Origin of the sequence: Muricoccus nepalensis, assembly GCF_006438825.1 — a bacterium.
GTDB classification, from domain to species: Bacteria; Pseudomonadota; Alphaproteobacteria; order Acetobacterales; family Acetobacteraceae; genus Roseomonas; species Roseomonas nepalensis.
Map to the genome: position 1 here is coordinate 54,143 of NZ_RCZP01000004.1, position 108,950 is coordinate 163,092.

Here is a 108,950-nt window from a genome sequence, read left to right on the forward strand (position 1 = left end):
CGAGGCTGGAGACGAGCTCCGGGGAGCCCAGGCTCTCGAGGATGGCGGCCTCCAGCCGCGCGCGGACCGGCTCGGGCGTGCCGCGGGGCACGAGGATCCCGTACCAGGCGGTGGCGCGGTAGCCGGGAATGGTCTCGGCGACGGTCGGCACACCCGGCATGGAGGGGAGGCGCCGGTCGTCCGTCACGGCCAGGGCGCGGAGGACGCCGCCCTCCACCAGGCCGGCGACGGAGGGCAGGGTGCTGATCATGGCCGCGACCGTCCCCGCCGCCACGTCGGTCAGGCCCGGGGCGGCGCCGCGGAAGGGGACGTGCGTCGCCTCCACCCCCGCCTGCTGGAGCAGCAGCGCCATGGCGAGGTGCCCCGCCGACCCGTTGCCGGGGGAGGCGTAGTTCATCCCGCCCCGCTTCTCCCGCGCCTCCGCGATCAGGGCGGGCAGCGTCGCGGCCGGCGTCGCGGGGCCGGCGACGAGCACCAGCGGCGTCTCCGCCACCATGGCCACCGGGTCTAGCGCCGCTTGCGGGTTCACCTTCAGGTTCCGGCCAAAGAGGGTGGGGTTCACCGCGATCGGGCCCTGGTTGCCCATGAGCAGCGTGTGCCCGTCCGGCCGCGACCCCGCGACCAGCTCGGTGGCGAGGTTGCCGCCGGCGCCGGGGCGGTTCTCCACCACGACGGGCTGGCCGAGCGCGGCGTTCAGCCGGGTGCCCAGCGCCCGGGCGACGGCGTCCGTCCCGCCGCCGGGCGTGTAGGGAAGGACCAGGCGGAGGGGACGGTCGGGCCAGGCGCCCTGGGCCTGGGGCTGGGCCTGGGCGGCAAGCGGCGCGGCCGCGAGGGCGGCCAGGAGGGAGCGGCGCGGGACGGGCATGGGACGGCCTCCGGGACGGTCATCGTCGGCCCCGAAGGGAGCGGAAACGGGCGGGCGGCGCAACGCGGGTCCGCCCCGCGCGCGTCAGAGCCCCGCGCCCCCGTCCAGCGCGATCGCCTGCCCCGTGACGTTCCCCGCCGCCGGCGAGAGGAGATAGGCGGCCATCTCCGCCACCTCCTCGGCCGCGGTGATGCGGCGCGTCGGCGTGCCGGCCGCGGCCTCGGCGGCGGTCATGCCGAGCTCCGCCCAGCGCGCGCGCGCCATCTCCGTGTCCACCCAGCCCGGGCAGAGGGCGTTCACCGTGATCCCGCGCGGGGCGAGCCGCAGGGCGAGGGCGCGCATCAGCCCGATCACCCCGTGCTTGGCGGCGGAATAGGCCACTTGGTCCGGCACCGCCCGCAGCCCCAGCACGGAGGCGAGGAAGACGATGCGCCCCTCCCCGTCCGGCAGGACCGGTGCCGCGGCCTCCGCGCAGCGCCAGGCGCCGTCGAGGTTGGAGGCCATGATGCGGCGCCAGTGCTCCTCGTCCGGGGAGGCGGGGTCGCCGCCCGCAACGCCGGCGGCCAGGATCACCGCGCCGACCGGCCCCGCCGCGGCGAAGAGGGCGCGCACCGAGGCGGGGTCGGTCACGTCGCCGGGGAGGTAGCGGATGCCCGGCGGCAGCGGCCCCTCCGGGGGGCGGCGCGCGGCCGCGACCACGGCCCGCTCGCGGGAGGCGAGGAGCCGCGCGCAGGCCAGCCCGATCCCCCGCGTGCCGCCGGTGACGAGGACGGCGCTCACGCCGCGGTGGTCCCGCCGTCCACGGGCATGACGATGCCCGTGACGAAGCTCGCGTGATCGGAGAGGAGGAAGGCGACCACCGCCGCGATCTCGCGCGGGTCGGCGAAGCGGCGCTGGGGCACGGCCTCGGTGTAGACCGCGTCGCTCGCCGGGCCGGAGCCGCTGCGGGCGGCGAGGTCGGCGATGACGGCGCGCAGCATGGGCGTGTCCGTGCTGCCGGGCGCGATGGCGTTGAAGCGCACGCCCCGCGTCGCGAAGTCGAGCGCCGCCGAGCGCGTCATTTGCGCGAGCGCCGCCTTGGAGGCGCCATAGGCCGCCGAGGCCGGCTTGCCGATCAGCGCCTGGTCGGAGGCGATGTTCACGACCGCGCCGCCGCGCTCCAGCAGGTGCGGCAGCGCCGCCTGCATCACCGCGAAGGGAGCCAGCCAGTTGACGCGCATGATCCGCTCCGCCTCGGCCAGCGGGGTGTCGAGCAGGGTGCCGATCATCGTGTCGCCGGCGTTGTTCACCAGCAGGTCCAGCCCGCCCATCCGCGTCGCCGCCGCCTCCACCGCGGGCGCGATCCGGTCGATCGCCGCCAGGTCGTGCTCCGGCCGGTCCAGCCCCTCGACCACGACGCCGGAGGCCTCCAGCGCCGCCACGATGGCCCGCCCGATCCCCCCGCGATGCCCGGTGACGAGGGCGCGCTTGCCCGCGAGGCCGGTCTGCGCCAGGCCGGTCTGGGTGAGGTCCGGGGTGCCGGAAGAGCTCTTTTCCATCCTGATCGGATGGCACCGCATCCCCGCCCCGGCAAGGGTGTTCCCTTCCCGTCAGGGGAGGGCGCGCCGCATGGACGATTCGGGGGACGAGGGCTTCATGGAGCGCGCCATCGCCCAGGCCGAGGCCGGGCTGGCCGGGGGCCAGGCGCCCTTCGGGGCCCTGGTGGTGGACGCCGCCGGCGCGGTGCTGGGCGAGGGGCACAACCGCGTCCGCGCCGACCGCGACCCTTCCGCCCACGGGGAGGTGGTGGCCATCCGCGCGGCCCTCCGGCGCCTCGACAGCGGCCGGCTGCCGCCCGGCACCACCCTCTACACGAGCTGCGAGCCCTGCCTGATGTGCGCGGTCGTCATCGCGCAGCTCGGCATCGGGCGCGTGGTCTACGCCGCGCGGGGGACGGACGTGCCGGGGGCGAAGCGGCTGCTGGACGCCGACCTCTCCCAGGCGGCCCCCTGGATCCGCGCCCAGCCCGGCTGGACCCCGGTCGCGCTGCGCGGCGACCTCCTGCGGGAGCGGGCGCTGCGCTGCATGGCCGCCTTCGACTGGGGGTAGGCCCCGCCCTCTCCCGCGTGGCGCGGTTTGCCCCCATCTTGCGGGCCTCATGGCCATCCCCCCCAGCATCCCCCGCGCCGCCCTCGTCACCGGGGGGGCGAAGCGGATCGGCCGCGCGATCGCCCTCGCCCTCGCGGCCGAGGGCTTCGACATCGCCATCCACCACGGCCGCAGCGCGGCGGAAGCGGAGGAGACGGCGGCGGCCATCCGCGCCCTCGGCCGGCGGGCCGCGACGCTGCGGGCCGATCTCGGGCGGGAGGCGGAGGTGGAATCCCTCCTCCCCGACGCCACCGCGCGTCTCGGCCCCATCGGCGTCCTAGTGAACAACGCCTCCCGCTTCGAGCGCGACGAGTGGGACAGCGCCACCCGCGAGAGTTGGGACGCCCATCTCGAGCCCAACCTCCGCGCTCCCTTCGTGCTGACCCAGGCCATGGCCCTCGCCCTGCCCGACGGGGCGGAGGGCGCGGTGGTGAACATGCTCGACCAGCGCGTGCTGTCCCTCACCCCGCACTTCGTCAGCTACACCGTCTCCAAGGCCGGGCTCTGGGCGCTGACGCAGTCGCTCGCGCTCGCGCTCGCGCCGCGCGTCCGGGTGAACGGCATCGGCCCCGGCCCCACCGTCGCCAGCACCCGGCAGACCGAGGAGCAGTTCCGGGCGCAGTGCGAGAGCACCCCGCTGCGCCGCGGCTCGAGCCCGGAGGAGGTGGCGCGGGCGGTGGTCGCGCTTCTCTCCCTCCCCTCCGTCACGGGGCAGGTCCTCGCGCTCGACAGCGGCCAGCACCTCCAGTGGTCGCCCGCCCGCGCGGCGGAAGGGCCCGAGGAATGACATCCTACATTCCCGACGCCGCCCGCGGGCTGCGCCGCGTCTTCGTGCGCGACCTCACGGTTCAGGCGCGCCTCGGCGTCTACCCGCGGGAGGAGGCGGCGCCGCAGCGCGTGGTCATCGGGATCGAGCTTCTCGTCGCCGACGACGCGGCCCCGGCCGGCGTCGGGCCCGACCGGCTGGAGCGCGTGGTGGACTACGCGGCCGTCGCCGAGCGCGCGCGGAGCGTCGCCACCAACGGCCACACGCGCCTCGCCGAGACGCTCGCCGAGCGCATCGCGGTGGCCTGCCTGGAGGACCCGCGCGTCGAATCCGCGCGCGTGACGGTGGAGAAGCCGGACATCATGCCCCATGTCGGAGCGGTCGGCGTGAGCGTCGAGCGGCGGCGGGCCTGAGCCCTCGCGAAGGCCTCAACTCGCCTCCTTGTCAACGCCCTACCCACGAAGTGACGAAATTCATCCCCCGCGCGAAAGAACCCTCGGGTTACTCGCGCATGACGGGTAAACCTCACAATGTGAACGAAGCATGAATGCCGGATCGGAAGCTAAAGGCTGCAAAATCAGTATCTTGCTTCCATGCCCACGAAATAGGCAGACGCTTCGGGAGGCCTTGTGGCACGGCCCTCCGCGCATGATCGGACGCCTCTCTCCACAAGGTTATCCACAGCTTCGGGGGACAACCGGAATGCCGCCCCTGGAAACCCAACGGAAACAAGCCTGATGGCCTTCTCGAACGAGCAGACCACCCCCGTGGCCCCGATGGAGGGGCGGGCCGTCATCGAGACGGCGCTGGCCACCCTGCCCTTCTCGCCGGGGGTCTACCGGATGCTCGACGCCAAGGGGGACGCCCTCTACGTCGGCAAGGCGCGCAGCCTGAAGAAGCGCGTCTACGCCTATACCCAGGTCCACAAGTTGCCCGACCGGCTCAAGCGCATGGTCTTCGAGACCCGGCACCTCGAGGTGATCACCACCGCCTCCGAGGCCGAGGCGCTGCTGCTGGAGGCCAACCTGATCAAGCGGCTGCGGCCGCGCTACAACATCGTGCTGCGGGACGACAAGTCGTATCCCTGGCTGGTGATCACGGAAGATCATCCTTATCCGCAGATCACGAAGCACCGCGGCGAGCGCCGCAAGGGCGCCTCCTACTGGGGGCCCTTCGCCAGCGTCTGGGCGGTGAACCAGACGCTGACGGCGCTCCAGCGCGTCTTCCTGCTGCGCTCCTGCCGCGACACGGTCTTCGACAGCCGCTCCCGCCCCTGCCTCCTCCACCAGATCCGCCGCTGCTCCGCCCCCTGCGTCGAGCGCGTCTCGAAGGAGGAGTACGGGGAGCTCGTGCGCGAGGCCGTGCAGTTCCTCTCGGGCGAGACGCCCTCCATCCAGAAGCGCCTCGCCAAGGAGATGGAGGAGGCCGCCGAGCGCCTCGAGTTCGAGCGCGCGGCCGCCATCCGCGACCGCATCCGCGGCCTCACCCACGTCCAGGGGCGGGACCGCATCAACATGGAGAACGTGGGCGACGCCGACGTGGTCGCGCTGCACCAGGCGGCGGGCCAGGCCTGCGTGCAGGTCTTCTTCTTCCGCGGCGGGCGGAACAACGGCAACCGCCCCTTCTTCCTCTCGGGCATGCGGGCGGACGCGGAGCCGGCGGAGGTCATCACCGCCTTCCTTGGCCAGCTCTACGACGACCTGCCGCCGCCCCCCCTCGTCCTCGTCTCGCACGAGCTGCCGGAGGCGGCGCTGATCGCCGAGGCCCTGGCGCTGCGCTCCGACCGGAAGGTGGAGGTCCATTACCCGAGGCGCGGCGACAAGCGCTCGGCGGTGGAGCACGCCCAGACGAACGCGCGCGAGGCGCTCGAGCGCAAGCTGGCCGAGGGCGCCGCCCAGGGCGAGCTGCTGGAGGGGGTCGCGAAGGTCTTCGACCTGCCCTCCACGCCCGAGCGGATCGAGATCTACGACAACAGCCACATCCAGGGCACCAACGCCTACGGCGTCATGGTCGTGGCCGGGCCCTCAGGCTTCCTCAAGAACGCCTACCGCAAGTTCTCCATCCGCGGCGAGGGCGCGGGGGCGCCGAAGGGCAAGCGCGGCAAGGCGGACGCGACGGACCGCGGGCCGGCGCCCGCCGATGCCTCGGGCGTCGAGCCGCTGGCGGGCGAGGATGTGGAGGTGCTGGCGCACGATGCGGCCGCTCGCGCCGCGCCGCGCACCACGGGTGCTCCCCGCGGCGGAGGAGCTAACGCTCCCCGCGCCGGAGGAGCTGGCGCTCCCCGGGGGGGAGACGACTTCGCGATGATGCGGGAGGTCTTCGAGCGCCGCTTCGGCCGCGCCCTGAAGGAGGACCCCGAGCGCGAGAGCGGCACCTGGCCGGACTTGGTGCTGATCGACGGCGGCATCGGCCAGCTCAGCGCGGCGCGGGACATCCTGACGGAGATGGGCGTGCACGACGTGCCGCTGGTGGCCGTCGCCAAGGGGCCGGACCGCGACGCCGGGCGGGAATGGTTCCACCGGACGGGCATGGAGCCCATCCAGCTCCCGCCGCGCGACCCCGTCCTCTACTACCTCCAGCGCCTGCGGGACGAGGCGCACCGCTTCGCCATCACCACGCACCGGGCCGGCCGGTCGAAGTCCCTCATCAAGAGCGAGCTGGACGAGATCCCCGGAGTCGGCACGGCCATCAAGCGGGCGCTGCTGAACCACTTCGGCTCGGCCCGCGGCGTGCGGAACGCGGCGCTGGAGGACCTGCAGAACTCCCCCGGCATCGGCCCCGCCGTCGCCAAGCGGATCTACGAGCACTTCCACCCCGGCACCACCGGCCCGCTGGAGGCGGCGAAGCCGCGGGGGCGGAAGGCCGGGCCCGCGAAGGCCGCCGTCGCCATCCTGGCGGAGCCGCCGGAGGAGGGGGCCGACCCGCCCGAGCCCCCCTCCCCGCCCCTTCGCGCGCCGGACGCCCTGGGGCACGAGGCGGAGGGTTGATCCCGCCCCTCGTTTCCCGCGGCGCGGTTCTGGGCTAGGGGTTGCGGCAAGGAGTTGCGTATGCCCACGGACCTGCCGAACCTGCTCACGCTCTCCCGCATCGCGGCCATCCCGCTGCTGGTGGCCTTGATGTTCCTGGGCTCCCCGCTCGGCGACATCCTCGCCTGCGCGGTCTTCTCGGCGGCGGCGGTGACGGACTACTTCGACGGCAAGATCGCGCGCGAGCGGGGCTCGCTGAGCGCCTTCGGGCGGATGCTGGACCCGATCGCGGACAAGCTGCTCGTGGGCGCCGCGCTGATGCTGCTGGCCGGGCTCGGGCGCCTCTCGCTCCTCGGCCTGCTGCCCGCCATCGTCATCATGCTGCGCGAGATCCTCGTCTCCGGCCTCCGCGAGTACCTCGCGGGCCTGCGCGTCGGGCTGCCCGTCACGCGGCTGGCGAAGTGGAAGACGGGCTTCCAGATGGGCTCCATTGGCACCATCGTGGCGGGCGACAGCGGCGCCTCGGCCATCGGGCTCGATTTCCTGCCGGTCTCCTGGCTCGGCGAGGCCGGGCTCTGGGTGGCGGCGGGGCTCACCCTCTGGACGGGCTGGGACTACATGACCGCCGGCATGCGCCACGCGGCGGCCGAGGACATGGCCCGGGCGGTGGCCCAGGGCGCCAAGGCCGGCCTCGGCGCGGGCGGGCGGCCCGGCGGAACGGCCGGGTAGCAAGCCGGGCGCGCCGCGCGCAATGTGGAAACCATCCTGCCCCATGATGGCATCGAATCGGGACGGCCCGCCGCGGCGGGCGATCGGAAGAGGACCCTCCATGAACCTCCATCGCCGGGGCCGCGCGGCCGGCCCGCTGGTCCTGCTGCCCGTGCTTCTCCTGGCAGCCTGCACCCCCGAGATCGACTGGGCGCCCTTCGGCCGCACCGACCCGATCGGCGCGCCGGACAGCCTGACCGTGCGCCGCGTGATGGGCGCCGAGATGGACGTGCCGCCCCTCCTGTCCGAGCCCGGCGACATGTGGCCGGCCCAGGAGGCGCCCCGCGCCACGCTGCAGAACCCCGACGCGGTGTCGGACCAGGGCCAGCAGCCCTCGGGCATCCTCGAGCGCGCCCGCGCGCGCGGCAACCCGCCGCCGCCGCCCCGCCTGCAGAGCGAGCAGTCCGGCCCCTACGTGCCCCCGGAGGCCGCGCCCAACCCCCGCGCGCCCGTGCCCGGCACCCGCCGCCGCGGCAGCTCCGCCGAGGCCCTGCCGCCGCTCGACCCCGTGCCCGTGCCGCGCGAGGGCGTGCCGCGCGGCGAGCCCCCCACCCCGCCCGCGCGCCTCGGCGGCAACCGGATCGTGCCCGTGCCCGGCGGCCCGCCCGCGACCATCACCGGGCCGACCGGCGGCATCACCACCTACACCCAGCCCGGCGGCGCCAGCGGCACGGCCATTCAGCAGCCGGGCTCCACCACGCTGTTCGGGCCGACGGGCGGCGTGACGGTCGTGCCGACGCCCTGATGCGCGTCCTCTACTTCGCCTGGCTCCGCCAGCGGACCGGCGCCGGCGAGGAGGAGGTCTCCCCGCCGGCCGAGGTCGCGGATGTCGGCGGGCTGATGCGCTGGCTCGCCGCGCGCTCCCCCGGCCACGCCGCCGCCTTCGCCGACCCGGCGCAGGTGCGGGCCGCGGTCAACCAGGAGTTCTGCGGCCCCGAGCACCCGGTGGCGCCCGGGGACGAGGTCGCCTTTTTCCCGCCGGTGACGGGCGGATGACGCCCACGGTCCGCGTGCAGGAGGCCGGCTTCGACCTCGCGGCCGAGACCGCGGCGCTCTCGGCCGGGCGCACGGATGTCGGGGGCATCGCGAGCTTCGTCGGCCTCTGCCGCGCCGATGACGGGCTGGAGGCCCTCGTCCTCGAGCACTACCCGGGCATGACCGAGCGGGCCATCGCGGGCATCGCGGCCCAGGCCGCGTCCCGCTGGCCGCTGACGGGCTGCACCGTCGTCCACCGCATCGGCCGCATCCAGCCCGGGGAGGCAATCGTCCTCGTCCTCGCCGCCAGCCGCCACCGCATGGCGGCGCTGGAGGCCTGCGCCTTCCTGATCGACTGGCTCAAGACCGGCGCCCCCTTCTGGAAGCGGGAGGAGTTCGCGGACGGCGCCGGGCGCTGGGTCGAGGCCCGGGCGGAGGACGAGGCGCGGGCGAAGGGCTGGGGTTGATCGCGAAGGCCCTCGCCCTGGCCGCGGGCGGGCTGATGCTCGCCTGGCCCGCCTTCCTGAACGGCTACCCCCTGCTGTTCAGCGACAGCGGCGCCTTCCTGCACCAGACGCTCGGCCCGCTGATGATCTGGGACAAGCCCTGGGTCTACGGGCCGCTGATCCTGCCGCTGCATTGGCACCGCAGCCTCTGGCCGGTGGTGCTGGCCCAGGGGCTGGTCCTGTCGCACCTCCTCTGGCTCCTCGCCCGCGGCTTCGGCGCCGGCGCAGGAGGGGGCGCGGCGCCGGGCCCGCACCTGCTGCTCTGCCTGGTGGTCGCGGCGCTGACGGCCGCGCCCTTTTCGGCCGCGCTGGTTATGCCGGACGTGCTGACGCCCGTGGCCGTGCTCTGCGCGCTCCTGCTCGCCTTCGCCCGCCCCTCCCTCTCGCGCGCGGAGGCCGCCTGGCTGGCCGGGCTGGGGGCGCTCGCGACGGCCGCGCACCTGTCGAACCTGCCGGTGATGGGCGCGCTGGCGGTGGTGGCGCTGCTGGCGGGCGGGCGGGCGGCCGGGCGCGTCGCGCTGCCGCTCGCGGCCGCCGTCGCGCTGCTGCTCCTCACCAACCTCGGGGGCCACGGGCGCCTCGCCCTCTCGCCCTACGGCGCGACCTTCCTCCTCGCGCGGCTGGTCGCGAACGGGCCGGCGCTGCGCACGATCGAGGCGGCCTGCCCGGCGGCGGGCTGGACCCTCTGCGCCGCGAGCGGCCGGCTGGCGCCCTACGGGCCCGGGGCCTGCCGCGACGGGTCCTGCCCGCCCGGGATCCTCGCAAGCGACGTCTTCCTGTGGCACCCCGACAGCCCCGTGAACCGCGACGAGGCCGGTTGCCCCCGTGACTTCGGCGGCCGCGCCCTGGCGGGCGAGGCCGGGGCGATCATCCGCGCGACCCTGGCGCGGGAGCCCCTGGCCGTGGCGCTCGGCGCGGTCCGGGACACCCTGGCGCAGCTCGGCGCCAACGGGGTCGGCGACACGCTCGGCCTGCAGGGCCTGGAAGGGCCGCTCGCCGCACGCGTCTCGGCCTTCGGCCCGGCGGAGCTGGCGCGGTTCCGGGCGGGCGCGCAGTGGCGGGAGGCGCTGGCCGGGCGGGTGGCGCCGGTCCTCTGGGTGCAGGGGCCGGTCCTGGCCCTCGCCGCGGCGGGCCTCGCGCTGCTCGGCTGGCGCGGGCGGCGGGACCGGGCGGCGCTCGGCCTCGCGCTCGGCCTCGGCACCGCCGTGCTCGCCAACGCCTTCGCCACGGGGACGCTGAGCGGCCCGCACGACCGCTACGGCGCGCGGCTGGCCTGGGTCCTCGTGGCGGGGGCGGTGGTGCTGGCCGGGCGGCCGCGCCTCAGCGGCGGAGGCAGGCCATGCGCGGGCGCGGGTTCCGCGGCAGCGGGGGCTGCCGCCCCGCCCCCGGCCGCAGGAAGCGCCGCGCCTCCGCCGCGCCCCCGATGAGCAGCGCGGGCTGCAGGCCGGGCGCGCAGAGGCCCGCAAGGCCCCGCATCATCGGCAGGGGCACGGCGCCGCCCCGTCCCCAGGCGGCGCCGAGGCGCGCGAGCGCCACCCGGCGGCTGTAGGCGGCGCCCCGCTCGGGCTCGCCGGAATGGTAGCGCCCGATCGCCTCGCCCCAGTCGGGCGAGCCGGCGCGGAGGCGGTTGAGGAAGCGCGCGGCGTAGCGGGCGTTCGTCGCGGGGTCGAAGGCGGCCTCGAGGCCGGGGAAGGCGTCGGGGTGGTGCAGCAGGTTCACCTGCAGGCAGCCGACGTCGATCGAGCGCACCCCGCGCGCCTGCAGGGCCGCGACCGCCGCGACGGCCGCGGCCTTGCTGGGCGCCGTGCCGCCCTCCCCCTCCGCGTTCCAGCTCCAGGGCCAGGGCTCGGGCCGGCCGGAGGGCGAGGCGCGCCCGGCCTCGACGAGGGCGATGGCGCCGAGCAGGCCGGGAGGAAGTCCCGAGCCCGGCTCCACCGCGGCGATGGCGGCCCGGCAGGCCGACCAGTCCCCGCCGTCCTGGGCGCGCGCCGGGGCCGCGGGCGCCAGCAGCAGGGCGAGGGCGGCGCCGAGCAGGGCGCGGACGGAGGGGCGCATCCGCCGCAGGTCGCCCGCGGCGTCCCGGATGGTCAAGCAGGTCGCTTGGATGTGGCCGCTACTCGGTCGCGGCGTCGGCGGCCGCCTCGGCGCGGCGGTTGGCGCGGCCGCTGGCCTCGTCGGCGGCCTCGGCGGCCATGGCCAGGCGGGCGCGCTGCTCGCAGGTGGCGCGGATCTCGTCCAGCTCCTCCTCCGTCAGGTGCTCGATGCCGATGAAGGCGTTGCCGGCCGCGCTGGTGCGGATCAGCTCGTCGAGCTTCGCCTGGATGGCCGCGCCGTCCCGGTTCTGGGTGTTCTGGATGAGGAAGACCATCAGGAAGGTCACGACCGTCGTGCCCGTGTTGATGATCAGCTGCCAGGTGTCGGAGAAGCCGAAGAAGGGGCCGGACAGCGCCCAGACGATCACCACGCCAACGCAGACCACGAAGGTGATCGGGCGGCCCGTCGCGTGGGCCACGCGGCTCGCGGCCGTGTTGAAGAATTTGTTGAAGTTCATCGGGAAGGTCTCATGCCGGGACGCCCCCAAGGGGGCCGGGACGGCCCGTGGTGCTCGTTACGGAAGTAGGGCCGGCGGCGGGGGCGGGACAAGGGAGGGCGGCCCGGGTGACCCGGAATTCATGCGGGGCCGGGATGGCCGGCGGCCCGGCCCATCGCCGCCCTCGCGCGCAACCCGGCCGCCATCCCGGGCGATAGGCCCGGAGGAACCTTCCGGGCGCGGCGGCCTCGCCGCCCGTCCCGCGCGGTTCGGAAGCCCGGAGGGACCCATGCACGCCAAGATCACCGTCCACGCCAGCCCCGCTCGCCTCTTCGCCTGGCTGTCCGACCCCCGGAACGCCCGCTTCTGGTTCGCCCATCTCCGCCACGACGCCGACGAGGTACCGGACCCGGGGCTCAGCGCCGACGAGGGCGCGCGCACCGTCCGCTGGACCGCCGCCCCGGCCGGGGAAATGGCGGTGACCGACCCCGCGACGCGCGACGCCGGGGTGGCCGACCTCTCCCTCACCTTCGCCGAGGGCGGGCACGTGAACGAGCCGCCGGTGGAGGAGACGAGCCCGAACGACGACCCGACCAACGCCGGCAACGCGCTGCGCAGCATCAAGAGCCACGTCGAGAACGCCGAGGGCGGCGACCCCGACATGCACACGCCCGGCATCGTCTCGCGCCAGGCGGTGGAGGAGGCGGACCGGGAGATCGCGGCGGACCCGGAGCACGGCGGCACGCCGCACCGGCGCCCCGCCTCCTGAGGCTCAGCCCGCGGCCGGGCGCTCGGACAGCAGCTTCCAGACGCCGTCCCCGGCCGCGACCAGCCGGTCGCCCACGTGGATCGTGCCGCGCACGAAGGCGACGGAATGGGCGAGGCGCAGCACCTCGCCCCGCGCCTCCAGGAACTCTCCGGGCCGGGCGGCGGAGAGGAACTGCGTGTTGAGCTGCATCGTCACGCCCGGCCGCCGCCCCGTCGCGTGGGAGACGGTGATGCCGAGCGTGTTGTCGAGGAGCGTGACCAGCATCCCCCCGTGGACGATGCCGTGGCCGTTGGCGTGCCGCTCGTCGGCCAGCACGCCATAGGCCCAGCCATCCCCCCCCGGCCGCGACCAGAGCGGGCCGGTGAGGCCGGTGAAGCCCTGGGGCGGGCGGGGAGACCAGCCCTCGGCGGCCGGGTCGGCGCTCACGCCGCCGCTTTCTCGTCGAGGGCCGCGAAGCTGCCGCCCTCCTCCGCCAGCCGGACGAGCAGGGCGGCGGGCCGCAGGCTCTCGTCGCCCGAGGCTTGCGCGAAGTCGCGCAGGCGGGCGACGATCCGCGGCAGGCCGAGGCTGTCCGCGTGGAACATCGGCCCGCCCGTGCCGGCGGGCCAGCCGTAGCCGTTCAGCCAGACGGTATCGATGTCCCCGGCGCGGGCGGCGATGCCCTCCTCCAGGATGCGGGCGCCCTCGTTGATCATGGGGTAGAGCAGGCGCTCGAGGATCTCCTCCGGCGGGATGGCGCGGCGGGTGACGCCCTGCTCGGCCGAGACGCGCTCGATCACCGCGCGCACCTCGGGGTCGGGCACGCCCGTGCGGCCGTCGCCGGCGTAGTCGTAGTAGCCGCGCTTCGTCTTCTGGCCGAGGCGCCCGGCCTCCACCAGCGCGTCCGCCACCGGGGATTTCTTGCCGCTGGCCTGGCGGATGCGCCAGCCGATGTCGAGGCCGGCGAGGTCGGTCATGGCGAAGGGGCCCATGCGGAAGCCGAAGGCGTTCAGCGCCGCGTCCACCTCCTCGGGCATGGCGCCCTCGATCAGCAGCCGGTCGGCCTGGGCGGTGCGGCGGGCGAGCATGCGGTTGCCGATGAAGCCGTAGCAGACGCCGGACACCACCGGCACCTTCGCCAGCTTGCGACCGACCTCGACAGCCGTCGCCAGCGCGTCGGGCGCGGTCTCCCTGCCGCGCACGACCTCGAGCAGCTTCATGACGTTGGCCGGGGAGAAGAAGTGCATCCCCAGCACGTCCCCGGGGCGGCTCGTGCTCGCCGCGATCTCGTCCACGTCGAGGTAGGAGGTGTTGGTGGCCAGCACCGCGCCGGGCTTGGCGATCCCCTGCAGCTTGCCGAAAATTTCCTTCTTGAGGCCCATCTCCTCGAAGACGGCCTCCACCACCACGTCCGCCCCGGCGGCGGCCTCGAGGCCGACCTTGCCCTCGATGAGGCCCATCCGCTTGCCGCGGGCCTCCTCGGTCAGGCTGCCGCGCTTGACGGAGGTGGCGTAGTTGCCGGCCACGCGCTCGAGGCCGCGCTGGAGGTTCTCCTCGCTCGTCTCGATCAGCGTCACGGGGATGCCGGCGTTGGCGAAGCTCATGGCGATGCCGCCGCCCATGGTGCCGCCGCCGATGACGGCCGCGCGCGCGACCGGGCGGGGCTGGGTGCCCTTGGGCAGGCCGGGGATGCGGGCGGCCGCGCGCTCGGCGAAGAAGACGTGGCGCAGCGCCTTGCTGCGGGGGTCGTCGCGCAGGCGGATGAAGTGGGCGCGCTCGATCGCCATGCCCTCGTCGAAAGGCTTGTCGAAGGCGGCGCGGACGGCGTCGATGCAGGCGGCGATGCTCGGGTTTTCCGCGCCCTTCTTCGCCATGGCGCCGGCCGCGGCCTCGAAGGCGTCGCGGTCGCCGAGGTTGGTGGCGGCGCTGGCAGCGGCGGGCCGGGCGCCCCCGGCCAGGCGCAGCGCCAGCGCCTTGGCGGCGGCCAGCGCGTCCTCGGCCACCTCGTCGAGGATGCCGAGCGACTGGGCCTCCTTGGCGGAGATCGGGTCGCCCGAGGTCATCAGCTTGAGGGCGGGCACGGCGCCGATGAGGCGGGGCAGGCGCTGCGTGCCGCCGGCGCCGGGAAGGATGCCGAGCTTCACCTCGGGCAGGCCGAGCTTCGCGGACGGCGTGGCCACGCGGGCGTGGCAACCGAGCGCCACCTCCAGCCCGCCGCCCAGCGCCGCGCCGTTGATGGCCGCGACCACGGGCTTGGAGGTGGCCTCCACCGAGGCGATGGCGTCCGGCAGGGTCGGCGGCACGGGGGGCTTGCCGAACTCGGTGATGTCGGCGCCGGCGATGAAGGTGCGGCCCTCCGCCGTCACCACGATGGCGCGGACCGAGGAATCGGCGTCCGCCGCCTCCACCGCGCGGACGAGGCCGCCGCGCACGGCCGCACTAAGCGCGTTGACCGGCGGGTTGGCGATGCGGACGATCGCGACGCCGTCCTCGACGGTGCTCGTGACCGGGTTGCTGGTGACCGGTTCCTGCTGGGCCATTGACCGGCTCCTTTTCCTGGCAAGCGCCTGATTTGGCGCGAAAATCACGTTTCCCAACGCGCGCGAGGAAAGAGCCGCGGGGGCGCCGCGTCAAGCGGAGGGGGCCGCGGCGGGGCCGCCCGGCCGGGATCGCGCGCCTTCGTGACGGCTTGTTGCAGGGGCGCGCGCGGCCCTTCCCGCCCCCGCGATCCCGCCCCATCTGCCCGTCATGGCTGCCGGGGTTTCCCGGCAATTCCAGCGCGGGCCGCGACGCGCTAAGGTTCCGGCACCGAACGCCCAATGCCGGGCCAAGAACGCCGGGAAACCCTCCCCTGACCACCCCCGCGCCGCTCCTGCATCGCTTCGCCAATCCCGGCCGCTTCCTGCGGGCGACGGCGCGGCTCATGCCCTGGCTCTGGGGCCTCTCGCTCGGCGTGCTGCTGCCGGCGGTGGCCTGGGCGCTGCTGGCCTCCCCGGCCGACTGGCAGCAGGGGGAGACGGTGCGGATCATGTACGTCCACGTCCCCATGGCCTGGCTGGCCATGGCCGGCTACTCGGGCCTAGCCCTCGCCTCCGTCCTCGCCCTCGTCTGGAAGCACCCGCTGGCCGACCTCGCGGCGCGGGAGCTCTCGCCGATCGGCGCGGTCGCGACAGCGCTCTGCCTGGCCACGGGCAGCCTCTGGGGCCGGCCGATGTGGGGGACCTGGTGGGCCTGGGACGCGCGGATGACCTCGGTGCTCGTGCTGTTCTTCCTCTGGGTCGGCCACGCCGCCCTCACCCGCGCCTTCGAGGACGAGGAGCGCGGCGCCCGCGCGGGGGCGATCCTCGCGCTGGTCGGCGTCGTGAATCTGCCGGTCGTGAAGTTCTCGGTGGACTGGTGGAACACGCTGCACCAGCCGGCCAGCGTGGCCCGGCTGGCGGCGCCGGGGATGCACGTCTCGATGCTCGGGCCGCTGCTGGCCTGCGCGACCGGTTTCTCGCTTCTCTTCGCCACCCTCGTCCTCGCCCGCGTCCGGGCGGCGGTGATGGAGCGGCGGGTGGAGGCGCTGGAGCTCGCCCGCGCCCGCGAGGCCGACCGGGCGCCGGGCCTGGCGGTGCCCGCGTGAGGACCGGACGATGAGCCACTGGATGAGCGTCGCCGTCGCCTGGGGGCTGGCGGCGGTGGGCTTCGGGGGGCTGGCGCTGGGCGCGGCCCTCCGCCACCGCAACGCCGCCCGGCGCCTGCGGGAACTGGAGCGCGCGCGATGAGTGCCACCACCACCTCCGGCCCCACCTCCTCCGGCCCCCGGCGGGGCCTCGGCGTCGCGGCGTCGCGCCGGCGCCGGCGGATGCTCGTGCTGCTGCTCTGCGCGCTCGGGATCGGCGCCGCGGCGGCGCTGGCGCTGACGGCCTTCCGCGACAACCTCGTCTTCTTCCGCTCGCCGTCCGACATCGTCTCCATGGCCGCGCCGGACGGGCGCGCCTTCCGCCTGGGCGGGCTGGTGGAGCCGGGCAGCGTGGTGCGGGAGGGCGCGGAGGCGCGCTTCCGCGTGACCGACGGGGCGCACGCCGTCGCCGTCACCTACCGCGGCGTGCTGCCCGACCTCTTCCGCGAGGGACAGGGCGTGGTGACGCTCGGCCGGATGCGCCCGGACGGCACCTTCGCCGCCTCCGAGGTGCTGGCGCGGCACGACGAGACCTACATGCCGCCCGAGGTCATGGACGCCCTCAAGCGCAGCGGCCACTGGAACCCCGAGCAGGGCGCGGCGCCGCCGGCGCGGGAGTGGAACACGATGACGCCCGCGGAAACGCCGGCGACGAGGACCGGCGGATGATCCCCGAGCTCGGCCACTTCGCCCTCGCCCTCGCGCTGGCGCTCTCCCTCGTGCAGGCGGTGCTGCCGCTCTGGGGCGCGCAGCGGGGCGACGCCCGGCTGATGGCGGCAGGCCCGGGCCTCGCCGCCGGGGTGCTGCTCTCGGTGGGATCGGCCTTCGGCGCCCTGCTCTGGGCCTTCGCGGAGAACGACACGACGGTCTCGAACGTCGTGCAGAACAGCCATTCCGCCAAGCCGATGCTCTACAAGCTGGCGGGCGCCTGGGGGAACCACGAGGGCTCCATGGTGCTCTGGGTGCTCATCCTCGCGCTCTGCGGCGCCGCCGTCGCGGGCTTCGGGCGCGGGCTGCCGGGCGCGCTGCGGGCGCGGGTGCTGGCGGTGCTCGGGATGATCGGCGCGGGCTTCCTCGCCTTCATCCTCGTCACCTCCAACCCCTTCAACCGGGTCTGGCCGCCGGCGGTGGACGGCCAGGGGCTGAACCCGGTGCTGCAGGACCCCGGCCTCGCCTTCCACCCGCCGCTTCTCTACCTCGGCTACGTCGGCACGGCCGTGACCTTCGCCTTCGCCATCGCCGCCCTCATCGAGGGGCGGGTGGACGCCGCCTGGGGGCGCTGGGTGCGGCCCTGGGCGCTGGCGTCCTGGTCGTTCCTCACGCTCGGCATCGCGCTGGGGTCGTGGTGGGCCTATTATGAGCTCGGCTGGGGCGGCTACTGGTTCTGGGACCCCGTCGAGAACGCCTCCCTCCTCCCCTGGCTCGCGGGCTGCGCGCTGCTGCACTCGGCCATCGTGGTGGAGAAGCGGGAGGCGCTGAAGACCTGGTCGGTGCTGCTGGCCATCCTCGCCTTCTCCATGTCGCTGCTCGGCACCTTCCTCGTGCGCTCGGGCGTGCTGAACTCCGTCCACGCCTTCGCCAACGACCCGGAGCGCGGCGTGTTCATCCTCGCGCTGCTGGGGCTGACGGTGGGCGGCGCCTTCGTGCTGTTTGCCTGGCGGGCGCCCTCCCTCTCGCCGACCGGCCTCTTCGCGCCGATCTCGCGTGAGGGGGCGCTGGTGCTGAACAACCTCCTTCTCTGCACGATCGCGGCGGTGGTGCTGGCGGGCACGCTCTACCCGATGTTCGCGGACCTCATGCTGAAGGCGAAGATCTCGGTCGGCCCCCCCTTCTACCAGGCGACGGTCTTCCCGCTCGCCCTGCCGCTGATCCTGGCCATGGCCGCGGGGCCGCTGATGGCCTGGAAGCGCGCGCGCCCCTGGCCGGTGCTGCAGCGGCTGTGGTGGGCGGGTCTGGTCGCGCTCGGCGCCATCGTGACCGTCTGGCTCGTCCGGGGCGAGCCGATCCTGCCCGCGCTCGGCTTCGGCGCGGCGGCCTGGCTGATCGTCGGCGCGCTGACGGACGTGTCGGAGCGCATCGCGCTCTTCTCCCGCCCGCGCGCGGCGCTGGCCCGCGCCCGCGGCCTGCCGCGCTCGGCCTGGGGTGGAGCGGTGTCGCACGCGGGCTTCGGCATCACCCTGCTGGGCATGGCCGGGATGGGGCTGGCGAGCGAGCGGCTGGCGGCGGTGCGGCCCGGGGAGAGCGTCTCGCTCGGCGGCTACGAGTGGAAGCTGGAGGGCGTGCGCGACGTTGTCGGCCCCAACTGGGCGGGCCGACGGGCGACCGTGACGGTGACGCACAACGGCGCCCCCGTGACGGTGCTGGAGCCGGAGAAGCGCAACTTCCCCCTCGCGCGCCAGAGCACGACCGAGGCCGCCATCCACACCACCGTCGCCTCCGACCTCTACGCCGTCATGGGCGACGAGGAGAACGGCACGGCGACGCTGCGCCTGCACTACAACCCGCTGGCGCCCTGGATCTGGCTCGGCGGCGCCATCATGGCGCTCGGCGGCGGGCTCTCCCTCTCGGACCGCCGGGCGCGGGTGGGCGCGCCGAGCCGGCGGGCGGCCGCGGGGGCGAAGGCGTGAGCGGGACGGGGCTGGAGAAGGCGCCGCCGGACGCGGCGGACGAGCCCGGCGGGGTGCGGCCGCCGCTCGGCCGCCGGGTGCTGGTCTGGGCGCCGCTCGGCCTCGCCGTGGGCGGGGGCCTCGGCTTCTGGGCCATGCTGCGGGGCATGCGGGACGGCTCCTACGACCCGCGCGGCGTGCCCTCGGCCCTCGTCGGCAAGCCGGCGCCGGCGCTCGCCCTTCCCGCCGTGCCGGGCCTGGCCGTGCCGGGCTTCGGGCCGGAGGCGCTGGCGGCGGGCGGGCCGGTGCTGCTCAACTTCTGGGCCTCCTGGTGCGTGCCCTGCGTCGTGGAGCACCCCCAGCTCGTCGCGCTGCAGCGGCGGGGCGTGCGGTTGCTCGGCGTGAACTACAAGGACAAGCCGGCGGACGCCGCGCGCTTCCTCGCGCAGCACGGCAACCCCTTCGCGGGGATGGTCGCGGACACCGACGGGCGCGCGGGCATCGAGTACGGCCTCTACGGCGTGCCCGAGACCTACCTCCTGGACGGGCGCGGCACCGTGCGCTGGCGCTGGGCGGGGCCGCTGATGCCCGACACCCTCTCGGCCGAGCTGGAGCCGCTGCTGCGGCGCTACGCGTGAGGGCGGCCCTCTTCGCGATCCTGCTGCTGGCGCCGGGCTGGGCGATGGCGGTCGGCCGCCCCGCGGAAATGCTGCCCGACCCCGCCGCCGAGGCGCGCGCGCAGGAGATCGGGCGCGAGCTGCGCTGCATGGTCTGCCAGAACCAGTCGATCGAGGACAGCGAGGCCGACCTCGCGCGCGACCTGCGCCGCCTCGTGCGCGAGCGGGTGGCCACGGGCGAGCCGAGCGAGAAGGTCGTGAACTACATCCACGAGCGCTACGGCGACTTCGTGCTCCTCCGCCCGCCGCTGAACCTCGTGACGGCGCCGCTCTGGGGCGTGCCGGTGCTGGTGCTGGGGGGCGGTGCCCTCGCGCTGCTGCTGATGCGCCGCCGCGCCGCGGCGCGCCCCGGCCCCGCGCCGCTGAGCGAGGCCGAGCGCGCGCGGCTGGCCGCGCTGGAGAACGATCCTTGACCTGGCTTCTCGCGGCGGCCCTGGCGCTGGCGGCGCTGCTGCCGCTTGCCTGGACCGTCTGGCGCCCCGCGCGCGTGACCGACCGCCACTCCGCCGACCGTGCCCTCTACCGCGCCCAGCTCGCGGAGCTGGAGCGGGACAAGGCGCTCGGCCGGCTGGACGAGACGGCCTATTCCGCGGCGCTGCTCGAGGTGCAGCGGCGCCTCCTCTCGGTGCCCGAGCCGCAGGCGGCGCGGTCGGGCGGGCGCGGGCCGCTGCTCGCGGGGCTGGTGGCGGTGCCGGTGCTCGCCTTCGCGGTCTATTTCCTCAACGGCGATCCCGACATGCCCTCGGCCACCTTCTCGGAGCGGCGGGACGCGGCGGCGCGGGACGACGCGCTGCTCGCCCAGCTCCGCGCGCGGCTGGTGGCGCTGCCGCCCGGCAGCCCCGCGGCGCGGCAGGGCTGGCTGCTGATGGCCGACGCCCAGCGCAACCGCGGCCGGCCGCAGGAGGCGGCGGCGGCCTATGTGGAGATCCTGCGCACCGGCTTCGACCCCGAGGTCGCGGCGCAGCTCGCCCAGGTGCTGATCGAGGCGAAGCAGTTCGACCAGGCCGCCTCCTTCCTGGCGGACGGGCTGCGGCTGGCGCCGGAGCATGTCGGGCTGCGCTACCTCGCGGGGCTGGTGGAGGCCCAGGCCGGGCGGCCGGAGCGGGCGCGGGAGGCCTGGACCGCGCTGCTCTCCTCCGCGCCCGAGGACGCGCCCTGGAAGACCATGGTGCAGCGGCGCATGGAGGCGCTGCCGTGAGCGGGACGGGACTGGCGGCGCTGGAGGCGCGGCTGCGGCGGGACCTCGAGCTCCTCGAGCTGCCCGCCAAGCCCTGGGTGCCGGAGCGGCGGGCCGAGGGTCAGCCCGTGCTGGACGTCGCCATCGTGGGCGCGGGCATGGCGGGGCTGGCGGCCGCGGCGGCGCTGCGGCTCGACGGGGTGGAGCGCGTGCAGGTCCTCGACCGCGCGCCCGAGGGCCGGGAGGGTCCCTGGGTCACCTACGCACGGATGGAGACGCTGCGCTCGCCGAAGGGGCTGGCGGGGCCCGCGCTCGGCCTGCCCTCCCTCACCTTCCGCGCCTTCTTCGAGGCGCAGCACGGCGCCGCCGCCTGGGACGCGCTCGGGAAGATCCCGCGGGCGCTGTGGATGGACTACCTCACCTGGTACCGCCGCGCGATGGCGCTGCCCGTGCGCAACGGCGTGGAGGTCGCCCTCATCCGCCCGCGCGAGGACGGGCTGCTCGCGCTCGACCTCGCGGGCGGGGAGAGCCTTCTCTGCCGCCGCGTCGTGCTGGCGAGCGGGCGGGACGGGCTCGGGAGCCACTTCGTGCCCGGCATGGCGCGGGGCGTGGACCGCCGCTTCTGGGCGCACTCGCGGGAGGCGATCAACTTCGCGGCGCTGCGCGGCAAGCGGGTGGGCGTGGTCGGCGCGGGGGCGTCCGCCATGGACAACGCGGCGACGGCGCTCGAGGCCGGCGCGGGGGCGCTGCACCTCTTCGTCCGCCGCCCGGCGCTGCCGCGGGTGAACAAGTTCACGGGCATCGGCAGCCAGGGCGTGGTGCACGGCTTCGCCGCCCTGCCCGACGAGTGGAAATGGCGCTTCCTGCACCACGCGGGCGCCGCGCAGACGCCGCCGCCGCGGGACAGCACGCTCCGCGTCTCCCGCCACCCGCAGGCCCGCCTGCACCTTGCCTGCCCCGTGACGGGGCTGCGCGAGGCGGGCGGCGGGATCGTGGTCGAGACGCCGCAAGGCGGGTTCGCGCTCGACTTCCTCATCTTCGCGACGGGCTTCCGCGTGGCGCTGGAGGAGCGGCCGGAGCTGGCCCTGCTCGCCCCGCATATCCGCCTCTGGCGCGACCGCTTCCCCTCGCCCGCGGGGCAGGAGAGCGAGGAGCTGGCGACCTCGCCCGATCTCGCCCCGGATTTCTCCTTCCAGGAGAAGCGGCCCGGCGAGTGCCCGGCGCTGGCCCGCGTCCACGCCTTCAACTACCCGGCGACGCTCAGCCACGGGAAGCTGACGGGCGACATCCCCGCCATCTCGGCCGGCGCTCAGCGGCTGTCGCGCGCCATCGCGGCCGCGCTGTTCGTCGAGGACCGGGAGGCGCATTTCGAGCGGCTGGTGGCCTATGACACGCCCGAGCTGCTCGGCGACGAGTGGCCGGAGAGGGAGGCGGCGGAATGACGCGGGACGACCTGCCAGAGGATCTGGTCGAGGACATGCTGGGCATCGCGCCGGGCTCGCCGCTCGCGGCGCTGCGGGCGCGCCGGCCGGAGGCGCGGCGGCACGCCGAGGGCGCCTACCGCGAGCTGCTGATGCCCGAGGACCCCGGCAACGTCTCGCACGCCGAGCGCGCGGCGCTGGCGCTGCGGGTGGCGCTGCGCGAGGGCGACCGGGCGCTGGCCGCCCGCTACCGCGCGCTGCTGGAGGCGGCGGGCGGCGAGGAGGCGGCCATGCTCGCCGAGGACCTGACGGACGGGATGATGGAGGGCCGCCTGCCCGCGCTGTTGCGCTACGCCGACATGGTCGCGGCCAGGCCCGCGACGGTCGGCCAGGACACGATCGACGCGCTCTCGGCCATGGGGCTGACGCCGCGCGACATCGTGGCGGTCACGCAGCTCGTCGCCTTCGTGCCCTACCAGGTGCGGCTGATGGCCGGGCTGCGCGCGATGCAGGGGGAGGGCGCCGCATGAGCCGCTTCACGATGGAGGAGGTGGGCTGGACGCCGCGTCTCCCGCCCGTCGAGGCCGAGACGGCCACCCCCGCGCAGCTGGCCGCGCTGGAGGCCTGTCCGCCGGCGCAGCGGCGCTCCACCTACTTCCTCACCCTCGCCCAGGACCCCGCCTCGCTCGGCGAGCGGGGCGCGCTGTTCAACAGCGTGATGTACGCGCCGCGCGGGCTGCCCCGGGCGGACCGGGAGTTCTCGACCGCCGTCGTCTCCATGGCGAACGGCTGCGTCTACTGCACCTCCGTCCACGCCCGGCGCTTCGCGGAGCTGTCGAAGCAGGCGGAGGCGATGCAGCGCGTGCTGGACGAGGGGCACGCGGTGGAGACCGACCCGCGGCGCCGCGCGATCGCCGACTTCAGCGAGAGGCTGACGCTCACGCCCGGCGCCGTGACGGCGGCCGACCTCGCGCCGCTGCGCGCGGTCGGGATGGACGACATCGAGGTGCTGGACCTCGTCCACTCCGTCGCGATGTTCGCCAACGCGAACCGGCTGATGCAGTCCCTGGGCGAGACGGAGAAGTAGGCCGCCTCCCCTAGTCATTCCGCGCGCCCGAGGCCCGCACCAGGGCCGCGTGGCTCTCGATCTCCGCGTGCAGGAAGCTCGCCAGCCGCTCCGGCGTGCCGCCGAGGGTGGCCATGCCCGCCTGCTCGAAGCGGGCGCGCGCCTCGGGGTCGTTGAGGACCTCGTTCGCGAGGGCGTTCAGGCGCGCGACGAGGGCGGGCTCCGTGCCCTTGGGAAGGAACAGCCCGAACCAGGTGCCGAAGACGAGGCCGGGCATGCCGAGCTCCGCCGTGGTCGGCACCTCCGGCAGCTGCGGCGCGCGCTCGGGCGAGAGGACGGCGATGGGCGTGACCGCGCCCGCGCGCACCTGGGGCGCGACGCCCGTGATGAGGTTGAACATCGCCTGGATGCGCCCCGACAGCAGGTCCGTCACCGCCGCCGCCGGCGCGGTGTAGGGCACGTGGGTCATCTGCGCGCCGGTGAGCGACTTGTAGAGCTCCCCCGCCAGGTGCATCGACGAGCCGTTGCCGGTGGAGCCGAAGTTGATGCCGTTCGGGTGGGCGCGGGCGTAGGCGCCGAACTCCTCCAGCGTGCGCGGGCCGAGCTCCTTGTTCACGACGAGCACGTTGGGGACGTTGCCGACGAGAACCACCGGCTCGAAGTCCCGCTCGGGGTCGAAGGCGAGGTCCTTGTAGAGGGCGGGGTTGGTGGCCATCGTGCCCGCCCAGGACCAGAGGATGGTGTAGCCGTCCGGCGCCGCCCGCGCGCCGGCCAGCGCCCCGATGTTGCCGTTGGCGCCGCCGCGGTTGTCGACGAGCACGCGCTGGTTGACCCGCTTCTCCAGCTCCTGCGCAAAGACGCGGGCCAGCGTGTCCGCCGTGCCGCCGCCGCCGGGCGCGGGGACGATGATGCGGACCGGGCGGTTGGGCCAGGGACTCGCCACGGAGGACGCCGGGCCTTGGGCGGGAGCCTGCGCCCGTGCCGCGGCGGAGACGCCCAGGAGAGCGGGGAGGAGGAGGGCGCGGCGACGCGGAAGGGTCATGTCTCGGGGGCTCGTCTGGCGGCTCGCGGAAGGATGAGCGGGAGATTAAGGGGGATCGGGCCCTCCCCGGGAAGCGAAACCGGTCGCCGGCCGAGGGAACGGGCGGCGGTCTTCCGCCGCCGACGCAGCCCTGAACGGCGCGGCGATCAGACGCCCGTGGGGAAGATCCGGGAAACGCTGGCTGTGACCGCGAGGAACTGGGCCGCGTTGTAGGCCATGCCGCCCCAGTGGAGCCGCCGCAGCCGGCGCAGCGCCGTGGCGTCGCCGGCGTCCCGCACGCGGAGCGCGGCGTCGATCCTCACCAGGAACCAGCGCCGCGCGGCGACCGCGAGGGCGGCGACCGTGCCGATGCCGGCGGCGACGAGCGGCCGGCTGGCCAGCAGGAAGGCCAGCGCGGCCACGCCGCAGGTCCCGCCCACGAGCAGGAAGTGGACGTTGAACAGCCCGCGCAGCAGCCAGGTGACGACGGGGTCGCTGAAGGGCCGGAGCAGGAAGGTCAGGGACGTCACGAGGAAGTACAGCATGGGCCCGAGCAGCACGATGGTGGCCAGCAAGGCAAAGCCGTTCGGCGTCATGGCGCGCTTCCGTCCCTCCTGTCGGGGTCGCAAAGGTGGCATAGGCGGCAGGCCCTTGCACCACCGGTTTCCGGCGGAGCGGGGCCGCGGGGAATGGTCTCGGGGCGGGACGATGCGGGGCGGAGGAGCGGGGCGATGCGGCTGAGCGTTCTGGGCGCGGGGGCGGTCGGCCCCGCCGCGGCGGTGCTGGCGGCCTCGCGCGGGCACGCGGTGACGATCTGGTCGCCCTCCGGCCGCGGCACGGCGGGGATCGAGGGCGGGATGGAGGCGGAGGGCGCGGTGCGCGGGTGGTTCCCGCTGCGCGTCGCGGCCGGGCTCGCGGAGGCCCTTGACGACGCAGAGGCCGCGCTGCTCGCGGTGCCCGCCTATGCCTTCCCCGACCTGCTCCCGCGGATCGCGCGGGCGCTGCCGCCCGGCCTGCCCCTGCTGATCGCGCCCGCTGCCTCCCTCGCGCCGCTCGCGCTCGACGGCCTGCTGGCGGCGCGCGGGGCACCGGCCGTGCGGGCGGCGATCGGGGCCATGGCGACCACCCCCGTCACCGCCCGGCGCCGGGCGCCCGGGCGCGTCTTCGTCGCGACGGTGCGGGCGGCGGTGGACGTGGCGGCGGTGCCCTCGGCGGCCGCGGCGTCGATGGGCGCGCTGGCGACCGCGCTGTTCGGCCACGCGAGCCCGGCGGCGCCCAGCGCGCTCGGCGCCGGCATCGCCAACGCCAACCCGATCATCCACGCCGTGCTCGCGCTCACCAACGTCACGCGGATCGAGCGGGCGGAGGAGTGGCCGCAATACGGGCTGATGACCCCGGCCGCCTGCCGGATGATGGAGGCCCTGGCGCGGGAGCGCGCGGCCCTGGCCGCCCTCTTCGGCACGCCCGTGCTGGATCTGGAGGAATCGCTGCACCGGGCGAACGGCGTTCCCCTCGGCCCCCTGGCGGAAATGGCGGCCCGCATCGCCGAGACGCGCGGCGCGGTGGCGGGCCCGGCCGCGATGGAGACGCGCTACGTGACGGAGGACGTGCCCTACGGGCTGGCGTTCTACCTCTGGCTCGCGCGCGGGCAGGGCCTAGCCATGCCGGTGACGGAGGCGGTGGTGACCGCGCTGGAGGCGCTCTGGGGCCGGGACCTCCGGCGCAACCCGCTGCTGGACGGGCTCGACCCGGGCGCGATCGCGGAGGCGCTGGACGCGGGCTACGGCCGGGGCTGACCGGCCTCAGTCGAGCCGGATGTCGAGCGGCGCGGCGACGCGGGTCCAGCGCTCCAGGTCGTCGCGCAGCAGGGCGCCGAAGGCGGCGCCGTCCGCGCCGTTGGGGGTGGCGCCGAGCACGTCGAGGCGCGAGCGGACGAGGTCGGTCCCAAGCGCCTCGCGGAAGGCCTCCGCAAGGCGCGCGACGACGGGCGCAGGGGTGCGGGTGGGGGCTTCGATGCCGGTCCAGATGCTCGCCTCGAAGCCCGGCACGCCGGCCTCGATGAGGGTGGGGATGTCGGGGGTGGCGGGGAAGCGCTCCCGGGAGGTCACGGCCAGCACCTTGAACTGCGCGCCCCCGGCGGCGAGGACCGAGGGGACGGAGACGAACATGGCCGCGATCCGCCCGGCCGCGAGGTCGTTGAAGGCCCCCGCCGCGCCCCGGTAGGGAACGTGCTCGAGGTTCAGGCGCTCGCGGGCCTTCAGGTCCTCCATGATGAGGTGGGTGTTCGTGCCGATGCCCGTGGAGGCGTAGGGCAGCGGCTGCCGGGCCTCCCGCGCCAGGCGGAGCAGCCCCTGGGCGTCCGCGACGCCGAGCCCCGGCGCGGCGAGGAGGGCGACCGGGCTGTCGCTGAGGTGGATCACGGGCGCGAAGTCCGCGAGGGGGTCGTAGGGCAGGCGGCGGCCGATGGCCTTGGCGATGGTGAGCTGCCCGGCGGTGGCGAGGAGCAGCGTCAGCCCGTCCGGCGCCGCGCGCGCGACCGCCTCCGCCCCCAGCACGCCGCCGGCGCCGGCGCGGTTCTCGACCACCACCGTCTGCCCGAGGATGGGTCCGGCCGCCTGGGCGAGCAGGCGCCCCAGCACGTCCTGCGAGCCGCCGGGGGCGAAGGGCACGACGAGGCGGAGCGGCCCGTCCGGCGTCCAGCGGCCCTGGGCGCGCGCGGCCGCCGGGAGGAGGGCGGCGAGGGAGAGGAGGGCGCGGCGCTGCATCGGGGTCGGTCCTTCGGGCTCGCCGGCGTAGCGCCGCGCGGCCTCAGGCGGCAAGCCGGCGCAGGGCGGCGCGGAAGCGGGCGGCGACGGCGTCGCGGGCGCGGTGCCGGCCCTCGCTCACCAGCGCCTCGCCGGCGACGACCGTCGTGCGGACGGGGCTCGACTGGCCGGAGAAGACCCAGGCGTCCAGCAGGGCGTCCCCCGCGTGCGGCACGAGGGTGGGGTGCGCGTCGTCCAGCTCCACCAGGTCGCAGCGGGCGCCGGGCGCGATGGTGCCGAGGGGCGCGCCCGCGGCCCGGGCGCCGCCCTGCAGCACCGCGTCCAGCAGGGCGCGGCCGGGATGGGGCGAGGCGCCGTCCGCCGCGACGCTGCGCGAGAGGAGGCGCAGGCGCTGGGAGAACTCGAGCTGCCGCAGCTCCTCGCGCGGGGCGGTGCCGACATGGGAGTCCGTGCCGATGGCGATGGCGCCACCCGCGCCGGCAAAGGTGGGGAGGTCGAAGGTGCCGTCGCCGAGCGAGGCCTCGGTGGTCGGGCAGAGCCCCGCCACCGCGCCGCTGCGGGCGAGGCCGCGGCTCTCCGCCTCCGTCAGGTGGGTGGCGTGGATGACGCACCAGCGGGCGTCGACCGGCGCGTTGGCCAGCAGCCACTCCACCGGGCGCGCGCGGGTGGCCGCGAGGCATTCCTCGACCTCGCGCGGCTGCTCGGCGGCGTGGATGTGGATGGGGCCGGGATGGTCAGCGAAATGCGCGAGCATCGCCGGCGTCACGGCGCGCAGCGAGTGCGGGGCGATGCCGAGGCGGGCGTGCGGCAGGTCGCGCATCGCCGCGGCGCAGCGGGCGAGGATGGCCTCGAAGCCGTCGAGGTCGTTCAGGAAGGGGCGCTGCCCCGGCCCGGGCTCGGCGCCGAAGATGCCGCCGTGGCGGTAGAGGCTGGGCAGTAGCGTGAGGCCGATGCCCGTCTCCCGCGCGGCCGCAAGGTGGCGGAGCGCCATCTCCGCGCGGTCGGCGTAGGGCGTGCCGTCGGGCCGGTGGTGCAGGTAGTGGAACTCGGCGAGGTGGGTGAAGCCGTGCTCGAGGCACTCGACGTGCAGCTGGGCCGCGACGGCCTCGGCGTCGTCGGGGGTGAGGCGGGCGACGAAGCGGTACATCGTCTCCCGCCAGGTCCAGAAGCTGTCCTGCCCAGCGGGAGAGCGGCGCTCCGCGGCGCCGGCCATGGCGCGCTGGAAGGCGTGGGAGTGGATGTTCGGGACACCCGGGATGACGTGGCCGGGCAGGCGCGCGGCGCCCTCCGGCGGGGCGGTGCCGGGCGTGGCGGCGGCGATGGTGCCGGCGGCGTCCGCGGTGATCGTGACGTCGCGCGCCCAGCCGCTGGGCAGCAGGGCCCGGGCCGCGTGGAAGACGGTCATGCGCCGGGCGTCACCGGCGTGGCGGGCTCGGGCGCCCAGGCGACGCGCTGGAGGTAGGTGGCGAGGAAGCGGCGCAGGCGCGGCTCCGCGGCGTCGCGGAACACGGAGCGCGCCGGGCCGTCCACCAGCACCTTGCCGTGGTCGAGGAAGACGGCGCGGCTCGCCACCGAGGCGACGAAGCCCATCTCGTGCGAGACGACGAGCATGGTCAGCCCCGTCTCCGCGAGGCCGCGGATGACGTCGAGCACCTCCGTCGTGAGCTCGGGGTCGAGGCTCGCGGTCGGCTCGTCGAAGAGGATGAGATGGGGTTCCACCGCCAGCGTCCGCGCGATGGCGACGCGCTGCTGCTGGCCGCCCGAGAGCTGCGCGGGGCGGCGGTCAGCGAGCTTGAGCAGGCCGACGCGGTCGAGCATCGCCCGGGCGCGATCCGCCGCCTCCGCGCGCGACTTCTTCCGCGCGAGCCGCAGGGCGAGGGCCACGTTCTCCTGCGCCGTCAGGTGCGGCCAGAGGTTGAACTGCTGGAAGACCATGCCGACGATGCCGTCGCCCGGCGCGGGCACGCGGCCCTCCACCAGCACGCGGCCGCCCGTCAGCGGGTCGAGGCCGGCGATGCAGCGGAGCAGCGAGGACTTGCCGGAGCCGCTCGGGCCGATCAGCCCGACGACCTCGCCTTTCTCCACGGAAAGGTCGATGCCCGCGAGGATCTGCGTGTCGCCGACGCGGCGCTCCAGCCGCTCGGCGAGGAGGAAGGGTTGCGTCATCACTGGGTCCTCACGCGGTGCCGAGGGTGGCGCGGGCGATGCCCCGCTCCAGCCGGCGCGCGCCGTAGGCGGTGAGCTCCACCAGCAGCCAGTAGCTGAGCGCGAGCGCCGTCATGGTCTGGGCGAAGGCGAAGGTGGCGCTGCCGACGCCCGAGACAGTGAAGGTGAGCTCGGGCACGGTGATGATGGAGAGGATGGCGGTCTCCTTGATGAGGATCACCGCGAGGTTGGCGAGCGCCGGCAGCACGGAGAGCGCCATCTCCGGCAGCAGGATGCGGGTGATGGTCTGGCGCGTGGTCAGGCCGAGCAGCCGCGCGGCCTCGGTGTGGCCGGGCGGGATGGCCGCGAAGCCGCCGCGGAAGACCTCGCTGAAATAGGCGGCCGCGTAGACCGAGAGGGCGAGCCAGCCCGCGAGGATCGGCGTCAGGTCGAGCCCGATGAAGGGGCCGCCGTAGTAGAGCAGGAAGGCCTGCACCACGAAGGGCACGCCGCGCACGATCTCCACCAGCGCGAGCAGCAGGCCGTTGACCGGGCGCGGGCCGAAGTGCCGGGCGCAGGCGACCAGCACCCCGGCGACGAGGCCGGTGGCGACGGAGGCGAGCCAGATGCCGACCGTGAGCGGCAGGCCACGCGCCACCGCCCACAGGGTTTCGGCCGCGATGCTCACGCGCGCCGCCGGTCGCGGAAGGCCGCCATGATCGTGAAGTTGATGACGAGGTAGATGGCGCCGCAGAGGGCGTAGGACTGCAGCGGCATGAAGGTGCTCGACGCCAGGGCCTGCGAGGTGCGCGTGAGTTCGAGGATGCCGACGAGGGAGATGAGGGAGGAGGCCTTGAGGATCATGATCGCCTCCCCGACGAGGGCCGGCCGCATGGCCGCGGCCGCGATGGGCAGGCGGATGCGGAGGAAGGCCTGGCTGCGGGTGAGGCCGAGCAGGCGCGCGGCCTCCACCGTGCCGGGCGGGACGAGGGCGAGGCCGCCGCGCAGGATCTCGGCCGCGTAGGCGGCGCAGCAGAGGGCGAGCGTGCCGACGGCCGCGACGATGGCAGGGATGTCGAGCCCGAGGAAGGGCAGCGCGTAGTAGGCGAGCAGGAGCTGCACGAGCAGCGGCACGCCGCGGAAGAAGCTGATGTAGAGGGCGGCGAAGACGCGGGGGCCGCGCGCGCGCGCGGTGGAGGCGGCCGCGATGGCCGCCCCCGTCGCGAAGCCGAGCGCGATGGCGGCGAGCGACACCGCCACCGTGGCCACCGCGCCGCGCAGCAGCGCGGGCAGGGCCTCCTCGATGAAGGCCCAGTCCATGTCAGACGTCCATTCTAGACGGTGGGCGCGGGCACGGTGTCGGGCGTGTCGAAGGCCTGGCCGAACCACTTCGTCTGCAGGGCGCCGAGGCGGCCGTCGTTGCGCATCTTCACGATGGCGGCGTCCACGGCGTCGAGCAGGGGCGCGGAATCCGCGTCCTTGCGGCCGATATAGCCGAAGTACGACGTCGCGCCGAAGGGCGGCTGCACCACCGCGAAGACGTTCGGCCGCTGCTTCGCGACGTAGGCGATGTTGGGCAGCGAGTTGGCCACCGCCACGACGCGCCCGGCCGCGAGGTCGGCATAGGCCTCGGAAAAGGACTGGTACTCCCGGATCGGCGGGGTGGTGCCGGGCAGGGTCGCGACGAAGGCCTGGAACTGGGCGAGCTGGGCGGTGGCCGTCGCGCAGCCGAGCTGCTTGCCCGCGATATCCTGCGGCTTGGTGATGCTGGACTCGTTCGCGCGCTTGAGCAGGGCCACGGTCGCCTCGGCCACGGGCACGGTGAAGCGGTAGCGCTCCGAGCGGGCCTTGGTGATGGTGGCGGGGCCGCCGACGAGGTCGTAGCGGCTGGCCTCCAGCCCCGGCAGCACGGCGGGCCAGGGCAGGTCCTGAAAGGTGATCTTCACGGCGAGCTCCTTGCCGACCTCGGCGAAGAGCTCCGCGTTCAGGCCCACCTGCTTGCCGCCCTCGGTGAAGTCGAAGGGCGCGAAGTGCATCTCGGTGGCGATGACCAGCTCGCCGGCGCGCTTGGCCTTCTCGAGGTTGTTGGCGGCGGCGCGGCGGATGGTGGCCGCGGCCAGACCGGTGCCGAGGGTGGCGGCGCCAAGGCCGCGGCGGGTGAGTGTCATCGGGGGGCTCCTTCTCTGGGCCAGGGCGCCTGGCGGCGGGTCGTTGCAGGACGGGATGGTGAGGGAGAGAGGCGGTCGGAGCCAAGGGCGCCGAGCTTGACATGACAGGTCATGGACGCAAGCATTCCCCCGGCGGCAAGGCAAGACCCCTTGCGGGCCCTGGCGGGGACGACGCGCATGGACGGAAACACCTCTCTTCCCGTGATCGACGTTTCGGGGTTGGCCGCGGGTTCAGCAAGCGCCGTGCCGGCCGTCGCGGCCGCGATCCGCGAGGCCTGCACCGGGCCGGGCTTCTTCTACGTCTCGGGCCACGGCGTGCCGGAGCCGGTGATCGCCGCCGCCGTCGCGGCCGCGCGCGACTTCTTCCACCTTCCCCAGGAGACCAAGGCGCGGGTGCGCGCCAACGCGCGCCACCGCGGCTGGCACGCCATGGGCGGCGCGCTGATGGAGGGCGCGAAGCACGCGGACCGGAAGGAGTTCTTCTCGATTGGGCTCGAGCTTCCCGAGGACGACCCCGCGGTGCTGGCGGGCGAGCCGCTGCGCGGCCCGAACCAGTGGCCGGACTTCGCGCCCGCGCTGCGGCCGGCCATGGGCGCCTATTACGACGCCATGCTGGCGCTCGGCGCGCGGCTGACGCGGGCGGTGGCGGTGAGCCTCGGGCTGGAGCCGGGCTTCTTCGAGCCGCGCTACCGCAAGCCGCTGCAGCGGACGCAGGCGATCTTCTACCCGCCGCAGGAGGTGGGCGCGGAGGAGGAGGTCTTCGGCGTCGCGCCGCACACGGATTTCGGCCTTCTCACGCTGCTCTGGCAGGACGACAACGGCGGGCTGCAGGTGCGGGAGCGGCGCAGCGGCGGCTGGATCGACGCCCCTCCCCTGCCCGGCACCTTCGTCGTGAACGTGGGCGACCTGCTGGGGCGCTGGAGCAACGACCGCTTCGCCTCCACGCCGCACCGGGTGGTGAACCGGAGCGGGCGGGAGCGGATGTCCATCGCGACCTTCCACGACCCCGACTTCGGCGCGCTGATCGACCCGCGGGAGCTCGGCACACCGGACGGCGAGGCGCGCTACGAGCCGATCACGGCGGGGCGGCACATCCTCAACCGCTTCGACCAGGCCTTCGGCTACCGCAAGACAGTCGCGCCGGCGGGCTGACGCGGTGCCGGACGGCGGCGCGCCGCAGCCGCGCTACGCGGCGGTGAAGGAGTTCGTCCTCTCCCGCATCGCCTCGGGCGAGTGGGCGGCGAACGCGCGCATCCCGAGCGAGAACGAGCTGGGGCCGATGCTCGGCGTGTCGCGCATCACCGTGAACCGCGCCTTCGCGGAGCTGGCGCGGGAGGGGCGGCTGCGGAAGGTGCCGGGGGTCGGGACCTTCGTGGCCGCGGACCTCGACGGCAACAAGCCGCGCACGGGGCTGACGAGCATCGAGAGCATCGCGGAGGAGATCCGCGGGCGCGGGATGGCCTGGTCCTGCGAGGTGCTGGCGCTCGGCGCGGCCACGCTGACGGAGGAAGCGGCGGACGCGCTGGGCCTGCCGCGCGGCGGGCGCGTGCCGGCCTCGATCGTGCTGCACAAGGGCGACCTGCTGCCGATCCAGCTCGAGGAGCGCTTCATCCGCCCGGGCTACGCGCCCGGCTACGAGGCCCAGGATTTCTCCGCGCGCACCACCTACGACTTCCTGCGCGAGGTCGGCAAGGTGACGGAGATGGAGCAGGCGGTGACCGCCATCCTGCCCCTCGACGAGATCGCGCGGCTGCTGGAGGTGGGGCCGCGCGACCCCTGCCTGGTGATCCGCCGACGCACCTTCCGCCACGGCGAGGCCACGACCTTCTCGCGCCTGACCCAGCCCGCCAGCCGCTTCGAGCTCTCCGGACGCTACCGGATGCAGGACGGGCCGGGCGGCCACTACAGCCTTCGGGGAACCGCATGAGCGACAACGCCCGCTTCCGCAACGCGCCCGCCATCCGCGCCGCGCGGGGAAGCCAGCTCTCCGCGCGCCACTGGGTGACGGAGGCGCCGCTGCGCATGCTGATGAACAACCTCGACGACGAGGTGGCGGAGAACCCGGGCGCGCTGGTGGTCTATGGCGGGATCGGCCGCGCGGCGCGGGACTGGCGCAGCTACGAGATGATCGTCGACGTGCTGCGGCGGCTGGAGGATACGCAGACGCTGCTGGTGCAGTCCGGCAAGCCTGTCGGCGTCTTCGAGACGCACGCGGACGCGCCGCGGGTGCTGATCGCCAACTCCAACATCGTGCCGGCCTGGGCGACCTGGGAGAAGTTCAACGCGCTCGATCGCGCGGGGCTGATGATGTACGGCCAGATGACGGCGGGGTCCTGGATCTACATCGGGTCGCAGGGGATCGTGCAGGGGACCTACGAGACCTTCGCCGAGGCCGGGCGGCAGCATTTCGGCGGCGATCTCGCGGGGCGCTGGATCCTGACGGGGGGGCTCGGCGGCATGGGCGGGGCGCAGCCGCTGGCCGGCGTCTTTGCGGGGGCCTCGGTGCTGGCGGTGGAGTGCCAGCCCAGCCGCATCGAGAAGCGGCTGGAGACGCGCTATCTCGACCACCGGGCGGACGACCTGGACACGGCGCTGGCGATGATCCGGCGCGCTTGTGACGAGCGGCGCGCGATCAGCGTGGGGCTGCTGGGCAACGCCGCGGAGGTCTTCCCGGAGCTTGTGCGGCGCGGCGTGGTGCCGGACATCGTGACGGACCAGACGAGCGCGCACGATCCCTCCAACGGCTACCTGCCCGCGGGGTGGACGCTGGACGAGTGGCACGCGAAGCGGGAGAGCGACCCGCGCGCGGTGGCGGCGGCGGCGAAGCGGAGCATGGTGGCGCATGTCCGGGCCATGCTGGACTTCAAGCGCATGGGCGCGGTGGTCATGGACTACGGCAACAACATTCGGCAGATGGCGAAGGACGAGGGGCTGGCGGAGGCCTTCGACTTCCCGGGCTTCGTCCCGGCCTATATCCGGCCGCTGTTCTGCCGCGGCATCGGGCCCTACCGCTGGGCGGCGCTGTCGGGCGATCCCGAGGATATCCGCAAGACCGACGCCAAGGTGCGGGAGGTGATCCCGGACGACCCGCATTTGCACCGCTGGCTCGACATGGCCCAGGCGCGCATCGCCTTCCAGGGGCTGCCCGCACGCATCTGCTGGGTGGGGCTCGGGGACCGGCACCGGCTGGGGCTCGCCTTCAACGAGATGGTGGCGCGCGGCGAGTTGTCCGCGCCGGTGGTGATCGGGCGGGACCACCTCGATTCCGGCTCCGTCGCCTCGCCGAACCGGGAGACGGAGGCGATGCTCGACGGGTCGGACGCGGTGTCGGACTGGCCGCTGTTGAACGCGCTGCTGAACACGGCCTCGGGCGCCACCTGGGTCTCGCTGCACCACGGCGGCGGCGTGGGCATGGGCTACTCGCAGCACGCGGGGATGGTGATCGTGGCGGACGGCACGCCGGACGCGGCGCGGCGTCTGCGGCGGGTGCTCTGGAACGACCCGGCGACGGGCGTGATGCGCCACGCGGACGCGGGCTACGAGGCCGCCAAGGAATGGGCGCGGGAGAAGGGGCTGGACCTGCCGATGGTGGGGCGGTGATCGCCCCGGGCGGGGCGACGCTCGCCGCGCTTCGGGCGGTGATGGAGGGTGGGCCGCTCGCGCTCGCGGAGGGCTGGCGCGCGTCGGTGCGGGCCAGCCATTCGGCGCTCGCCGCGCGGCTCGGGGCCGGCGAGGTGATGTACGGGGTGAACACCGGCTTCGGCAAGCTGGCGGGCACGCGCATCGCGCCCGACGACCTCGTGCGGCTGCAGCTCAACCTCGTGCGCAGCCACGCCTCGGGCGTGGGCGAGCCGCTGCCGCGGCCGGTCGTGCGACTGGTGCTCGCGCTGAAGGCGCTCTCGCTCGCGCGGGGCGCGTCGGGCGTGCGGGAGGAGACGGTGGAGGCGCTGCTGCGGCTGCTGGAGGCCGATGCGCTGCCGGTGATCCCGGCGCGTGGGTCGGTGGGCGCTTCGGGGGACCTCGCGCCGCTCGCACATCTCTCGATGGTGCTCATCGGCGAGGGCCAGGCGGAGGTCGGGGGGCGGGTGGTCGGCGGGGCGGAGGCGCTGGCGCAGGTCGGGCTCGCGCCGCTGCCGCTGGGGCCGAAGGAGGGGCTCGCGCTGCTGAACGGCACGCAGGTCTCGACGGCCATCGCGCTGCTCGGGTTGTTCCAGGCGCGGGACCTCTTCGCCACCGCGCTGGTGGCGGGGGCGATGAGCACGGAGGGCGTGCGCGGCTCCGACACGCCCTTCGATCCGCGCATCCACGCGCTGCGCGGGCAGCCCGGACAGATCCGGGCGGCGGCGGCGCTGCGGGGGCTGATGGCGGGCAGCGCGATCCGGGAGAGCCACCGCACCGGCGACCCGCGTGTGCAGGACCCCTACTCCATCCGCTGCCAGCCGCAGGTGATGGGCGCCGTCCTCGACACGCTCGACCATGTGGCGGCGGTGCTGGAGCGCGAGGCGAACGCGGTGACGGACAACCCGCTGGTTACGGCGGAGGGCGAGGTGCTGTCGGGCGGGAACTTCCACGCGGAGCCGGTGGCGCTGGCGGCCGACCATCTCGCGCTGGTGCTGGCCGAGATCGGCGCGCTGTCGGAGCGGCGGATCGCGCTGCTGACCGATCCCGCGCTCTCGGGGCTGCCGGCCTTCCTCGTGCGGGACGGCGGGCTGAACTCGGGCTTCATGATCGCGCAGGTGACGGCGGCGGCGCTGGCGAGCGAGGGGAAGTCGCTCGCCCATCCCCGCAGCGTGGACAGCCTGCCGACCTCGGCCAACCAGGAGGACCATGTGAGCATGGCCACCGGGGCGGCGCTACGGCTGCTGCCGATGGCGGGGAACCTGCGGGACATTCTGGCTATCGAGTTGCTGGCGGCGAGCCAGGCGGTGGAGTTTCACCGGCCGTTGCGATCCTCCGTGCCGCTGGAGGCGGCGCACGCGCTCGTGCGGGGCGTGGCGGCGGCCTGGGAGGCGGATCGCTTCATGGCGCCGGACATCGCGGCCGTCGCGGCGCTGGTGGCGGCGGGGCGCTTCGCGGCGCTGGCCGATGGCTGAGTTCGACCGGGTCTGGGTGGGGGCGGATTTCCTCACCATGACGGACGGGCTGGGTGTGCTGCGGGACGGCGCGCTGGCCGCGAAGGAGGGGCGCATCGCCTGGGTGGGTCCGCGCGCCGCGCTGCCCGCGCATTCGGCGCCGGTCGTCGATTGCGGCGGCGCCTGGGTGATGCCGGGGCTGGTGGACTGCCACACGCACCTGGTGTTCGGGGGCAACCGCGCGGCCGAGTTCGAGCGGCGGCTGGCGGGCGCGACCTACGAGGAGATCGCGCGGGAGGGCGGCGGCATCCTCTCCACCGTGCGGGCCACGCGCGCGGCGACGGAGGAGGAGCTAGTGGCGGGCGCCCTCCCCCGGCTCGACGCGCTGCTGGCCGAGGGCGTGACGACAGTGGAGGTGAAGTCGGGCTACGGGCTCGAGCTCGAGGCGGAGCGGCGGATGCTGCGCGCGGCGCGGGCGCTGGGGCGGGAGCGCCGCGTGTCGGTGGCGACGAGCTTCCTCGGCGCGCACGCGGTGCCGCCCGAATACAGGGGGCGGCAGGGGGACTACGCGGCGGCGGTGGCCGGCATGGTCGCGCCGCTGGCCGCGGAGGGGCTGGTGGACGCGGTGGACGCCTTCCTCGAGCGCATCGCCTTCACGCCGGCGGAGACGGAGGCAGTGTTCCGTGCGGCGCGCGCCGCCGAGCTGCCGGTGAAGCTGCACGCGGACCAGCTGAGCGACGGGGGGGGCGCGGCGCTCGCGGCGCGGTTTGGTGCGCTCTCGGCGGACCACCTGGAGCACGCCTCGTCGGCGGGGCTGGCCGCGATGGCGGCGGCGGGGACGGTCGCGGTGCTGCTGCCGGGGGCGACCTACTTCATCCGGGAGGAGCGGGTGCCGGACGTCGCGGCGATGCGCGCGGCCGGGCTGCGGATGGCGGTCGCGACGGACATGAACCCGGGCTCCTCGCCGGCGCGCTCGCTGCTGCTGATGCTGAACATGGCCTGCACGCTCTACCGGCTGACCGTGGAGGAGGCGCTGCTCGGGGTGACGCGGCACGCGGCGGCGGCGCTCGGCCTCGCGGACCGCGGCGCGCTGGCGCCGGGGATGCGCTGCGACCTCGCGATCTTCCGCGTCGGCTCGCCGGCGGAGCTCCCCTACTGGATGGGCGGCAATCCCCTCGCCGGACGGGTGGTGGCCGGGCAGGACGCCTGAGCGGGCGGCTTGCCAGCCGCGCGCCCCGTCCCTCTCATGCCGGCGGGAGGGCGCATGATCGACAAGCTCGGGTTCCTCGTCGCCCTCGCGCGGGAGGGGAACTTCCGGCGCGCGGCGGAGGCCTGCGGCGTCGCGCAGCCGACGCTCTCCGCCGGGATCAAGGCGCTGGAGGCGGAGCTCGGCGCGCTGCTCGTGCACCGTTCCTCGCGCTATCTCGGGTTGACGCCGGAGGGGGAGAAGGCGGTCGCCTGGGGGCAGCGGATGCTGCGCGACGCGCGGGCGATGCGCCAGGACCTGCAGGCGGCGCGCGGCGGGCTCGCCGGGCACCTGCGGGTGGCGGTGATCCCGACGGCGCTCGCGCTGGTGCCCCACCTCACCCTCGCCTGCCGCCGCCGGCACCCGGGGATGCGCTTCACCATCCTGTCGCAGACCTCGGCCGCGATCCTCGAGATGCTCGAAGCCTTCGAGGCGGACGCGGGCATCACCTACATTGGTAACGAGCCGCTCGGGCGCCTGCGGAGCCTGCCCCTGTCGACCGAGCGCTACCGGCTGGTCGTGCCGCCGGGCTCGGCCTTCGCCGGCCGGCCCTCCGTGGCCTGGGCGGAGCTGGCGGGCCAGCCGCTGTGCCTGCTGACGCCCGACATGCAGAACCGCCGCATCATGGACGGGCTGATGATGAGCGCGGGGGTGGAGCCGGCGGCCACGGTGGAGTCCAACTCCATCGTCGCCCTCATCGCGCATGTCCGCAGCGGGGCGTGGATGACGGTGCTGCCCGAGAGCCTGGCGAACACGCTTGGCACGGCCTCGGGGCTGCCGGCCATCCCGCTGGTCGCGCCGGAGGCCGCCTATGGGATCGGGCTGGTGGTGCCGCGGCTCGACCCGGTCCCGCCGCTGACTGCGGCCCTATTGGCGGCGGCGCAGGAGCTGGGGGATGGGCAGGCCGCGTCTTGATCGGGTTTTGCTATCGCAGCACGGCCGTGAGCGCTTGATGCGGCGGTGGATGATCCGCAGGATGGATCGTCCAAGAAAAGAGTTCCTCCCGACGCATGCAGGGCCCGAGCGCCACCCTTTCCCATCCGGCCGTCGCGGCGCCTCCCTGGGACGAGGCCCTCGCCGCCGGGATCATCCGCGAGCTGGCGGGGCTCGAGGGCGCGCTGCTGCCGATCCTCCACGCCCTGCAGGAGCGCTTCGGCTGGGTCCCGCGGGAGGCGGTGCCTCTGGTGGCGGAGGCGCTCAACCTCTCCCGCGCGGAGGTGCACGGCGTCGTCACCTTCTACCATGATTTCCGAGCCAGCCCGCCCGGGCGCCACGTCCTGAAGCTCTGCCGCGCCGAGGCCTGCCAGGCGATGGGGGCGGAGGCGCTGGCGGAGGGGTTCATGCGGCGGCACGGCCTCGCCTGGCACGGGACCACGGGGGATGGCGGCCTGACGCTGGAGCCGGTCTTCTGCCTCGGCCTCTGCGCCTGCGCGCCGGCGGCGCTGCTCGACGGGGAGCCGCTCGCGCGGCTCGACGACGCGCTCCTCGACGGGCTGGTGGAAGGGGCGCGGGCGTGATGCGCGTCTTCCTGCCGAAGGACGCGGCCGCGCTGGCGCTGGGGGCGGAGGCGGTGCTGCGCGCGCTGCGGGAGGCGGCGGCGCGGCGCGGCGTGGCGCTGGAGGTCGTGCGGACGGGATCGCGCGGGGCCGTCTGGCTGGAGCCGCTGGTGGAGCTGGAGACGCCGGCCGGGCGGATCGGCTACGGGCCGGTGCGGGCGGGCGACGCGGCGGGGTTGCTGGAGGCTTGGCTCGACGAGGACGGCGCGCACCCGCTGCGGATCGGGCCGCCGGAGAGCCATCCCTGGTTCGCGGGGCAGACGCGGCTGACCTTCGGGCGCTGCGGGGTCGTCGATCCGGAATCCGTCGAGGACTACGCGGCGCACGGGGGCTTCGCGGGGCTGTTGCGGGCGCTGTCGATCGGCGGCGAGGCGATCGTCGACGCGGTGAAGCTCTCGGGGCTGCGCGGGCGCGGCGGTGCGGGCTTTCCCACGGGGATCAAGTGGAACACCGTGCGGCTCGCCGAGGCCGACCGGAAGTACGTGGTCTGCAACGCGGACGAGGGCGACAGCGGCACCTTCGCGGACCGGATGCTGATGGAGGGCGACCCCTTCCTCCTCATCGAGGGGATGGCGATCGCGGGCGTCGCGGTCGGGGCCACGAAGGGCTACGTCTACGTGCGTTCGGAATACCCGCAGGCGGTGCGGGCGATGCGGACGGCGATCCTCGCGGCGCGGTGGGCGGGATGGCTGGGGGAGGATGTCGCGGGCTCCGGCCAGGCCTTCGACCTGGAGGTGCGGGTCGGCGCCGGCGCCTATATCTGCGGCGAGGAGACGGCGCTGCTGAACTCGCTGGAGGGCAAGCGCGGCGTGGTGCGCGCCAAGCCGCCGCTGCCGGCGGTCGAGGGGCTGTTCGGCCGGCCGACGGTGGTGAACAACGTGCTCTCCCTCGCCGCCGTGCCCTGGATCCTCGCGCACGGGGCCGAGGCCTATGCGGGCTTCGGCAGCGGGCGCTCGCTCGGGACGCTCGCGGTGCAGATCGCGGGGAACGTGCGACGCGGCGGGCTGGTGGAGATCCCCTTTGGCCTGCCGCTGCGCGACGTGGTGGAGGGATGGGGCGGCGGCACCGCGACGGGGCGGCCGTTCCGCGCGGTGCAGGTGGGCGGGCCGCTGGGAGCCTACTTCCCCGAGGCGCTGCTCGACACGCCGCTGGACTACGAGGCCTTCGCGCGCGCGGGCGGGCTGCTCGGCCATGGCGGCGTGACGGTCTTCGATGACCGCGTGGACCTGTCGCGCCAGGCGCGCTTCGCCTTCGAGTTCTGCGCGGCCGAGAGCTGCGGCAAGTGCACGCCGTGCCGCATCGGCGCCGTGCGCGGCGCGGAGGTGATCGACCGCATCACCACCGGGGTGGACGTGGCGCGGAACCTCGCCGTGCTGGACGACCTGCTGGAGCTGATGACCGACGCCTCGCTCTGCGCGATGGGCGGGCTGACGCCCATCCCGGTCGGCAGCGCGCTGAAGCATTTCCCCGAGGATTTCGATGCCGCCCGCGGCCTGTCCCGGGCGGCGGAGTGAGGGAGCGGGACGCATGCCCCTGATCCAGGAAACCGATTTCGGCACCCCGATCCGCCTGGCCGAGGGCACGGTGACGCTCACCATCGACGGGCAGGCGGTGGCGGTGCCGAAGGGCACGTCCGTGATGGCGGCGGCAATGACGCTGGGCACGACGGTGCTGCGCCTCTGCGCGACCGACAGCCTGGAGCCCTTCGGCTCCTGCCGCCTCTGCCTCGTGCAGATCGAGGGGCGGCGGGGCTTCCCGGCCTCCTGCACCACGCCCGCCGAGGCCGGGATGGTCGTGCACACGCAGAACGAGGCGATCGCGAAGCGCCGGCGGGGCGTGATGGAGCTCTACATCTCCGACCACCCGCTGGACTGCCTGACGTGCTCGGCGAACGGCGACTGCGAGCTGCAGGACATGGCGGGCGCGGTCGGTCTGCGGGAGGTGCGCTACGGCCATGAAGGCGCGAACCACCTCGATGCGCCGAAGGACGAGAGCAATCCCTACTTCACCTTCGAGGCCTCGAAATGCATCGCCTGCTCGCGGTGCATCCGGGCCTGCGAGGAGGTGCAGGGGACCTTTGCGCTGACGATGGAGGGGCGCGGCTTCGATTCCAAGGTGTCGCCGGGCGGCACGGACTTCATGGGTTCGGAATGCGTCTCCTGCGGCGCCTGCGTCCAGGCCTGCCCGACGGCGACGCTGAACGAGAAGTCGGTGGTGGCGCTCGGCACGCCCGAGCACTCGGTGGTGACGACCTGCGCCTATTGCGGCGTCGGCTGCTCCTTCAAGGCGGAGATGAAGGGCGACCGGCTGGTCCGCATGGTGCCCTACAAGGACGGCAAGGCGAACGAGGGCCATTCCTGCGTGAAGGGGCGCTTCGCCTTCGGCTACGCGACCCACAAGGACCGCATCACGACGCCGATGATCCGGGCGCGGATCACCGATCCCTGGCGGGAGGTGAGCTGGGAGGAGGCGGTGCGGCACGCGGCCTCCGAGCTGCGGCGCATCCAGCGGGAGCACGGGGTGGACGCGATCGGCGGCATCACCTCCTCGCGCTGCACGAACGAGGAGACCTTCCTCGTGCAGAAGATGATCCGCGGCGCCTTCGGCAACAACAACGTCGACACCTGCGCGCGGGTCTGCCACTCGCCCACGGGGTACGGGCTGAAGACGACGCTCGGGACCTCGGCAGGGACGCAGGACTTCGCCTCCGTGGCAGAGGCGGACGTGATCCTCGTCATCGGCGCGAACCCGACGGACGGGCACCCGGTCTTCGCCTCCCGCATGAAGCGGCGGCTGCGCGAGGGGGCGCGGCTGATCGTCGTGGATCCGCGGCGGATCGACCTCGTCCGCACGCCGCATGTGCGGGCGGACCACCACCTGGCGCTGCGGCCGGGGACGAACGTGGCGCTGCTCAACGCCCTGGCGCATGTCGTGGTGACGGAGGGGCTGGTCGCGGAGGGCTATGTCCGGGAGCGCTGCGACCTCGACGCCTTCGAGGACTGGGCCCGCTTCGTCGCGGAGGCGCGGAACGCGCCGGAGGCGGTGGAGGCGGTCACGGGGGTGCCGGCGCGGGCCGTGCGGGAGGCGGCGCGGCTCTACGCCTCCGGGGGCGCGGCGGCGATCTACTACGGGCTGGGCGTGACGGAGCACAGCCAGGGCTCGACCGCCGTGATGGCCATGGCGAACCTGGCGATGGCGACGGGGAACATCGGCCGGCCCGGCGCGGGGGTGAACCCGCTGCGGGGGCAGAACAACGTGCAGGGGGCCTGCGACATGGGCTCCTTCCCGCACGAGTTCTCCGGCTATCGCCACGTGGCCGACGACGCGGTGCGGGAGAGCTTCGAGACGTCCTGGGGCGTGCCGCTCTCGCCGGAGCCGGGCCTGCGCATCCCGAACATGCTCGACGAGGCCGTGGCGGGTCGCTTCCGGGGGCTCTTCGTGCAGGGCGAGGACATCGCGCAGTCCGATCCCGACACGAAGCACGTGACCGCGGGGCTGGCGGCCATGGAATGCGTCATCGTGCAGGACCTCTTCCTCAACGAGACCGCGAAATACGCGCATGTCTTCCTGCCCGGCTCCTCCTTCCTCGAGAAGGACGGGACCTTCACCAACGCGGAGCGGCGCATCAACCGCGTGCGCCGCGTGATGGCGCCGCTCGGCGGGCTGGCGGACTGGGAAGGGGTGATGGCGCTCTCCAACGCGCTCGGCTTCCCCATGGACTACCGCCATCCCGGCGAGATCATGGACGAGATCGCGCGGCTGACGCCGACCTTCGCGGGCGTGTCCTACGCCAAGCTGGACGAGGTCGGCTCGCTGCAGTGGCCCTGCAACGAGGAGGCGCCGCTGGGCACGCCGACGATGCACGTGGACCGCTTCGTGCGCGGCAAGGGGCGGTTCATGGTCACGGAGTTCGTGCCGACGGAGGAGCGCACGGGGGTGAACTTCCCGCTGATCCTCACCACCGGGCGCATCCTGTCGCAGTACAACGTGGGCGCGCAGACGCGGCGGACGGAGAACAGCCGCTGGCACGCGGAGGACGTGCTGGAGATCCATCCCTTCGACGCGGAGCTGCGGGGCATCCGGGACGGCGAGCTGGTCTCGCTGGAGAGCCGGTCCGGCGACATCGCGCTGCGCGCGCACGTGAGCGAGAGGATGCAGCCCGGGGTCGTCTACACCACCTTCCACCATGCCTCGACCGGGGCCAACGTCATCACGACCGATTACTCCGACTGGGCGACGAACTGCCCGGAGTACAAGGTGACGGCGGTCCAGGTCCGCCGCACCAACGGCCCCTCGGCCTGGCAGGCGGCGTTCGCGGAGGGCGAGGCGACGATGAAGCGGATCGAGGCGAGGCAGGATGCTCCCGCGGCCGAGTAGCCGGCTGGCCGAGGCGCTGGTCGTCGGGGCCGACGGGGCCGGCCGGGCCATCCAGCGCCCGGTGCCGGAGGAGGTGCCGGTCAGCCTCGTCTACTCCAGCGTTCCCTTCGCGGTGATGATGCTGACGCCGGGCGACCTCGAGGACTTCGCCTATGGCTTCAGCCTGACGGAGGGCGTCGTCGCCGACGCGGCGGGCATCCGCGAGGTGGCGATCTCGGCGGAGGAGCGGGGGCTGCGCCTCGACATCCGGCTCGCGCCCTCCGACCTCACGGCGCATCTCTCGCGGCGGCGGTCCATCGCGGGGCGGACGGGCTGCGGGCTCTGTGGGATCGAGGAGCTGGACCAGATGCCGCGGGCCGCGCGCCCCGAGGCACCCGCGCCGGCGATCGACGTCGCGGCGATCCGGCGGGCGCTGGCCTCGCTCGAGGCCTCGCAGCCGCTGAACGACGAGACGCGCGCGGTCCACGCCGCCGCCTTCGCGGCCGCGGACGGCACGCTGGTCGCCGTGCGGGAGGATGTCGGGCGGCACAACGCGCTCGACAAGCTGGCCGGCGCGCTGATGCGGGGGGGCGTCGCGACGGGCGCGGGCTTCGTCGTGGTGACGAGCCGCTGCTCCTTCGAGCTGGTGGAGAAGACCGCCTCGATCGGCGCGCGCACGCTCGTCGCGATCTCGGCGCCGACCGCCCTGGCTCTGGACCGCGCCCGCGCGCTCGACATGAACCTCGTGGCCGTCGCGCGGCGGGACACGGTCGCGGTCTTCCACGGGATGGACCGCGTGACGGAGGCGCTGCGCGCGTGAGCGGGGAGGAGGAACGGCTGGCGCGGATGGCGAACCAGATGGCGGATTTCTTCCGCGCCTATCCGGCGGAGGAGGCGCGCGCCGGCATCCGGGACCACATCGAGGCCTTCTGGACGCGGCGCATGCGGGATGCGTTGCTGGCGATGGTTGAGCGCCGGTGGACCGGGCTCGACCCGCTCGTGGCCGGGGCCTTCGCCGGGCGCTCACTCGGCGAGAGCCCGGTGCGGCGGGAGACGGGCGGACCAGAGGAGGTCGGCCCGATGGGGAGCGACGCCGGGTGAGCGCGGCGCTTTTTCCCGCGCCGCTCCTGGCCGATCCCCTCTCTCGCCTCCACATCCCGGCCGGCATCAGCGAGGAGCAGCCATGAAGATCACCTGGTTCGGGCATTCGGCCTTTCGGCTGGAATTCGGCTCGTCGGTCGTTCTCATCGATCCCTTCCTGACCGGCAACGCCACCTTCGGCGGCACGGTGGCGGAGGCGTCGCGCGGGGCCACGCATGTCGTGGTGACGCACGGGCACGCGGACCATGTCGGCGACACCGTGGCGATCGCGAAGGCCACGGGGGCGAAGCTCGTGACCGGCTTCGAGCTGTGCCAGTATCTCGGCCGCCAGGGCGTCGAGGCGACGGACCCGATGAACACCGGCGGCACGACGGACCAGGGCGAGTTCACGGTGTCACTCACCATCGCCTTCCACTCCTCCGCGGAGATGGACGCGAACGGCGTGCTGCACAATCTCGGCCTGCCGAACGGGGTGGTGGTCGCGCCGAAGGCCGGCCTGGGGCCAGTGGTCTACCACATGGGCGACACGGAGGTGTTCTCCGACATGGCGCTCATCGGCGAGCTCCACCGCCCGACGGTGGCGATGGTGCCGATGGGGGATCGCTTCACGATGGGCGCGCGCGGCGCGGCGCTGGCGATGCGGCGCTTCCTGCCGGAGGTGCCGGTGGTCATCCCCTGCCACTACCGCACCTTCCCGCCACTGGCGCAGTCGCCGGATGCCTTCCTGACGGAGATGGGCGACCAGGCCGGGCGCGTGCGGGTGCCGGCGGTCGGCGAGGCCTTCGAGGTCTGAGGGCGGCGCGCGGCCGCCCTTCAGCGGCCGCGCGCGCGCGGGTCGAGCGCGTCGCGCAGCCCGTCGCCGAGCAGGTTGATGGCGAGCACGACGAGGAAGATGGCGAGGCCCGGGTAGATCGCCATCCAGGGCGCCTGGGTGAGGAAGCGCTGCGCCGCGTTCAGCATCGATCCCCAGGAGGGGTTCGGCGGCTGCTGGCCGAGGCCGAGGAAGGAGAGCGAGGCCTCGGCGATGATGGCCTCGGCGATGGCGAGCGTCGCCTGCACGAGCAGCGGCGGGACGATGTTCGGCAGGACATGCGCGAGGGCGATCCGCCAGGGCGGGTTGCCGAGCGCGCGGGCGGCCTCCACCCATTCGGTCGATTTCGCCTCCATGGCCATGCCGCGCGCGAGGCGCACGAAGATGGGGCTGGCGGAGATGGCGATGGCGAGCATCGCGTTCTCCAGCGCGGGGCCGAGGAAGGCGGCCAGCGCGATGGCGAGGATGAGGAAGGGCACCGAGAGCATCGCGTCGGTGACGCGGGAGATGAAGGTGTCCACCCACCCGCCCGCGAGGCCGGCGAGCAGGCCGAAGGGCACGCCGAGGGTCAGCGCCGCCGTGACGGAGAGGCCGCCGGCGAGCAGCGAGGCGCGGGCACCCCAGAGGACGCGCGAGAGCACGTCGCGCCCGTTCTCGTCGGTGCCGAACAGGTGAAGCTCGGAAGGCGGCTTGCGGATGCGCGACCAGGAGGTCGCGACGGGGTCGAAGGGCGCGATCCAGGGGGCGAGCGCCGCGGCAAGGACGAAGGCGAGGACGACCACCAGGCCCGCGACCGCGAGCCGGTGGCGGAGGAAGCGGCGGAGCGCGCGCCGGCCGGGGCTCTCCGCGCGCGGGACGGCGCTGGCCGCGGTCGCGCTCATGCGGCGCGAAGCCTCGGGTTGATGGCCATGTAGAGGAGGTCGCCCAGGAGGGAGAGACTGACGAAGATGACGGCGGTGACGACGACGACGCCCTGCACCACCGGGTAGTCGCGGTTGAACACGGCGTCCACGATCAGCTTGCCGAAGCCGGGGATGGAGAAGATCTGCTCGGTCAGCACGGCGCCCGCGAGAAGCCGGCCGAGCTCAATCGTGCCGAGGGTCACGACGGGGATGAGGGCGTTGCGCAGGGCGTGCCTGTTGACGACGACGCGCTCGGGCAGGCCCTTCGCGCGGGCGGTGCGGACGTAGTCCTGGCCGAGCGCGCCGATCATGGCGGCGCGGGTGTGGCGCATGAAGACGCCGGCGATGCCGCCGCCGAGCACGAAGGCGGGCATGATGGTGGTGGCGAGCGACTGCCGCCAGTCCTCCGTCAGCGGCACGTAGCCCGAGGGCGGCAGCCAGCCGAGCTGCACGCTGAAGAAGAGGATCATCATGATGCCGAGCCAGAAGTTCGGCGTGGAGATGCCGGCGAGGGCGACGCCGTTGGCCACCCAGTCCGCGGGGCGGTCGCGGTAGGTGGCGGAGACGATGCCGGCGGGCACGCCGATCGCGACCGAGATCACGAAGGCCATGAGGCCGAGCTGGAGCGTGACCGGCAGCTTCTCGAGGATGAGCGCGCCCACGGGCTGGCGGATGCGCCAGGAGAAGCCGAGGTCGCCGTGCAGCAGGCGCCAGAGCCAGGCGCCGTACTGCTCCCAGATCGGGCGGTCGAGCAGGAGCTCGGCGCGAATCTCGGCCAGCACCTGCGGGTCGCCGCGCTCCTCGCCCGCCATGATGATGGCGGGGTCGCCGGGCATGAGCTGCTGCAGGGCGAAGATGAGGACCGAGAGGATCAGCAGGGTCGGGATGATCTGCCCGAGCCGGCGGAGGAGCCATCCCCACATCGTCTAGCGGAGCCGCACGCCCTGGAGGCGGATGAGGCCGTCCGGGAGGAGGGCGAGACCCTGCAGGCGGGCCGCGTAGGCCATGATGACCTTCGGGTGCCAGAGGTAGAGGCGCGCGCGGTCCGTGGTGAGCGCGATGCGGAAGGCCTCGGCGTAGAGGGCGCGCCGCTTGTCGGGTTCGCTCTCGGTGCGGGTCTGGTCAAGCAGCGCGTCTACCTCGGGGTTCGCGTACTTGCCGTCGTTCTGCGCGCCGCGGCTGTGGAGGAAGGTCCAGACGTTGCCGTCGGGGTCGGGACGGCCGGACCAGGCGATGAGATAGGCCTGGAAGTCGCCGCGCACACCGGCGGCGAGGGAGGAGGCGAACTCGGTCGCGACGATGCGGAGGTCGAAGCCCGCCTCGCCCACCATCGACTGCATGACCTCCGCCGCCTGGCGCGTCTCGGGGCTGTTCGGGACCATCAGGTCGACGGTGACCGGCGTGCGGACCCCGGCCTCGCGCAGGAGGGCCTTCGCGCGCTCCACGTCGCGGGCCGCCGGGCGCAGCTCGCGCACGTGCATCGGGGAGGCCGGGGGGATGGGCTGCGCGGTGGGGGTGTGCAGGCCCTCGTAGACGACGCCGATGAGCGCCTCGCGGTCGATCGCGAGGTCGAAGGCCTCGCGCAGGCGGCGGTCCTGGCCCATGGGCGTGGCCGCGCGGGGGCCGTTGCCGATGTTGAAGATGAGGTTCCAGTAGCCGAGCCCCTCCACGGTGGAGAGCGCGAGCCGGCGGTCGCGGCGGATGGCGGGGACGTCGCTCGGGCTGGTGACCTCGATCAGCTCCAGCGTGCCGGACTGCAGGTTCGCCAGCCGGGCGGTGCTGTCGGTGATGGGCTGGAAGGTCACGCGGTTGAAGTGGATGCTCGCCGCGTTCCAGTAGGCGGGGAAGCGCTCGAGCACGATGCGGTCCTGCGCGATGCGCTCGACGAAGCGGAAGGGGCCGGCGCAGACGGGGCGGGCGCCGAAGTCGCGGCCCGCGGCCTCGGCGGCCTTCGGGGAGACGATCATGCCGGAGCGGTCGGTGAGCTGGCTGAGGAAGGGCGAGGAGGGCTGCTTGAGGCGGAGCCGCACGGTCGTGGGGTCCACCACCTCCACTGTCTCGAGGTCGGTGATCTCGCCGCGGCGGAAGCTGCCCTGCATCGTCAGGTGGCGGAGGAGGGAGTAGCGCACGGCCTCGGCGTCCATGCGCTCGCCGTCGTGGAAGGTCACGCCGTCCCGCAGCGTGATCAGGAGGGTCTTCGGGTCCTCCCAGCGATAGCCGGTGGCGAGCTGGGGGACGATCTCGAGCTTGTCGTTGATGTCGAAGAGCTTGTCGCAGAGGCTGGCGAAGACGATGCGCCCGACGAAGGAGCGCGCCAGGGTCGGGTCCATGATGTCCGGGTCCTCGCGCAGGCCGATGCGGAGGTTGGGCCGGTCCTGCGCGTGGGCCGCGCCGGCGAGGAGCGCGGCCGCGACGGCCAGGGGCGCGAGGAGGCGGGCGGTCATGCGGCGGTTCCAGTCCGGCTCGGGGGGGCGAAGAAGGCTTGCAGGCGGGCCAGGCGCTCGCCGCCCGACGGGGGCACGGCGGCGGGCAGCGGGGGGAGCGCGTCCTGGAAGTGGCAGGCGGCGCGATGGGCCGGCGTAGGGGCGGTCGCGCCCGCGGCGAGCGGCGGGTCCACCTCGCGGCAGACCGGCTGGGCATGCGGGCAGCGCGTGTGGAAGCGGCAGGCGGCGGGCGGCGAGATGGGACTCGGCAGGTCGCCCTGCAGGGGCGGGCCCTTGGGGCCGGCGCCGGGGACGGAGGCGAGGAGCGCGCGGGTGTAGGGGTGGCGCGGCGCGGCGAAGAGGTCGCCCGCGGGCCCCTCCTCCACGACGCGGCCGAGATACATGACGACGACGCGGTCCGCGACGTGGCGCACCACCGCGAGGTCGTGGCTGATGAGCACGAAGGCGAGGCGGAACTCGCGGATGAGGTCCTGCAGGAGGTTGATGACCTGCGCCTGCACGGAGACGTCGAGCGCGCTGACGGGCTCGTCGCCGATGACGAGGCGGGGGCCGCTGGCCAGCGCGCGGGCGATGGCGATGCGCTGGCGCTGGCCGCCGGAGAACTCGTGCGGCCAGCGGTCGGCGTGCTCCGGGCGGAGGCCGACGCGGGCGAGGAGCTCCGCGACCCGGTCGCGCTCCGCCGCGCGCGGCACGAGGCGGTGGAGGCGCAACGGCTCGGCCACGGCCTGGCCGACGGTCATGCGCGGGTCGAGGCTCGCGTAGGGGTCCTGGAAGATCATGCCCATGTGCCGGCGCTGGCGGCGCAGCGCGGCGGCGGGCATGGCGCGGAGGTCGAGGCCGGCGAAGCGGACGCTGCCCGCGTCCAGCTCCTCCAGGCGGAGCGCCAGGCGGCCGAGGGTGGACTTGCCGCAGCCGCTCTCGCCGACGACGGCCAGCACCTCGCCCTCCATGACGGAGAGGGAGACGCCGTCCACCGCCCGCACGGCGCCGCGGCGGCGGCCGAGCGCGTCGCGCACGGGGAAGTGGCGGGTGACGCCGTCGAGCTGAAGCAGGGGCGCGTCGCTCACGCGGCCACCAGGAGCTGGTCGAGAGGCGCGCGGTGGCAGGCGGCGCGGTGGCCGGGGGCGACCTCAAGGAGGGGCGGCGCGGTGTCGCAGACCGCGACGCGAAAGGGGCAGCGGGTCTTGAAGCGGCAGCCCGCGGGCGGGTCAGCGAGGTCGGGCACGGTGCCCTCCACGGTGGCGAGCCGCGTGCCGCGCGGGCCGTCGAGGCGGGGCGCGGCGCCGAGCAGGCCGACGGTGTAGGGGTGCTGCGGCGTGGCGAGGACGCGCGCGGCGGGCCCCGTCTCGGCGACGCGGCCGGCGTACATCACCACGACCTCGTCCGCGTGGTCGGCCACCACGCCGAGGTCGTGGGTGATGAGCAGGACGGCGGCGCCGGTCTCGCCGCGCATGTCGTCAAGGAGGGCGAGGATCTGCGCCTGCACGGTGACGTCGAGGGCGGTGGTGGGCTCGTCCGCGATCAGCACGCGGGGGCGGCAGGCGAGCGCCATCGCGATCATCACGCGCTGGCGCATCCCGCCCGAGAGCTGGTGCGGGTACTGCCGGGCGCGGCGCGCGGCCTCGGGAATGCGGACGGCCTCCAGCATCGCGACGGCGGCGGCCTGGGCGCGGGCGCGGTCCAGGCCCTGGTGCAGGCGGAGCGCCTCCGCCACCTGGTCGCCCGCGGTGAAGACGGGGTTGAGGCTCGTCATCGGCTCCTGGAAGATCATCGCGAGATCGGCGCCGCGGAGCTTGCGGCGTTCCTCGGGGGGCAATTCCGCGATCTCGCGGCCTTCCAGGCGGATCGCACCCTCCACCGCGGCGTTCGGCGGCAGCAGGCCCATGATGGCGAGCGAGGCGACGGACTTGCCGCAGCCGCTCTCGCCCACCAGCGCGACCGTGCGGCCCGGCGGGAGGGCGAAAGAGATGCCGTCGAGCACGCGCAGCGGGCCGCGCTCGGTGGCGAAGGTGACGGCGAGGTCGCGGACCTCGAGGGCCTGCATGGGGGTGCTCTCCGCCGCGGTGAGGGGCGTCATCCCGGGAGGTTCGGGGACGGAGCCCCGTGGCAGCAAGCCCCGTGCCAGGCGGTCACGCGGTGTTGCCCGCGGGAGCGGAGGCGGCGAGCAGTCGGAGGAGGTCGCGCTTCACGTCCATGACGTGCCGCTTCGTGAAGCGCGCGGCCTCCTCGGCGGCGCCGCGGCGGCATAGGGCGAGAAGCTCCGCGTGCTCCGCCTTCGCGCGCTCCGTCCCCCCGGCGACGGCGAGCTGCAGGCGGGTGTAGCGGTCGGTGTTGGCGAGGAGGGCGCGGACGAGCGCGAGGGTCTGCGGCCGCGCGGCGGGGCGGTAGAGGGCGAGGTGGTACTCCGTGTTCAGCTCGCCCCAGGCGTTCAGGTCGGCGCGGTCGATCGCGGCGGAGTAGTCGGACAGCACGCGCTCGGCCTCCACGAAGTCGGGCGCGGCCATGCGCGGGACGGCGCGGCGCATGAGGTCGGGCTCGAGCATGGCGCGGAGGTCGAACAGCTCCGCAATCTCCTCGGTGGAAAGGGTGCTGACCACGGCGCCGCGGTGCGGGTGGATGGTGACGAGCCCCTCGGCCGCGAGCTGTCGGAAGGATTCGCGGAGCGGGATGCGGCTGATGCCGAATTCCTCCGCCAGCGCGTCCTGGCGCAGCGCCTCGCCGGCGCGGAAGCCGCCGGCCAGGATGCGGCGGCGAAGCTCCTCGGTCGCGGATTCCACGACGGTCTGGCGGCGGATGCCGCGCGGCGCGCGCTCCGCCATCAGGCCGCCTTGTAGCGGCGCTGGACGAAGGCGCTGGAGGCCGCCGTCAGCGTGAGGGTCGTGATCATCAGGATGAAGGCGATGGCCGCGGCAAAGGGCCAGTTGTTGTTCACGGCGTACTCCCGGAACAGCATCGGCGCCATCATCTGGAAGCGCGCGCCGCCGAGCAGCAGCGGCGTGGCGTAGGCGTTCATCGCCAGGATGAAAACGAGCACCGCGCCCGTGGCGATGCCCGGCAGCGCGAGCGGCAGCACGACGTGGAGGAAGCGGCGCGGGCCGTCGGCGCCGAGGCTGTCGGCGGCCTCCTCGACGCGGGCGTCGATGCCCTCGATCACGCTCTGCAGCGTCAGCACCATGTAGGGCAGGTTGATGGAGAGGATGCCGAGCACGACGGCGAAGGGCGTGTAGAGGAGGGCCACGCTGCTGCCGGGCGAGAGGGCGGCGGCGGCGCTGTCCAGCAGGCCGCCGCGGCCGAGCACGCCCATCCAGCCGAGGGCGCGCACGGTGCTGCCGATGAAGAGCGGCAGGATGACGAGCAGCACGCCCGCCGACTTCCAGCGGCTCTGCGAGCGCGCGAGGCGATAGGCGATGGGGAAGCCGAAGAGGAGGCAGAGGGCGGTGGTGAGGAGCGCGATCCAGAGGGTGGTCCAGAGCACGCCCGTGTAGAAGGGGTCCACGAGGAAGCGCGCGTAGTTCTCCGGCGTCAGCGCCTCGACCATGAACTGCGTGCGGTCGTAGCGGTTGAGGCTCGTGCGAGCGAGAAGGAGGAGCGGCGCCACCAGCGCGCCCATCACGAGCAGCGTGGCGGGCCCGACGAGCAGGCCCGCCGTCAGGCCGCGGGGCCTCGCGCTCATCGCCCGTCCAGGAGGCGGCGCCACCAGTCGTTCAGGTCGTCGCGCGCGGCGGCGAGCTTCGCGTAGTCGGGCGCGACGAGCTTCGGGCGCGGCTCGGGAAGCGCCAGGCGCTGCGCAACCTCGCCCTCCAACGTCGCCTCGGCGTTGGTGGGCAGGTAGCCCATGCTGTCGGCGAAGCCGCGCTGGGCCGCGGGCTCGAGCATAGCGTTGAGGTAGGCGAAGGCGGCGGCCTTGTTCGGCGCGTTCTTCGGCACGCCCATGGAGGAGACGTAGACGACGCTTCCCTCCTGCGGGAAGGAGCCGCGCACTGCGACGCCGGCTTTCTGCCAGAAGATGACACGCGCCTGCCAGACCGGGCCGACGTCGATCTCGCCGGAGCGCAGCGCGGGCGCGAAGGCGTCGGTGACGGTGTAGGTCTTGTTGCCATCGCGCACGAGCTTCTCGAGCTCAGGCTTTACGGCCTGCAGGTTCATGGCGTCCCCGGTCTTCTGCAGGGCGGCGGCCATGACGATGTAGGTGAAGCTGTTGTCGAGCAGGCCGACCTTGCCCTTGAAGCGATCCGCCATGAGGTCGGCGAAGGTGGTGGGCGGCGCCTGGACGCGCTCGGTGTTGTAGATGAAGACCTGCGGGCTGAAGATGTGCGGCAGGGCGTAGTTGTTGCGCAGCTCGGGCACGACGTGCCGCATGTTCGGCACCTTCGTCTCGTCCAGCGGCTCCAGCAGCCCGGCCTCGTTCAGGTCGTAGCAGGAGGGGGCCTGGGCGCAGATGATGTCCACGTTGCCGCGCGGCAGGCGGCGCTGGGCGATGAGCTTGGCGATGCGCGCGGGCTCCGTGCCCACGTCCTGCGTCACCTCGATGTTCTTCGGGCCGAGGATCGGCTTGTCGATGTTGCTGCCGAGCAGCCCCGCGTAGTCGCCGCCCCAGGTGCTGACGACCACGCGGCCGCCGGTCTGGGCGCGGGCCACGTGCGGCATGAAGGGGAGCGAGGCGGCCGCGGCCCCGAGGCCGAGGAGGTGACGACGCGAGGCGCGCTCGATCATGGGGGGCTTCCCGTTTCCTGGAGGTTCATGCGGCGATGGGGGTGCGGAGCGCGAGCGGTGCGCCCGCGGAATCGAAGAGCCGCTCGCTCGCCAGGTCCCAGGCGATGCCGGCGCGGTCCCCCGCGGCGTGGCGGCGCCCGCCGCCGCCATCCGTTGGGTCGTGCAGGATCAGGCGCGTGCCGTCCGGCAGGGCGAGCAGGTACTCGACATGGGCGCCGACATAGGTGGCGTCCTCGACGAGGACCGTGGCGCGCGCCTCGGCGGCCTCCGGTGGCGCGAGCCGCACGCGCTCGGGGCGGATCGCGAGCGTCGCGGTGCCGGGGGCGTAGTGGCCGGCCAGGCGGAGGGCGCCGCCGCCGGGCAGCGCGAGGGCGTCGCCCGCGACGGTGCCGGCGATCAGGTTGCTGTGGCCGATGAAGCGGGCGACGAAGGGGTTGGCGGGGCGCTCGTAGAGCTCCTCCTGCGTGCCGACCTGCTGCACGGTGCCCTCGTTCATCACGACGAGACGGTCCGCCATGGTCATCGCCTCGTCCTGGTCGTGCGTGACCATGAGGGCGGTGAGGCCCGCCGCGCGCTGCAACCCGCGGATCTCCCGCGCCACCTGCTGGCGGAGGTTGGCGTCGAGGTTGGAGAGCGGCTCGTCCAGCAGCAGCACCTTCGGGCGGATGGCCAGCGCCCGCGCGAGGGCCACGCGCTGCTGCTGCCCGCCCGAGAGCTGGCGCGGGTAGCGGTCGGCCATGGCGGTGAGCTTCACCATCTCCAGCGTCTCGGCCAGCCGTGCCTCGGTCTCGGCGCGCGGCAGGCGGCGCATGCGCAGGCCGAAGATGACGTTCGCCGCGACCGTCATGTGCGGAAAGAGGGCGTAGCTCTGGAACACCATGCCCATCTCGCGCCGGTGCGGCGGCAGGCCCGCGTAGTCGCGGCCCTCGAGCAGGATGCGGCCCTCGCTCGCCTCGATGAAGCCGGCGACCATGCGGAGCGTCGTCGTCTTGCCGCAGCCGGAAGGGCCGAGGAGGACGACCATCTCGCCCTGGCGCACGTCGAGGTCCACGCCGCGCACGGCGGTGGTGGCGCCGAAGCGCTTCGTCAGGCCGGCGATGCGGAGATAGGGTTCGCTCATCAGACGATGCGGCTCAGCTTCACGTAGCGGTCCAGCAGGATCAGCAGCCCGGCGATGACAAGCGTCTGCACCATCACCACGGCGGCGACCAGCGGATCGACCCGGTATTCCAGGTATTGCAGGATCGAGATCGGCAGGGTCATCACGCCGGGGCTGATGAGGAAGAGCGTCAGCTCGATGTTCTCGAAGGACACGATGAAGGCGAAGAGGGCGGCGGCGACGATGCCCTGGCGCATCATCGGCAGCGTCACGCGCCAGAGCACCGAGAGGGGCGAGGCGCCGAGGTTGGCTGCGGCCTCCTCCACCGAGCGGTCGAGGCCGATGAGGTTGGCGACGCAGAGCCGCACCACCCATGGCGTGGTGATGAGGAGATGGGCGAGGACGAGCACGAGGTCCGAGCCGATGAGCGGCGCCTCGGTCGCGATCTCCGCCTCCACCACCAGCACGTAGATCGAGAGGCCGATGACGACGCCGGGCACGGTGAGCGGCGAGAGAAGCAGCACGTTCAGCGCGCCGCGCCCGGGGAAGCGGTGGCGGACGAGGGCGAGGCTGGCGGGGATGCCGATCAGCAGGCTGCCGGCCGTCGCCATGGCGGCGATGCGGAGGCTGGTGCCGAGCGAGGTGCCGAAGCGCGGGAACTCCATGATCCGCGCGTACCAGGCGGTGCTGTAGCCGCTGGGCGGGAAGATCACGACGGCGTCGCGGAAGAGGCTGATATAGGCGGTCATCACCAGCGGCATCGCCATGACGAAGACGCCAGCGCCGATCAGCACCCAGACCAGGGCGCCCGATGCCGTCCAACCCCGCCGCGCCGCGGTGCCTGCCAAGCCCTCTCTCCGCCCTGCCTCGGTCGTGCAGCATGCAAAGGGCAAGCCAGCCGGGCTGTCAATTGGATAAAATGTCCCCTATAGCCGTGGCGCCGCTTCGGGGAGGATGAGGGGGATGCAGGGGATCGAGACGCCGGTGCCGCCGGGCAACCACACCTTCTCGTGCATCGACGGGCACACCTGCGGGAACCCCGTCCGCCTCGTGACCGGCGGCGCGCCGCACCTGCGGGGGGCCACGATGAGCGAGCGGCGGCAGGACTTCCTCGCGCATCACGACTGGGTGCGCCGCTCCCTCATGTTCGAGCCGCGCGGGCACAGCGTCATGTCCGGCTCCATCCTCTACCCGCCGACGCGCGACGACTGCGACGTCGCGATCCTCTTCATCGAGGTCTCGGGCTGCCTGCCGATGTGCGGGCACGGGACGATCGGCACGGTGACCATGGCGATCGAGAACGGCCTCGCCCGCCCAGCGCGGGAGGGGGAGCTCCGCCTCGACGTCCCGGCCGGGCGCATCGTCGCGACCTACGAGCGCCGCGGCGAGCACGTGGACAGCGTCCGCATCCGCAACATCGCCTCCTTCCTCGCCCTGCCCGAGGTGGAGGTGGAGATGCCGGGCATGGGGCGGCTGCGGGTGGACATCGCCTATGGCGGGAACTTCTACGCGATCGTGGAGCCGCAACCTGGTTTCGCGGGGCTGGAGAGCCTCTCGGCCGACGACGTGCTGCGGCTCAGCCCCGAGCTGCGGCGACGGCTGAATGCGGTGGTCGAGGTCGTGCATCCCGACGACCGCACCATCGCCGGCGTCAGCCACGTCATGTGGACGGGCAAGCCGCGCGATCCCCGCGCCCACGCGCGCAACGCGGTGTTCTACGGCGACCGCGCGGTGGACCGCTCGCCCTGCGGCACCGGGACCTCCGCGCGCATGGCGCAGCTCGCCGCGCGCGGGACGCTTTCCGTCGGCGAGGAGTTCATCCACGAGAGCATCATCGGCACGCTCTTCGACGGGCGGGTGGAGGACCGGGCGGTGGTGGGCAACCACGAGGCCATCGTGCCGAGCATCGCGGGCTGGGCGCGCACCCACGGCATCAACACCCTCTTCGTGAACGAGCGCGACCCGCTGCGCGCGGGCTTCCTCGTGTGAGCGGGGCGGCGCCCATCGCGGTGATCGGCGCCGGCGTCGTCGGCGTCGCCTGCGCGCGCGCCCTCCAGCGGGCGGGGCTGCCGGTGCTGCTCGTCGATCCCGCGCCGCCGGGCTCGCTCTGCTCCGCGGGGAACGCGGGGCATATCGCGATCGAGGCGGTGAGCCCGCTGTCGCGCCCGGGCGTGCTGGCGGGGGTGCCGCGGATGCTGACGAGCCCCGCCGGGCCGCTGACGCTTCGCGCGCGGGGGGTGCCGTCCCTGCTGCCCTGGATGCTGCGCTTCGCCGCGGCCTCGCGCCCGTCGCGCGTGCGGGCGGGCACGGCGGCGCTGGCGGCGCTGCTCGGCACGGCGGCGGCGGACTGGCGGGCGGCGCTCGACGCCCCGGACCTCGCGCCGTTGCTGCGCCGGGAAGGGGCGGTGGCCGTGACCGAGACGCCGGCCGGCCTCGCCGCCGCGAGGCGGGAGGCCGCGGTCATGTCGGCCCATGGCGTCCGGGTCGAGGCGCTGGAGCCGGGCGAGGTGGCGGAGCTGGTCCCCGCCCTCGTCGCGCCCGTCACGGGCGGGCAGTTCTTCCCCGACGCCATGCACGCGGTGAACCCGCAGCGCCTCGTGCGCGACCTCGGGGCGCGCTTCGCGGCCGAGGGCGGCGCCGTGCTCGCGCAGCCCGCGACGGGCTTCGCGCGGGAGGGCGGGCGCGTCACGGCGCTGCGGACGGCGGCGGGCGAGACGCCGGTGGCGGGCGTGGTGCTGGCCGCGGGGCTCGCGAGCGCGGCGCTCGCGCCGGGGCTGGGCCTCGCCCTGCCCCTCACCGCCGAGCGCGGCTACCACGCCATGCTGCCGGCGGAGGCGGCTGCCCTCCCCTGCCCCGTCTCCTTCGCCGAGCGCGGCTTTATCGCGACGCCGATGGAGCACGGGCTGCGCCTGGCCGGCACGGTGGAGCTGGGCGCGGGCGGGCGGGCGCCCGACTGGTCGCGGGCCGACATCCTCGTCCGCCACGCGCGGGACCTGTTCGGGGGAGCGCCGGAGGCGGCCTCGCGCTGGACGGGGGACCGGCCGACCCTGCCGGACTACCTCCCGGCCATCGGCCGCGCGCCGGGGCTCGCGAACGCCGTGGTGGCGACGGGCCACCAGCATCTCGGCCTGACGCTCGCGGCCGTCACGGCCCGGATCGTCGCGGCGCTGGTCGCGGGCGGCGATCCTGGTCTCGACCTCCGCCCCTTCGACCCCGCGCGCTTCGCCCGCGCCCGACCCGAGAGGACCTGACGGCCATGCCCGGCTTCACCACCCGCCCCGAGCTGCGCGGCACCTTCGGGGCCGTCTCCTCCACCCACTGGCTCGCCTCCTCGGTCGGGATGGGGGTGCTGGAGCGCGGCGGGAACGCCTTCGACGCCGCGACCGCCGCGGCCTTCGTGCTCCAGGTGGTGGAGCCCCACCTGAACGGGCCGGGCGGCGACGCGCCGATCATCGCCTGCCCGGCGGGGGCCGCGGAGCCGGTGGTGATCTGCGGCCAGGGGCCCTCCCCGGCGGCGGCCACGATGGAGCGGATGCTCGGGCTGGGCTTGGACCTCGTGCCCGGCTCCGGCCTGCTGCCGGCCTGCGTGCCCGGGGCCTTCGGCGCCTGGATGACCCTCCTGCGCGACCACGGGACGATGCCGCTGCGGGAGGTGCTGGCCCCCGCCATCGCCTACGCGCGCGACGGGCACCCACTGGTGCCGCGCATCCCCGCCGCCATCGCCGCGGTGAGGGACCTTTTCGAGACGCACTGGCCGACCTCCGCCGCGATCTGGCTGCCGGGCGGGAAGGTGCCGGACGAGAACCGGCTGTTCCGCAACCCCGCGCTCGCCGCGACCTACGAGCGCCTTCTGGCCGCGTCCGAGGGCGCGGGGTCGCGGGAGGCGGCGATCGGGCGCGCGCTCGATTACTGGTACCGCGGCCCCATCGCCGAGGCGGTGGACCGCTACTACCGCGAGGCGGAGGTCTGGGACGTCTCCGGCCGCCGCAACCGCGGGCTGCTGACGGGGCAGGACATGGCGGCGTGGGAGGTTCCGGTGGAGCGGCCCATCAGCGCCGACTACGGCCGCTATCGCGTCTTCAAGTGCGGGGCCTGGAGCCAGGGGCCCTCCTTCCTGCAGGCGCTGGGCATCCTCTCGGGCCTCGGGCTGGACGGGATGGACCCGGTGGGGCCGGACTTCGTCCACGCGACGGCCGAGGCCATCAAGCTCGCCTTCGCGGACCGGGACTGCTGGTACGGCGACAGCGCGCCGGTGCCGCTGGAGGCGCTGCTGTCGCCCGCCTACGCGGCCGAGCGGCGGGCGCTGATCGGGGGCGAGGCCTCCCACGAGTTCCGGCCCGGCCGCCCCGACGGGCGGGCGCCGGTGCTGCCGCCGCTGCGCGCGGCCGGCACGCTGACGGAGCCGCGCGTCGGCACCGGCGAGCCGACGGTCGCGAAGGAGGACGCGCGGGCCCGCGAGGGCGAGGCGCTGACGACCGCGGGCGGCACGCACCGCGGCGACACCTGCCATGTCGACGTGGTGGATCGCTGGGGCAACATGGTGGCGGCGACCCCTTCGGGCGGCTGGCTGCAATCGAGCCCGGCGGTGCCCGGCCTCGGCTTCGCGCTCACCGTGCGCGGGCAGATGTTCTGGCTCCGGCCGGGCCTCGCCTCCTCCATGGCGCCGCGGGTGCGGCCGCGGACCACACTGACGCCGAGCTTCGCCTTTCGGGACGGGAAGCCCTACCTTGCCTTCGGCACGCCCGGCGGCGACCAGCAGGAGCAGTGGTCGCTGCTGCTCTTCCTCCACCACGTCCACCACGGGATGAACCTGCAGGAGGCGATCGACGCCCCCGCCTTCCACACGGACCACGCCCCCTCCTCCTTCTGGCCGCGCGAGACCGCGCACGGGACGCTGACGCTGGAGAGCCGCTTCCCCGGGGCCACCGTCGCGGAGCTTCGCCGGCGCGGGCACGCGGTGACGGAGGGCGGGCCCTGGTCGGAGGGCCGGCTTTCCGCCTGCGCGCGAGAGGCGGAAGGGGAGACGCATGTCGTCAAGGCCGCGGCCAATCCGCGGGGCATGCAGGGTTACGCGGTCGCGCGGTAAGAGGAAGACAACGGATGACGTCCTACCTGTTCACCAACGGCGGTTTCCTCGAGCCCGGCGCGACCGCGCTGCGGGGCGGGGTGGAGGTCCTCGTCGAGGACGGGCGCGTGCGGGAGGTCTCGGACAAGCCGATCGCCTCCGCCGCGGCCACCCGGATCAACCTGCGGGGCCGCACCCTCATGCCCGGCCTCGTGGACGCGCACGTGCACGTCATCGCGGCCATGGTGAACCTCGCGGAGAACGCGGCGCAGCCCTCCTCGCTCGCGATGATGCGAGCGGCGCTGGTGATGGAGGGGATGCTGATGCGCGGCTTCACCACCGTGCGCGACCTCGGCGGCGCGGAGCCGGGCATCGCCGTCGCCGTGGAGGAGGGGCTGATCGACGGGCCGCGCGTGGTGCCCTGCGGCAAGGCGCTGGGGCAGACGGGCGGGCACTCGGACTTCCGCCAGCGCTCCGACGACCGGGAGGGGGTCTTCGCCAACCGCGTGGGCTCGCTCGGCCGCATCTGCGACGGGGTGGACGCGGTGCGCCGCGCCGCGCGGGAGGAGATCAAGTCCGGCGCGCGCTTCATCAAGATCATGGCGAACGGCGGCGTTGCCTCGCCGAACGACCCGATCCACGCCCTCGGCTTCTCGCGCGACGAGATCCGGGCGGCGGTGGAGGAGGCGGAGAACGCCGGCACCTATGTCGCGGCGCATCTCTACACGGACAAGGCGATCCGCCGCGCGGTGGAGTGCGGCGTCCACTCGCTCGAGCACTGCAACCTCATCCAGGCCGAGACGGCGGAGCTGGCGGTGAAGGCGGGCGCGATCGCCTGCCCGACCCTCGTCGCCTACGAGGGGCTGGCGATGGAGGGCAAGGCGCTCGGCCTCGGGCCGGAATCGGTCGCCAAGATCGAGACGGTGCGGACGGCGGGACTCGAATCCCTCGACATCATGCGACGCGCGGGCCTGCCCATGGCCTATGGGTCGGACCTGCTGGGCGGGCTGCACAAGTACCAGTCCATGGAGTTCGAGATCCGCGCCCGCGTGCTGCCGGTGCACGAGGTCATCGATTCCGCCCTCACCCTCGCGGCCCGGCTCTGCCAGATGGAGGGGGAGATCGGCGTGCTGGCCCCGGGCGCGCGGGCGGACCTGCTGGTGGTGGAGGGCAACCCGCTGGAGGACCTCTCCGTCCTCGCCAACCAGGGCGCTGCGATGCGGGCGATCATGCGGGACGGGCGGTTCTTCAAGAACGAGCTCAACTAGCGCCCCGGGGAACCGCCCCAGAGGATGACCCCGGCGCCCGCGAGGCACAGCGCGGTGCCGCCGAGGTCCCAGGCGTCGGGCACCCGCCCCTCCACCGCCCAGAGCCAGGCGAGGGAGGCGGCGACGTAGATCCCGCCATAGGCGGCGAAGGCCCGGCCGGCGGCCGAGGCCTCGGAGAGGGTCAGCAGCAGGGCGAAGGCGGCGAGCGAGAGGGCGCCGGGCAGCAGCACCCAGGCCGGCCAGCCCAGCCGCCGCCATCCCCAGACCGCGAAGCAGCCGCCGATCTCGGCGAGCGCGGCCAGCGCGTAAACAGCCACCGTTCCCATGGCCGCCAGCTTGCCACGCCACCCCCTCCGACCCCAATTGCGGGCCATGAAGCGATTCTGGGAACAAGCCGCCGTCCAGCCCGTGGACCAGGGCTGGGGCATCGCCCTCGACGGCCGCCCGCTGCGCCTGCCGGGCGGCACCACCCTCCACCTGCCGAGCCGCCCGCTCGCCGAGGCGGTGGCCGCGGAGTGGGACAGCGCCGGCGGCGGCAAGGGCCGCGAGATGTCGATGGAGGAGGTGCCGCTCACCCGCCTCGTCGGCACGGCGGTGGACCGGATCGCGCCCAACCCGGCGCCGAGCGCCGCCGCCATCGCCGAGTACGGGGAGAGCGACCTTCTCTGCTACCGCGCCGAGGACCGGCGCCTGGCGGCGCTCCAGGCAGAGGCCTGGCAGCCGATCCTCGACTGGGCGGCGCTGCAGCACGACGCGCCGCTGCGGGTGACGACGGGCATCGTCCACGTGGCCCAGCCCCCGGACTCGCTGCGCGCGCTCCACGCGGCGGTGGCGGCGCACTCGGCCTTCGGGCTCTCGGCGCTGGGCATCGCGGTGCCGGCCATGGGCAGCCTGGTGCTGGGGCTGGCGCTCTCGGCCGGGCGGATCGACGCGGCGGAGGCGCACCGGCTGGCGATGATCGACGAAACCTACCAGGAGTCCTTCTGGGGCACGGATGCCGAGGCCGAGGCGCGTCGGGTGCGGATCGCGGCGGACATCGCGCTCGCGGCAAGGCTGCTGGAACTCTCCCGGTGACGCCGCGCCTGCTGCGCATCCGGGGGCGCGTGCAGGGCGTGGGCTACCGCGACTGGCTGGTCGGGGAGGCGCGCGGGGCCGGGCTCAGCGGCTGGGTGCGCAACCGGGCCGACGGCTCTGTGGAGGCGCTGCTCGCCGGCGGGGAGGACGCGGTCGGCGCCGTGCTGCTCGCGGCCCGCCGGGGCCCGCCGGCGGCGCGGGTGGAGGCGATCGAGGAGAGCTTCGGCCCCCTGCCGGAGGAACCGGGCTTCCACAAGCGCCCGACCCTCTGACGGGCATCCGCCGCTCGCGGCCGGCGTTCCCTTTGCTGGAACCGAGGAGCCGATCATGAGCGACAAGCCAGACCCCTCCCCCGAGCCCGCCGAGAAGGCGAACCACACCGAGGGCGGCGCGCCCACCGACGAGGCGCATGAGGAGGCGGGCGACGGCACCCTCTCGGGCTCCGTGCCGGCCGGGCTGAGCTCGCGGGAGCTGCGGGACCTGGCCAAGGGCGGCAAGACCGACGACGGCGGGACGGGCTGACGGGCTAGCGGAGGCAGTCCAGCAGGGGGCCGAGCTGGCCCACCCGCCGCTCGATGACGGCGGCGCGGCGCAGGACGTGCGGCGCGGGCCGCGAGGCCGACCAGTTCAGCGGGCTCGGCAGCACGGCGGCCAGGCGCGCGGCCTCCCTCGGCGTGAGGGCGGCGGCGGGCTTGCCAAAATGGGCGCGCGCCGCGGCCTCGGCGCCGTAGAGGCCGGGGCCGAACTCCACGATGTTGAGATAAACCTCCATGACCCGCCGCTTGGGCCAGAGGAGGGCGACCTGGGGCGTCAGCCAGGCCTCGATGGCTTTCCGCAGGGGATCCCGGCCGGGCCAGAGCATCAGGTTCTTGGCGGTCTGCATGGTGACCGTGCTGGCCCCGCGCGGCCGCTCCCCGCGCCACCAGGCCCCGGCCTCCTCGCGAAGGGCGCCGAGATCGAAGCCGAGGGGTTCCCGGCAGAAGAGGTTGTCCTCCGCCGCGACGACCGACTCGGCCAGGGCGGGGGCGATGGAGGAGAGGGGCACCCAGTCCCGCTCCCAGCCGTGGCCCTGCGCCGAGCGGATCAGCATCAGGGGCGTGGCGGGCACGGGGGCGAAGCGGAAGGTGCCGATCAGCAGCGGCGGGGCGAGCAGGAGGGCCAGCGCCGCCCGCGCCAACCCGCGCCGCCACCCCGGCCGCCTGGCCGGCCGATCCGAGGGCCCCGATCGCTCCATGCCGGGGTGCTGGCGGTGCCGGAGGGTTCCGTCAAGCGGCACCGGAGCGCCGCATCTCGTGGCTTCCGGGTATCATCGCCTCCGAAACGGTACGGCCCGGACGGTCGCCATGCCTTTCATCTTGCACCGCAGCACGAATCGCCCCATCTTGCATCCCGCGCCCGGCCTCATGCCGTGGCCACGCCCCGGCCGCGTGAGACGGCCGCCCCGCGCAATGATGCGCGCGGCCCTGACCGGGGCGTCAGACCTTCCGATACCCTTGGATGCGACCGGACACGCGGGGCGCCTCCACCCGCCCTTGGCGGCCCGGGATGGGCTGCCCCGATTGGAATCCATGACCCAGTTCAACGAACTCGGCCTCGCCGCGCCGCTGCTGCGCGCGCTTGAGGAAGAGGGCTACACCACCCCCACCCCGATCCAGGCCCAGGCCATTCCGGCGGCTCTCTCGGGCCGGGACGTGCTCGGCATCGCCCAGACCGGCACGGGCAAGACGGCGGCCTTCGCGCTGCCGATCCTGAACCACATCGCCAACAACCCGCGCCGCATGCCCGCCGGCACCTGCCGGGTGCTCATCCTCTCGCCCACGCGCGAGCTCGCCTCGCAGATCCATGAGAGCGTGCGCGCCTATGGCCGCCACATCCGGCCGCGCACCGCCATCATCTTCGGCGGCGTGCCGGAGAACCCGCAGAAGCGGGCGATGTCCACGGGCGTCGACATCCTGATCGCGACGCCGGGCCGGCTGATGGACCTCATCAACCAGCGCGCCGTGCGGCTCGACGGGATCGAGGTGCTGGTGCTGGACGAGGCCGACCAGATGCTCGACCGCGGCTTCTGGCCCCAGATCCGCAAGCTGGCGGCGATGCTGCCGCGCCAGCGGCACACGATGTTCTTCTCGGCGACCATGCCGGACGACATCGCCAAGCTGGCCAAGGAGCTGATGCCCGACCCCGTGCGCGTGGAGGTGACGCCCGTCGCCACCACGGCGGAGCGGGTGAACCAGCGCGTGATCCACACCCGCGCCGACGGCAAGCGCGCCATCCTGGCCGACCTGCTGCGCGGCGAGACGGTGGGCCGCGCCCTCGTGTTCAGCCGCACCAAGCACGGCGCGGACCGCATCGTGAAGCAGCTCGAGCAGGACGGCCTGGCCGCCGGCGCCATCCACGGCAACAAGAGCCAGGGCCAGCGCGAGCGGGCGCTCGACGCCTTCAAGCGCGGCACGGCGCCGATCCTGGTCGCGACCGACATCGCCGCCCGCGGCATCGACGTGGACGGGGTGACGCACGTCATCCAGTACGACCTGCCGGAGGTTCCCGAGACCTACGTCCACCGCATCGGCCGCACGGCCCGCGCGGGCGCCTCGGGCGAGGCGGTGGCGCTGGTGGCGCCGGACGAGGTCGCCTATCTCCGCGCCGTCGAGAAGCTGACGCGCCAGCAGGTGCCGGCCGAGGGCGACATCCCGACCGGCCCCGTGCCGCGCCCGCCCTCCCGCCAGCAGCAGCGCGGCCCGCGCCGCGACGGCGGCGGCTTCGGCGGCGCTGGCCGCGGGGCGCCGCCGCGCCAGGGCCAGGGGCGTCCCGGCGGCGGGCAGTCCCAGGGTCGTCCGGGCGGCCAGGGCCGCCCCGGCGGCACTGGCCAGCGCCGGCCGGAGACGGTGGGGGGCGACCGCAAGGACCGCTCCTGGCGCGAGAGCGACTTCCGCGACGGCCGCTGAGCCGCCCGCGAACCGGTGAAGGGCGCCCCTCGGGGCGCCCTTTTTCGTTCAGGGGAGGCGTTGCAGCTCCGGCCCGGCCGCGTGCTCCAGCATCCGGCGGGCGACCTCGCTCTCGCTGAGGACGACGTGGTCGGCGCCGAGCTTCGACAGGTGCTCGGCCGCGGCGTCCGAATGGGCGCGGGCGGTGATCTCCAGCGCCGGGTTCAGGGCACGGGCCTGCTCCACCACCTGCCCGGCCTCGAAGGCCTCGGGCACCGTCACGAAGAGGCGCCGCGCCTTGGGCAGGGCCGCGGCCGCCAGCACCTCGGGGTCGGCGGCGTTGCCGAGCACGGTGGGCAGGCCGTCCGCGCGGGCGAGCGCGGCGGTGGTCTCGGCGTCCTCGAAGACGAGGACCGGGCGGCCGGCCCCGAGCAGCCCGGCGACGACGCGCGACCCGACGCGGCCGTAGCCGACGACGACATCGTGGTCCTCCATGCCCAGGTGGTCCTCGAGGTTGGCGTCGGGCCCGGCCGGCGGGAGCTCCGCCAGGACGGGGGCGGGCGCGGCGGCGGGCTCGGGGATGGGCTCGGGCGCGGGCGGGGCGGGCGGCGGCTCGGGGGCCGGGCGCGCGGCGGGGCGGGCCGCGACCGCCGCGCGGCGCTTCTCCACGAGCGCGAAGAGGAAGGGGTTGATCAGGATCGACAGGATCGCCCCGGCCAGGACGAGGTCCCTCCCCTCCGGCGGCAGCAGGCCGAGCGCGCCGCCGAGGCCGGCCAGGATGAAGGAGAACTCGCCGATCTGCGCGAGGCTGGCCGAGATGGTCAGCGCCGTGGAGGAGGGGTGACCGAAGGCGCGCACGATGACGAAGGCGGCCGCCGACTTGCCGATGACGATGATGCCGAGCACGGCCAGCACCGCGAGCGGGGCGGTGAGGAGGATGCCCGGGTTGAAGAGCATGCCGACCGAGACGAAGAACAGCACCGCGAAGGCGTCGCGCAGCGGCATCGCCTCCTCCGCCGCGCGCTGGGAGAGCTGGCTCTCGCCCATCATCATGCCCGCGAAGAAGGCGCCGAGCGCGAAGGAGACGCCGAACATCTCGGAGGCGAGGAAGGCGACGCCGAGCGCGATGGCGTAGACCGCCAGCCGGAACAGCTCGCGCGAGCCGGTATGGGCGGCCTCGTGCATGATCCAGGGAATGGCCCGGCGGCCGGCCACCAGCATGATGGCGACGAAGGCCGCGACCTTGCCGAGGGTGATAGCGAGGGTGAGGGCGAGGTCGCCGATCGAGAGCGACGCGGAGCCCTTGAGCACCGGGGCGAGGGCGGGGAGCAGCACGAGGGCGAGGACCATGGCGAGGTCCTCCACGATCAGCCAGCCGATGGCGATGCGGCCGCGCTCCGTCTCCGCGATGCGGCGCTCCTGCAGCGCGCGGATGAGCACCACGGTGGAGGCGACCGAGAGCGACAGGCCGAAGACCAGCCCGCCGCCGATCCCCCAGTTGAACAGCCAGCCCAGCCCCATGCCCAGCAGCGTCGCCACCAGGATCTGCGCGATCGCGCCGGGCAGGGCGATGGCGCGGACGGCGATCAGGTCCTTGAGGGAGAAGTGCAGGCCCACCGCGAACATGAGCAGGATGACGCCGATCTCGGCGAGCTGGTTCGCCAGGTCCTGGTCCGCGACGTAGCCGGGCGTGAAGGGCCCGACCACGACGCCGGCCAGGAGGTATCCGACGAGCGGCGACACCCGCAGGCGATGGGCCAGCATCCCGAAGACGAAGGCCAGGAGGAGGCCGACGGCGATGATGGCGATGAGCGGGGTGTGGTGCTCGGGCAATGGGGCATCCTGTTCTGGGGTCTGCGGGGGGATTACAGGCCCGTCATCCCCGCGGCCACAGACAAGCCCGTGACGACGCGGGGCGGGGACGGGCGCGCGGGGGCGAGGGTTCCGCGCTAGCCGAAGACCTCCGGCCAGGCGGCGCGGAGGGCGGAATCGACCTCCTCCATGGTGGCGGTGATGCCGAGCGCGTGCAGGCTGGTGACGCCGTGGCCGCTGATGCCGCAGGGGACGATGCCGCCGAAGTGGGAGAGGTCGGGCTCCACGTTGAGCGCGATGCCGTGCCAGGAGACCCAGCGCGAGACGCGGACGCCGATGGCGCCGATCTTGGACTCGGTGCCGGCCGCGCGGTCCTCCACCCAGATGCCGACCCGGCCCTCGCGCCGCTCGCCCCGCACGTTGAAGCGGTCGAGCGCGCGGATCATCCACTCCTCGAGCCCGTGGACATAGGCGCGCACGTCGCGCGCGGGGACGGTGCCGTGCGGGCGCGAGAGGTCGAGCATGACGTAGGCGGTGCGCTGGCCGGGGCCGTGATAGGTCCACTGGCCGCCGCGCCCGGCCTCGTAGGTGGGGAAGCGGCCGTCGAGCAGGCTCTCGGCGCGGGCGGAGGTGCCGGCGGTGTAGCTCGGGGGGTGCTCGACCAGCCAGACAGCCTCGCCGGCGGTCCCGGCGCGGATTCCGGCCACCCGCCCCTCCATCGCGGCCAGCGCCTCGGGCACGGGAACGCGATTTTCGGCAATGAGCCACGAAATCGGTGGGATTGTCGCCTCGACCCCCGTTGCCGCCTCCGCGCTCATCGGTTATAGCCCGCCGCCTGCCTGCGGTCATGGCGGAATGGTAGACGCGCCAGCTTGAGGTGCTGGTGGGGGAAACCCCGTGGAAGTTCGAATCTTCTTGACCGCACCAGCGCCCTCCTCGTTCGGGACGGGCGCTCCCCCGGCGCCCCGAGGCGCCATGTAGCGCGGCGCGGCCGCGGCTCCCAGGGGGCCGGTTGCCCGGCCCGCCCTTTCCCCCTCAGGCGCTCTCGCGGTTCTCCGGCCGGCGGTTCACCATGCCCGTGCCGTTGCAGGCGATGCAGGGCTTGCCGATCAGCTCGCCCGCGCCCTCGCATTCCGGGCAGACGACCTCGTCCGTGCCCGGCGTCCCCGCGGGGGCCTCGTCGCCGGGGCGCATGATGCGCTTGCTGCCGCCTGGCTCCGCCATCGTCGCCTCCTTTTCGGATACAGGGGGCGAACGCGGGGCGGGGGTGCCGGTTCCCGGCTGGCGCCCGGCCCGCCGCGGCGCCATAACGGGGCGATGGACGAGGATTTCCGCAAGGCCGCGCTCGACTACCACCGGCTGCCGAGGCCGGGGAAGCTGAGCATCGAGCCGACGAAGCGCATGGCCACCCAGCGCGACCTGGGCCTGGCCTATTCCCCCGGCGTCGCCGCGGCCTGCATGGAGATCGCGGGCGATCCCTCCAAGGCCTACGACTACACGACCCGCGGCAACATGGTCGCGGTGATCACCAACGGCACGGCGGTGCTCGGGCTCGGCGCCATTGGCGCTCTGGCGTCGAAGCCGGTGATGGAGGGCAAGGCGGTCCTCTTCAAGAAGTTCGCGAACATCGATTCCATCGACATCGAGGTGGAGGAGCGCGACCCCGAGAAGTTCATCGAGGCCGTGGCGGTGCTGGAGCCCTCCTTCGGCGCCATCAACCTCGAGGACATCAAGGCGCCGGAGTGCTTCGAGATCGAGCGCTCGCTGCGCGCGCGGATGAAGATCCCGGTCTTCCACGACGACCAGCACGGCACGGCGATCATCGTGGCGGCGGCCGTGCGGAACGGGCTGCTGCTGCAGGGCAAGCAGATCGCGGACGCGAAGATCGTGACTTCCGGCGGCGGCGCGGCGGCGCTGGCCTGCCTCGACCTGCTCGTCGCCATGGGCGCGCGGCGGGAGAACATCACGGTCTGCGACATCGAGGGCGTGGTCTACGAGGGGCGCGAGGTCCTGATGGACCCCTACAAGTCCCGCTACGCCCGGGCGACCAACGCCCGCACGCTGGCGGACGCGCTGCCGGACGCGGACGTCTTCCTGGGGCTTTCCGCGCCGCGGGTGCTGAAAGCGGAGTGGCTGCCGGGGATGGCGCCGAGCCCGCTGATCCTGGCGCTGGCCAATCCCGAGCCCGAGATCCTGCCCGAGGCCGTGCGCGCGGCGCGGCCGGACGCGATCGTGGCCACGGGGCGCTCGGACTACCCGAACCAGGTCAACAACGTCCTCTGCTTCCCCTTCATCTTCCGGGGCGCGCTCGATGCCGGGGCGACCACGATCAACGAGGAGATGAAGGTGGCGGCCGTGGAAGCCATCGCCCGGCTCGCGCGCGCGGAGGCGAGCGAGGTGGTGGTGGCGGCCTATGGCGGGCAGGCGCCGATCTTCGGGGCCGACTACATCATCCCCAAGCCCTTCGACCCGCGGCTCATCCTCGAGATCGCGCCGGCCGTGGCGCGGGCCGCGATGGATTCGGGCGTCGCCACCCGCCCCATCGCCGATTTCGGTGCCTACCGGCGGGAGCTGGAGCGCTTCGTCTTCCGCTCGGGCGACCTCATGCGCCCGGTCTTCGCCGCCGCCCGCAACGCCGGCCACCGCATCGCCTACGGCGAGGGCGAGGACGAGCGGACGCTGCGCGCGGTGCAGACCGTGCTCGACGAGGGCATCGCCGAGCCGGTGCTGATCGGCCGCCGCGAGGTGATCGTCGACAAGGTCCGGCGCATGGGGCTGCGCATGGACCTCGAGGGCAGCGTGACGGTGGTCGACCCCGGCGCGGACGCCGAGATCGCCGAGGCGCTACTCCCCCGCTACCAGGACAAGGTCGGGCGCCGGGGCATCCCGCCCGACGCGGCCGCCCGCGCGCTGCGCACGCGCCCCACGGTCGCCGCCACCATGCTGCTCGAGACCGGCCGCGTGGACGCGGCCATCGTGGGCGGCACGGGCGAGTGGATGACGCACTGGCACCAGGCCTTCGACATCGTCGGCAAGCGGCCGGGGGTGGGGCGCGTCTACGCGATGACCGGCGTGATCCTGCCGGCCGGCGCGCTGTTCTTCGTCGACACCCACCTGCTGGTGGAGCCGGACGCCGAGCAGGTGGCGGAGATGACGCATCTTGCCGCCGAGCAGGTGCGCGCCTTCGGGGCCGTGCCGCGGGTGGCGCTGCTGTCCCACTCCTCCTTCGGCGCCTCGGACGCGCCTTCGGCCCGGAAGATGCGCCACGCGCTGCGCCTCATCCAGGAGCGCGACCCCTCGCTGGAGGTGGACGGCGAGATGCACGCCGACGCGGCGCTCGAGCCCGCCATCCGCGACCGCGCCATCAAGGGCGGGCGGCTGACGGGCTCGGCGAACCTCCTCGTCTTCCCGAACCTCGATTCCGCGAACATCGCCTACAACCTGCTCAAGGCGGCGGCGGACGGGCTGCAGCTCGGGCCGATGCTGCTCGGCATGAACAAGCCCGTGCACGTGATGGTGCCGACCACCACGGCGCGGGGCATCGTGAACCTCTCGGCCCTGGCCGCCACGCAGCCGGGCTGAGGGCGGCGCCCGGCGGGGGCGCTCAGCGGCCGGGAGGGGTCGCCGTCGCCGTGAGGTTCAGCTCGCGCACGGCCTGGTCCGGGGGCATGCCGGCGAAGCCCATGGCCTGGAGGAAGGCGACGGGCTTGGCCGGGCGGATCGCCAGCTCGATCGTGCCGAGGTCGCGGGCGAAGCTCGCGAAGGCCTCCCGCACGCGGGTGACGCCCGGTGCCTCCTTGCCGCGGCCGGCGCCGGGCAGCGGGGTGCGCAGCGCCATCGTGGCGTAGCGCTCGCGGAGCTGGCGCTCGGGCACGCGCTCCTCGGCGGCCTGGCGGGCGACGAGGGCGCGCAGCAGGCCCTGGTCGGCGTAGCGAAGGCTCATCGACGCCACGGCCCAGTTCGAGACGAGGGCCAGGGGGTCGTCGGTCGCGGGCTGGCCGGGGACGGGCACGTCGAAGCCGCGGATATCCATCGTCGTGCCGAAGCGGCCCATGCCGTCGGCCTGGATGAAGAAGTGCTCGATCACCAGCCGCCCCTCCTTGCGGGTCAGGCGCGTGTCCACGCCGAGGCCGCCCTGGATGCCCTTGAAGCCCAGCGAATCGAGCATCGCGCCGCCGTATTCGGGGGGAAGGTCGAGCCGGAGGCCCTCCACGCCCAGGCGGCCGACCTCGACGCCCGGCGCCGCCGCGTCCCAGGTGTTGAGGCCGCGGATGGCGGCGATGCTCAGGACCGGCGTGCCGCCGAGCGCGAGGGCGATGCCCTCGATCGCCGCCGACTGGTCCTGGCCGGGCGCGCCCTGGGGCGGGTTGAGGTTGTGGGCGATGGCGTAGGCGGTGTCGCGCAGCGCGACGCCGCCGAAGCCGATGCGGGCGACCTCCGCGGCGAAGGGGCCGCTGTTGGGCGCGTCGCCCTGCACGGCCAGCCCCGCCATCGCGAGGGTGGCCAGGCGCCCCTCGCCCCAGCCGTCGAGCTGGGTGCGGCCGAGGCGGAAGGCGACGTTCTCCTTCTCCACCGCGACCTCGGCGCCCTCGATCAGGGCGCTGTCCGCGGCCAGGACCCAGGGGTCGAAGGGCTGGCCGAAGCGGGGCAGTGCGGCGCCGGCCAGGCGGGCGCGGGCGAGGCCGATCCGCGTCTCGCCCTCGCGCCGGTCGACGAAGCGAAGGCCCTCGATCGCCGCCTCGCGCAGGGTGCCGGGGGCGTAGCCGGCGACCTGCATCCGGGCGAGTTCGGCCACGGCGACGCCGGGGGTCTCGACGCGCAGCTCCTCGCCCACCGCGGCCTCGATCGCGGCGCCGGACCAGTCGACCGCGGGGCCGTCCGCCCGCGTCGGGAGGGAGAGGGCGGAGAAGGCGAGGCGGACCGCGGTCGCGACCATGGGGCGGGGGCCGCCGTCGGGGTCCGGCGCCTCAACCCGCACCCCGTTCAGCAGCGCGCGGCCCACGCCGTCCGCCCGGAGGTCGTCGAGGGTGGCGTCGACCACGGTCATTCGCTCCGCGCCGCGGCGGATGGTGACGCCCTGCAGCACCGCGCGGCCGCTGACGGGGTCGATGGTGCGGCTGGTCCACTCCAGGGCGCCGTCGGGGCCGAGGCCGGCGCGAATCCGGGCGGCGGCGGCGTCGAAGCGGCGCTCCCCCTCGGCCTGGGCCAGGACGCCGGCGGTGAGGGCGCCGAGGGCCACGGGCAGGGCCAGGCAGGTGGCGAGCAGAAGGGGGCGGCGGCGCATGGGGCGGCGGTCTCCGAAGGTGGCGAAAGGCTAGGCGATGCCCCCTCGTCGCGCCACTCGTCCCGCGCGTTTCCCGCGCCGGGGGAACCCCCTCTGTTCCGCCGCCCGGGGGACGCACCATGTTCAGGCCATGGCCAAGCCGCCCGTGCCCGCTCCCCCCCTCTCCGCCCCCGCCGGGAGCGCCGTCTCGGCCTTCCTCCAGCGGGCGGCGGGCCTGCCGGCCCTGCGCGCCGCCCCCTCCCCGGCGCGGCTGATCTTCGCGGTGGACGCGACGGCCAGCCGCCAGCCGACCTGGGACCGCGCCTGCCACGTCCAGGCCGAGATGTTCGCGGCGACGGCGGGGCGGCTGACCGTGAGCCTGGCCTTCTATCGCGGCCACGGGGAGTTCCTGGCTTCCCCCTTCCTGGCCGAGCCGGCGGCGCTGGCCGCGCGGATGACGGGCGTGGACTGCCGGGGCGGGCACACGCAGATCCTGCGCCTGCTGCGCCACGCCGAGGCCGAGGCGGCCCGCGCGCGGCTGCACGCCCTCGTCTTCGTGGGCGACGCGGTGGAGGAGGAGCCCGACCCGATCTGGGCCGCCGCCAGCCGGCTCGGCGCGCGGGGGGTGCCCGCCTTCGTCTTCCAGGAGGGCGACGACCCCGGCGCGCAGGCCGTGCTGCGGGGCATCGCCCGGCGCTCCGGGGGCGCCTGGGCGCCCTTCGACCACCGCAGCCCGCGCGCGCTGGCCGACCTGCTGCGCGGCGCGGCCGCCTACGCCGCGGGCGGGCGGGAGGCGCTGGCGCGGCTGCCGGGCGCGGGCGGGCTACTGGCGCAGCTCCCGGCGCCGGGGGCGGGCCGATGATCTGGCTGGCCGCGGGGGCGATCCTGCTGCTCCTGGCCGCGGGCGGGCTGCGGGCCTTCAGCGCGGCGAGCGTCGGGCAGGTGAAGACCGTGCTGGCGGGCACGGCCGCGGCGCTCGGCCTCGTGGTGGTCGCGGTCGTGCTCGTCGCGGGGCGGGCGGGGCAGCTGTTCTGGGCCCTGGCCCTGTTCGGGCCCATGGCCTGGCGCTGGTGGAAGGCGCGGCAGCCGCCCGGCGGCTTCGGGGGCGCGGCGCCCGACCTGGTGGAGACGGCGATGCTGTCGATGCGCCTCGACCCCGCCTCCGGCACCCTGTCGGGCCGGGTGCTGCGCGGGCGCTGGGCGGGGCGGGACCTGGCGGAGCTGGACCTGGCCGCGTTGCGGGCGCTCCGGGCCGAGGCGGCGGCGGACGATCCCGAGAGCGTGCCGCTGGTGGAGGCCTGGCTCGACCGCTCCCAGCCCGGCTGGCGCGAGGCGGACGGGGAGGCGCCGGCCGGGCCCGACGCGCCGCCGCGGGCGGAGGCGCTGGCGATCCTCGGCCTGTCGGAAGGGGCGACGGAGGCGGAGATCCGGGCCGCCCACGCGCGGCTGATGCGCGCGGCCCATCCCGACGCCGGCGGGTCGGACTGGCTGGCTGCCCGGCTGAACGCCGCCCGCGACGCCCTGCTGGGCTGAGGGCCATGGCATTCCCAACCCCGGCACGCCGTGGCACATCAGGGCCCATGAGATACAGGAGGGATACAAGCCCGTGCTGAAGCCATTGAAAAAGGCGGTCCTGCCCGTCGCCGGCCTGGGCACGCGCTTCCTGCCGGCCACCAAGGCGCTGGCCAAGGAAATGCTGCCGATCGTGGACAAGCCCCTCATCCAGTATGCGGTGGAGGAGGCCCGGGCGGCCGGCATCGAGCAGTTCTGCTTCATCACAGGGCGCGGCAAGACCGCCATCGTCGAGCACTTCGACGTGGCCTACGAGCTTGAGCGGACGCTGGCCGAACGCAACAAGAACGCCCTGCTCGAGGACCTGCGGGCGGCGGCGCTGGAGCCGGGCTCCATCACCACGGTGCGCCAGCAGGTGCCCATGGGGCTCGGCCACGCGATCTGGTGCGCGCGGAGCTTCATCGGCGACGACCCCTTCGCCATCCTGCTGCCCGACGACCTCATGCAGTGCGAGGTCTCCTGCACGAAGCAGCTCGCCGACGCCTACCTGGAGACTGGCGGCAACGTCGTCGCCATCGAGGAGGTGCCGATGGAGCGCGTCAACAAGTACGGCGTGCTCGACGTGGCCGAGGACAAGGGGCGGCTCGTCTCGGTGAAGGGGCTGGTGGAGAAGCCGAAGGTCGAGGACGCGCCGTCGAACCTCACCATCATCGGCCGCTACGTCCTCATGCCCGAGGTGATCGGCTTCCTTTCGGAGATGGAGAAGGGCGCGGGCGGGGAGGTGCAGCTCACCGACAGCATGGCGAAGCTGATCGGCACCCAGCCCTTCCATGGGCTCCGCTACCAGGGCCGACGCTTCGACTGCGGCGACAAGGCGGGCTTCCTTGAGGCGCAAATCGCCTTCGCGCTGAAGCGGCCCGACCTGGCCGCGGCCGTGCGGGCCTTCCTGCCGCGCTACATGGCCTGAGGCCGGCGGGCCGGCTCCGGCCGGTCAGTTCCCCGGACCGAAACGGGCGGCGGCCCGTCGATTGGCCTTGATCGATTCGATGGCTTTTTGAACACAGCTTGAGGATCGCGGGGTCGCTCGTATCGACCCCGCGGGGTCGGGACGATAAGGAAGGGCCGCCGCAACGCCCCCCTTTCCGGGGCTGGACTGAGGATTCGCATGCGCGTCGCAATGATTGGGGCCGGCTATGTCGGGCTTGTCTCGGGGGCCTGCTTCGCGGAGTTCGGCGTCGATGTCTGCGTGGTCGACACCGAGGTCTCCAAGGTCGAGGCGCTGCGCGCCGGCCGGATTCCCATCTACGAGCCCGGGCTGGACCGGCTGGTGGAGGAGAACGCGCGGGACGGCCGGCTGAGCTTCACGACCGACCTGGCCGAGGCCATCACGGGCGCGGACGCGGTCTTCCTCGCGGTCGGCACGCCGTCGCGCCGCGGCGACGGGCACGCGGACCTCTCCTACGTGTTCGCCGCCGCCGAGCAGGTGGCGCGGGCGGCCAAGGGGCCGCTGGTGCTGGTGACGAAGTCCACCGTGCCGGTCGGCACCGGGCGCAAGATCAAGGAGATCCTGCGCAAGGTGCGGCCCGACCTCGAGATCGACGTCGCCTCCAACCCGGAGTTCCTGCGCGAGGGCAACGCAATCGGCGACTTCATGCGGCCGGACCGCGTGGTGATCGGCGCCGAGAGCGAGCGCGCCTTCGCGGTGCTGCGCCGCCTCTACCGCCCGCTCTACCTCATCGAGACGCCCATCGTGCAGACCGGGCTCGAGACGGCGGAGTTGATCAAGTACGCGGCCAACGCCTTCCTGGCCGTGAAGATCACCTTCATCAACCAGATGGCCGACCTCTGCGAGAAGGCCGGGGCGGACGTGCACGACGTGGCCCGCGGCATGGGGCTGGACGGGCGCATCGGGCGGAAGTTCCTCCACGCGGGGCCGGGCTATGGCGGCTCCTGCTTCCCGAAGGACACGCTGGCGCTGGCCCGCACTGCGCAGGAGCTCGGCGCGCCCGTCACGATCGTCGAGCAGACGATCGCGGCGAACGACGCCCGCAAGGAGGCCATGGCGGCGCGCGTGATCGCGGCGCTGGGCGGTGCGGCCCAGGGCAAGACCGTCGCGGTGCTCGGCCTGACCTTCAAGCCCGAGACGGACGACATGCGCGACGCGCCCTCCCTCGTGGTGGTGCCGCGGCTGGCGGAGGCGGGCGCCACCATCCGCACCTACGACCCGCAGCCCGGCCACGCGCGGCAGATGATGCCGGCGGGCGTGCATTTCGCGGACACCGCGCTCGGCGCGGTGGAGGGCGCGGACGCGGTGGTGCTACTGACGGAGTGGAACGAGTTCCGCGCCCTCTCGCCCCAGAAGATCAAGGCGGCGATGAAGGGGGACGTGGTGCTCGACCTGCGCAACGCCTGGGACCCGGCGAGCTTCCGCGAGGCTGGTCTCACCTATCAATCCATCGGACGACAGTAGGGCGCCCCCGCCATGACCGGCTTCAGCCACCGCTTCGACCCGACCAGCCTGCGCGAGTATGACATCCGCGGCGTGGTCGGGAAAACCCTCTCCGGGGAGGACGCCTTCGCCATCGGGCGCGTCTTCGGCACCATCGTCTCGCGCAAGGGCGGCCGGAAGGTCGCGGTCGGCTATGACGGGCGCCTCTCCTCCCCGATGCTGGAGGAGCGGCTGGTCGCGGGGCTCATGGCCTCGGGCATGGAGGTGATCCGCATCGGCTGCGGGCCGACGCCGATGCTCTACTTCGCCTCCTATCACTTCAAGACCGACGGCGCCGTGATGGTGACGGGCAGCCACAACCCGCCCGACTACAACGGCTTCAAGTCGATGATCGGCAAGAAGCCGTTCTTCGGGAAGGATATCCAGGACCTCGGCGCCATGGCCGCCTCCGGCGACGTGGTGGAGGAGGCCCAGGGGTCGTCGAGCAACGTCGACATTTCCGAGGACTACGTCGCGCGGCTGATGCAGGACTACGACGGCGGCGAGCGCGCGCTGAAGGTGGTCTGGGACCCTGGCAACGGCTCGGGCGCGGAGATCACCAAGATGCTGGCGGCGCGCCTGCCCGGCCAGCACACCGTGATTAACGGCGAGATCGACGGCAACTTCCCGGCGCATCACCCCGATCCCACGGTGGCGAAGAACCTCGAGCAGATCATCGCGGAGGTGGCGAAGCAGGGCGCGGACCTCGGCATCGCCTTCGACGGCGACGCGGACCGCATCGGCGTGGTCGACAACGACGGCAACATCCTGTTCGGCGACCAGCTTCTCGTGGTGCTGGCGCGCGACGTGCTGAAGAGCAAGCCGGGCGGCACGATCATCGCCGACGTGAAGGCGAGCCAGGTGCTGTTCGACGAGGTCGCCAAGGCCGGTGGCACGCCGCTGATGTGGAAGACGGGCCACTCCCTCATCAAGTCCAAGATGGCGGAGACGGGCGCGCCGCTGGCCGGCGAGATGTCGGGCCACATCTTCTTCGCGGACAAGTGGTACGGCTTCGACGACGCGCCCTACTCCGCGGTGCGGCTGCTCGGGATCGTGGCCCGCATGACGGAGACGCTCTCCCAGGTCCGGGACGCCATGCCGAAGGTGATCAACACGCCCGAGCTTCGCTTCGACTGCTCCGAGGAGCGGAAGTTCGTGGTGGTGCAGGAGGTCAAGGACCGCCTGGCCGCCGAGGGCGCCAAGGTGCAGGACGTGGACGGCGTGCGCGTGCTGACCGAGGACGGCTGGTGGCTGCTGCGCGCCTCCAACACCCAGGCCGTGCTGGTGGCCCGCGCGGAGGCCGGCAGCCCCGAGGGGCTCGAGCGCCTCAAGGGCATGATCGCGACGCAGCTGGAGGCCAGCGGCCTGGCGGCGCCGGACTTCACCGGGGAGAACGCGGGGCACTGATCCCGGTCTTCCTCTACGGCACCCTGCTCGACCGGCGCACCCTCGCGCGCCGGTCGGGCGACGCCGCGCTGGCGCGCTCGATGCGGCCGGCGGTGCTACCGGGGCAGGCGCGCGTCTTCTTCCGCGGTACCCCCTACCCCACCCTGCTTGCCCGGCCCGGCGCGCGGGTGGAGGGGGCGCTCGTCCGCCCCTCCCTGGACGCGCTGGCCGCGCTGCGGCGCTACGAGGGTCCCTGCTACCGGCTGTGCCCCGTTCGCGTGCGGGCCCGGCGTGGTTGGTGCCGGGCACGGGCCTGGGTGGTGCCGCGCTGGATGGCCTCCCGCGAGCCCTGGCCGCGGCGGGCCTGACGCCCGGGCCCGGCCGGGCTAGAAAGGCGCCGACGACGGAGCGCCCGAGGCCATGCTGCAATCCCCGCCTGCCGAACCCGGAATGCGCGAGGAGGAGGTCGATACCCCCGCCCTCCTGATCGACCTCGACGCCTTCGAGTCGAACCTCGACGCCATGGCGGCGCGGCTGGCCGGCACGGGGGCGAAGCTGCGGGCGCACGCCAAGACGCACAAGTCCGCGGCCATCGCGCACCAGCAGATGCGGCGCGGCGCCGTCGGGCAGTGCGTGCAGAAGGTGGCGGAGGCCGAGGCGCTGGCCTGGGGGGGCGTGCCGGACATCCTCGTCTCGAACCAGGTGGTGGACCCGCGGAAGCTGCGGCGGCTGGCGGCGCTCTCGGGACTCGCCAAGGTGGCGGTCTGCGCCGACGACCCCGCGGGGATCGACACCATGGCGGCGGTCGCCGAGGCGGCCGGGCGGCGGATGGAGGTGCTGGTCGAGATCGATGTCGGCGCCGGGCGCTGCGGCGTGGACCCCGGGCCAGAGGCGGTGGCGCTGGCCGAGCGGGTCGCGGCCTCGCCGCACCTGATCTTCGGAGGGCTGCAGGCCTATCACGGCAGCGCGCAGCACCGGCGCACGGTGGAGGAGCGGCGCGCCGCCATCGCTTACGCGGCGGACGGGGTGCGGCGCACGGTGGAGCAGCTTCGCCAGCGCGGCCTGCCCTGCCCCATCGTCGGCGGGGCCGGCACGGGGACCTACGAGCTCGAGCTCGAGGCCGGGCTCTGGACCGAGATCCAGGCGGGATCCTACGCCTTCATGGACGCCGACTACGCCGCCAACGGCGCGCCACCGCCCTTCCGGCAGAGCCTCTTCGTGCTCGCCCAGGTGATGTCGGCGCCAAGGGATGGGGTGGCGGTGCTCGACGCCGGGCACAAGGCCGTGGCGGTCGATTCGGGTCTTCCCCTGGTGTGGGAGCGGCCGGGGCTTCGCTACGCCGGCGCCTCCGACGAGCACGGGGCACTCGCGGTGGAGGGGGGCGCGCGGCCGCGGCTCGGGGAGCGCATCCGGCTGGTGCCGGGGCACTGCGACCCGACGGTGGATCGCTACGACTGGTATGTGGGCGTCCGTGGCGGGCGGGTGGAATGCCTCTGGCCGGTCTCGGCGCGGGGCGGGATGGCCTGAACGACGAAGGGGGCCGGCGAACCGGCCCCCTTGTTCCAAAACAGCGCGGGCGGCTCAGCGCCGCTTGGGCTTGGCGGGCGCGCGCGCCGGCGCCACGGGACGCCGCGCCGGGGAGGTCACGCGGACGAGGCCGCCGCCGTCGCCCTGCTCCACGACCCGGCGGGTCCGGGAGGCGCCGGCGCGGGCGGCCGTGCGGGCAGTGAGCGGGCGGAGCTCGGCGCGGGCGGCGGCCGCGGCGGACCGGCCGCGGGCCTCCGGCGAGAGGGGCCGCGCCACGCGCATCGACACCTGGCGAATGGCCGAGCGCGGCGCCTCGATCGTGGCCGCGCGGGCGCGGGCGAAGATCAGGGGGGTCCGGGCGAGGGCGATCGCCGCGTCCGGCACCCGGGCCGGGGGCGCGACGCCGAGTCGGGAGAAGCCGTCGTCGAGAAGCATGGCCGCGTGCCGGTCGCGCTCGGCCCAGGAGGCGCCGCCGAAGACGGAGACGAAGACCCGCTGGCCCCCGCGCTGGGCCGAGACGACGTTGTTGAAGCCGGAGGCGTTGATGAAGCCGGTCTTCACCCCGTCCACGCCGTCGTACTCGCCGAGCATGCGGTTGTGGTTGCGGAAGGCGTAGCTGCCGGCGCGGACAGTTGCGTTGCCGAAGTAGTGCCAGCGCTCGGGGAAATCGAGGTAGAGGCGACGGCCGAGGGTGGCCATGTCGCGGGCCGTGGTGGTCTGGTCCCAGTCCGGCAGGCCGGAGGCGTTGCGGAAGGTGGTGCTGGTCATGCCGAGCTGGCGGGCCCGCATGGTCATCATCTGGGCGAAGCGGTCCTCGGTCCCGCCCAGGGCCTCCCCGACGGCGACGGCCACGTCGTTGGCCGACTTCATCGTCAGGGCGTAGATAGCGACCTCCACCGGGATGGTCATGCCCGGGGGCACGCCCAGCTTGGAGGGCATGCGGCTGTTGGCCTCCTCGCTGATGTAGATCCTGCTGTCCATCGTCATGCGGCCCTCCCGCATGGCGTCGAACAGCATGTAGAGGGTCATCATCTTGGTGAGCGAGGCGGGGTAGCGCGGGGCGTCGGGGCTGGCGCCGCCGAGCGGCTGCCCGGTGCGGCCGTCCATGACGAAGGAGGAGTAGCGCTCGCTGCCGATCTGGGCGGCGGCGGGCTGGGCCGCCAGGAGCGCCGGGAGGAGGGCGGCCAGCCATCGGGCGCGCGACGCGGCCCGCAGGGCCGTTATTCCGGCCGCGCAACGCCGCCAGCCGCGCCAGGCGGCCAGACCGTCAACCATGTAGAACCCCCCAATGAACGAACCCGCCCCCGCGGGTTCCGGTAGCCCCGAGCCCTCTCGGGCACCGGTGCGCAGCCCCCCAGCCGCGCCGGGGGCAACGATACGGTGCGGGCGAGACGAATGTCTATTGTTCGTGGTTAAAAAATCCCTCAACGGGCGGAAATCGCTCGTTTTCCCCGACTCCCGGAGAGTTCAGCACGGAAGGGGCCGCACCGGGTGGACGCCGGGAAGGGTTTTATGCTGCGCTGCAAAAAAGTGCTGGACGAGGCCGCATCGGATTGTTAGAAGCCGTTTTGTTGCAGCGCAGCAAAGCCATGGCCCCGATCATGGCCTGCCTCTTCAGATCCAGGAGATGAGACCATGGCCAACGAGGCCCCCAAGATTGCCCGCATCGCGAGCGAGACCGTGAACACCGCCACCGCCGCCGCCGATGCCGGCCTGAACAAGACGACGCAGATGGCCGATGCCGGCGCGGCCCAGATCCGCACCGCCATGGAGCGCAGCATGGAGCAGGCCAGCAAGGCCGCCGAGGGCAGCATGAAGGCCGCCCAGGACTTCGCCGAGTTCTCGCGCGGCAACGTCGAGACCCTGACGCAGGTCACCCAGACCTGGATGACCGGCACGCAGGAGATCACCCGCCAGGCCTTCGCCCTGATGCAGGGCCTGGCCGACCACGCCCTCGAGGGCGCCCGCGCCCTTTCCGGCGTGAAGAGCCTCAAGGAGGCCGCCGAGATCCAGGCGACCTACGCCCGTGGCGGCATGGAGAAGGTGATGTCCGAGACGGCGAAGCTGCAGGAGGCCTCCTTCCGCCTCGTCGAGCAGGTCGCCACCCCGGTGACGCAGCGCGTGTCCCAGGCCGTCGAGCGCGCGACCAAGCCGCTCGCCGCCTGATCGCGACGGACCATCGGTGATCCGGCGCGGGGATACCCGCCGCCGGGCATCGCGGAACGCGGGGCCTCGCCCGCCTGCTCCCCCGGGGCAGGCGGGCGGGGCCCTTCGCGTTCCGGGCCGCCGGTTGCAAGCCCTGGCATGGGCCGGCGCGCGGCCCCATATTCTTAAAAGGCGTCGAGAGCCTTCACCTCGGGCGCCACGATCCGATATCCTTTCCTCAGACAATTCCAGCGCGGCGGACCGGCATTCCCTTGGCAAGGCCGTGATCCGTGAGACCATGGCGGGGCGATGAGCAAGCAGGACAAGCGCCCGAGAGGCACCCCAGGCCCCACCTCCGGGGACCCCGGTCAGGGCGGGCCCGACAAGGACGGGAACGGCCCCCAGCGCCCGGCCGGGCCGCCGGGCAACGGCGGGGCGGGCGGCGGCGAGGGGCCGGCGACCGGCGTGGTGGTGAAGGCGCGTCCCCGGACCCGCAAGCCCACCATGTACAAGGTCCTGATGCTGAACGACGACTACACGCCGATGGAGTTCGTCGTTCACGTCCTCGAAAGGTTCTTCCAGAAGAATCGGGACGAGGCGACGAAGATCATGCTCCACGTCCACCGGCGCGGGGTGGGGGTCTGCGGGGTCTTCACCTATGAGGTCGCCGAAACAAAGGTGACCCAGGTCATGGACCTGGCCCGGCAGAACCAGCATCCTCTTCAGTGCACGATCGAGAAGGAATGAGCTTGCGTTTCCGGGCCCCGATCGAAGGCACTGATACACGGCGTAACCCACACCTCCCCTCGGCGTTCGAGGGAAGGACCACAATATTCAACCCATCGACTTCTTGCGTACGGCCGTCCCAAGCGTCGCGCCCAGGTGGGCGCTCTGCCGGGAGATCCCGGCGGCCGTTGAGACAGGGGAGCGTCGAACGACATGCTGTCCCGTAACCTAGAACAGACGCTCCACCGCGCCCTTGGCCTCGCCAGCGAGCGCCGGCACGAGTACGCGACGCTGGAGCACCTGCTCCTCAGCCTTGCCGAAGACTCGGACGCGACCACCGTCCTCCGCGCCTGCGGGGTGGACGTGGACAAGCTCAAGCGCGACCTGGCGGAGTTCCTCGACAAGGACCTCGCGGGCCTCGTGACCGACCGCGGGGGCGATCCCAAGCCGACCGCCGGCTTCCAGCGGGTGGTCCAGCGGGCCGCCATCCATGTCCAGTCCTCCGGGCGGGACGAGGTGACCGGCGCCAACGTGCTGGTGGCCCTCTTCTCCGAGCGCGAGAGCCACGCGGTCTACTTCCTGCAGCTGCAGGACATGACGCGGCTGGACGCGGTGAACTTCATCTCCCATGGCATCGCCAAGGCGCCCGGCCGCAGCACCACCCGCCCCGTGCAGGGCAACGCGGGCAAGGACGGCGACGAGGGCGGCGAGAGCCGCGGCGGCGAGGAGCGGCGTGAGGGCGGCGCGAAGCGGGGCGGCGACGCGCTGTCCAACTACTGCGTCAACCTCAACAAGAAGGCCGGCCAGGGCAAGATCGACCCGCTGATCGGGCGCGCCGACGAGATCGAGCGCACGATCCAGATCCTCTGCCGCCGGACGAAGAACAACCCGCTCTACGTGGGCGACCCGGGCGTGGGCAAGACCGCCATCGCCGAGGGCCTGGCCAAGCGGATCATCGAGGAGGACGTGCCGGAGGTCCTGCTCAAGTCCACGATCTACGCGCTGGACATGGGCTCGCTCCTCGCCGGCACGCGCTACCGTGGTGACTTCGAGGAGCGGCTGAAGGCCGTCGTCAACGAGCTGGAGCAGCAGCCCGGCGCGATCCTGTTCATCGACGAGATCCACACGGTGATCGGCGCGGGAGCGACCTCGGGCGGGGCGATGGACGCGTCGAACCTGCTGAAGCCGGCGCTGGCCCAGGGCACGCTGCGCTGCATCGGCTCCACGACCTACAAGGAGTACCGGCAGCACTTCGAGAAGGACCGGGCGCTCGTCCGGCGCTTCCAGAAAATCGACGTGAACGAGCCGAACGTCGAGGACGCGGTGAAGATCCTCACCGGCCTGAAGACGAACTACGAGAAGCACCACAAGGTGAAGTACACGCCGGAGGCCATCCGCGGCGCGGTGGAGCTCTCGGTGAAGTACATCCACGACCGCAAGCTCCCGGACAAGGCGATCGACGTGATCGACGAGGTCGGCGCTTCCCGGATGCTGCTGCCCGAGAACAAGCGCCGCAAGACGGTGACGCTGAAGGACGTGGAGGACATCGTCGCGAAGATCGCGCGCATTCCCCCCAAGTCCGTCTCGACCGACGACAAGGAGGTGCTCAAGAACCTCGAGCGCGACCTGCGGTCGATGGTCTTCGGGCAGGACAAGGCGATCGAGACGCTCTCGGCGGCGATCAAGCTGTCCCGCGCGGGGCTGCGCGACGCGGAGAAGCCGATCGGCAACTACCTGTTCTCCGGCCCCACGGGCGTCGGCAAGACGGAGGTGGCCAAGCAGCTCTCCAAGACGCTCGGCATCGAGCTGATCCGCTTCGACATGTCCGAGTACATGGAGCGGCACAGCATCAGCCGGCTGATCGGCGCGCCCCCGGGCTATGTGGGCTTCGACCAGGGCGGCCTGCTGACGGACAGCATCGACCAGCACCCGCACGCGGTGCTCCTGCTCGACGAGATCGAGAAGGCGCACCAAGATCTCTACAACATCCTGTTGCAGGTGATGGACCACGGGAAACTGACCGACCACAACGGCAAGACGGTCGATTTCCGCAACGTCATCCTCATCATGACAACGAACGCCGGCGCGGCCGACATGGCGAAGCCCGCCATCGGCTTCGGCAGCAGCGTCCGCGTCGGCGAGGACGAGGAGGCGATCAAGCGGATGTTCACTCCGGAGTTCCGGAACCGCTTGGACGCTGTGGTGCCCTTCGCCGGGCTGACGCAGGAGATCGTCGGCAACGTGGTCGAGAAGTTCGTGATGCAGCTGGAGGCCCAGCTCGCGGATCGGAACGTGACCATCGAGCTGTCCTCCTCCGCCAAGGAGTGGCTCGCCGAGCGCGGCTACGACCCCCTGTACGGCGCACGGCCGCTGGCCCGCGTCATCCAGGAATACGTCAAGAAGCCGCTCGCCGAGGAGCTTCTCTTCGGCAAGCTGGTGAAGGGCGGGGCCGTGAAGGTCGGCTTTAAGGACGGCGCGCTGACCTTCGACATCGCCGAGGCGCCGCCGCCGGCGCTGCCGAAGCCGGACGAGGGCTCGGGTGACGGCGAGTCCGAGCGGGAGCCCGAGGCGGCGAACTAGCCCTGGGCCTTGTGACCTGACGGGGGAGCGGACGGGATCGTCCGCTCCCCTTTTTCGTGCCCTCAGGCCGGGTAGGACGGGACGCGGGCGCGCAGCCAGGCGCGGATGTCCGCCAGCACCGGGGCGCCCTCCAGACCGAGGGCGCGCACCGGCGCGGCGAGGGCGGCGACGATCCCGATGTGGCTCACGCCGGAGTAGAGCCTCTCCTCCACGGGGATGCCGTGGGCGCGGGCGAGGGCGGCGAAGCGGGTGGTCTGCTCCGGCCGCACGGTGGTGTCCGCGAGGCCGTGCAGCAGGAGGAGGGGCGGCGTGCCGCGCAGGGCGGCCTCGTCCAGCGGGGCGACGCGGGCCCGGGCGCCGGGGGCGGCCGCGAAGATGCCGGAGGGGTCGTCCGCCGGCCCGAAGTCGAAGGGGCAGGCGAGGCCGATGCCGCCGGCGAGGGTGTCGCGCGCCGGGCCGAGCCAACGCGGGTCGGCGGTCAGCGCCATCGCGTTGAAGGCGCCGGCGGAGTGCCCGGCGAGGATCACGGGCCGGTTAAGGCCGGGGCCGGCGCGGATGGCGCGGACGGCGGCGGCGCCGTCCTCCAGGAAGGCGGGCCAGCGGACCTCGGGGAAGAGGCGGTAGTCGGGGACGGCGACGAGGGCGCCGGCCGAGGCGAGGGCGCGCGCCGCGAAGTCGTAGTCGCCGCGCGACCCGCTGCGCCAGCCGCCGCCGTAGAAGAAGACGACCAGCGGGGTGCCCGGCGCCGCGCCCGCGGGGGTGTAGAGGTCGTAGCGGGCCCGCTCGCCCGGGCCGTAGGGAAGCCCCGTCTGGCGGAGGATGCCGCCGGAGGGTGTCAGGCCGTTCGCGAGGTCGAGCGGGGAGCAGCCGGCGGCCAGGGCGGCGCCGGCGAGGGAGAGGAGGCGGCGGGGGATCATCACCGGCGCAACGCGCCGTCCCGCCCGCTCGTTGCGGGCGGGGATCGGCGTGACGCGGGTGGCTAGGGGCGGTCGCGCAGGGTGTCGCGCATCCGGGCGGCGTCGGCGGCCGAAACGGGCGGGGCCGCGTTGCCCCAGGCGTTGCGGATGTAGGTGGTCACCGCCGCCGTCTCGTCGTCGTTCAGGCGCCAGCCGAAGGCGGGCATGGCGGGCGAGGTCGGCGCGTGCGGGCTGTAGGCGGCGCGCACGCCCTGGAGGACGACGCGGAGCAGCGTCTCGCTTCCCTCCTGCTGCACCACCTGGCTGCCGGCGAGGCGCGGGAACATCCGGGCGACCCCCTCCCCGCTCCGGGTGTGGCAGGCGCCGCAGCGGTCGACGTAGATTGCCTCGCCCGTGCGCATCTGCGGGTTGTCGGCGGCCAGCGCCGTCCGGGCGGGGGCGACCGGCGCGGCGGTGGGCGGCGCTTTGAGGTAGGCGGCGATGGCGCGGAGGTCGGGCTCGGTCATGGCGCTGGTGGAGTATTCCACGACCTCCGCCATGGGGCCGGAGGCAGCGCTGCGGGCGTTGCGGCCCTTCTGGAGGTACTCGACGATCTCGTCCGCGCTCCAGGCGCCGAGGCCGGTGCGCTCGTCGCCGGTCAGGTTGGTGGCGAACCAGCCCTGCAGCGGCCCGCCCGCGAAGCGCCGGCTGTCGCGGTCGGCGCCGGCGAGGTTCTTGGGCGTGTGGCAGGCGCCGCAATGGCCGGGTCCCTCGACGAGGTAGGCGCCGCGGTTCCACTCGGCGGAGCGGTTGGGGTCGGGTCGGAACTCGCCGGGCTCGAAGAAGAGGGCGTTCCAGGCGAGCATCGAGGCGCGGATGTTCAGCGGGAAGGGCAGGCTGTTCCGGTCCACCGCGTTGCTGACCGGTTCCAGCGTGTTGAGGTAGGCGAAGATCGCGTCGGTGTCCTCGCGCGGCATGCGCGTGAAGTAGTTGTAGGGGAAGGCCGGGTAGAGGCGCGCGCCGTTGGGCCGGATGCCCTCGTGCATGGCGCGGTAGAAGCTGTCGGCTGACCAGGTGCCGATACCCGTCGCGCGGTCGGGCGTGATGTTCGGGGTCACGATGTTGCCGAAGGGCGTCTCGATCGGACGGCCGCCGACGAAGCCCTGCGAGCCCTGGTGGTTGCCACTGGTGGACATGTGGCAGGCCACGCAGTCGCCCAGCGTCACGAGGTAGCGGCCGCGCTCCACCTGGTCGAAGTTGTCGGGCGCGGCACGGGCGGGCGCGGTGGCCAGGAGGGCGGCCGCGGCGAGGGCGGCGAGGAGGGGCGCGCGCATCAGGCCTGCACCAGCGGCTGGCCGGGGTTCTTCAGGTACTGGCCCTTGATCGCGTCCGCCGCGTAGTAGGCGAGCGCGCCGACCGTGCCCGTGGGGTTGTAGCCGGCGTTCTGCGGAAAGGCGGAGGCGCCGAGGACGAAGACGTTGGGCACGTCCCAGGTCTGCTGGAACTTGTTCACGGCGGAGGTGCGGGGATTGTCGCCCATGATGGCGCCGCCGGTGTTGTGCGTGGTCTGGTAGGGCACGACGCTCCAGGGGCCTTTCTTCGGGCTCGCCACGATATGCTTCGCGCCCATGGCGCGCATGATCGGCACCATCTTCTCCGTGACGTAGGCCGACATGCGCTCCTCGTTGGGCTTAAAGTCGAAGGTCATGCGCAGGAGCGGGCGGCCGAGGCGATCCTTGTAGGTGGGGTCGAGGTCCAGGTAGCAGTCGCGGTAGGACATGACGCTGCCCTGGCTGCCCACGTTCGTGCTCGTGTTGTAGTTGTCGCGCGTTGCCTTCTTCCAGGCGCTGCCCCAGCGCGGCGTGCCCGGCGGCACGGGGCGGGCGGAGATCGGGCGGGCGTGGAAGGTGGTGCCGTTGATGTTGGCGCCGCCGACGAAGTTCAGGCCCGTGTGGTCGAAGGCGTCGCCCTGGTAGTCGTCGCAGGTCATGCCGAGCGCGCCGGCGCCGGCCCAGCTGTTGAACAGCTTGTCGTCGAAGAAGCCGTTGACGGAGGAGTTGGCCTGGTAGGCGTAGTTCTTTCCGACCACGCCCTCGCCGGTGCTGACGTCGTAGGGCTTGCCGATGCCCGAGTAGAGCAGCAGGCGCACGTTCCAGAGCTGGTAGGCCGCGAGGATCACGAGATCCGCCGGCTGCTCCCATTCCTGGCCCTGGGCGTCGATGTAGGTGACGCCCGTCGCGGTCTTGCCGTCGGGGCTCATCAGCACGCGCATCACCTCGCATTCCGTGCGCGCCTCGAAGCCGGGGTGGCGCATGAGCACGGGCAGGATGGTCGTCTGCGGGCTGGACTTGGAGTAGTTGGCGCAGCCGAAGCGCTCGCAGAAGCCGCAATAGGTGCAGGGCGCCTGCGTGACGCCGAGCGGGTTGGTGTAGGCCTGCGACATGTTCGCGGCGGGCAGCGGGAAGGGATGCATCCCGAGCTCGGTCGTGGCCTTGGTGAAGAGGTCCTGGTTGAGCTGCATCTTGAGCGGCGGCGTGGGGTAGCCGCGCTGGCGCCAGCCCTCGAAGGGGTTCCCGCCGGGCTGGATCTGGCCCTTGATGTTGCCGGCCTGGCCCGCGATGCCGCAGAGATACTCGAACTTGTCGTAGTAGGGCTCGAGTTCGTCGTAGCCGATGCCCCAGTCCTGGATCATGTGGTTCTCGGGGAAGATCCCCTCGCCATAGCGTTCCTTGTAGTGGCTGCGGATGTTAAGGTCGCTCGGCAGGAAGCGCCAGGTGTGGCCGTTCCAGTGCACGCCGGAGCCGCCGACGCCGTTGCCCGGCAGGAAGCTGCCCCAGCGTCGGATCGGCAGCGCGGTCTGGTCCGGTGTGTTGCGGGCCGTGACCGTGTCCTGCGAGGGGCGGACGAAGAGCTCGTTGCGGATGGCGTAGCGCAGCTCGTCCGGCGCCGTGCCGATGTTGAAGTCGCTGGCGGTGTCGCGCCAGGGGCCGCGCTCCAGCGCAACCACCTGCAGGCCGGCCTGGCAGAGCTCGTAGCCCATGATGGCGCCGGTCCAGCCGAGGCCGACGATCACCACGTCCTTGCGGGGAAGGCGGCGCATCAGCCGCGCGCCCCGACGCGGCGCCATTCGGGTCGGCCGAGAAGGCTGACCGGCGGCATCGTGTAGCGCGTGCCGGTCTTGGCGAGCACGTCGCGGTAGTCGTAGCGCGTGCCGGGGAAGCCGATGAGTTTCCAAGCGACCATGTCGCGGTTCCCTCCGTAGATCGGGTCGGCGAAGAACCCTTCCATGGTGTTGTTGTGGATGAGGTCGAAGATCTCGCCCCCGTTGAACTCGGGCGAGTTCGCCTCGCGCTTCTCGAGCGCGGTGAGGAGGCGGTCGAGCTCCTCCGGGGAGAGCTGCGGGACCTTCCGGCCGCCGAAGTTGCGCGCGACATGGGCGGCGAGGCCGGCGAGGCCCTTGCGGTAGGCCTGCGCGGGCGTGAGCGGGGACTGGAAGCCCTGGGTGGGCAGCGGGTTCGGCGGGAAGGGTCCCTGCATGTAGACCCCGTCGGCGCGGCCGTAGGGGCCGGCGAGCTGGCGGTCGATAAAGACGGCGCAACCGGCCTCCTTCCCGCCCGGGCCGAGCTCGTCAGCGGGGATCAGGCGGTCGACGATCGCCTCGATGGCCGCGCCCTCGTCGGCGGTGAGGAAGAGCCAGGGGCCGGGGCGCGCCTCCGGGGGCGGGTAGACCTCGTTGCTGGTCCAGGGCAGACCCTCGATCGTGCGGGCGGTGGCGGTGCCAACCAGGCCCATGAGGGCGGTGGTCGCGAAGAGAAAGCGGCGGCGCGTGCCGCGCGGGGTGGTCATCAGCAGGCCCTCGGCGCGGATCGGATGCCGCGTCAGGGCTCAAATGCCGGGAAGCATCATGGTTGCTGCCGATGCAGGGCGATCTTCGTTGAAAAGCGGTAACCTGCCCTTCCCGGCGTCAGGCGAGCGCGTCCCGCGCGCGGAGGAGGGCGGCGCGGGCGGCGGTGCCGACGGTCGGGAACTGCAGGTCGAGCCCCTCCATGGCGCCCGCCACCGCTTCGGCCACCAGCAGGCGGGCGAGCCACTTGCGGTCGGCGGGGATGACGTACCAGGGGGCGTGCGGGGCGGCGGTGGCGCGGATGGCGCTCTCGTAGGCGGACAGGTAGTCGGCGCGGCGGGCGCGGACGGCGAGGTCGCCCTCCTCGAACTTCCAGTTCTTCGCGGGCTCGTCGATCCGGGCGAGCAGCCGCTGGCGCTGCTCCTCCGCGCCGACATGGAGGAAGAACTTCAGGATCAGCACGCCCTGGCGCGCGAGGTAGCGCTCGTGCGCCGCGATGTCCTCCAGCCGCTCCGCCCAGATCTGCGGGCCGAGGAGGGTGGTCGGCAGCGGCGCCGCCTGGAGGATGGAGGGCTGCACGCGCGGGACGAGCACCTCCTCGTACCAAGAGCGGTTGTGCACGCCGATGCGCCCGCGTCGCGGCATGGCGACGGCGTGGCGCCAGAGGAAGTCGTGGGAGCGTTCCAGCGTGCTCGGGGCGGCGAAGGACTCCACCTGCACGCCCTGCGGGTTCACGCCGGAGAAGACGTGCTTGATGGCGCCGTCCTTCCCGGCGGCGTCCAGCGCCTGGAAGATGCAGAGCGCGGACCAGCGGGCGTCGGCGAAGAGGCGCTCCTGCTGGTCGGAAAGGCGGGCGACGGCCTTCTCCAGCGCCCTCACGCCCTCGGCCTTGTCGAGGCCGGTGTCGCCGTCCTCGTCGGTGCGGTGGGCCTCGAGCGAGAAGGAGGCGCCGTCGGTGACGCGGCAGGCGGCGAGGAGGCGGCGGAGGGGCTCGGCGGTCACGGCGGTCATCCCGGGCGGTGTTCAGGCCCCGAACGCGCGAGCGCGGCGATCGGACGCGTCAGGGGGGGCTGAGCACCACGCTGACCGGGCAGTGGTCCGAGAGACGGGCGCGCCATTCCGGCCCGCGCTCGGCGTAGACAAGGACGCGGAGGCTGCCCTCGGCCATCCAGCCGCGGGCGGGGCCGCCGAGGAGGATGTGGTCGACGAAGGGGCGCCCGCCCCAGCAGGGGTTGGAGCGGCCGGCGGTGGCGCGGGTCAGCGGGGCGGCGCGCTCGAGCATCGGGAGGATGACGGGGTCGCGGTCGAAGCGGCGGTTGAAGTCGCCCGCCAGCGCGAAGGCCTCGCCGGCCGCGCGGCGCTCCTCGATCCAGCCCGCGAGGATCTCGGCCTGCCGCGCGATGCTCTCGCATGGCCGCCCGCTGTCCCCGGCCTCCCGGCAGCCGGCGTTGAGGTGGAGGGAGAGGACGCGGAGCCGCGAGGCCCCCTGCCCCACCGTCACGTCCACGCCGCGCCGGAGCGAGAAGCGGCCGCCCGGGTGCAGGTCGAGGGCGGCGAGGTCCTCGTTCTGCTCGGCCGGCAGGCCGCGGCGGACGGCGACGCCGGCGCGCTGCACGTCGCGCTCCCGGGGGAAGAAGAAGTGCCAGCGGGCGGGGTCGAGGACCAGGGCCGCCGCCTCGGGGCCGTCCACCTCCTGGATGGCGATGACGTCGGCGGCGAGGCGGTCGGCGTAGGCGCGGAGGCGGGCGAGGTCCTCGGGGGAGCGCTGCGGGACGTCGCGGGGAAGGTCGGGGTCGCCGGCCGGGCGGGTCGTCAGCCAGGCGAGGTTCCAGGTGGCGAGCTTCAGCTCCGCGGCGGCGGCCGGGGCGGCGAGGAGCAGGAGGGCGAGGAGCGCGCGGAGCATGGGCGTCCTTACACCAGGGCGGGCGCGGGGTCTGCCGCGGGGATGGCGGCGAGCGGGCGGGCGCCGCAGGCGAGGAGGTGGTCGGCGACCGCGTCCATCTCCGCGGCGGCCCGCGTGGGGTCGTGCCAGGGATCGCCGGCGGGGCTGCCGCGCGGGACCCAGATGACGGTCTCGTAGCGGGCGCGCGTCAGCAGCACGCGGTAGGTGTTGAGGGTGAAGGCCCGATCGGTAGGGTTGCGCACGGTGTTCCAGCGCGCGCCCGAGAGGCTCCGCATCGTCCAGCCGCCCGCCCCGCGTAGCAGGTCACCGCCCCAGGCGAGGCCGACCTGGTCGAGTTCGAGGCCCTGGCAGTCGTACTCGGTGGCGTAGGTCTCCAGGGCGTCGGAGGCGCGGATGTCCGGCCAGCGGTCGAGGAACCAGTGGGGGATGTCAGCGGCCTGGACGCCGAGCCCTTCCGCCCGCAGGCGGCGCGCGCCGGAGGAGGCGACGAGGCCGGCGCGGCGCAGCCCGCGGGAGAGGGCGCGCAGGGCGCCGCGGAGGGAGGCGAGGTCGCGGGTCATGAAGTAGGGCACGCCGGCGGGCCCGCGCGCGATGCGAGCGGCCGTCTCCACCTCGCCGGCGAGGACCGCGTCGACCCAGGGGGCGCCCTGGGGATCGCGGACGGAGCGCAGGGGGACGGTGAGGTCGAGATCGGGGTCAAGGGTCAGCCAGGGGCGTGGCCCCTCCGCCAGGCGCTGGGCGGCGAGGGGCGCCGAGAGCGTGCGCGGGGCGGCGAAGGCCGCCCAGCCCGGCGAGGCCTCGATGACCCGCCCCCACTCGGCCAGGCCGGCCTCGCCCGTGTTGATCTCCTGCCCGTTGCCGATGAGCGCGACGATGACGGACCAGCCGGCGTGGCGCGCCATGATCGCCAGCGTGTGCGCGGGCTCGCTGTCCGTCAGCTTGCTCGCGCCACGGCGCTGAGACGGCTTGGTGGCCTGCGCGCGGTCCCAGGCGCGCTGCGCCTCGTCGAAGACGATGACGCGGGTGTCGGGGACCTGATTGGGCGTCTCGACGTAGTGCTCCAGGAAGCGGTGCACGTTCTGCAGCGCCGTGACGGCGTCGCGCCGCGCGCCGCGGCCCGGCCGGCTCTCCGCGGCGCGGCGGGCCAGGCTCTCGCGGAGGACGGCCACGAGCGGGGCGTTGCCGGTCAGGAAGGCGGCGCCGTCGTCGCGCAGGCGGCCGTAGACGATGTTCAGGCCGCAGAGCGTCTTGCCGGCGCCCGGGATGCCCGTGACGAAGACGACCGCGTGCCTTGATCCGGCCCGGGCCGCGTCGATGGCGCGCCCCACGGCCTCGGTGGTGCGGGTGAGGTTGGCGGCGTCGGCGCGGGCGGAGACCATCTCGGCGCTGCGGTGGCGGTCGAAGAGCATGGTCGCGGCCTCGAGCACGTTGGGGACGGGGCGGTAGGGCGCGTCGAGCCAGGCGGCGTGGTCGAGGGGACGCGGCGGGGGGCCGATGGCGGCCTGGATGGCCCGCAGCGTGTCGGCGAGGCCGGCCGCGTTGGTGGGGATGGTCGGCGGGACGCCGGTCCAGATCAGGGGCGGCGCGAAGGGGGCCGGCGGGGCCGCGGTCGCGACGAGGATCGGGACGATGGGCAGGTCCCGGCACCCCGCGTGGAAGTCGCGCAGGTCCAGCGCGTAGTCCTCGGCCTGGCGGCGGTCGGCGGGGAGGTATCCGGTCGCGCCGTCCTTCATCTCCAGGACCAGCACGGCGCGGTCGGTAAGGATCACGCAATCGGCGCGCTTCTCGAGGCGGAGAAGGTCGTACTCGAGCATGACCGTCCAGCCCGCGCATTCCGGCCCGGCGAGGGCGGCCTGCAGCAGGCGGGCGGTCGCGAGCCAGGCGGCGCGCTGGGCGAGCTCCACCGTCGCGTGGCGGGCGGTCTGGGCGTAGGCGAGGCGCGCGGCGACGTCCTCGGGCGCGAGCGCCCGCAGCGCGGGGACGCGGAGGGTGAGCCAGGGCCTCATGGGTCCCTCCGGGTCGGCCAGGTGGCGAGGAGCATGCTGGCGAGGAGCAGGACGAAGCCGAGGGCGTGGGTCGCCGTCGGCGTCTCGCCCAGGAAGAGGATGGCGGCCGCGGCGGCGGTGGCGGGCAGGAAGGCGGTGAAGACGCCCGCCGTGCCGGCGGGGGCGCGGCGCAGCCCGCCGTACCAGAGGAGGAGCGAGAGGACGCTCGCGGTAACGGCGTGGAAGAGCAGGAGGCCGAGCAGCCAGGGATCGGCCAGGCGCGCGGCGGCGCCGGCCTGGGGGAGCCAGGCCGGCAGGAGGAGGAGGGCCGAGAAGGCCTGCATGCCGAGGCTCGCGCTCAGCAGCGGCAGGGCGCCCGAGGCGCGCTTGGCGAGGAGGACGTAGGCGGCCTCGCCGCAGACGCCGAGGAGGACCAGCCCGTTGCCGAGGGCGCTGCCGCCGGCCGCGCCACCGCGCGCGAGGACGATGGCGCCCATGCCGCCCGCGGCGAGCGCCACCGCCGCCCAGCCGCGCGGCGCGATGCGCTCGCCGAGCCAGAGGGCGCTGCCGAGGGCGATGACCGCGGGAAGCGTGGCGAGGACGAGGCCGCCTTCCAGCGCCGTGGTCAGGCGAAGGCCGGCGAGGAGCGCGACGTTGTAGAGGACGGTGCCCGCGGCGGCCTGGAGGAAGAGGTTCAGGAGCACCCCCCTGCCCGGCCAACGCCGGCCGTCGCGCCAGAGGGCGAGCGGGAGGAGCACCGCGCAGGCGACGAGGCAGCGCAGGCCGAGGATCAGCGGGATGGGCAGCGCGCCGGCCAGGGACTTGGCCACGACCACGTTGGCGCCGGTGAGCACCATCGACCCCGCGAGCTGCGCGTAGGCGCCCAGCATTAGGTACGGGGCATCAAGAAGGGGGCATCAGCGGCGGGTCACGCCGCCTCGTCGTCCCGGCGGTAGGGCGAGAGGGCGTCGAGCTCGGCGATCTCGGCCTCCATCACCGCGCGCTCCTGCACGAGCGAGTCCGCCACCGCGCGGCGCAGGCCGGCATGGGCGATGAGGTGGGCGGAGTAGGTGGGCACGGGGCGGTAGCCGCGCTGGATCTTGTGCTCGCCCTGGGCGCCGGCCTCCACGCGCTTCAGCCCGTGCGCGATCGCGAAGTCGAGGGCCTGGTAGTAGCAGAGCTCGAAGTGGAGGAAGGGCGCCTCGACCAGGCTGCCCCAGTTGCGGCCGTAGAGGGCGTCGCGGCCCATGAGGTTCAGCGCGCCGGCGACGGGCACCCCGTCCCGCTCGGCCACCATCAGCACGACCTTGTCGCCCATCCGCTCGCCCATGAGGGGCCAGAAGCGGGCGGTGAGGTAGGCGCTGCCCCATTTCCGGTCGGTGGTGCTGCGGTAGAACTTGTGGAAGAGGCGCCAGGTCTCGGGGGTGATCTCGGGGCCGCGGAGGACGCGCATGGTCAGCCCCGCGGACTGGGCGTCGCGCCGCTCCCGCCGGATGGACTTGCGCTTGCGCGACGACAGGGCGCCGAGGAAGTCGTCGAAGCTGCCGTAGCCCTCGTTGGTCCAGTGGAACTGCACGCCCAGGCGCTGCAGCCAGCCGGCCTCGCCGAGGTCGTCCCATTCGTCCCGCGTGCAGAAGGTGACGTGGCAGGAGGAGAGCTTCAGCGCCTCCGTCGCCTGGGCCATGGCGCTGGCGAGGGCGGAATGGGGGATGCCGCTGCCCGGCCGCGTCATCAGCCGCGGGCCCGGCACGGGGGAGAAGGGCACGGCCACCTGGAACTTCGGGTAGTAGTCGCCGCCCGCGTTCTCGAAGGCGCGGGCCCAGCCGTGGTCGAAGACGTACTCGCCGTAGGAATGGCCCTTCACGTAGGCGGGCGCGACGGCGACGAGCGCGCCCGCCGCGTCGCGCAGCGCCAGGTGCTGCGGCAGCCAGCCGGTGCGCGGGCCGGTGCAGCCCGATTCCTCCATGGAGAGGAGGAAGGCGTGGGAGGTGAAGGGATTGCCCGTGGGGTCGCAGGCGTCCCAGTCCGCCGCGGGGATGTCGGCGATGCGGGGGTGAAGGGAGAGGGTCAGCTCAGAGGGCATGGGGGCGCATGTGCGGCGCGCGGGGCCGGGTGCAAGCGCCGGCTCAACCGGGGGTGCCGGATTCGGCGCGGGCGAAGGCGCCGAAGTCGGCGACGGCCTCGACGGCCGCGATGGCGCCGTCGCGGACGGTCCAGACGTGCAGGAAGGGCACCGTGCCGGCGCGGCCCTCGGCGTCGCGGGCGTCGTAGGCGCCGCTGGCGAGGAGCCGTCCGTCCACGAGGGGGACGAAACGGTCCACCGCGATCTTCCAGTGGGGGAAGCGGCGCCGGAGCGTGGGGAAGAAGACCTCCGCCACCTCGGCCCGCCCGCGCCACTCCGTGCGGGGGACGGGGTAGCCGGGGGAGACGCGCCAGCGGACGTCCTCGGCCAGCAGGCTGTGGTCGCCGCTCTCCATCCAGCGGCGGAGCAGGGCCTCCGCCGCCTCCGAGGCCGTCACGCGATCTCGAAGACGGCCTCGACCTCCACCGCGGCGTCGCCGGGCAGGGAGGGGACGCCGATGGTGGTGCGGGCGTGGCGGCCGGCGTCGTCGAAGACAGCGACCGCCATGTCGGAGGCGCCGTTCATCACCTGGGCGTGCTGGGTAAATTCCGGCCCCGCCGCGATGAAGCCGCCGAGCCGGACCACGCGGACGACCCGGTCGAGGCTGCCGAGCGCGGCGAAGGCCTGGGCGAGGACGTTGATGAAGCAGAGCTGCGCCGCCTCCTGCCCCATCTCGATCGGCACGCCGGCGCCGAGCTTGCCGGTGTAGGCAATCTTGCCCTCGCGCATCGGCACCTGGCCGGAGACGAAGAGGAGGTCGCCGGTGATCACGGCGGGCACGTAGTTCGCGATGGGCTTCGCGGCCTCGGGCAGCGAGACGCCGAGCTCGGCGAGGCGCGCGGCGATGCGGCCGGGATCGGCGTCGGGGATCGACTGGGCCATGGCCTAGCCCACCAGCCGCAGCGCGCGGCGGCGGGCGGCCGGCGCGGGGGCGGAGGGAAGGTCGGGCAGGAGGGGAAGCTGCTGGGCGGCGGTGCCGAGGTGGTCGCCGCCGCACTCCTCCTCGGTCGGGTCCGGCAGGATGCGGCCGCCGAGGTGGTCGAGCGCCAGGCGCCGGAAGGCCCAGTCGAGCACCGAGGAGGCGCGGTGGATGGCCGGGTCGCCCTCCACGACGCCGGCCGGGCCGAAGCGGGTATAGGCGAAGGCCTGCACGTACTCGTCGAGCGGCACGCCGGAGGCGAGGCCGACGGTGACGGAGTGGCAGAGGGCGTCCACCACGCCGCGGAAGGCGGCGCCGTCCTTCGCGAGGGTGAGGGAGATCTCCTCGAGTCCCTCGGCGCCCTCCATCGTGCGGAGGGTGACGCGGTGGCCGCCGATGCCGACCTTCCACACGGCGCCGCGGCCGTGCGCCGGTGCGGGGCGCGGCTTCGCCACGGGGCGCGGGGCCTGGGCGGGGGCCGCGACGGCGGGGGCGGCGGCGTGCAGCCAGGGGCGGAGCGCGGCCTCCATGGCAGCGCGGGACTCGGGGCCGCGGGGGGCCAGGAGCCGAGCGGCGTCCTCGCCGGCGAGGAGGGCGGCGCGGGTCGGGATCTCCGCCACGCCGCCGTCCTCCGTGGAAACGAGGCGGGTGGGTGCCGCGGCCGGGGCGAGGCCGCCGGTCTCGGCGCCGAGCAGGGCCTCCACCGCGTCCGGGGGCGAGAGGGCGACGATCGCCGCGTGGCGCAGCCCGGGCGCGCCGGCGGCCTCGTCCAGCGCGGCGCGGACGGCCTCAACGAGGCCGGCGACCGGGAGCGAGGCGGGCGGCGCGGGCCAGTTCAGGGCGAGGGGGAAGCGGGCGCCGAGGCTCTCCGCCAGCCGGCCCGAGGCGGCTTCCGCGGCCCCCCGGGTGAGGGCGGCGACGGCCACGGCGACGTCGCGGCCCTCCGGCGAGTCGTAGTCGAGTCGAAGGGCGGCCAGCAGCCCCGCGAGGTCCGCGAAGCCGAGGCGCAGGCGCGTGGCCTTGGCGCCGCCGAGGATCTCCAGCGCCAGGACGCCCGTGCGGACGGCGGCGGCGTAGCCCGCGGCGGCGAAGCCGTCCTCCTCCAGGAAGGCCGGCAGGTTGAGGACGAAGCGGGGCTCGGCCTTGGAGTCGCCCGCCCAGGTACCGGCGCCGGGGGCGCCGCGGCGGGCGAGGAGAAGGCCGCGGAGCGCGGTGGCGAGGGACTCGGCGGCCGCGGCGTCCGCGAGGAGGCCGAGCTTGCGGCCGCGGGCCGCGAGGCGCGCGATCCAGGCCTCGGCGAGGCGCGGCAGGGCCACGGGGCCGTTGCCCGGCGCCAGGGCGGCGAGGGCCTCGGCGGCGGTGTCGTCCCAGGCCGCGGGAAGGGCCACGGGGCGGGGATTGGCGTCCGGATCGGCGGCCGCGCGCACGCGGCGCAGGGCCACGCCATCCCAAACGGTGTTGCGGGTCGAGCCGTCGTCGCGCGTCATGGGAGGACCATAGGCCGGCGCCGCCCCCGGGTGAAGCCGCCATGTCGTGGCTGGAGGCGGAGGACGACACAAGATAGGGTGTCGGCCGCGGCGGGCGGAGCGTGGCTTTCGCCCGGGGGCGGGGCGTGCCATATGCAGCCCCTTCTCAACCCGCCCGCATCGGCAGGAGCCCTTCCATGTCCGCCATGCAGCGCTGGCTCTCCGGCCTCTCGGGCCGCCGAGTCGGCACCGACACCGCCGGCAACATCTACTTCGAGAGCCGCCGCGACTTCCTCAACTACGGGCGCAAGCGCCGTTGGGTGGTCTACGCGGGCGCGGCCGAGGCGACGGTCGTGCCGCCCGAGTGGCACGCCTGGCTTCACCACACCCTGGACTCGCCGCTCGACGCGACGCGCCGCCTGCCCTGGATGAAGCCGCACATGCCGAACATGACCGGCACCGCCCAGGCCTATCGCCCCGCCGGCAGCGACCTTGCCGGCGGCAAGCGCGCCCCGACGGCCGGGGACTACGAGGCCTGGACGCCCGGTTCTTGAGACGCTCATGCTCGACGTTCCCCGACTTACCGCGCCGCCGCGCCACGCCCCGTCGCGTTCCGGCCCCGCCCGGCCTGGGCCCTCCCGGCCCGGCCCGACCGTTCCCGCCGCCGGAGGACCCGGCGTGAAGCGCCACGGCTTCGCGGAGATCGCGGCCGGGGCGGTGGTGCTGCTCGCGGCGGTGCTGTTCCTCGCCTATGCCGTGACGAATTCCGGTCGCTCCGCCGCGGGCGGCGGGCTGGTGCTGACGGCGCGCTTCGACCGGATCGACGGGCTGGCGGCGGGCGCGGACGTGCGGATCGCCGGCGTGAAGGTCGGCAGCGTGACCGGCCAGCGGATCGACCCCGCCACCTTCCTCGCGGTGCTGACGCTGAACGTCGACCAGGGGCTGCACCTGCCCGAGGACAGCTCCGCCGAGATCACCTCCGAGGGGCTGCTGGGCGGCAAGTACGTGGCCCTGGTGCCCGGCGGCAGCGACCGGAACTTGGCGAGCGGGGGCGAGGTGAAGATCACCCAGTCCGCTGTCAGCCTCGAGAGCCTGCTCGGGCGCTTCATCTTCTCGGTGACGGAGCTGGCGGGGAACCAGGCGCAGCGCGCGGGCTCCGGCAGCCCGGCGCCGGCGCCGGCCGCGGCACCCCCCGCCGCCGGCGCAGCCCCGGCGGCGCGGCCGCCCGCGGCCGGCCGGCCGCGGTGAACACCGGGCCAAGCGCCGACCCGCTGGCGCCGCCCGAGCGCTGGCCGGGCGCGGACGGGCAGCCGCTCTCCTGCCGGGAGAAGCTGAAGGTGCTGGCGGAGAACCACGCCGAGGCGGCGCAGGTGCTGCGCGACGCCTTCGAGGACGCGGTGCTGATGGGCGTGGACGAGGCGGCGATGCGGCGCGTGCTGACCGATCTCGTGGCCGCGCTGCCGAGCCCGAGGCGCCCGGCGTGAGGCGCGCCCTGCCCCTCCTCCTGCTGGCGCTCGCCCTTTCCGGGCCGGCGCTCGCGCAAGGGTCGGACCAGGGGCCGCCGGCGGAGGCGGGATGGGTGCGCAAGCGGAGCGCGCAGCTGCAGGCGCTGGACAAGGTGACGGCCCGGATCACGGTGCTGGACGCGGTGGTCGGGCAGCCCGTGCGCTTCGGCTCGCTGACCGTGACGGTGCGGGCCTGCAACGCCCGCCCGCCGGACGAGGTGCCGGACGCCGCCGCCTATATCGAGGTGCGCGACGACCTTCTCCCGGCGGCCTCGCCGCTGGCCTTCCGGGGCTGGATGCTCGCCAACGCGCCGGCCGCTCACATGTTGGAGCACCCGGTCTACGATCTGCGGATCCTTGATTGCCGCTGACGCGGCGCGGGGTCACGGTCGTCGGGGCGGCCGCTTGCTGGTGGACCGCGGAGGCCGGAGGCGCGATGAACGACAGATCTGAGGGCGCGGCGATCCACGGCCCCGTCCTGCCCGGCCGCGACGCCGCGCTCTTCCTCGACATGGACGGCACGCTGCTCGAGATCGCCGCGCGCCCGGACGACGTGATCGTGCCGCCCGAGCTGCCGGGGCTGCTCACGCGGCTGCAGGGCGTGCTCGGCGGGGCCGTGGCGGTGGTCACGGGGCGCGGGCTGGCGGTGGCGCGCGGCTATGCCGGGGTAGCCAGCCTGCCGATCGGCGCCGAGCACGGGGCGGTGCTGGACCCCGCCCTGCCCGGCGCCGTGCCCCTGCCGGTGCCGCCGCCCGAGTGGCGCCGCGCGGCCGACGCCTTCGCGGCGGAGCGGCCGGGCACGCTGGCCGAGCACAAGACGCACGGCTTCGTCCTTCACTTCCGCCTGCGGCCGGAGGCAGGGCCGGAGGCGCTGGCGCTGCTGGCGGCGCTGCTGCGGGAGGACGCGCGGGGCTTCCACGTCGTGCCCGCGCACGCGGCGGTGGAGCTACGGCCAGTGGACGCGGACAAGGGAGGCGCGGTGCGGCGGCTGATGGCGGTCGCGCCCTTCCGCGGGCGGCGCCCGATCTTCATCGGCGACGACGTCACCGACGAGGACGGCATGGCCGCCTGCGCGGAGTACGGCGGCTACGGGCTGCGCGTGCCCGACGACTTCGCCGGCCGCCCGGCACTGGTGCGCGCCTGGCTCGGGCGGGTCGCCGCCTCTCTGGAAGGTGACGGGCGCGGGGGCTGAGCGCCCCCCAATTTCCCCTTGGCAACCGCGACTTTCTTGGGCTGTTCCTGGAAGATGGCGGAAATGGGGAGGGGTTGGACGATGGATGCACGACCCCCCGGACGCAGCGGGCCATCGGCCCCGCCCCGCGGCATCGGTTCGGCGGGAGGGCAGGCCTGGATCACGGCGCGCCTCCCTCGCCCCGTGCCGGCGGGCTTGCAGGAGATCGGATGATGGGACGGCTCGTGATCGTCTCGAACCGCGTCGCGGTGCCGCGCCGTGGCGAGGCCGCGGCGGCGGGCGGGCTCGCGGTCGCGCTGAAGGACGCCTTCAGCAGCCGCGGCGGGCTCTGGTTCGGGTGGAGCGGCAATGTGTCGGAGAACCCGCCGGACGTGGTGCGCCACGCGCGGCGCGGCGGCGTGGACTACGCGGTCATCGACCTCTCGCAGGAGGCCTATGACGGCTTCTACGCGGGCTACGCGAACTCGGCGCTCTGGCCGATGTTCCACTTCCGCCTCGGGCTGCTGAGCTACGACCGCGACCAGGCGGAGTGCTACCGCGCGGTGAACCGGCGCTACGCCGAGAAGCTGATGGAGATGCTGCGCCCGGACGACACGATCTGGGTGCACGACTACCAGATGATCCCGGTCGGCGCCGAGCTGCGGGCGATGGGGTCGCGCCACCGCATCGGCTACTTCCACCACATCCCCTTCCCGCCCTGGGCTGTCTTCTCGGCGATGCCGGGCGCGGAGGACCTCATCCGCGACCTGCTGGCCTACGACCTCGTGGGGGTTCAGACCTACCGCGACCTCGCCGGGCTGGCGGACTGCATGGCGCAGGGCACGGGGATGAAGATGCGTGCGGGCGGCGAGGTCCGCTTCCGGGGCCGGCGGATCCGGCTGCGGGCCTTCCCCATCGGCATCGCGACCGACGAATTCGCGGCGGTCGCGGCGCGCAGCGCGGCGGAGCCGGAGTCGCAGCGGCTGGTGACGAGCCTCGCGGGGCGCGCGCTCATCATCGGGGCGGAGCGACTCGACTACACCAAGGGCCTGCCGGAGCGGCTGAAGGCCTTCGGCGCGCTGCTGCACCGCTTCCCCGAGTACCGCAGCAAGGTGACCTACCTGCAGGTGGCCGCGCGCTCGCGCGAGGATGTGGAGAGCTACAAGGACCTCAAGCGCGAGATCGAGCATCTCGCGGGCTGCATCAACGGCGAGTACGCGGACGCGGACTGGACGCCCGTGCGCTATGTCGGGCGCGCCGTGCCGCGCGACACGCTGGCGGGCTACTACCGCGCGGCGCAGGTCGGGCTGGTGACGCCGCTGCGGGACGGGATGAACCTCGTCGCGAAGGAGTACGTCGCGGCGCAGGACCCGGAGGATCCGGGCGTGCTCGTGCTGTCGCGCTTCGCGGGCGCGGCGGAGGAGATGCCGGAGGCGCTGCCCGTGAACCCGCTGGACGCGGTCGGCATGGCGGAGGCGCTGAAAACGGCGCTCTGCATGCCGCTCGGCGAGCGGCGCGAGCGGCACGCGGCGATGCTGCGGCGCCTGCGCGAGAACACCGTGGGCGGCTGGTCGAAGGCCTTCCTCGACGTGCTCGAGGGGCACGACACGGCGGAGGCGCCGCCCTCCCGCGCGGCGGCGCTCGCGGTGTTTCAGGCGCAGCTGATGGCGCGCAACGCCTCGACCTCGGCGGTCAGCTCCTCGGAGGAGATGGTGGGCCGCCAGGTCGCGGACCTGTCCACCGCGAGGGAGAGGCGGTTCCTGTAGTCGGCCTGGGGGATCTCCTCCGCGCCGAAGCGGGCGAGGTGGTCGTTCAGGAACTGCGTGTCGAGCAACGTGAAGCCGCCGAGGCGCAGGCGAACGACGAGATGGACGAGCGCCACCTTCGAGGCGTCGTCGGCGCGGGAGAACATGCTCTCGCCGAAGAAGGCGGCGCCGATGCGGATGCCGTAGAGGCCGCCGACGAGGGCGCCGTCCTGCCGCACCTCGATGGAGTGCGCGTTGCCCATGCGCGCCAGGGCGTTGAAGAGGCCTTCGATCTCCGGGTTGATCCAGCTGTCCTCGCGGCCGGGCGCCGGGGCGGCGCAGCCGGCGAGGACGCCCGGGAAGTCGGTGTCGGCGGTGACCTCGAAACGACCGGACAGCACGGCCTTGCGCAGGCTGCGCGGCAGGTGGAAGCGGTCCAGCGGCAGGACGCCGCGCATCTTCGGGTCGAGCCAGTAGAGGCGGCCGGATTGCCGGCCCTCGGCCATCGGGAAGAGGCCCGCGCGGTAGGCGCGGAGGACGAGGTCGGGCGTGATGGGCAGCGCGCGGCGGCTCATCGGCGGGGCCGCCGGCCGGGCCGGGTCGCGACAGGGATGGAATCCGCGCGGTGCCGCATGGCGGCAGGATAGGCCGGGGCGGGGCGCGGCGCCAAGCGCGCCCTCCCCGGCTAGTCGGCCGGCGTGTGCTGCGCCACGAAGCGCTCGAGCCAGTGGATCGTGTAGTCGCCCGAGGCGAACTCGGGGTCCTCCATGATGAGCTGGTGGAGCGGGATGGTCGTGCGGATGCCGTCCACGACCATCTCGGTCAGGGCGCGGCGGCAGCGGGCGATGGCCTCCGCGCGCGTGGCGCCGTGGACGATGAGCTTGGCGACGAGGCTGTCGTAGTGCGGCGGCACCGCGTAGCCGGCGTAGAGCGCGCTGTCGATCCGCACGCCGAGGCCACCGGGAGCGTGGTAGGCGTTCACGCGGCCGGGGCTTGGCGCGAAGGTCACGGGGTCCTCGGCGGTGATGCGGCACTCGATGGCATGGCCGTTGAAGCGCACGTCGCGCTGCTCGTAGCCGAGCGGCTCGCCGGCGGCGACGCGGATCTGCTCGCGCACGAGGTCGACGCCGCAGACCATCTCGGTCACGGGGTGCTCGACCTGCAGGCGGGTGTTCATCTCGATGAAGGCGAACTGCTCGTCCTGGTAGAGGAACTCGAGCGTGCCGGCGCCGCGGTAGCCGAGCTGCTTGAGCGCGTTGGTCACGGTCTCGCCGAGCGCGTCGCGGGCGGCGGCGGTGAGCGCGGGGCTGCCCGCCTCCTCCACCAGCTTCTGGTGGCGGCGCTGGAGGGAGCAGTCGCGCTCGCCGAAATGCACGACGTTGCCGTGGGTGTCGGCCATGATCTGCATCTCGATGTGGCGGGGCCGGTCGAGATACTTCTCCATGTAGACGCTGTCGTCGCCGAAGGCGGCCTTGGCCTCGGTGCGGGCGACGCGCCAGGCTTCCTCGAGCTCGTCCTCGTTGCGGGCGACCTTCATGCCGCGCCCGCCGCCGCCGGCGGCGGCCTTGATCAGGACGGGGTACTTGATCTCGTCGGCGATCTCGCGGGCCTCGTCGACGGAGGCGAGGGCGCCGGGCGAGCCGGGGACGAGCGGCACGCCGAGGCGGCGCATGGCGTCCTTGGCGGCGATCTTGTCGCCCATGATGCGGATGTGCTCGGCCGTCGGGCCGATGAAGGCCATGCCGTGGGCCTCCACCATCTCGGCGAAGCGGGCGTTCTCGGAGAGGAAGCCGTAGCCGGGGTGGATGGCCTCGGCGCCGGTGATCGTGGCCGCGGAGAGGATGGCGGCGGCGTTGAGGTAGCTGTCGCGCGCGGAGGGCGGGCCGATGCAGACGCTCTCGTCGGCCAGGCGCACGTGCATCGCGGTGTCGTCGGCGGTGGAGTGCACGGCGACGGTGCGGATGCCCATCTCCTGGCAGGCGCGGTGGATGCGGAGCGCGATCTCGCCCCGGTTGGCGATGAGGATCTTGTTGAAGGGGGGCACGCGGCGGCTACTCGATGACCAGCAAGGGCTCGCCAAATTCCACGGGCGTGCCGCTCTCGATGAGGATGCGCGTGACGGTGCCGGCGCGGGGCGCCTTGATCTGGTTGAAGGTCTTCATCGCCTCGATGAGGAGGACCGTCTGGCCCTGGGCGACGCGGGCGCCGAGCGTGATGAAGGGCGCGGCGCCGGGCTCGGGCGCGAGGTAGGCGACGCCGACCATGGGCGAGGCGACCGCGCCGGGGGTGGCGGCGGTGACCTCCTCGCTGGCCGTCGTCGGCACGCCGGCGGGCGCCTCGGCCGGCGCGGCGGCGAGGGCCGGCGCGGCGGCGACGGTCTGCACGACCTGCTGCACGGGCGCGCTGCGGGCCACGCGGATGCGGCTCTCGTTCTGGACCAGCTCGATCTCGCTGAGGTCGGTCTCGCGAAGGATCTTGGCCAGGGCGCGGATCGCGTCCGGGTCGAAGGAAAGGCCGCTCATGCCGTCTCGTCCTGTCCGATGATGCCGGCGATCGCGCGCAGGCCGAGGGCGTAGCCGCCGACGCCCAGGCCGCAGATCACGCCCACCGCGGCGCGGGAGACGTAGGAGAGATGCCGGAAGGCCTCCCGCCGGTGAATGTTGGTGATATGGACCTCGACCACCGGCAGGTCCACCGCCAGCAGCGCGTCCATCAGCGCGATGGAGGTATGCGAGTAGCCCGCGGGGTTGATGAGGATGCCGGCGGCGCGGCCGCGGCATTCCTGCACCCAGGAGATCAGCTCGCCCTCGAGGTTCGTCTGGCGGAAGTCGATGGCCAGGCCGAGCTCCTCGGCGGCCTCGGCGCAGAGGGCCTCGACGTCGTCGAGCGTCGCCGAGCCGTACTTCTCCGGCTCGCGCGTGCCGAGGAGGTTGAGGTTGGGGCCGTTCAGGACGGCGATCAGCGGGGGTTCCAAGGGCTTTGTTCCGGTTTGCCCCGGATCGGCCCGGGTTGCTGGCCGGGCGGGCTAGCATGGGGCGAGGGGCGCGCGCAAACCCGCCCTTCCGATGCGCGCCCGGGCCGCAACCCGCGCCCGGGCTGCCGGGTTCAAGACCTGAACCGGCGAGGAGGCAGCCATGACGAAGAAGAAGAGCGACCACGGGGGCGACGACGACCGCGTGACCAACCGCGGCACGGTGAAGGGCCACCACCCGGACCCCGACGTCAACGTGCCCGAGGGCGGCGCGGCCGAGGCGCCGAAGGAGGCCCGCGGCGCCATGAAGGGCGCGACCTCGACGGCCGAGGACGGGAACGCGGGCACGGGCGGCACGAGCGGCGCGACCGTCGGCAAGCGCGAGCAGGAGCAGGCGGCCGCGGCGGGCGCGGCGGGCGCGGAGAAGACGCAGAGCGGCCGCGGCCACCGCAAGCACGAGGACTGAGGGGCACCCCTTCAACGAGCCACCGGCGCATGCCACATGCGCCGGACCATGCACGGCCCCATTCGCATCACCGTCAACGGGGAGGCCCGCGACCTGCCGGCCTCCCTGCCCTTGTCCGACTTCCTGGCGGGCGCGGGGCTCGACACGCGCAAGGTGGCGGTGGAGCGGAACGAGGAGATCGTTCCGCGCTCCGCCTACGCGACGACGCGGCTGGAGCCCGGGGACGCCCTGGAGATCGTGCATTTCATCGGAGGGGGCTGAGGCCATGGACGGGGTAGTCGACGGGGCCGTCGCGGCCGGCGATGATTCCTGGGAGGTGGCCGGGCGCCGGTTCCGCTCCCGCCTCGTGGTCGGGACCGGGCGCTACAAGTCGCTCGAGGAAACGGCGGCGGCGATCGAGGCTTCGGGCGCGGAGATGGTGACCGTCGCGGTGCGGCGGGTGAACCTCTCCGATCCCGGCGCGCCCATGCTGCAGGATTTTGTGCCGCCGGACCGCTACACCTACCTGCCCAACACGGCCGGCTGCCACACGGCGAAGGAGGCGGTGCGGACGCTGCGCCTGGCGCGGGAGGCCGGGGGCTGGAACCTTGTGAAGCTCGAGGTGCTCGGGCCGCCTCCCTTCCTCTATCCCGACATGCCCGCGACCTTTGAGGCGGCGGAGGCCCTGATCAAGGACGGCTTCCAGGTCATGGTCTATTGCGCGGATGACCCGCTGGCGGCGAAGCGGTTGGAGGAGATGGGCTGCGTCGCGGTGATGCCGCTCGGCGCGCCGATCGGCTCGGGGCTCGGCCTGTCCAATCCCTTCATGCTGCGCTCCATCATCGAGAACGCGGGCGTGCCGGTGCTGGTCGATGCCGGGATCGGGACGGCGAGCGAGGCGGCCCAGGCGATGGAGCTCGGCTGCGACGCGGTGCTGCTCAACTCCGCCATCGCCCACGCGAAGGACCCGGTGCGCATGGCGCGGGCGATGCGTGCGGGGGTGGAGGCGGGGCGGCACGCCTTCCTCGCCGGGCGGATGCCGCGGAACTACGCGGCGGATGCCTCGAGCCCGATGAGCGGGCTGATCCGCTAGGGGGAAGGTCCCCTCCCCTACCGCGGCGCCGGGCGGCCTAGTCCCAGTAGACCGGGAGGGCCGGGAGCTCGTCGTCGTCCTCGGTGCCCAGGCGGGCGGCGCAGAGGAGGTCGAGCAGGGTGACGCCGGCAACGGCGGCGATCGCCCAGCGGGCGTTGGTGCGCTCGCGCGGGCCGTAGACGCGGGTGCCGGCGAGGACCGCGAGGTCCAGGGCGTCGCCGGCGACACGAGCCAGCAGCAGCGGGGTGGAGCCCGGGTTGGCGAGGATGGCGGCGCCGTTCGCCACTTCGCGCACGCCGAAGGCGCGGATGAGGTTGGTGTGGCGCTGCATGCCGAGCTGGCGCGCGAGTGACCGGCCGCCGAGGAGCTCCGCCAACCCAAGGGCGATGCTGAACCAGCCGAGAAAGCGGGAGAGCCGCAGGACCTGCATGGGGAGTTCCTCTGCCGTGTGCCAGCCCTTGGAACGCGGCAGGCGGCGAATGGCTGAGGGGGGCGCGCGCCTCAGTGCGCGGCGCCTCCCCCTCCCCCGGGCTTGGGCGCCTTGATGAAGAGGACGAGCGGGACCGCGAGGGCGAAGAGGCCGGCGATCACCACCAGCACGTCGTTGTAGGCGAGGATGAGCGCCTGCTGCGTGATCATGCCGGAGACCCGCGCCAGGGCCGCGTGGCCGGCGCCCTCGCCGAGGCGGCTGGAGAGGGCGCCGGCGATCGCGTCGACGGTGCTGCCCACGCCTGGGCGGGCCCAGTTGGTCGCCTCCGAGAGGTGGAGCCGGTGGGAGGCGCTGCTGTCGATGACGAGGGTGTTGATCATCGCGAGGCCGACGGCGCCGCCGAGGTTGCGCATGAGGTTGTAGAGTCCGGACGCGTTCTTGATCATCGCCGGCGGCAGGGTGCCGAGGGCGAGCTGGTTGACCGGGACCATGGCGAACATCGTGCCGATGCCGCGGAGCGAGAGGGGCAGCCACAGCTCCCCGAAGGCGGACTGCGCCGTCAGCTCGGCGGTCATCCACATGGCGACGGCGGTGGTGGCCATGCCGAAGGCGAGCAGCAGCCGGAGGTCCACGACGCGGGAGAGGCGGCCGACGACGGGGGCAGCCAGGAACATGGCGAGGCCCGTGATGAACATCGTCTCGCCGATCTGGAGCGAGTTGTAGCCGCGGATGCGCCCGAGGAAGAGCGGGATGAGGTAGACCGCGCCGTAGAGGCCGATGCCGACGATGAAGGCGAAGGCGCTGCCGAGGGCGAAGTTGGCGTTGCCGTAGGCGCGCAGCTCCACGATCGGGTCCTGGCGGGTGAAGGCGCGCCAGAAGAAGACGAGGGCGGCGAGGAGGCAGGCGGCGGCGAAGGCGGCGATGGTGGGGTCGTCGAGCCAGTCCCAGCGGGGCCCCTCCTCCATCACGTACTCCATGCTGCCGAGGAAGACGGCCATGGCGGCGAGGCCGATCCAGTCGAAGCGGCCGAGCAGGCGGGGGTCGCCGCGGTCGATGTCCATCGTCGTCCAGACGACGGCCGCGATGAGGACGCCGACGGGGACGTTGATGAGGAACAGCCAGTGCCAGGAGAAGGTCTCGGTCAGGAGGCCGCCGAGCGTCGGGCCGACGGTGGGGGCGAGAGTCGCGGTGAGGCCGATCAGGACGCTGACGGAGGCGCGGCGGGGGCCCTGGAAGAGGAGGAAGGCGGTCGCGAAGACCGTCGGGATCATCGCGCCGCCGAGGAAGCCCTGGGCCGCGCGGGCCGCGATCATCACCGGCAGGGAGGTGGCGGTCGCGCAGGCCAGCGAGAAGAGGGTGAAGCCCGCGGCGGAGATGGTGAAGAGGACACGGGTGGAGAGCAGGCGCGAGAGGAAGCCCGAGAGCGGGATCATGACGATCTCCGCGATCAGGTAGGAGGTCTGCACCCAGGAGGCCTCGTCCGGCGAGGCGGCGAGGCCCGCCTGGATGTCGCCGATGCTGGCCGAGACGATCTGGATGTCCAGGATCGCCATGAACATGCCCAGCACCATCGTCATGAAGCCGAGGAAGTGGCGGCGCGAGACGGCGCCGGGCGCGGCGGGCGCGGCGCCGGCGAGGGTGGTGGCGGACATGGCGGGCCCGGCCCCTTCCTTCAGCGGCCCCGGACCGCGGCGGCGGCGACGCCCAGCAGGCCGCGGGGGGCGTGGGGGTCGTCGCGCGTGTCCACCTCGGCCTCGACCGAGAGGCCGGGGCGGAGGTTGCGGACGTCCTGGCCAGCGTCGACGGCGATGCGGACGGGCACGCGCTGGACGATCTTGGTGAAGTTGCCCGTCGCGTTCTCGGGGGGCAGGAGGGAGAACTGGGCGCCGGTCGCAGGGGCGAGGCTCTGCACGGTGCCGTGGAGTGTGCCGCCGGCGTCGACCGAGAGCTCGACCGGCTGGCCCTCGCGGAGGCGGCGGAGCTGGGTCTCCTTGAAGTTGGCGGTGATGTAGAGCCGGCCGGCGGGGGGCGAGACGGCGATGAGGTTCACGCCGGGGCGGACGTGCTGGCCGGGCTGGGCCGCGCGGTTGCCGGCCACCCCCGCGAAGGGGGCGCGGATGATCGTGTAGTCGAGGTTCGATTCGGCGAGGGCCAGGGCGGCGCGGGCCGCGTCGCGACGGGCGACGGCGGAGCTCGCCTGGGCGTCGAGCACGGGGATGGCGCCGCGGGCCGATTCGAGCCCGGCCCGGGCCACGGCGACGGTCGCCTCGGCCTTGCGGCGGGCGGCGGTGGTGCGGTCCACGGCCTCGCGCGTGCCGAAGCCGCTGGAGGCGAGGCTGCCGGCGCGGCCGGCATCGGTGACGGCGAAGACGCGGTCGGCCTCGGCCTGGGCGATCCCGGACTCGGCGGCGGCCACCTGGGCGA

111 protein-coding genes, 1 tRNA gene and 1 pseudogene (2 of these 113 running past the window's edge) are annotated in these 108,950 nt (G+C 74.1%); 62 read left to right on the forward strand and 51 right to left on the reverse strand.

The genetic code is table 11. The features are described 5' to 3' along the window. From EAH89_RS06645 to EAH89_RS06655, 3 genes are all read right to left on the reverse strand, one after another. Positions 1-865, reverse strand: the 5' portion of a protein-coding gene (locus tag EAH89_RS06645; RefSeq protein ID WP_140882018.1) for a Bug family tripartite tricarboxylate transporter substrate binding protein. 116 nt of this gene lie to the left of the window's left edge; 865 of the gene's 981 nt are visible here — the first part of the coding sequence; the start codon lies at positions 863-865; its stop codon lies beyond the left edge, outside the window. An 84-nt stretch (positions 866-949) separates the two neighbouring features. Further along, positions 950-1,645, reverse strand: a complete 696-nt coding sequence (locus tag EAH89_RS06650) for an SDR family NAD(P)-dependent oxidoreductase (protein ID WP_140882019.1) — start codon at positions 1,643-1,645, stop codon at positions 950-952. Further along, the gene (locus EAH89_RS06655) at positions 1,642-2,403 is read right to left on the reverse strand and encodes an SDR family NAD(P)-dependent oxidoreductase (protein ID WP_140882020.1); all 762 of its coding nucleotides are present in this window, start codon (positions 2,401-2,403) and stop codon (positions 1,642-1,644) included. The genes EAH89_RS06650 and EAH89_RS06655 overlap by 4 nt, the downstream gene beginning before the upstream one ends. Positions 2,404-2,473: 70 nt before the next feature. Here EAH89_RS06655 and EAH89_RS06660 point away from each other — a divergent pair, with 70 nt between their 5' ends. The 9 genes and pseudogenes from EAH89_RS06660 (at position 2,474) to EAH89_RS06700 (ending at position 10,400) form a co-directional block, all read left to right on the forward strand. Next, positions 2,474-2,953 (forward strand): nucleoside deaminase, encoded by a 480-nt coding sequence (locus tag EAH89_RS06660; protein WP_140882021.1) that lies wholly within the window; start codon positions 2,474-2,476, stop codon positions 2,951-2,953. 49 nt (positions 2,954-3,002) lie between these two features. Continuing rightward, the gene (locus EAH89_RS06665; protein WP_140882022.1) at positions 3,003-3,779 is read left to right on the forward strand and encodes an SDR family oxidoreductase; all 777 of its coding nucleotides are present in this window, start codon (positions 3,003-3,005) and stop codon (positions 3,777-3,779) included. Continuing rightward, entirely contained in the window at positions 3,776-4,171 is a 396-nt protein-coding gene (gene folB, locus EAH89_RS06670) for a dihydroneopterin aldolase (RefSeq protein ID WP_140882023.1), read from the forward strand. Before EAH89_RS06665 ends, folB begins: the two co-directional genes overlap by 4 nt. Positions 4,172-4,495: 324 nt before the next feature. Continuing rightward, positions 4,496-6,583, forward strand: a pseudogene (gene uvrC / locus EAH89_RS06675) (excinuclease ABC subunit UvrC); the annotation flags it as partial. A gap of 222 nt (positions 6,584-6,805) precedes the next feature. Continuing rightward, entirely contained in the window at positions 6,806-7,453 is a 648-nt protein-coding gene (gene pgsA / locus EAH89_RS06680; protein ID WP_140882025.1) for a CDP-diacylglycerol--glycerol-3-phosphate 3-phosphatidyltransferase, read from the forward strand. A gap of 100 nt (positions 7,454-7,553) precedes the next feature. Next, complete coding sequence (locus EAH89_RS06685) at positions 7,554-8,237, forward strand: hypothetical protein (protein WP_140882026.1); 684 nt, start codon at positions 7,554-7,556, stop codon at positions 8,235-8,237. Further along, positions 8,237-8,488, forward strand: a complete 252-nt coding sequence (moaD, locus tag EAH89_RS06690) for a molybdopterin converting factor subunit 1 (protein ID WP_140882027.1) — start codon at positions 8,237-8,239, stop codon at positions 8,486-8,488. Before EAH89_RS06685 ends, moaD begins: the two co-directional genes overlap by 1 nt. Then, on the forward strand, positions 8,485-8,934 hold the full coding sequence (locus tag EAH89_RS06695; protein ID WP_140882028.1) for a molybdenum cofactor biosynthesis protein MoaE: 450 nt from the start codon (positions 8,485-8,487) through the stop codon (positions 8,932-8,934). Before moaD ends, EAH89_RS06695 begins: the two co-directional genes overlap by 4 nt. Then, a complete protein-coding gene (locus tag EAH89_RS06700; protein ID WP_140882029.1) occupies positions 8,931-10,400 on the forward strand; it encodes a hypothetical protein in 1,470 nt (489 codons plus the stop codon). Before EAH89_RS06695 ends, EAH89_RS06700 begins: the two co-directional genes overlap by 4 nt. Here the strand turns inward: EAH89_RS06700 and EAH89_RS06705 are convergent. Together EAH89_RS06705 and EAH89_RS06710 are read right to left on the reverse strand one after the other, a co-directional pair. After that, positions 10,294-11,064 carry a lysozyme family protein gene (locus EAH89_RS06705; RefSeq protein ID WP_140882030.1) on the reverse strand — a complete coding sequence of 257 codons (771 nt, stop codon included), beginning with the start codon at positions 11,062-11,064 and terminating at the stop codon, positions 10,294-10,296. The genes EAH89_RS06700 and EAH89_RS06705 overlap by 107 nt on opposite strands. 22 nt (positions 11,065-11,086) lie before the next feature. Then, entirely contained in the window at positions 11,087-11,524 is a 438-nt protein-coding gene (locus tag EAH89_RS06710) for a low affinity iron permease family protein (RefSeq protein ID WP_140882031.1), read from the reverse strand. 268 nt (positions 11,525-11,792) lie between these two features. On the opposite strand from EAH89_RS06710, the gene EAH89_RS06715 reads away from it, so the two are divergent. After that, positions 11,793-12,272 carry a hypothetical protein gene (locus EAH89_RS06715; RefSeq protein WP_140882032.1) on the forward strand — a complete coding sequence of 160 codons (480 nt, stop codon included), beginning with the start codon at positions 11,793-11,795 and terminating at the stop codon, positions 12,270-12,272. Positions 12,273-12,275: 3 nt separating this feature from the next. On the opposite strand, the gene EAH89_RS06720 is transcribed toward EAH89_RS06715, so the two are convergent. Both EAH89_RS06720 and EAH89_RS06725 read right to left on the reverse strand, forming a co-directional pair. Then, on the reverse strand, positions 12,276-12,698 hold the full coding sequence (locus tag EAH89_RS06720) for a PaaI family thioesterase (protein ID WP_140882033.1): 423 nt from the start codon (positions 12,696-12,698) through the stop codon (positions 12,276-12,278). Further along, complete coding sequence (locus tag EAH89_RS06725; protein ID WP_140882034.1) at positions 12,695-14,791, reverse strand: 3-hydroxyacyl-CoA dehydrogenase NAD-binding domain-containing protein; 2,097 nt, start codon at positions 14,789-14,791, stop codon at positions 12,695-12,697. Before EAH89_RS06725 ends, EAH89_RS06720 begins: the two co-directional genes overlap by 4 nt. Positions 14,792-15,174: 383 nt before the next feature. Between EAH89_RS06725 and EAH89_RS06730 the strand changes: the two genes are divergently transcribed. The 10 genes from EAH89_RS06730 to EAH89_RS06770 are packed head-to-tail and all read left to right on the forward strand — an operon-like array spanning position 15,175 to position 22,883. Beyond that, positions 15,175-15,876 carry a heme ABC transporter permease gene (locus tag EAH89_RS06730; protein WP_140882035.1) on the forward strand — a complete coding sequence of 234 codons (702 nt, stop codon included), beginning with the start codon at positions 15,175-15,177 and terminating at the stop codon, positions 15,874-15,876. Positions 15,877-15,886: 10 nt separating this feature from the next. Further along, positions 15,887-16,018, forward strand: coding sequence for a hypothetical protein (locus EAH89_RS33015; RefSeq protein WP_277753778.1), 132 nt, complete (start codon positions 15,887-15,889; stop codon positions 16,016-16,018). After that, positions 16,015-16,584, forward strand: a complete 570-nt coding sequence (gene ccmE, locus EAH89_RS06735) for a cytochrome c maturation protein CcmE (protein WP_140882036.1) — start codon at positions 16,015-16,017, stop codon at positions 16,582-16,584. Before EAH89_RS33015 ends, ccmE begins: the two co-directional genes overlap by 4 nt. Next, positions 16,581-18,542: a heme lyase CcmF/NrfE family subunit gene (locus EAH89_RS06740; protein WP_140882037.1), complete on the forward strand. Its 1,962-nt coding sequence runs from the start codon at positions 16,581-16,583 to the stop codon at positions 18,540-18,542. The genes ccmE and EAH89_RS06740 overlap by 4 nt, the downstream gene beginning before the upstream one ends. Beyond that, positions 18,539-19,159, forward strand: a complete 621-nt coding sequence (locus EAH89_RS06745) for a DsbE family thiol:disulfide interchange protein (protein WP_241666888.1) — start codon at positions 18,539-18,541, stop codon at positions 19,157-19,159. Before EAH89_RS06740 ends, EAH89_RS06745 begins: the two co-directional genes overlap by 4 nt. Further along, on the forward strand, positions 19,156-19,611 hold the full coding sequence (locus tag EAH89_RS06750; RefSeq protein ID WP_277753779.1) for a cytochrome c-type biogenesis protein: 456 nt from the start codon (positions 19,156-19,158) through the stop codon (positions 19,609-19,611). Before EAH89_RS06745 ends, EAH89_RS06750 begins: the two co-directional genes overlap by 4 nt. After that, a complete protein-coding gene (ccmI, locus tag EAH89_RS06755) occupies positions 19,608-20,396 on the forward strand; it encodes a c-type cytochrome biogenesis protein CcmI (RefSeq protein ID WP_140882038.1) in 789 nt (262 codons plus the stop codon). The genes EAH89_RS06750 and ccmI overlap by 4 nt, the downstream gene beginning before the upstream one ends. Further along, the gene (locus EAH89_RS06760) at positions 20,393-21,817 is read left to right on the forward strand and encodes a flavin-containing monooxygenase (RefSeq protein WP_140882039.1); all 1,425 of its coding nucleotides are present in this window, start codon (positions 20,393-20,395) and stop codon (positions 21,815-21,817) included. The genes ccmI and EAH89_RS06760 overlap by 4 nt, the downstream gene beginning before the upstream one ends. Further along, positions 21,814-22,326 carry a CMD domain-containing protein gene (locus EAH89_RS06765; protein WP_140882040.1) on the forward strand — a complete coding sequence of 171 codons (513 nt, stop codon included), beginning with the start codon at positions 21,814-21,816 and terminating at the stop codon, positions 22,324-22,326. The genes EAH89_RS06760 and EAH89_RS06765 overlap by 4 nt, the downstream gene beginning before the upstream one ends. Then, on the forward strand, positions 22,323-22,883 hold the full coding sequence (locus tag EAH89_RS06770) for a peroxidase-related enzyme (protein ID WP_140882041.1): 561 nt from the start codon (positions 22,323-22,325) through the stop codon (positions 22,881-22,883). Before EAH89_RS06765 ends, EAH89_RS06770 begins: the two co-directional genes overlap by 4 nt. A gap of 10 nt (positions 22,884-22,893) precedes the next feature. Here EAH89_RS06770 and EAH89_RS06775 read toward each other — a convergent pair whose 3' ends face one another. Together EAH89_RS06775 and EAH89_RS06780 are read right to left on the reverse strand one after the other, a co-directional pair. Beyond that, the gene (locus EAH89_RS06775) at positions 22,894-23,904 is read right to left on the reverse strand and encodes a Bug family tripartite tricarboxylate transporter substrate binding protein (protein WP_140882042.1); all 1,011 of its coding nucleotides are present in this window, start codon (positions 23,902-23,904) and stop codon (positions 22,894-22,896) included. 146 nt (positions 23,905-24,050) lie between these two features. Beyond that, a complete protein-coding gene (locus EAH89_RS06780) occupies positions 24,051-24,479 on the reverse strand; it encodes a hypothetical protein (RefSeq protein ID WP_140882043.1) in 429 nt (142 codons plus the stop codon). 135 nt (positions 24,480-24,614) lie between these two features. Between EAH89_RS06780 and EAH89_RS06785 the strand changes: the two genes are divergently transcribed. Further along, the gene (locus tag EAH89_RS06785) at positions 24,615-25,679 is read left to right on the forward strand and encodes an NAD/NADP octopine/nopaline dehydrogenase family protein (RefSeq protein WP_161993496.1); all 1,065 of its coding nucleotides are present in this window, start codon (positions 24,615-24,617) and stop codon (positions 25,677-25,679) included. Positions 25,680-25,685: 6 nt separating this feature from the next. On the opposite strand, the gene EAH89_RS06790 is transcribed toward EAH89_RS06785, so the two are convergent. From EAH89_RS06790 to EAH89_RS06815, 6 genes are read right to left on the reverse strand one after another with little or no spacing between them, the layout of a single operon-like run. Next, positions 25,686-26,648: a Bug family tripartite tricarboxylate transporter substrate binding protein gene (locus tag EAH89_RS06790; protein ID WP_140882045.1), complete on the reverse strand. Its 963-nt coding sequence runs from the start codon at positions 26,646-26,648 to the stop codon at positions 25,686-25,688. 43 nt (positions 26,649-26,691) lie between these two features. Beyond that, entirely contained in the window at positions 26,692-28,053 is a 1,362-nt protein-coding gene (locus tag EAH89_RS06795; protein WP_140882046.1) for a formimidoylglutamate deiminase, read from the reverse strand. Then, complete coding sequence (locus EAH89_RS06800) at positions 28,050-28,814, reverse strand: amino acid ABC transporter ATP-binding protein (RefSeq protein ID WP_140882047.1); 765 nt, start codon at positions 28,812-28,814, stop codon at positions 28,050-28,052. Before EAH89_RS06800 ends, EAH89_RS06795 begins: the two co-directional genes overlap by 4 nt. Before the next feature lie 10 nt (positions 28,815-28,824). Beyond that, on the reverse strand, positions 28,825-29,481 hold the full coding sequence (locus tag EAH89_RS06805) for an amino acid ABC transporter permease (RefSeq protein WP_140882048.1): 657 nt from the start codon (positions 29,479-29,481) through the stop codon (positions 28,825-28,827). After that, a complete protein-coding gene (locus EAH89_RS06810; protein ID WP_140882049.1) occupies positions 29,478-30,113 on the reverse strand; it encodes an amino acid ABC transporter permease in 636 nt (211 codons plus the stop codon). Before EAH89_RS06810 ends, EAH89_RS06805 begins: the two co-directional genes overlap by 4 nt. A 14-nt stretch (positions 30,114-30,127) precedes the next feature. Beyond that, the gene (locus EAH89_RS06815; protein WP_140882050.1) at positions 30,128-30,961 is read right to left on the reverse strand and encodes a transporter substrate-binding domain-containing protein; all 834 of its coding nucleotides are present in this window, start codon (positions 30,959-30,961) and stop codon (positions 30,128-30,130) included. Positions 30,962-31,138: 177 nt separating this feature from the next. On the opposite strand from EAH89_RS06815, the gene EAH89_RS06820 reads away from it, so the two are divergent. The 12 genes from EAH89_RS06820 (at position 31,139) to EAH89_RS06875 (ending at position 45,085) form a co-directional block, all read left to right on the forward strand. Beyond that, positions 31,139-32,113: an isopenicillin N synthase family dioxygenase gene (locus tag EAH89_RS06820; protein ID WP_140882051.1), complete on the forward strand. Its 975-nt coding sequence runs from the start codon at positions 31,139-31,141 to the stop codon at positions 32,111-32,113. Between the two features lie 4 nt (positions 32,114-32,117). Then, complete coding sequence (locus EAH89_RS06825; protein ID WP_140882052.1) at positions 32,118-32,888, forward strand: UTRA domain-containing protein; 771 nt, start codon at positions 32,118-32,120, stop codon at positions 32,886-32,888. Then, positions 32,885-34,561, forward strand: a complete 1,677-nt coding sequence (hutU, locus tag EAH89_RS06830; RefSeq protein ID WP_140882053.1) for a urocanate hydratase — start codon at positions 32,885-32,887, stop codon at positions 34,559-34,561. Before EAH89_RS06825 ends, hutU begins: the two co-directional genes overlap by 4 nt. Continuing rightward, positions 34,516-36,054 (forward strand): histidine ammonia-lyase, encoded by a 1,539-nt coding sequence (gene hutH / locus EAH89_RS06835; protein WP_140882054.1) that lies wholly within the window; start codon positions 34,516-34,518, stop codon positions 36,052-36,054. The genes hutU and hutH overlap by 46 nt, the downstream gene beginning before the upstream one ends. Beyond that, positions 36,047-37,243, forward strand: coding sequence for an imidazolonepropionase (hutI, locus tag EAH89_RS06840; RefSeq protein ID WP_140882055.1), 1,197 nt, complete (start codon positions 36,047-36,049; stop codon positions 37,241-37,243). Before hutH ends, hutI begins: the two co-directional genes overlap by 8 nt. Positions 37,244-37,297: 54 nt before the next feature. Then, positions 37,298-38,194 carry a LysR family transcriptional regulator gene (locus EAH89_RS06845; protein ID WP_140882056.1) on the forward strand — a complete coding sequence of 299 codons (897 nt, stop codon included), beginning with the start codon at positions 37,298-37,300 and terminating at the stop codon, positions 38,192-38,194. Positions 38,195-38,289: 95 nt separating this feature from the next. After that, a complete protein-coding gene (locus tag EAH89_RS06850; protein ID WP_140882057.1) occupies positions 38,290-38,796 on the forward strand; it encodes a formate dehydrogenase subunit gamma in 507 nt (168 codons plus the stop codon). Beyond that, on the forward strand, positions 38,796-40,349 hold the full coding sequence (locus EAH89_RS06855) for an NADH-ubiquinone oxidoreductase-F iron-sulfur binding region domain-containing protein (RefSeq protein WP_140882185.1): 1,554 nt from the start codon (positions 38,796-38,798) through the stop codon (positions 40,347-40,349). The genes EAH89_RS06850 and EAH89_RS06855 overlap by 1 nt, the downstream gene beginning before the upstream one ends. A 13-nt stretch (positions 40,350-40,362) precedes the next feature. Further along, on the forward strand, positions 40,363-43,212 hold the full coding sequence (gene fdhF / locus EAH89_RS06860) for a formate dehydrogenase subunit alpha (RefSeq protein WP_140882058.1): 2,850 nt from the start codon (positions 40,363-40,365) through the stop codon (positions 43,210-43,212). Further along, a complete protein-coding gene (gene fdhD / locus EAH89_RS06865; RefSeq protein WP_140882059.1) occupies positions 43,193-44,011 on the forward strand; it encodes a formate dehydrogenase accessory sulfurtransferase FdhD in 819 nt (272 codons plus the stop codon). The genes fdhF and fdhD overlap by 20 nt, the downstream gene beginning before the upstream one ends. Further along, a complete protein-coding gene (locus tag EAH89_RS06870) occupies positions 44,008-44,292 on the forward strand; it encodes a formate dehydrogenase subunit delta (protein ID WP_241666889.1) in 285 nt (94 codons plus the stop codon). Before fdhD ends, EAH89_RS06870 begins: the two co-directional genes overlap by 4 nt. An 82-nt stretch (positions 44,293-44,374) precedes the next feature. Further along, positions 44,375-45,085, forward strand: coding sequence for a metal-dependent hydrolase (locus tag EAH89_RS06875; protein WP_140882060.1), 711 nt, complete (start codon positions 44,375-44,377; stop codon positions 45,083-45,085). Positions 45,086-45,105: 20 nt separating this feature from the next. Here the strand turns inward: EAH89_RS06875 and EAH89_RS06880 are convergent, their stop codons facing one another. The 10 genes from EAH89_RS06880 to EAH89_RS06925 are packed head-to-tail and all read right to left on the reverse strand — an operon-like array spanning position 45,106 to position 55,109. Continuing rightward, positions 45,106-45,984 carry an ABC transporter permease gene (locus EAH89_RS06880; RefSeq protein ID WP_140882061.1) on the reverse strand — a complete coding sequence of 293 codons (879 nt, stop codon included), beginning with the start codon at positions 45,982-45,984 and terminating at the stop codon, positions 45,106-45,108. Continuing rightward, a complete protein-coding gene (locus EAH89_RS06885; protein WP_140882062.1) occupies positions 45,981-46,928 on the reverse strand; it encodes an ABC transporter permease in 948 nt (315 codons plus the stop codon). Before EAH89_RS06885 ends, EAH89_RS06880 begins: the two co-directional genes overlap by 4 nt. Positions 46,929-46,931: 3 nt before the next feature. Beyond that, the gene (locus EAH89_RS06890) at positions 46,932-48,449 is read right to left on the reverse strand and encodes an ABC transporter substrate-binding protein (RefSeq protein WP_140882063.1); all 1,518 of its coding nucleotides are present in this window, start codon (positions 48,447-48,449) and stop codon (positions 46,932-46,934) included. Continuing rightward, complete coding sequence (locus EAH89_RS06895; RefSeq protein WP_140882064.1) at positions 48,446-49,516, reverse strand: ABC transporter ATP-binding protein; 1,071 nt, start codon at positions 49,514-49,516, stop codon at positions 48,446-48,448. The genes EAH89_RS06890 and EAH89_RS06895 overlap by 4 nt, the downstream gene beginning before the upstream one ends. Next, positions 49,513-50,526 carry an ABC transporter ATP-binding protein gene (locus EAH89_RS06900; protein ID WP_206667475.1) on the reverse strand — a complete coding sequence of 338 codons (1,014 nt, stop codon included), beginning with the start codon at positions 50,524-50,526 and terminating at the stop codon, positions 49,513-49,515. The genes EAH89_RS06895 and EAH89_RS06900 overlap by 4 nt, the downstream gene beginning before the upstream one ends. 52 nt (positions 50,527-50,578) lie before the next feature. Continuing rightward, positions 50,579-51,268, reverse strand: coding sequence for a GntR family transcriptional regulator (locus EAH89_RS06905; RefSeq protein WP_140882065.1), 690 nt, complete (start codon positions 51,266-51,268; stop codon positions 50,579-50,581). Next, positions 51,268-52,122: an ABC transporter permease gene (locus EAH89_RS06910; RefSeq protein WP_140882066.1), complete on the reverse strand. Its 855-nt coding sequence runs from the start codon at positions 52,120-52,122 to the stop codon at positions 51,268-51,270. Before EAH89_RS06910 ends, EAH89_RS06905 begins: the two co-directional genes overlap by 1 nt. Continuing rightward, positions 52,119-53,162: an ABC transporter substrate-binding protein gene (locus EAH89_RS06915; protein ID WP_161993497.1), complete on the reverse strand. Its 1,044-nt coding sequence runs from the start codon at positions 53,160-53,162 to the stop codon at positions 52,119-52,121. The genes EAH89_RS06910 and EAH89_RS06915 overlap by 4 nt, the downstream gene beginning before the upstream one ends. Before the next feature lie 25 nt (positions 53,163-53,187). Then, positions 53,188-54,282, reverse strand: a complete 1,095-nt coding sequence (locus EAH89_RS06920) for an ABC transporter ATP-binding protein (RefSeq protein ID WP_140882068.1) — start codon at positions 54,280-54,282, stop codon at positions 53,188-53,190. Further along, positions 54,282-55,109, reverse strand: a complete 828-nt coding sequence (locus EAH89_RS06925) for an ABC transporter permease (protein ID WP_241666890.1) — start codon at positions 55,107-55,109, stop codon at positions 54,282-54,284. Before EAH89_RS06925 ends, EAH89_RS06920 begins: the two co-directional genes overlap by 1 nt. A 115-nt stretch (positions 55,110-55,224) precedes the next feature. Here EAH89_RS06925 and EAH89_RS06930 point away from each other — a divergent pair, with 115 nt between their 5' ends. Genes EAH89_RS06930 through EAH89_RS06945 form a run of 4 tightly spaced genes read left to right on the forward strand, consistent with a single transcriptional unit; the run spans position 55,225 to position 60,594 of the window. Beyond that, positions 55,225-56,250: a 4-hydroxyproline epimerase gene (locus tag EAH89_RS06930; protein ID WP_140882069.1), complete on the forward strand. Its 1,026-nt coding sequence runs from the start codon at positions 55,225-55,227 to the stop codon at positions 56,248-56,250. Beyond that, positions 56,247-57,512 carry an NAD(P)/FAD-dependent oxidoreductase gene (locus tag EAH89_RS06935; protein WP_161993498.1) on the forward strand — a complete coding sequence of 422 codons (1,266 nt, stop codon included), beginning with the start codon at positions 56,247-56,249 and terminating at the stop codon, positions 57,510-57,512. Before EAH89_RS06930 ends, EAH89_RS06935 begins: the two co-directional genes overlap by 4 nt. A gap of 5 nt (positions 57,513-57,517) precedes the next feature. After that, positions 57,518-59,347: a gamma-glutamyltransferase family protein gene (locus EAH89_RS06940; protein ID WP_140882071.1), complete on the forward strand. Its 1,830-nt coding sequence runs from the start codon at positions 57,518-57,520 to the stop codon at positions 59,345-59,347. A gap of 14 nt (positions 59,348-59,361) precedes the next feature. Continuing rightward, the gene (locus tag EAH89_RS06945; RefSeq protein ID WP_140882072.1) at positions 59,362-60,594 is read left to right on the forward strand and encodes a metal-dependent hydrolase family protein; all 1,233 of its coding nucleotides are present in this window, start codon (positions 59,362-59,364) and stop codon (positions 60,592-60,594) included. Here EAH89_RS06945 and EAH89_RS06950 read toward each other — a convergent pair. Further along, positions 60,591-60,920 carry a YnfA family protein gene (locus tag EAH89_RS06950; protein WP_140882073.1) on the reverse strand — a complete coding sequence of 110 codons (330 nt, stop codon included), beginning with the start codon at positions 60,918-60,920 and terminating at the stop codon, positions 60,591-60,593. The genes EAH89_RS06945 and EAH89_RS06950 overlap by 4 nt on opposite strands. A gap of 46 nt (positions 60,921-60,966) precedes the next feature. Here EAH89_RS06950 and EAH89_RS06955 point away from each other — a divergent pair, with 46 nt between their 5' ends. Genes EAH89_RS06955 through EAH89_RS06965 form a run of 3 tightly spaced genes read left to right on the forward strand, consistent with a single transcriptional unit; the run spans position 60,967 to position 62,190 of the window. Further along, a complete protein-coding gene (locus EAH89_RS06955) occupies positions 60,967-61,668 on the forward strand; it encodes an ATP12 family chaperone protein (RefSeq protein WP_140882074.1) in 702 nt (233 codons plus the stop codon). Further along, positions 61,665-61,940, forward strand: a complete 276-nt coding sequence (locus EAH89_RS06960; RefSeq protein ID WP_140882075.1) for an acylphosphatase — start codon at positions 61,665-61,667, stop codon at positions 61,938-61,940. Before EAH89_RS06955 ends, EAH89_RS06960 begins: the two co-directional genes overlap by 4 nt. A gap of 55 nt (positions 61,941-61,995) precedes the next feature. Next, a complete protein-coding gene (locus tag EAH89_RS06965; protein ID WP_140882076.1) occupies positions 61,996-62,190 on the forward strand; it encodes a hypothetical protein in 195 nt (64 codons plus the stop codon). Between the two features lie 4 nt (positions 62,191-62,194). Here the strand turns inward: EAH89_RS06965 and mtgA are convergent, their stop codons facing one another. Next, positions 62,195-62,845: a monofunctional biosynthetic peptidoglycan transglycosylase gene (gene mtgA, locus EAH89_RS06970; RefSeq protein ID WP_241666891.1), complete on the reverse strand. Its 651-nt coding sequence runs from the start codon at positions 62,843-62,845 to the stop codon at positions 62,195-62,197. A gap of 391 nt (positions 62,846-63,236) precedes the next feature. On the opposite strand from mtgA, the gene EAH89_RS06975 reads away from it, so the two are divergent. Continuing rightward, entirely contained in the window at positions 63,237-64,613 is a 1,377-nt protein-coding gene (locus tag EAH89_RS06975; protein WP_140882077.1) for a DEAD/DEAH box helicase, read from the forward strand. A 48-nt stretch (positions 64,614-64,661) separates the two neighbouring features. Here EAH89_RS06975 and EAH89_RS06980 read toward each other — a convergent pair whose 3' ends face one another. Both EAH89_RS06980 and lipB read right to left on the reverse strand, forming a co-directional pair. Continuing rightward, positions 64,662-66,425, reverse strand: coding sequence for a cation:proton antiporter domain-containing protein (locus tag EAH89_RS06980; protein WP_140882078.1), 1,764 nt, complete (start codon positions 66,423-66,425; stop codon positions 64,662-64,664). A 116-nt stretch (positions 66,426-66,541) separates the two neighbouring features. Beyond that, positions 66,542-67,222 (reverse strand): lipoyl(octanoyl) transferase LipB, encoded by a 681-nt coding sequence (gene lipB / locus EAH89_RS06985; protein ID WP_140882079.1) that lies wholly within the window; start codon positions 67,220-67,222, stop codon positions 66,542-66,544. 23 nt (positions 67,223-67,245) lie between these two features. On the opposite strand from lipB, the gene EAH89_RS06990 reads away from it, so the two are divergent. Beyond that, positions 67,246-67,331 (forward strand) — tRNA-Leu (locus tag EAH89_RS06990). Positions 67,332-67,439: 108 nt separating this feature from the next. Here the strand turns inward: EAH89_RS06990 and EAH89_RS31740 are convergent. Further along, positions 67,440-67,628: a hypothetical protein gene (locus EAH89_RS31740; protein WP_140882080.1), complete on the reverse strand. Its 189-nt coding sequence runs from the start codon at positions 67,626-67,628 to the stop codon at positions 67,440-67,442. Positions 67,629-67,721: 93 nt separating this feature from the next. Here EAH89_RS31740 and EAH89_RS07000 point away from each other — a divergent pair, with 93 nt between their 5' ends. After that, on the forward strand, positions 67,722-69,986 hold the full coding sequence (locus EAH89_RS07000; RefSeq protein ID WP_140882081.1) for an NADP-dependent malic enzyme: 2,265 nt from the start codon (positions 67,722-67,724) through the stop codon (positions 69,984-69,986). 22 nt (positions 69,987-70,008) lie between these two features. Here the strand turns inward: EAH89_RS07000 and EAH89_RS07005 are convergent, their stop codons facing one another. Beyond that, positions 70,009-71,688: a hypothetical protein gene (locus EAH89_RS07005; protein WP_140882082.1), complete on the reverse strand. Its 1,680-nt coding sequence runs from the start codon at positions 71,686-71,688 to the stop codon at positions 70,009-70,011. A gap of 130 nt (positions 71,689-71,818) precedes the next feature. On the opposite strand from EAH89_RS07005, the gene EAH89_RS07010 reads away from it, so the two are divergent. The 7 genes from EAH89_RS07010 to EAH89_RS07040 all read left to right on the forward strand — a co-directional run bounded on the left by EAH89_RS07010 (position 71,819) and on the right by EAH89_RS07040 (position 78,580). Continuing rightward, positions 71,819-72,529: a vWA domain-containing protein gene (locus EAH89_RS07010; RefSeq protein ID WP_140882083.1), complete on the forward strand. Its 711-nt coding sequence runs from the start codon at positions 71,819-71,821 to the stop codon at positions 72,527-72,529. Beyond that, positions 72,526-73,200 (forward strand): J domain-containing protein, encoded by a 675-nt coding sequence (locus EAH89_RS07015; protein WP_140882084.1) that lies wholly within the window; start codon positions 72,526-72,528, stop codon positions 73,198-73,200. Before EAH89_RS07010 ends, EAH89_RS07015 begins: the two co-directional genes overlap by 4 nt. Positions 73,201-73,273: 73 nt before the next feature. Then, positions 73,274-74,146 carry a UTP--glucose-1-phosphate uridylyltransferase GalU gene (gene galU, locus EAH89_RS07020; protein WP_140882085.1) on the forward strand — a complete coding sequence of 291 codons (873 nt, stop codon included), beginning with the start codon at positions 73,274-73,276 and terminating at the stop codon, positions 74,144-74,146. Between the two features lie 198 nt (positions 74,147-74,344). Beyond that, positions 74,345-75,649 carry a UDP-glucose dehydrogenase family protein gene (locus tag EAH89_RS07025; protein ID WP_140882086.1) on the forward strand — a complete coding sequence of 435 codons (1,305 nt, stop codon included), beginning with the start codon at positions 74,345-74,347 and terminating at the stop codon, positions 75,647-75,649. 12 nt (positions 75,650-75,661) lie between these two features. After that, positions 75,662-77,074, forward strand: a complete 1,413-nt coding sequence (pgmG, locus tag EAH89_RS07030) for a phosphoglucomutase/phosphomannomutase PgmG (protein WP_140882087.1) — start codon at positions 75,662-75,664, stop codon at positions 77,072-77,074. Continuing rightward, positions 77,074-77,421 carry a gamma-glutamylcyclotransferase family protein gene (locus tag EAH89_RS31850; RefSeq protein ID WP_277753787.1) on the forward strand — a complete coding sequence of 116 codons (348 nt, stop codon included), beginning with the start codon at positions 77,074-77,076 and terminating at the stop codon, positions 77,419-77,421. The genes pgmG and EAH89_RS31850 overlap by 1 nt, the downstream gene beginning before the upstream one ends. A gap of 82 nt (positions 77,422-77,503) precedes the next feature. Continuing rightward, positions 77,504-78,580: a DSD1 family PLP-dependent enzyme gene (locus EAH89_RS07040; protein ID WP_241666892.1), complete on the forward strand. Its 1,077-nt coding sequence runs from the start codon at positions 77,504-77,506 to the stop codon at positions 78,578-78,580. A 54-nt stretch (positions 78,581-78,634) separates the two neighbouring features. Here the strand turns inward: EAH89_RS07040 and EAH89_RS07045 are convergent, their stop codons facing one another. Then, positions 78,635-79,855 (reverse strand): D-alanyl-D-alanine carboxypeptidase family protein, encoded by a 1,221-nt coding sequence (locus EAH89_RS07045; RefSeq protein WP_206667476.1) that lies wholly within the window; start codon positions 79,853-79,855, stop codon positions 78,635-78,637. A 360-nt stretch (positions 79,856-80,215) separates the two neighbouring features. Between EAH89_RS07045 and EAH89_RS07050 the strand changes: the two genes are divergently transcribed. The 3 genes from EAH89_RS07050 (at position 80,216) to clpA (ending at position 84,031) form a co-directional block, all read left to right on the forward strand. Then, positions 80,216-80,746, forward strand: coding sequence for a phasin family protein (locus EAH89_RS07050; protein ID WP_140882090.1), 531 nt, complete (start codon positions 80,216-80,218; stop codon positions 80,744-80,746). A 288-nt stretch (positions 80,747-81,034) separates the two neighbouring features. Further along, a complete protein-coding gene (gene clpS, locus EAH89_RS07055; RefSeq protein WP_140882091.1) occupies positions 81,035-81,472 on the forward strand; it encodes an ATP-dependent Clp protease adapter ClpS in 438 nt (145 codons plus the stop codon). Between the two features lie 192 nt (positions 81,473-81,664). Continuing rightward, positions 81,665-84,031 carry an ATP-dependent Clp protease ATP-binding subunit ClpA gene (clpA, locus tag EAH89_RS07060; RefSeq protein ID WP_140882092.1) on the forward strand — a complete coding sequence of 789 codons (2,367 nt, stop codon included), beginning with the start codon at positions 81,665-81,667 and terminating at the stop codon, positions 84,029-84,031. Positions 84,032-84,093: 62 nt separating this feature from the next. Here the strand turns inward: clpA and EAH89_RS07065 are convergent, their stop codons facing one another. The 12 genes from EAH89_RS07065 to EAH89_RS07120 all read right to left on the reverse strand — a co-directional run bounded on the left by EAH89_RS07065 (position 84,094) and on the right by EAH89_RS07120 (position 97,187). Continuing rightward, on the reverse strand, positions 84,094-84,948 hold the full coding sequence (locus EAH89_RS07065; RefSeq protein WP_140882093.1) for an alpha/beta hydrolase: 855 nt from the start codon (positions 84,946-84,948) through the stop codon (positions 84,094-84,096). A 62-nt stretch (positions 84,949-85,010) separates the two neighbouring features. Further along, complete coding sequence (locus tag EAH89_RS07070) at positions 85,011-86,261, reverse strand: c-type cytochrome (protein WP_140882094.1); 1,251 nt, start codon at positions 86,259-86,261, stop codon at positions 85,011-85,013. Further along, positions 86,261-88,027, reverse strand: coding sequence for a GMC family oxidoreductase (locus EAH89_RS07075; RefSeq protein ID WP_140882095.1), 1,767 nt, complete (start codon positions 88,025-88,027; stop codon positions 86,261-86,263). Before EAH89_RS07075 ends, EAH89_RS07070 begins: the two co-directional genes overlap by 1 nt. Next, on the reverse strand, positions 88,027-88,773 hold the full coding sequence (locus tag EAH89_RS07080) for a gluconate 2-dehydrogenase subunit 3 family protein (protein WP_140882096.1): 747 nt from the start codon (positions 88,771-88,773) through the stop codon (positions 88,027-88,029). The genes EAH89_RS07075 and EAH89_RS07080 overlap by 1 nt, the downstream gene beginning before the upstream one ends. A gap of 118 nt (positions 88,774-88,891) precedes the next feature. Beyond that, a complete protein-coding gene (locus tag EAH89_RS07085) occupies positions 88,892-89,782 on the reverse strand; it encodes a PPK2 family polyphosphate kinase (protein WP_140882097.1) in 891 nt (296 codons plus the stop codon). A gap of 49 nt (positions 89,783-89,831) precedes the next feature. After that, the gene (locus tag EAH89_RS07090) at positions 89,832-90,674 is read right to left on the reverse strand and encodes an endonuclease/exonuclease/phosphatase family protein (RefSeq protein WP_140882098.1); all 843 of its coding nucleotides are present in this window, start codon (positions 90,672-90,674) and stop codon (positions 89,832-89,834) included. An 8-nt stretch (positions 90,675-90,682) separates the two neighbouring features. Further along, the gene (locus EAH89_RS07095; RefSeq protein WP_140882099.1) at positions 90,683-92,680 is read right to left on the reverse strand and encodes a DNA/RNA helicase domain-containing protein; all 1,998 of its coding nucleotides are present in this window, start codon (positions 92,678-92,680) and stop codon (positions 90,683-90,685) included. Next, positions 92,677-93,549, reverse strand: a complete 873-nt coding sequence (locus tag EAH89_RS07100; RefSeq protein WP_241666894.1) for a DMT family transporter — start codon at positions 93,547-93,549, stop codon at positions 92,677-92,679. The genes EAH89_RS07095 and EAH89_RS07100 overlap by 4 nt, the downstream gene beginning before the upstream one ends. A gap of 38 nt (positions 93,550-93,587) precedes the next feature. Then, positions 93,588-94,742: a GNAT family N-acetyltransferase gene (locus EAH89_RS07105; RefSeq protein WP_140882100.1), complete on the reverse strand. Its 1,155-nt coding sequence runs from the start codon at positions 94,740-94,742 to the stop codon at positions 93,588-93,590. Between the two features lie 43 nt (positions 94,743-94,785). Next, positions 94,786-95,178 (reverse strand): nuclear transport factor 2 family protein, encoded by a 393-nt coding sequence (locus EAH89_RS07110; protein WP_140882101.1) that lies wholly within the window; start codon positions 95,176-95,178, stop codon positions 94,786-94,788. Next, positions 95,175-95,663 (reverse strand): RidA family protein, encoded by a 489-nt coding sequence (locus tag EAH89_RS07115; protein WP_140882102.1) that lies wholly within the window; start codon positions 95,661-95,663, stop codon positions 95,175-95,177. Before EAH89_RS07115 ends, EAH89_RS07110 begins: the two co-directional genes overlap by 4 nt. 3 nt (positions 95,664-95,666) lie before the next feature. Next, on the reverse strand, positions 95,667-97,187 hold the full coding sequence (locus EAH89_RS07120; RefSeq protein ID WP_140882103.1) for a TSCPD domain-containing protein: 1,521 nt from the start codon (positions 97,185-97,187) through the stop codon (positions 95,667-95,669). A gap of 176 nt (positions 97,188-97,363) precedes the next feature. Here EAH89_RS07120 and EAH89_RS07125 point away from each other — a divergent pair, with 176 nt between their 5' ends. The 6 genes from EAH89_RS07125 (at position 97,364) to EAH89_RS07150 (ending at position 101,608) form a co-directional block, all read left to right on the forward strand. Further along, positions 97,364-97,720, forward strand: coding sequence for an NADH:ubiquinone oxidoreductase subunit NDUFA12 (locus tag EAH89_RS07125; protein ID WP_140882104.1), 357 nt, complete (start codon positions 97,364-97,366; stop codon positions 97,718-97,720). Positions 97,721-97,844: 124 nt separating this feature from the next. Beyond that, positions 97,845-98,414: an outer membrane lipid asymmetry maintenance protein MlaD gene (gene mlaD, locus EAH89_RS07130; RefSeq protein ID WP_170182837.1), complete on the forward strand. Its 570-nt coding sequence runs from the start codon at positions 97,845-97,847 to the stop codon at positions 98,412-98,414. Next, the gene (locus tag EAH89_RS07135) at positions 98,411-98,650 is read left to right on the forward strand and encodes a hypothetical protein (protein ID WP_241666895.1); all 240 of its coding nucleotides are present in this window, start codon (positions 98,411-98,413) and stop codon (positions 98,648-98,650) included. Before mlaD ends, EAH89_RS07135 begins: the two co-directional genes overlap by 4 nt. Then, positions 98,647-99,042, forward strand: coding sequence for a DUF2155 domain-containing protein (locus EAH89_RS07140; RefSeq protein WP_241666896.1), 396 nt, complete (start codon positions 98,647-98,649; stop codon positions 99,040-99,042). Before EAH89_RS07135 ends, EAH89_RS07140 begins: the two co-directional genes overlap by 4 nt. 65 nt (positions 99,043-99,107) lie before the next feature. Further along, entirely contained in the window at positions 99,108-99,863 is a 756-nt protein-coding gene (otsB, locus tag EAH89_RS07145; protein WP_140882106.1) for a trehalose-phosphatase, read from the forward strand. Between the two features lie 212 nt (positions 99,864-100,075). Then, positions 100,076-101,608 (forward strand): alpha,alpha-trehalose-phosphate synthase (UDP-forming), encoded by a 1,533-nt coding sequence (locus tag EAH89_RS07150; RefSeq protein ID WP_140882193.1) that lies wholly within the window; start codon positions 100,076-100,078, stop codon positions 101,606-101,608. Here the strand turns inward: EAH89_RS07150 and aat are convergent. The 4 genes from aat to aroQ form a co-directional block, all read right to left on the reverse strand. After that, the gene (aat, locus tag EAH89_RS07155; RefSeq protein WP_140882107.1) at positions 101,494-102,162 is read right to left on the reverse strand and encodes a leucyl/phenylalanyl-tRNA--protein transferase; all 669 of its coding nucleotides are present in this window, start codon (positions 102,160-102,162) and stop codon (positions 101,494-101,496) included. The genes EAH89_RS07150 and aat overlap by 115 nt on opposite strands. 110 nt (positions 102,163-102,272) lie before the next feature. Further along, the gene (gene accC, locus EAH89_RS07160; RefSeq protein ID WP_140882108.1) at positions 102,273-103,631 is read right to left on the reverse strand and encodes an acetyl-CoA carboxylase biotin carboxylase subunit; all 1,359 of its coding nucleotides are present in this window, start codon (positions 103,629-103,631) and stop codon (positions 102,273-102,275) included. Positions 103,632-103,638: 7 nt separating this feature from the next. Continuing rightward, on the reverse strand, positions 103,639-104,109 hold the full coding sequence (gene accB, locus EAH89_RS07165; RefSeq protein ID WP_140882109.1) for an acetyl-CoA carboxylase biotin carboxyl carrier protein: 471 nt from the start codon (positions 104,107-104,109) through the stop codon (positions 103,639-103,641). Further along, the gene (gene aroQ, locus EAH89_RS07170) at positions 104,106-104,561 is read right to left on the reverse strand and encodes a type II 3-dehydroquinate dehydratase (protein WP_140882110.1); all 456 of its coding nucleotides are present in this window, start codon (positions 104,559-104,561) and stop codon (positions 104,106-104,108) included. The genes accB and aroQ overlap by 4 nt, the downstream gene beginning before the upstream one ends. 160 nt (positions 104,562-104,721) lie before the next feature. Between aroQ and EAH89_RS31745 the strand changes: the two genes are divergently transcribed. The 3 genes from EAH89_RS31745 to EAH89_RS07185 are packed head-to-tail and all read left to right on the forward strand — an operon-like array spanning position 104,722 to position 106,096. Next, positions 104,722-105,024, forward strand: coding sequence for a hypothetical protein (locus EAH89_RS31745; RefSeq protein WP_140882111.1), 303 nt, complete (start codon positions 104,722-104,724; stop codon positions 105,022-105,024). A gap of 48 nt (positions 105,025-105,072) precedes the next feature. Further along, on the forward strand, positions 105,073-105,285 hold the full coding sequence (gene thiS / locus EAH89_RS07180) for a sulfur carrier protein ThiS (protein WP_232480074.1): 213 nt from the start codon (positions 105,073-105,075) through the stop codon (positions 105,283-105,285). 4 nt (positions 105,286-105,289) lie between these two features. Further along, positions 105,290-106,096 (forward strand): thiazole synthase, encoded by an 807-nt coding sequence (locus EAH89_RS07185; RefSeq protein WP_140882113.1) that lies wholly within the window; start codon positions 105,290-105,292, stop codon positions 106,094-106,096. 37 nt (positions 106,097-106,133) lie between these two features. Here EAH89_RS07185 and EAH89_RS07190 read toward each other — a convergent pair whose 3' ends face one another. The 3 genes from EAH89_RS07190 to EAH89_RS07200 form a co-directional block, all read right to left on the reverse strand. After that, positions 106,134-106,526, reverse strand: a complete 393-nt coding sequence (locus tag EAH89_RS07190; RefSeq protein ID WP_140882114.1) for a hypothetical protein — start codon at positions 106,524-106,526, stop codon at positions 106,134-106,136. A gap of 71 nt (positions 106,527-106,597) precedes the next feature. Further along, a complete protein-coding gene (locus EAH89_RS07195; protein WP_140882115.1) occupies positions 106,598-108,178 on the reverse strand; it encodes a DHA2 family efflux MFS transporter permease subunit in 1,581 nt (526 codons plus the stop codon). A 20-nt stretch (positions 108,179-108,198) separates the two neighbouring features. Further along, positions 108,199-108,950, reverse strand: partial view of an HlyD family secretion protein gene (locus tag EAH89_RS07200; RefSeq protein WP_140882116.1) — the 3' portion only. The gene runs 451 nt beyond the window's last position; only the last 752 of its 1,203 coding nucleotides appear in the window; its start codon lies off the right edge, out of view — the gene reads right to left on this strand; its stop codon occupies positions 108,199-108,201.

Excerpts from the sequence above, each read along its gene's own strand:
- EAH89_RS06655 (WP_140882020.1), bottom strand. The coding sequence starts at position 2,403 with ATGGAAAAGAGCTCTTCCGGCACCCCGGACCTCACCCAGACCGGCCTG.
- EAH89_RS06660 (WP_140882021.1), top strand. The coding sequence starts at position 2,474 with ATGGACGATTCGGGGGACGAGGGCTTCATGGAGCGCGCCATCGCCCAG.
- EAH89_RS06665 (WP_140882022.1), top strand. The coding sequence starts at position 3,003 with ATGGCCATCCCCCCCAGCATCCCCCGCGCCGCCCTCGTCACCGGGGGG.
- folB (WP_140882023.1), top strand. The coding sequence starts at position 3,776 with ATGACATCCTACATTCCCGACGCCGCCCGCGGGCTGCGCCGCGTCTTC.
- pgsA (WP_140882025.1), top strand. The coding sequence starts at position 6,806 with ATGCCCACGGACCTGCCGAACCTGCTCACGCTCTCCCGCATCGCGGCC.
- EAH89_RS06685 (WP_140882026.1), top strand. The coding sequence starts at position 7,554 with ATGAACCTCCATCGCCGGGGCCGCGCGGCCGGCCCGCTGGTCCTGCTG.
- moaD (WP_140882027.1), top strand. The coding sequence starts at position 8,237 with ATGCGCGTCCTCTACTTCGCCTGGCTCCGCCAGCGGACCGGCGCCGGC.
- EAH89_RS06695 (WP_140882028.1), top strand. The coding sequence starts at position 8,485 with ATGACGCCCACGGTCCGCGTGCAGGAGGCCGGCTTCGACCTCGCGGCC.
- EAH89_RS06710 (WP_140882031.1), bottom strand. The coding sequence starts at position 11,524 with ATGAACTTCAACAAATTCTTCAACACGGCCGCGAGCCGCGTGGCCCAC.
- EAH89_RS06715 (WP_140882032.1), top strand. The coding sequence starts at position 11,793 with ATGCACGCCAAGATCACCGTCCACGCCAGCCCCGCTCGCCTCTTCGCC.
- EAH89_RS06725 (WP_140882034.1), bottom strand. The coding sequence starts at position 14,791 with ATGGCCCAGCAGGAACCGGTCACCAGCAACCCGGTCACGAGCACCGTC.
- EAH89_RS06730 (WP_140882035.1), top strand. The coding sequence starts at position 15,175 with ATGCCCTGGCTCTGGGGCCTCTCGCTCGGCGTGCTGCTGCCGGCGGTG.
- EAH89_RS33015 (WP_277753778.1), top strand. The coding sequence starts at position 15,887 with ATGAGCCACTGGATGAGCGTCGCCGTCGCCTGGGGGCTGGCGGCGGTG.
- ccmE (WP_140882036.1), top strand. The coding sequence starts at position 16,015 with ATGAGTGCCACCACCACCTCCGGCCCCACCTCCTCCGGCCCCCGGCGG.
- EAH89_RS06740 (WP_140882037.1), top strand. The coding sequence starts at position 16,581 with ATGATCCCCGAGCTCGGCCACTTCGCCCTCGCCCTCGCGCTGGCGCTC.
- EAH89_RS06765 (WP_140882040.1), top strand. The coding sequence starts at position 21,814 with ATGACGCGGGACGACCTGCCAGAGGATCTGGTCGAGGACATGCTGGGC.
- EAH89_RS06770 (WP_140882041.1), top strand. The coding sequence starts at position 22,323 with ATGAGCCGCTTCACGATGGAGGAGGTGGGCTGGACGCCGCGTCTCCCG.
- EAH89_RS06775 (WP_140882042.1), bottom strand. The coding sequence starts at position 23,904 with ATGACCCTTCCGCGTCGCCGCGCCCTCCTCCTCCCCGCTCTCCTGGGC.
- EAH89_RS06780 (WP_140882043.1), bottom strand. The coding sequence starts at position 24,479 with ATGACGCCGAACGGCTTTGCCTTGCTGGCCACCATCGTGCTGCTCGGG.
- EAH89_RS06785 (WP_161993496.1), top strand. The coding sequence starts at position 24,615 with ATGCGGCTGAGCGTTCTGGGCGCGGGGGCGGTCGGCCCCGCCGCGGCG.
- EAH89_RS06790 (WP_140882045.1), bottom strand. The coding sequence starts at position 26,648 with ATGCAGCGCCGCGCCCTCCTCTCCCTCGCCGCCCTCCTCCCGGCGGCC.
- EAH89_RS06795 (WP_140882046.1), bottom strand. The coding sequence starts at position 28,053 with ATGACCGTCTTCCACGCGGCCCGGGCCCTGCTGCCCAGCGGCTGGGCG.
- EAH89_RS06800 (WP_140882047.1), bottom strand. The coding sequence starts at position 28,814 with ATGACGCAACCCTTCCTCCTCGCCGAGCGGCTGGAGCGCCGCGTCGGC.
- EAH89_RS06810 (WP_140882049.1), bottom strand. The coding sequence starts at position 30,113 with ATGGACTGGGCCTTCATCGAGGAGGCCCTGCCCGCGCTGCTGCGCGGC.
- EAH89_RS06815 (WP_140882050.1), bottom strand. The coding sequence starts at position 30,961 with ATGACACTCACCCGCCGCGGCCTTGGCGCCGCCACCCTCGGCACCGGT.
- EAH89_RS06820 (WP_140882051.1), top strand. The coding sequence starts at position 31,139 with ATGGACGGAAACACCTCTCTTCCCGTGATCGACGTTTCGGGGTTGGCC.
- hutU (WP_140882053.1), top strand. The coding sequence starts at position 32,885 with ATGAGCGACAACGCCCGCTTCCGCAACGCGCCCGCCATCCGCGCCGCG.
- hutH (WP_140882054.1), top strand. The coding sequence starts at position 34,516 with ATGGGCGCGGGAGAAGGGGCTGGACCTGCCGATGGTGGGGCGGTGATC.
- hutI (WP_140882055.1), top strand. The coding sequence starts at position 36,047 with ATGGCTGAGTTCGACCGGGTCTGGGTGGGGGCGGATTTCCTCACCATG.
- EAH89_RS06845 (WP_140882056.1), top strand. The coding sequence starts at position 37,298 with ATGATCGACAAGCTCGGGTTCCTCGTCGCCCTCGCGCGGGAGGGGAAC.
- EAH89_RS06850 (WP_140882057.1), top strand. The coding sequence starts at position 38,290 with ATGCAGGGCCCGAGCGCCACCCTTTCCCATCCGGCCGTCGCGGCGCCT.
- EAH89_RS06855 (WP_140882185.1), top strand. The coding sequence starts at position 38,796 with ATGCGCGTCTTCCTGCCGAAGGACGCGGCCGCGCTGGCGCTGGGGGCG.
- fdhF (WP_140882058.1), top strand. The coding sequence starts at position 40,363 with ATGCCCCTGATCCAGGAAACCGATTTCGGCACCCCGATCCGCCTGGCC.
- fdhD (WP_140882059.1), top strand. The coding sequence starts at position 43,193 with ATGCTCCCGCGGCCGAGTAGCCGGCTGGCCGAGGCGCTGGTCGTCGGG.
- EAH89_RS06875 (WP_140882060.1), top strand. The coding sequence starts at position 44,375 with ATGAAGATCACCTGGTTCGGGCATTCGGCCTTTCGGCTGGAATTCGGC.
- EAH89_RS06880 (WP_140882061.1), bottom strand. The coding sequence starts at position 45,984 with ATGAGCGCGACCGCGGCCAGCGCCGTCCCGCGCGCGGAGAGCCCCGGC.
- EAH89_RS06885 (WP_140882062.1), bottom strand. The coding sequence starts at position 46,928 with ATGTGGGGATGGCTCCTCCGCCGGCTCGGGCAGATCATCCCGACCCTG.
- EAH89_RS06890 (WP_140882063.1), bottom strand. The coding sequence starts at position 48,449 with ATGACCGCCCGCCTCCTCGCGCCCCTGGCCGTCGCGGCCGCGCTCCTC.
- EAH89_RS06900 (WP_206667475.1), bottom strand. The coding sequence starts at position 50,526 with ATGACGCCCCTCACCGCGGCGGAGAGCACCCCCATGCAGGCCCTCGAG.
- EAH89_RS06905 (WP_140882065.1), bottom strand. The coding sequence starts at position 51,268 with ATGGCGGAGCGCGCGCCGCGCGGCATCCGCCGCCAGACCGTCGTGGAA.
- EAH89_RS06910 (WP_140882066.1), bottom strand. The coding sequence starts at position 52,122 with ATGAGCGCGAGGCCCCGCGGCCTGACGGCGGGCCTGCTCGTCGGGCCC.
- EAH89_RS06915 (WP_161993497.1), bottom strand. The coding sequence starts at position 53,162 with ATGATCGAGCGCGCCTCGCGTCGTCACCTCCTCGGCCTCGGGGCCGCG.
- EAH89_RS06920 (WP_140882068.1), bottom strand. The coding sequence starts at position 54,282 with ATGAGCGAACCCTATCTCCGCATCGCCGGCCTGACGAAGCGCTTCGGC.
- EAH89_RS06930 (WP_140882069.1), top strand. The coding sequence starts at position 55,225 with ATGCAGGGGATCGAGACGCCGGTGCCGCCGGGCAACCACACCTTCTCG.
- EAH89_RS06940 (WP_140882071.1), top strand. The coding sequence starts at position 57,518 with ATGCCCGGCTTCACCACCCGCCCCGAGCTGCGCGGCACCTTCGGGGCC.
- EAH89_RS06945 (WP_140882072.1), top strand. The coding sequence starts at position 59,362 with ATGACGTCCTACCTGTTCACCAACGGCGGTTTCCTCGAGCCCGGCGCG.
- EAH89_RS06950 (WP_140882073.1), bottom strand. The coding sequence starts at position 60,920 with ATGGGAACGGTGGCTGTTTACGCGCTGGCCGCGCTCGCCGAGATCGGC.
- EAH89_RS06955 (WP_140882074.1), top strand. The coding sequence starts at position 60,967 with ATGAAGCGATTCTGGGAACAAGCCGCCGTCCAGCCCGTGGACCAGGGC.
- EAH89_RS06965 (WP_140882076.1), top strand. The coding sequence starts at position 61,996 with ATGAGCGACAAGCCAGACCCCTCCCCCGAGCCCGCCGAGAAGGCGAAC.
- EAH89_RS06975 (WP_140882077.1), top strand. The coding sequence starts at position 63,237 with ATGACCCAGTTCAACGAACTCGGCCTCGCCGCGCCGCTGCTGCGCGCG.
- lipB (WP_140882079.1), bottom strand. The coding sequence starts at position 67,222 with ATGAGCGCGGAGGCGGCAACGGGGGTCGAGGCGACAATCCCACCGATT.
- EAH89_RS31740 (WP_140882080.1), bottom strand. The coding sequence starts at position 67,628 with ATGGCGGAGCCAGGCGGCAGCAAGCGCATCATGCGCCCCGGCGACGAG.
- EAH89_RS07000 (WP_140882081.1), top strand. The coding sequence starts at position 67,722 with ATGGACGAGGATTTCCGCAAGGCCGCGCTCGACTACCACCGGCTGCCG.
- EAH89_RS07005 (WP_140882082.1), bottom strand. The coding sequence starts at position 71,688 with ATGCGCCGCCGCCCCCTTCTGCTCGCCACCTGCCTGGCCCTGCCCGTG.
- EAH89_RS07010 (WP_140882083.1), top strand. The coding sequence starts at position 71,819 with ATGGCCAAGCCGCCCGTGCCCGCTCCCCCCCTCTCCGCCCCCGCCGGG.
- EAH89_RS07015 (WP_140882084.1), top strand. The coding sequence starts at position 72,526 with ATGATCTGGCTGGCCGCGGGGGCGATCCTGCTGCTCCTGGCCGCGGGC.
- EAH89_RS07025 (WP_140882086.1), top strand. The coding sequence starts at position 74,345 with ATGCGCGTCGCAATGATTGGGGCCGGCTATGTCGGGCTTGTCTCGGGG.
- pgmG (WP_140882087.1), top strand. The coding sequence starts at position 75,662 with ATGACCGGCTTCAGCCACCGCTTCGACCCGACCAGCCTGCGCGAGTAT.
- EAH89_RS07040 (WP_241666892.1), top strand. The coding sequence starts at position 77,504 with ATGCGCGAGGAGGAGGTCGATACCCCCGCCCTCCTGATCGACCTCGAC.
- EAH89_RS07045 (WP_206667476.1), bottom strand. The coding sequence starts at position 79,855 with ATGGTTGACGGTCTGGCCGCCTGGCGCGGCTGGCGGCGTTGCGCGGCC.
- EAH89_RS07050 (WP_140882090.1), top strand. The coding sequence starts at position 80,216 with ATGGCCAACGAGGCCCCCAAGATTGCCCGCATCGCGAGCGAGACCGTG.
- clpS (WP_140882091.1), top strand. The coding sequence starts at position 81,035 with ATGAGCAAGCAGGACAAGCGCCCGAGAGGCACCCCAGGCCCCACCTCC.
- clpA (WP_140882092.1), top strand. The coding sequence starts at position 81,665 with ATGCTGTCCCGTAACCTAGAACAGACGCTCCACCGCGCCCTTGGCCTC.
- EAH89_RS07065 (WP_140882093.1), bottom strand. The coding sequence starts at position 84,948 with ATGATCCCCCGCCGCCTCCTCTCCCTCGCCGGCGCCGCCCTGGCCGCC.
- EAH89_RS07070 (WP_140882094.1), bottom strand. The coding sequence starts at position 86,261 with ATGCGCGCGCCCCTCCTCGCCGCCCTCGCCGCGGCCGCCCTCCTGGCC.
- EAH89_RS07075 (WP_140882095.1), bottom strand. The coding sequence starts at position 88,027 with ATGCGCCGCCTTCCCCGCAAGGACGTGGTGATCGTCGGCCTCGGCTGG.
- EAH89_RS07080 (WP_140882096.1), bottom strand. The coding sequence starts at position 88,773 with ATGACCACCCCGCGCGGCACGCGCCGCCGCTTTCTCTTCGCGACCACC.
- EAH89_RS07085 (WP_140882097.1), bottom strand. The coding sequence starts at position 89,782 with ATGACCGCCGTGACCGCCGAGCCCCTCCGCCGCCTCCTCGCCGCCTGC.
- EAH89_RS07090 (WP_140882098.1), bottom strand. The coding sequence starts at position 90,674 with ATGCTCCGCGCGCTCCTCGCCCTCCTGCTCCTCGCCGCCCCGGCCGCC.
- EAH89_RS07095 (WP_140882099.1), bottom strand. The coding sequence starts at position 92,680 with ATGAGGCCCTGGCTCACCCTCCGCGTCCCCGCGCTGCGGGCGCTCGCG.
- EAH89_RS07100 (WP_241666894.1), bottom strand. The coding sequence starts at position 93,549 with ATGCTGGGCGCCTACGCGCAGCTCGCGGGGTCGATGGTGCTCACCGGC.
- EAH89_RS07105 (WP_140882100.1), bottom strand. The coding sequence starts at position 94,742 with ATGCCCTCTGAGCTGACCCTCTCCCTTCACCCCCGCATCGCCGACATC.
- EAH89_RS07115 (WP_140882102.1), bottom strand. The coding sequence starts at position 95,663 with ATGGCCCAGTCGATCCCCGACGCCGATCCCGGCCGCATCGCCGCGCGC.
- EAH89_RS07120 (WP_140882103.1), bottom strand. The coding sequence starts at position 97,187 with ATGACGCGCGACGACGGCTCGACCCGCAACACCGTTTGGGATGGCGTG.
- EAH89_RS07125 (WP_140882104.1), top strand. The coding sequence starts at position 97,364 with ATGTCCGCCATGCAGCGCTGGCTCTCCGGCCTCTCGGGCCGCCGAGTC.
- otsB (WP_140882106.1), top strand. The coding sequence starts at position 99,108 with ATGAACGACAGATCTGAGGGCGCGGCGATCCACGGCCCCGTCCTGCCC.
- EAH89_RS07150 (WP_140882193.1), top strand. The coding sequence starts at position 100,076 with ATGGGACGGCTCGTGATCGTCTCGAACCGCGTCGCGGTGCCGCGCCGT.
- aat (WP_140882107.1), bottom strand. The coding sequence starts at position 102,162 with ATGAGCCGCCGCGCGCTGCCCATCACGCCCGACCTCGTCCTCCGCGCC.
- accB (WP_140882109.1), bottom strand. The coding sequence starts at position 104,109 with ATGAGCGGCCTTTCCTTCGACCCGGACGCGATCCGCGCCCTGGCCAAG.
- EAH89_RS31745 (WP_140882111.1), top strand. The coding sequence starts at position 104,722 with ATGACGAAGAAGAAGAGCGACCACGGGGGCGACGACGACCGCGTGACC.
- thiS (WP_232480074.1), top strand. The coding sequence starts at position 105,073 with ATGCACGGCCCCATTCGCATCACCGTCAACGGGGAGGCCCGCGACCTG.
- EAH89_RS07185 (WP_140882113.1), top strand. The coding sequence starts at position 105,290 with ATGGACGGGGTAGTCGACGGGGCCGTCGCGGCCGGCGATGATTCCTGG.
- EAH89_RS07190 (WP_140882114.1), bottom strand. The coding sequence starts at position 106,526 with ATGCAGGTCCTGCGGCTCTCCCGCTTTCTCGGCTGGTTCAGCATCGCC.
- EAH89_RS07195 (WP_140882115.1), bottom strand. The coding sequence starts at position 108,178 with ATGTCCGCCACCACCCTCGCCGGCGCCGCGCCCGCCGCGCCCGGCGCC.